The organism is Mesorhizobium sp. M0771, assembly GCF_040320155.1.
GTDB lineage: Bacteria > Pseudomonadota > Alphaproteobacteria > Rhizobiales > Rhizobiaceae > Mesorhizobium.
The window spans coordinates 284,392-386,620 of the sequence record NZ_JAMYPC010000003.1 but is presented as its reverse complement, the minus strand read 5'-3'; the positions used below and the strand labels follow the sequence as shown (position 1 = coordinate 386,620).

Genomic DNA, 102,229 nt, shown 5'->3' with positions numbered 1-102,229 from the left:
GCCGTGGAAAATATTCTGGTCTCATCTGCCGCCCGGCGCCCCCCTTCGCCCCCCCCCCCCGCCGTACCCCCCCCCCCCCCCACCCCCCCCCCCCCCCCCCCGGGGGGCGCCCCCCCCCCCCCCCCCTTCGTTTTCGCAGGCTTCGAAATCAGTCCTTTTCGAAGATGCGTGCCTTGGCGACGACGCCAGCGATTGCGCCGCCGATCAGCGGCGCAACGATGAACAGCCAGAGCTGGCTGAGGGCTGCGCCGCCGGTAAACAGCGCCGGGCCGATCGAACGCGCCGGATTGAGCGAGGTGCCGGTCACCGGGATCATTGCGAAGTGCAGTCCGGCCAGCGTCAGGCCGATGACCAGGCCGGCGAACGCCGTCGAGTGCTTCTCGGCGGTGACGCCGAGGATGACTGTGACGAAGGTGAAGGTGCCGATCAGCTCCCACAGGAAGGCCGAACTCGTCCTCCATTTCGCCACGTCCCAGCCATTGGCGCCGAAACCGGTGGTGTGCCCGCCGGTCTGGCCGGAGACGATGATCCACAGCGCCAGCGAGGCCAGAATGGCGCCGATGATCTGCGCGATCCAGTAAGGAATCACATCCTTGGCCGGCAGCCGGCCGGCAAGGAAGACGCCGAGCGTGACGGCCGGGTTGAGATGTGCGCCTGAGATGGGACCCACCGCGTAAGCCGCCGCAATCAGGCCGATGCCGAACGCCAGGCCGATGGCTTCCTGGCCCAGCGGCAAGTCGGCGAGAAAGCCACCCGTCGCCACCGACGCCGTGCCGATAAACACCAATAGAAATGTCCCTAGAACTTCCGCAAGATACGTTTTCATTGCCCTCTCCTCGTATCGATCCGTCGGTCCGCTTTTCCGCGCCGCGAATCATGGCGCAAAGAGTATTCCCAACGCAAAAGCTTGGAAAGCAGAGCAATTGCGCCACAGATCGTGCTTACGGCGGCCAGTTACCAACATTAGAGATCTTGCATATATTTGAGACTTGTTATCGCCGGCGGGCGGACATTTGCCGGCGGGGAAAATCGTCGGCCGCGAGCGGAAGGCCTCGTCGCCGCGAAATTCAAGCGGGGTTCAATCTCGACGCGAAACGCTCTAAGAGCAGGCCGAAGGATACTGTGCTCGATAGGTGGAATGACGAATGCGACTGGGCGGACGGCTGGCGGCAGCCATTGAAGTGCTGGACGACATTGGCCGGCGCCACCGGCCGGTGGCCGATGCGCTGAAAGATTGGGGCCTGTCGCATCGCTTTGCCGGCGGCGGCGACCGCGCGGCGATCGGCAACATCGTCTACGACGCGCTGCGCCACAAACGTTCCGCCGGCTGGCTTTTGGGTGAAGACACGCCCCGCGCCATCGGCTTCGGCGCGCTGCTCATCGAATGGGGCCAGACGCCGCAATCGCTTAACGATGCGCTCCAGGGTGACAAGTTCGCGCCGCCGCTGCTCAGCGCCGCCGAGTTGCAGGCGCTGGCCGAGCGCCGGCCTGAAGACGCGCCGGAGGCGGTGCGGGCGGACATACCCGACTGGTGCGCGCCGCTCTTCGAACGATCCTTTGGCGCAGACTGGGTTGCGGAAGGGGCGGCTTTGGCGACCCGCCCGCCGCTCGACATCAGGGTCAATACGCTGCAGTCCGACCGCGCCAAAGTGCTGGCGGAACTCGCCGAAACCGGCGCCAAGGCAGCCGCTATCGCGCCGCAAGGCATTCGCATCCCGCCCATCGACGGCGACGGCAGGCACCCGAACGTACAGGCCGAGCCGGCCTTCCAGAAAGGCTGGTTCGAGGTCCAGGACGAAGGCTCGCAGATCGTTGCCGCCCTTGCCGGCGCGCAAGCCGGGATGCAGGTGCTCGATTTCTGCGCCGGCGCCGGCGGCAAGACGCTGGCGCTGTCGGCGGCGATGGCCAACAAAGGCCAGGTCTTCGCCCATGATGCCGAAAAAGCGCGGCTGGCGCCGATCTTCGACCGCCTCCGCCGTTCGGAAAACCGCAACGTCCAGGTTGTCACCAAGCCGGCTGAGCTCAGCCCCCTCGCAGGCCACATGGACATCGTGCTGGTTGATGCGCCCTGCACCGGCAGTGGCACCTGGCGGCGCCGTCCAGACGCCAAATGGCGGCTGACGCAAAGACAGCTCGATGCCCGCAAGGGCGAGCAGTCGGCGATCCTCGACGCGGCCAAGGCCTATGTCAAACCGGGCGGCCTGCTGGTCTACATCACCTGTTCGGTGTTCGACGAGGAGAATGGCGAGCAGATCGCTGCCTTCCGCGAGCGGCACAAGGGCTTCGTTCCGGTCGATCATCGCGCGCTCTGGGATGCCAGCTTCCCCGGCCACGCAGCGGCCGCCCGGATCGGCAAGACAAGCGATATCTCGCTGTCGCCGGCGCTCAGCGGCACCGACGGGTTCCATTTCTGTGCGCTGCGTCGGGCGAATTGACGCTGCGATTGACAGGCTGACATAGCGCCAGTTGCAGATGCGCGGCGTCGGCCGCCAGACGGGGTAGAATTCTTGCAAAGATATGTGTCGCCTCTGCTTTTCCTCATTCTGGTGCTCGGCGGCGGCCTGTTGATCGGCTATGCGACGTTGCCGGGTGAATGGTATGCCTCGCTCGCCAAGCCGCCCTTCAACCCGCCCAACTGGGTCTTCGCGCCGGCCTGGACGCTCCTTTATGTCCTGATCGCCGTAGCCGGCTGGCGGACATGGGAGCGGGAACGAGCAGGCGCCGCGATGAAGATCTGGGCCCTCCAGCTTGTTCTGAACTTCGCCTGGTCGCCGACTTTCTTCGGCGCCAAACTGGTGGGGCCGGCACTGGTCGTGATCCTGGCTCTTCTCGCCAGCATTGCGCTGTTCATAGCCACGGTGTGGAACCGCGATCGGGTTTCCGGCTGGCTGTTTGCGCCCTATTCCCTATGGGTGGCCTTCGCCACCTTGCTCAATGCGTCGCTGCTCCTGTTGAACTGAGTGCTTTGCTGCAGTGCAGCAAAAGCATTTGCGTGGCGTTCAGGCGTCTGCGATAAGCTTTGCAGATAAATCAGGGCGATGGCCATGGCAGCAAAGATCGTACCCGCACCCGATTATGAGGACCGCGTCAGGGCGTCGTTCGCCCGCCAGCAGGCGATGGCGACCATTGGCGCCGAGCTGACCCTTGTGACGCCGGGCATCATCGAGATCGAAATGCCCTATTCGGCCGCACTCACGCAGCAGCATGGTTTCCTGCATGCCGGCGTGATTTCGACCGCACTGGACTCGGCTTGCGGCTACGCCGCGTTCTCGCTGATGCCGGAAAATTCCGGCGTGCTGACCATCGAGTTCAAGGTCAATCTCCTGGCGCCCGGCCGGGGCGAACGCTTCCTGTTCCGCGGCTCGGTGACCAAGCCCGGCCGCACCATCATCGTCGCCGACGGCCAGGCCTACGCCTTTGCCGCCGATGGCGAGGCCAAGCTGATCGCGACCATGACCGGCACGATGATGACGGTGGTTGGCCGTGACGGGATAGCAGGCTGATGGCCAAAATTACGCGAATTGGTGGCAAGGACGTCCTCTTCGTCATGGCGGCGCAGGCCGAGTACGGTCCGCATCTGCAAAAACTGTTCACGCCGCTGATGACGGGCGTCGGCCCGGTAGAGGCAGGTGTGCGGCTCGGCGCCGAACTGTCATGGCTGAAATCCGAGAAGGCGTTGCCCGATCTCGTCGTCTCGCTCGGCTCCGCCGGCAGCCGCACACTGGAGCAGACGGAAATCTACCAGGCGGTCTCGGTCAGCTATCGCGACATCGACGCTTCGCCGCTAGGCTTCGAAAAAGGCGCGACGCCGTTCCTCGACCTGCCGGTGACCGTCCCGCTATCATTCAGGATACCGGGCATTAAAGAAGCCAGCCTGTCGACCGGCGGCGCCATCATCACCGGCGCCGCCTACGACGCCATCGCCGCCGATATGGTCGACATGGAAACCTTCGCCTGCCTGCGCGCCTGCCAGTTGTTCGATGTCCCGCTTATCGGCCTGCGCGGCATTTCAGACGGTGCAGCCGATCTGCGCCACGTTGGCGACTGGACCGAATATCTGCATGTCATCGACGAGAAGCTGGCGGATGCGGTCGCTCGGCTCGAACAGGCCATCGGCTCCGGCACGCTACACAAGGAGCAGCCTGGGCAAGAGTCGGCGCCGCTCTGAAAGTCGGGTTGCGCACCCCATTGCGCCGACTCGTTTCTTTCTCTAAAGGCTCGCCATGACGACAGCCAATCATCCCGATACAGTCCTGATTGTCGATTTCGGCAGCCAGTTTACGCAACTCATCGCCCGCCGCATCCGCGAGGCTGGCGTGTTTTCCGAGATCGTGCCGTTCCAATCGGCCGAAGCTGCCTTCAAGCGCATCAATCCGAAAGCCGTGATCCTGTCGGGCGGTCCCGCCTCGACATCGGACATCGGCAGCCCGCGCGCGCCGCAGATCGTCTTCGATGCCGGCGTACCTGTGCTCGGTATCTGCTACGGCCAGATGGCCATTTGCGTGCAGATGGGCGGCGTCGCCGAAAGCTCGAACCATCGCGAATTCGGCCGCGCCTTCGTCGAGATCGAAAAGGACAGCCCGCTGTTCGAGGGCCTGTGGGCGCCAGGCCAGCGCCACCAGGTGTGGATGAGCCATGGCGACCGCGTCATCTCGCTGCCCAAGGGGTTCGAAGTCTTCGGCAAGTCGGAAGGCTCGCCTTTCGCCATCTTCGGCAACGTCGCGCGCAAGATGTACGGCATCATGTTCCACCCGGAAGTTGTGCATACGCCGGATGGCGCCAGGCTGCTGAGAAACTTCGTGCACAACATCGCCGGCATCGAAGGCGACTGGACGATGCGCGCCTATCGCGAGCATGCGGTCGAGACAATTCGCAAACAGGTCGGCAAGGGCAAGGTGATCTGCGCGCTGTCGGGCGGCGTGGATTCATCGGTCGCCGCACTTTTGATCCACGAAGCGGTCGGCGACCAGCTGACCTGCATTCTTGTCGACCATGGCCTGATGCGCAAGGACGAGGCCGCCGGCGTGGTGGCGATGTTCCGCCAGCACTACAATCTGCCGCTGATCCTGGTCGACGCGTCGGAAAAATTCATCTCGGCGCTGGAAGGCGAGTCCGACCCCGAGAAGAAGCGCAAGACCATCGGCCGGCTGTTCATCGAAGTGTTCGAGGAAGAGGCCAAGAAACTCGGCGGCGCCGATTTCCTGGCGCAAGGCACGCTCTATCCCGACGTCATCGAGAGCGTCTCCTTCACCGGCGGCCCGTCGGTGACCATCAAGTCGCACCACAATGTCGGCGGCCTGCCGGCGCGCATGAACATGCAGCTGGTCGAGCCGCTGCGCGAACTGTTCAAGGACGAGGTGAGGGCACTGGGCAAGGAACTCGGCCTGCCCGAAAGTTTTATTGGCCGCCATCCGTTCCCTGGACCAGGCCTTGCCATCCGCTGCCCCGGCGGTATCACCCGCGAAAAGCTCGAAATCCTGCGCGAGGCCGACGCCATCTATCTCGACGAGATCCGCAAGGCCGGCCTCTACGACGCCATCTGGCAGGCTTTCGCCGTGCTGCTTCCGGTGCAGACCGTCGGTGTGATGGGCGACGGCCGCACCTACGAATTCGTCTGCGCCCTGCGCGCCGTGACGTCCGTCGACGGCATGACCGCCGACTTCTACCACTACGACATGGCTTTCCTCGGCGCGGCGGCCACCCGCATCATCAACGAAGTCCGCGGCATCAACCGCGTCGTCTACGACGTGACGTCAAAGCCGCCAGGCACCATCGAGTGGGAGTGATTCAGGCCCACTCAAACGCCGCCGAAAACACGCCATTGTACGCCATAACTATTTGACAACACATATAAACCCATTCGGCGACAATCGGTGCGCAGAGATTGGATTGACGGACCGGCTGAGGGACCTTCCGCATATTGGTAGCTCAGATTTTTCGAAGTACCGTCAGATCCAATGAGGCTCTGACGGTATTTTTTTATGCCTTAAGGAATTGAAGATAAAACAAAATTTCTGCCGAAGAGCCTCGAAATTGTACTGACGGTACTTTTCAGGAGGTAGCGGGGAATGCTGACGGACGTCGCCCTTAAAGCCCTGAACCAAAAGAGAACATCTACAAGATTGCGACGGCATGTATGTTCGCGTCATGCCCAGTGGCGCGATCTCCTTTCGGCTGGATTACAGGCTCAACGGAGGCCGCGAGACGGTCTATCTTGGCAGGTATGGACGGGACGGAATCTCGCTTGCCTCAGCCGGGAGAAGTGTCTCGACGCGAAGCGCGCTATTGGCGAGTGACGGTCGCCGGCGATAGAAAAGCAGCGCGACAAGCGCCGAGTTGTCACCCCGGTCTCCGGCCGACTTCAGCGCCGAAATGGCTACCAAACCAAAGCGATGCCCGGGCCTCCAAGGCCTCTTCTTATTCCGGCCAAGCCGGCCCGGAGCGCCGCATTCACTCACATCCCTTGAACCTGAGTGCAGAGTTGCCGCATCGAAGCCATTTGAGCAGCCGAGTTCGCGCCCGAACCCGTGCTGGTGCTGGCGGTCGTATCGCCAGCTGTATTCGAGGATCCCGACGTGCCGGTGGTTGTACCCGAACCAGTGCTGTTGCTGGCCGTGGTGTTACTGCCGGTCGAACCAGAGCTGCCTGAAGTGCCGGTGGCTGTGCCAGAGCCGGTGCCGATACTCGCCGTTGTATCACTGCCGGTCGAAGCCGAGCTACCTGACGTGCCGGTCATTGTGCCAGAGCCAGTGCCGTTACTGGCCGTCATCCTCGAGCAGTCGGAGCGAACCTGTGCCTGCTGTTCAGAGCTCAGGGACGACCAGTTCTTGCGGATCTCATCCTGCGACAGAAGTCTTCCCGAATTGGCGTCGCTGAAGAATGAGCCGGAGAGCTTGCTGTCCCAGCCGCTCGGGATACCGCTTTGGCCGGAGCCGGACGTAGAGCTCATACTGGACCCGGCCGATGAGCCGGACGTTCCGTTCGTGCCGCTGGATGTTCCCGACGACTGCGCCAAGGCCGCGGTGGCGAGACAGAGAGAGATCGCTGTAGCTGTCAAAATCTTACGTTTCATGTGAGTCTCCTTTGGGGTTCGACGCCGTTGCGGCGTCGAATCCTAATCCCGAGGAAAGGCACTTGTTCCTGTAAAGAGTGGAATTCGATGTCATGATCCTTGTGCACCAGCCTTGGCCTCGAATGCGATGCCGGAGCGCTTCAACGACGACTGACGCCTCAGGCGAGAGCTGTCCGCTACTGGGTGTTAGAGGCGATATGCGGAACGCTTGCCGAATAGTTGGGTGCCACCATCGGGTAATTGCGAGGCAGGTTCCATTTGGTTCGGTAATCGTCCGGATTCATGCCCAGTCGGCCAAGGTGCGAACTGCGTCGGGTCTCGGTTAGAGACAGGAGGGTGGCCTTTGCCGCGGCGTATAGCTCGACATGCGGAGCTCGTCTCGACCGCGCACACTCAATATGTTTTACGATGACGCCCCCCAGATGTCATATGAGCGAATGCCTTTCCGGCGAAATAAATTGCTCCCAGCAGGTCGACGCTCAGCACCTTCAGCCAGCCCGCTCTAGTGAATGCCTCAATGGTTAAAGATTATCAGGCCGGCGCGTTGTTGACGATTATTACCAACCTGCCGAACGCGTGAGCGCAAGTCGACAGCACCGTGATAGCGGCCTCCCCGGCGCGCCCCTTGTCGAACCGATGCGCGCCTTCTCGACCTTGCCTCCACCCACGTCGGCTCACCCGTGCACCTTCGGTGCCCAACCGCATGGCGATTGCCAGTCCAATGCCGCTTGCAGCACCGGTTACAATGCAGTCTTGTTATCCAGGCGCATCGGGTTCGACCTCTTTCTGGGGAGCAGCAAGTGGTTCAGTTCAGCCTTCAGCGACCCGATCCACGCTCAGCAGGCTGCGCGCATAATCCTGTTGCGCGCGAACAATGGCATCGTCTTGCTGTGAGGGAAGAAAGACCGGCAAAGCAAGGCAGACACTTTGTGTGGCCAACAGCTTGTTCCAGTTCGCGATCAGCGCCTTGAAAGCGCGCCCCACCGCCCTCGGATTTCGGTCGAGGTCATAGAGGCCGAGCGGATTGATCCGTCCGTTGTTCTCCCGAAGCGCACTGTCCCAGTCCACCTGATCCGTCAGCGAGTACCAGGTGAAGCCTACGATGGGGATGCCATCGTTGCGGATCCGCAGCACGTTGGCCCACTCTTTCCACAGCCAATAGACGGCCTCGTCTCCATTGGGGCCTTCGCTGATGTTGGTCTCCGTATGCATTACGGGAAGCCGGTAGCGGTTGAAGTACTGCCGCGTGATCTCGTCATAGCCAAACACCTCGCCGGACCCGGACGTCGTTCCGTCTGCCCAAACCCGATGTTCGTTGGTCTGGTAATAGTCGGTGCCCATCACGCAATGCCTGCGCAGATGGCTTTCCAGGAAGAAACTGTATTCTTCGGCCGTCATCCCGTTTTCGAGAAGATAGCGATAGGTGTGCGCGTCGACGTCATGACCGTAGTTGAGGTCAAGCGACAGGAAACGCTCGCTGTTGAACCGTTCCGCTCTGCCGACCGCCTCGGGAGAATCGGCGTGGAAGTATTCCGAGGATTCGCTCTGAATGAAGATGGCGTCCGGCCGCACCTCGAGAATCGCCCGCATGGCAAGCACGTTCGCCTTCACGATGTGCTTGAGGGCGGTGACGAAAGCAGTGTCGCTGCTCAGTTGTTCGTTCCACCATCCCCAGCGGGCCGAAAAGGTGGCGCAGATGAACATCTCATTTATTGGGGTGAAGAGCTGGATCCACGGATAGCGCATCGCGAAATCCCTGGCGTAGTGCTCGAATAGTGTCGGAAAGTCCGGGTTCTGGAAGTTGCCAATCCAGTCCGGCACGCCAAAATGGCAAAGGTCGACGATCGGAAGAATGTCTTTCGCCTTCAGGTCCGCGAAGGTCTCATCGGCGAATGCCCAATCATAACGTCCGTCACCCAGCCATGTTTTGTGGATGGGAGGTCCGTAGCGGAGGAAATGCACCCCGAGATCCTGGACCAGTTCGAAGTCGGTGCGCCATCGTTCGTAGAAGCGGCATTTTTCCATTTCGTCGACGCGCTCCCGGCCTTGTCGAATGGTGGGGGTGCTGTTCTCGATGCCGGTGGCAAACATGAACGTGAACATTGATGGTCCTTAGCCAAGGCGGAGATGCCCGCGCTTGGTCAAACGTTCAGTGCTCGACGCAGTTCCTGCAAGACTGCTTGTCAAGTTCGGTGGGCGCCTGACAACCACGTGCCTGCAAGTGCTATTCACAGTCGGTTGACCGTTCGTTGCGAAAGGCAACGGCACATGGCGGAAAAGCCTTCGAACCGGCTTTTTGCCAAAGCCGGAGAATGGCTGGTCGAGAAGGTTCAGCGGCGATTTCTCCAGCCTCACCCGGCCATTCGGAAAGATGGCGCTACGCTCGTGATTGTGAGCAGGGGCCACCCAGGCATAGGCGGGTCGAAATTGGCGGAATTCTATCCCACGGTTCAAGCGAGCAGCTTGCGCCGAACATGGTCGGACTATGCTGGACGGAGATGTCGGCTTCGGGCCAGACCAGTTGGCGTCAAACGGGTCTTTGCGAGTTAAGGCGGTATGGCAGTTATCCACGTTTGCAAACTGCAAACGGACGTTCCGCTGCCGGCCCCATTTGAGCCATTCACTGGGAGGCAGACCCGCGGTACATCACCGATATTCTCGAACCCAATAGTTAGTCTCGTTCATCGTCCTTTGGTTCGACAGACCCACGAGAGAATACGAGAGATATGGACCGGCGAACCATCCGCTGTATTGATCTCCTGTAGAAAACAGTGCCCCTCAGAGACTAGCATGATCGTTATTTGTCAACGCGCTACGAAGCTGTCGCCCAATTGACTCAAGAAGCTGATCCAGCCACTCCCTGACCGCATTTATCTTCTGCCGAACGGCAGCAACGCGCCTGAATCCTGCCTCCGGATCAATGTTCGCGTACGCAAAAACGGCCGCTCGCGAACATACATTGACAGGTCCAGTTCCGAATAATAAGTTCGGTCATAGAACGAATTAACCGGAGTTCAATGTGACTGACCTGCCGCGCATATCCCGTCAGTTCTCACAGCGCTCCGTGATGGAAGCGATCGTCCAGGGCGGGCCGATCTCCCGCGCCTCGATCGCCAAGCTGACGGGCCTGTCGAAGCAGACCATCTCCGAAATCATGCGCGGGCTCGAGCAGGAGGGCTGGGTCCAGGAAACCGGCCGCACCAGCGGCCATGTCGGGCGCACCGCCGTCACCTACGAACTGGTCCACGACGCAGCCTATATCATCGCCGTCGACCTTGGCGGCACCAAGGTGCGGGTCGCGCTGACGGACCTTGCCTGCCAGATCTTTGCCGAAGCCGCCACACCGACCGACCCGCGCGGCGGCCAGTTCGTCGTCGATCAGATTGCAGCGCTGGCCTTCGATGCCGCGGCCAGACAGCACGTCGCGCGCAAGAAGATACGCCTGGCCGTCATCGGCGCGCCTGGCGCTCCTGACCCGGCCACCGGCCGCATTTTAATGGCGCCGAACATTGCCGGCTTCGACACAATGAATGTGCTGGATGCCTTCGAAGAAGCGCTCGGCGTCGCGGTGATGATCGAGAACGACGTCAATCTCGCGGTGCTTGGCGAGAACTGGCTCGGCCAAGGCCAGGGCATCGACAATCTCGCCTACATCGCGCTCGGCACCGGCATCGGCAGCGGGCTGATGCTGGGCGGCCATCTGGTGCGGGGTGCTGGGCACGCCGCCGGCGAGATCGGTTTCATGCCGATCGGGGCCGATCCCTTCACCGAGGAATCACTGCGCACCGGCGCATTCGAACGCGCGGTGGCCACCCACGCCATGACCGATCGCTACCACGCTCTCACCGGCAGGCAGGTCTCGGTGCCGGCAATATTCGAGAATGCCGCGCTTGGCGACAAGGACGCGCTCACCGTGCTCGACGAAACTGCCCGCCATCTGGCGCAAGGCGTTGCGGCAATCGCGGCAATCGCCAATCCAGAAAAGTTTATCCTCGGCGGCTCGATTGGGTTGCGGCCCGAAATCCTGTCCAGGGTGCAGGCGCTTCTGCCGCTATGCTTCCCCTATCCGGTCAGGGTCGAGGCGAGCGAACTCGGCGCACGCGCAGCCCTCATTGGCGCGGCGGCAATCGGCCTTGGCCAGTTGCACAACACGCTGTTCGGCGTCGACGCGCCTGATGGCCGGATTTCGCTGCCGCCTGCCCAGGCCGCCGCCCTGAAGGAGGCCGCGATATGACTCACGATATTACCGCCCGCCTGCAGGCAGCGCTCGACCGCGACGACGCACTAACGCTGTTTCGCCGCGCCATCGGCCGAGAGAGCATCACCGGCAACGAAGCCAACTTCGTCGACTTCCTAGAAGCCAGGATGCGCGACCTTGACCTCAGCGGCCTGACCAGGACGGAATTTCTTCCCGGGCGGCCCAACATCTGGGGCGAGCGCAAGGGGGCCGACCAGGGAAAGCGCCTGCTGTTCATGGGCCATACCGACACCGTCCATGTCGACGGCTGGCGCGAGCATTGGGCAGGCACCGAGCGTGAGGATCCGTTCGCCGCCCCGATCATTGATGGTGCTGTCTGGGGCCGCGGCTCAGGCGACCTCAAGGCCGGCATCACTGCTTCGCTGGCGGCACTCGCGCTACTCGACAAGGCAGGCGTTCGCCTCAAGGGCGACGTCGCCTTCGCTTTCATCGGCGACGAGGAGAGCGGCCAGCCCGGCACCGGCATTTCCGCCGGGATCAAGCACTTCGTCGGACGCATCGAGACCGGCGAGGTCACAGCACCCGATTTCAGCGTCTATGTCGAGCCGACCCGCCTGGCCGTTTATGCGGCGCAGATCGGCTTCTTCATCACCGATATCTCGATTACCGGCAAATCCGCCTATTTCGGTGTGCCAGAACTCGGCAAGGATGCGCTCCGTGCAAGCCATGCCGCGATGACGGCGCTTTGGAAGCATTCGGATGAGGTCGCCGCGCGCGCCGAGCACAAACTGGTCGGGCGCGGCTTCCTGCTTATCACCGGGCTTGCCGGCGGCGGCTACATTGCCGTTCCCGAGCGCTGCACGCTCTCGCTGATCCGTAAGCTGTTGCCTGGCGAAGACCTCGACACCGCCGCCGCCGAGATCGAGGCTGCCGTGCGCGGCGCGATCACCGATCCGGATATTTCGGTAGAGTTCGCCTACCCCGCCGGCCGCGACCACAGGCTGGGCGGCACCGCTGCCGAGATCGGCGAAACGCGGGCAGAAGTCGCCATGCTGTCCGACGCGATGGCTGGCGCAATGAGCGGACGCGGCGTCATCGAGGGCGCACCGTTCTGGTCGGAGTCCCCCTTCATCATCAATCAGCTCGGTATTCCTGCCGTCTATTGCGCGCCCGGCGACATCAGGAATTGCCACACATTCGAGGAGCACGTGGATGTCGAGGAATATTTCGCCGGCATAGTCGGCTTCGCCGCCTTCATGGCCCGCTATTGCGGCGTGGCCGACTGAACCACCAACGAAGCAAAATGGGAGAACTGACATGCCGATGAAGACACTGATCGCCGCCGCCTTTGCCGGCGGATTGATGCTTGCCGCCAACCCAGCTTTCGCACAGACGGTCGGCCCGCAGGGCGAGAGCGCCACGCCGAGCGCCGACGTGATCCTAAGCGATGCCGACATCGCCGCGCTCAAGGACAAGGGCTACAAGGCTGCGTTGCTCTGGCACACCTCGTCCGATTTCACCAATGCGGTAACCGCCGGCGCCACCGACGAATTCGCCCGCGCCGGCATCACCATTGCGGTCAAAACGGATGCCCAGTTCGACTCCGCCCGCCAGCGCAGCGACATCGAGACGGCGTTGGCCGCCAAGCCCAACGTCATCTTGGCGCTGCCGCTCGACCCGGTCACCTCGGCAGAAGCCTTCCGCCAGGCGGTCAAGGACGGCACCAAGTTGGTGTTCCTGTCCAACTTGCCCAAGGGCTACAAGCAGGGCACCGATTACGCTTCGATCGTGACTGACGATCTATTCCAGATGGGCAAGCAGGCTGCGGACGCGATGGCCAAGGCGATTGGCGGCAAGGGCAAGGTCGGCTACATTTTCCACGACGCTGCCTACTACGTCACCAACCAGCGCGACCAAGCCTTCAAGACCACCATCGAGAAGGTGTATCCCGACATCAAGATCGTCGCCGAACAGGGCATATCCGACCCGGCCCGCGCCGAGGAACTGGCCAACGCGATGCTTTTGCAGCATCCCGATCTCGACGGCATCTACGTGACCTGGGCCGAGCCGGCCGACGGCGTGCTGTCGGCGCTACGCGGCGCCGGCAACGCCAGGACCAAGATCGTCACGCTCGACCTCGCCGAGCCGGTCGCGCTCGACATGGTCAAGGGCGGCAATGTCGCAGCCCTCGTCGCCGACAAGGCCTATGAACTCGGCCGCGCCATGGCTGCTTCCGGCATGAAGTCGCTGCTTGGCCAGCCGACACCGGCCTTCGTCGTCGCCCCGGCCCTGACCGTCACCAAGGAGAATGTCGCGCAGGGCTGGAAGGACTCGCTCAACCGCGACGCGCCGCAGCCGGTGCTCGACGCGGCCAAGTAAGGCTCTCGCTCGGGCGCGGCCCGCCGCACCGGAGCTTTTCTTCGACACAACAAAAAGGGAACCGGGATATGCGCAAAGCATCTGTAATCATAACGACAGTGGCGAGCCTGCTAGCCATGCACGCCTTCGCCGCTGAAGGCGTCACCACAGGACCGAATGGTGAAAAGCCGGTGCCGGCGAGCAGTCTTACGCTGACGCCAGCCGAAGAGCAGCAGATCAAGGACGGCAAGTTCACCGCCGCCCTCGTCTGGCACGAGATGAGCGAATACACCAACGCCGTCAACGCCGGCGCCCATGACGAATTCAAGCGCCTCGGCATCGAGGTGGTGGCGCAGACCGATGCCGGTTTCGACGCCGCGCGACAGAAGGCCGATATCGAGACGGTGATGGCCAAAAAGCCGTCGATCATCCTGTCGCTTCCCGTCGATCCGGCGACCGCAGCTTCGGTCTACGATCCGGCACGCCAGGCCGGCGTCAAGCTCGGCTTCGTCGACAATTCCCCGGCCGGCTACAAGCAGGGCAGGGACTATGTCACCATCGTCTCCGACGATCTCTTTCAGATGGGCAACAAGGCCGGCATCGCCATGGCCGAGGCGCTCGGCAAGAAAGGCAAGGTCGGCTACATCTTCCACGATGCCGACTTCTACGTCACCAACCAGCGCGACCAGGCCTTCAAGAAGACCATCGAGCAGGACTATCCCGATATGAAGATCGAGGCCGAGGCCGGCATGGCCGACCCGGCGCGCAGCGAAGACATCGCCCAGGCGATGATCACCCAGCATCCGGACCTGGACGGCATCTATGTCACCTGGGCCGAACCGGCGCTGAGCGTGCTTTCGGCCTTGCGCGGTGCCGGCAACACACACACCAAGATTGTCACGCTCGACCTCAACGAGCCTGCCGCGCTCGACATGGTCAAGGGCGGCAACATCGCGGCCCTCGTCGCCGACGAGGCCTACAGCATTGGCGTGACGCTGGCGCGCGCCTCGGCAGGTTCGCTGGTCGGCAAGAAGGCCGAACCATTCTATGCCGTAGATTCCATCGCCGTCACCAAGGACACGGTGAAGGACGGTTGGAGGAAGTCCCTCAACAGGGACGTACCGGCGGCCATCGCGGACGCGGTGAAATAGGCTCGAGGCGAAGCGCTCACCACCGGAGGGATAAAATGTCCAGTGCCAACACCAGCGCCGGTAGCAGCTTCGCAAGCCGCTTCAATCTGCAGCAATATGTCGTCTACCTCGGTTTCCTGGCGATCTTTCTGTTCTTCGCCATTGTGCTGAGGGACAGCGGCTTCCTCACCGTCCGGAACTTATCGAACATCGTGTTGCAGACGACGCCGGTGACGATCATGGCCATCGGCCTGGTCTTCGTCATGTCGGCCGGCGAAATAGATTTGTCGATCGGCTCGATCGTGGCGGTGGCGGCCCTTGCAGCCGCCGTCACCATCAACGCGTACGGCATGCCGGCAGGGATAGTCGCCGGCCTCGGCGCCGGCCTGCTGATCGGCGTCATCAACGGCGTGCTGGTGGCGTATGTCAGGCTGCCCTCCTTCCTGGTGACGCTGGCGACGCTCGGCCTGTTCGCCGGCGTTTCGCGTTCGATGACAGACCTTCGCTCGATCTCGGTGACCAACGAAGCGTTCACCGGCTTCTTCGGTTCCGGCTCGCTGCTCGGTGTCCCCTCACTCGTCTGGTGGTCGGTGATTGCCGTGGCCATCGGCCACCTGGTGTTCCGCGAAACCCGTTTCGGCGCGCATGTGCTGGCGACCGGCGACAATGCCCGCGCCGCAAGCGTATCGGGCATCAGCGTGCCCAGGATCAGGCTCGCCGTGCTGACCATCAGCGGCGGGCTCGCCGGTCTTGCCGGCTTGCTCTATGCCGGTCGCCTGCAGGCGGCGAAATATACTCTCGGCGAAACCGACTTGATGACGGTCATCGCCGCCGTCATCGTCGGCGGCACGCTGCTCAATGGCGGCAAGGGCTCCGTGGTCGGCGCGCTGGTCGGCTCGTTGATGATGGGCATGCTCAACAACGGCCTGATCCTGATGGGCCTGTCGGTCTCCGACCAGATGATCGTGCGTGGCCTCATCATCCTGACCGCAGTCGCCGTGTCGCTGCGCGAAAAGAACCGCTGAAGGAAGCCATCCATGTTTCTCGAGATTCTGCGCCGCCGCAACCCCGCCTTCATCGAATCAGCTATCCGGTTGCACCAGCAAGGTAAGTTGCCGGCCAATGCTTATGTGCTCGATCTCGACACGGTTGAGGCCAATGCGCGGGTTCTCAAGAGCGAAGCCAGCCGCAACGGCCTGAAGATCTTCGCCATGACCAAGCAGGTCGGCCGCTCCTCGTCGTTCTGCCGGGCCGTGATGCGCGGCGGCATTGACCGCGCGGTCGCCGTCGACATGGCTTGCGCCCGCGCCACCCACAAGGCAGGCATGAAGCTTGGCCATCTCGGCCATCTCCAGCAGGTCGCAAAATTCGAAGCGGCGGCTGCGGCGAAAACCTTCAAGCCGGACTACTGGACCGTGTTCAACGATACCAAGGCTGGGGAAGCGGCAACAGGCGCCAAGGCGGCCGGCTATGTGCAGGACCTGCTGGCCCGCATCGCCGCCGAAGGCGATATCTTCTATCGCGGCCATGAAGGCGGTTTCAATGCCGCCGACATTATCGATGTCGCCGACCGGCTGGATGCCGTCGAAGGCGGCCGTTTCGCCGGCATCACCACTTTCCCTGCTCTGCTGTTCGACCATGCTTCGCGAAAAGTGCTGCCGACCCCCAATCTGGCGACGCTCGCGAAAGCTGCGGAAGCGCTGGCTAAGGCAGGACGCAAGGACATTGAGATCAACGCGCCGGGCACCACGTCGAGCGTTATGCTGGCGGCACTCGCCGAGGCCGGCGCGACGCAGTGCGAGCCCGGCAATGGACTGCATGGCACCACCGCGCTGCATGTCATGGAAGATTTGCCGGAGCTGCCGGCGGTGCTCTATCTCACCGAGGTCTCGCATCTCTCCGGCGGCAAGGCCTATTGCCTTGGCGGCGGCTTCTACATCGATCCGATCTTCCCCGACTACGACGTCAAGGCGATCGTCTCGGCTGAACCGACGACGGCAGGCTCGGCACTGCGCAGCGTCGAGGTGCCGCCGCCCTCTGCGATCGACTATTACGCCATGATCGATGCCGCCGGCGCGAACGCGCCGAAGCCTGGCGACAGCGCCGTGTTCGGCTTCCGTGGCCAGGCCTTCGTCACCCGCGCCCATATTGTCGGCGTGTCGGGCATTTCGACGGACAATCCGAAAGTGGAAACCATCGAGAACGGCTTCGGTGAACCCTATGCCTGGCCAGTCTAGGAGAAACACATGACGGTGAGCGCGCCCATCCTTCAGCTGCACGACATTCGCAAGAATTTCGGCGGCATCACCGCGATCGAGAGTTTTTCGCTCGAGGTTTTCCCGGGCGAGATCGTTGCACTCGTCGGCGACAACGGCGCCGGAAAGTCGACGCTGGTCAAGATCGTCTCGGGCGTCCACCCGCCCTCGTCCGGCACCATCGTCATCGAAGGAAAACCGGTGACGATGTCGAATGCCACCATGGGGCGCGCGCACGGCATCGAGGTCGTCTACCAGGACCTGGCGCTGGCCGACCAGCAGACGGTCTACATGAACATGTTCCTCGGCCGCGAGCCGCTGAACCGCCTCGGTTTGCTCGACCGCCGCCGCATGATCGACGAGACCGAGAAACTGGTGAAGGAACTGGACGTGCGCATCCCCTCCGCGCACGCCACTATCCGCGATCTCTCCGGCGGCCAGCGCCAGGGCGTTGCGATCGCGCGCGCCACGCATTGGGCAAGCAAGCTGATCCTGCTGGATGAGCCGACGGCGGCGCTGGGCGTTGCCGAAACCGCCCGGGTGGAGGCTATCGTCCAGTCGCTGAAGCAGCGCAATGTCGGCATCCTGATCATCAGCCACAGCCTCGACCAGGTCTTCAAGCTCTCCGACCGCATCTGTGTTCTCAGGCGTGGCAAGCAGATTGGAATTCGCGAGACCGCGAAGACCGATAAGAACGAGATCATTGCCATGATCACCGGCCTGCAGCAGCAATAGCAGGAACCTCTCTGAGAGCCCCCGCCCGAGATCCGGATGTTGTCGGCGATCACGCGATCGATCAGCTTGTGCCGCGTGGTGATCGCCATCGGCCCGTCCTGGTCGTAGCTGCCTTGCCACTCCGGATGCGGCGCCAGCAGCGCTGGCACATACATCGTGTCGGCCGAAATCATGCGCTGTTCCTTGCCGGAGTTTGCGAGGTAGACCGAGTGGCCGGGCGTGTGGCCGGCGCAGCGATGATCTGGAAGCCGGGCGCGACTTCGGCGCCGTCATGGATGCTGCTGGAGCTGCTGCGTCTGGTGAAGTTGCCTGCATCGCCTGAATTTCTCCAGGCGTATCCGCACCAGCTTTCTGGCGGCCAACAGCAGCGCGTTGGCACCGCTATCCCAGTCTCGATTTGATAGGACCTATGCAATGTATGGCGGCGCCGACATCACCGTGCCGCCCGGCGGCGTCAAGCTGTCCGGCTTCGGTCGCGACAAGTCGCTGCATGCGCTGGACAGATACACCCTCTCAAAACAGCCTGGATTTCTCTCGGCTGACCGTTTCTCGCTAAGCGCTGCCGAGGATGAAATCGGCGCAGCGGTCGGCGATCATGATCACCGGCGCGTTGGTGTTGCCGCTGATGAGACGCGGCATGATCGAGGCGTCGCAGATGCGTAGGCGCGGCACGCCGCGCACGCGCAATTGCGGGTCGACCACCGCCTGGTCATCGCTGCCCATCCGGCAGGTGCCGCAGGGGTGATAGACCGTTTTGGCGTGTTCGAGGATGTGGTCTGTTATGGACTGATCGGAAAGGTCGGCGGCCCCGCCCAGCGACAGCTCCTCGGCGATCACCGCCTGCAGGGCCGGCTGACGCAGGATGGTGCGGGCGATCTTCATGCCGGCGAGCAGCAGGGCAACACCAAGATGCGACGGCAGGCTTTCCCTACGAAACCCGCTTCGAGGATCTGGAATATCTCACCACCGGTCGCACCGATCTGGTTTCGGTTCTTACCAACAATGCCTACCTCCATTCCCATTCCTCATTCTTTTGTCTTCCTGCTTGTCCTGGCGGCGGTGATTGGTCGTTCTGCACCGTACCGCCTTCGGACTATACCTCTACGCCGTCGGCAAAAATGAAGAGGCCGCGCGGTTTTCGGGAATCCGTACCGGCCGGGTTATCATCTGCGCCTATGTGATCTGCGCCGGGCTGACGGCGCTGTCATCCATCTTTCTCGCAATGTACACACGCTCGATCCTGCCAAGCTCGCACGGCAATTTCTACGAGCTCTACGCGATCGCCGCCGCCGTCCTTGGAGGGTTCTCGTGCGGGGCGGGGAAGGGTCAATCATTGGTGTGGTGCTTGGAACGATCTTGCTGCAGGTGCTTCAGAACCTTGGCAATCTTCTAGGCATTCCCTCCTCACTCAACTTTGCCGTGAGTGGATCGGTGATCCAGATCGGGGTACTGGCCGACCAGGAATACACAGAGTTTCGAAAGCGCCGCGAATTGATGCGGGGCCGGCTCGCAACCGCCGAGGGTAGGCTGTGATGCCCGAGCCGGTGAAATAGGTTGTTCACGGCAGTTGCGATCGCCGACCGGTTGGCTGCTTGCGCCCGGGGGGCAGCCGAAGGCCGGGATCTAAAACGCCGCAATATTGCCTCTCGAGCGGCTCCTGCTTCGAAGGCAGTCGCCGCAATGTCGATGCAGTCGGCTCATGATGTGCCGAGTTTCGATCTCGCATGGCGATGTAACTTATGCGATCAGCCCGTACTGCCGTGCCTTGTTGCGCAAGAACGGCAGACCGTTGCCCATTACAACCGCTTCACTCTCGGCCACCGGACGCCACACGCTGAGGCCAAACGCCAGACGCGGATCCATGTTGATGAAGCTCTCCATCGCGAGCCCGCCCTTGAAGCGGATCGCGGCCAGCGTTGCGAACGTCTCATCCCAATTGCAATTGCCCTCGCCTGGGGTGCCGCGATCAGACTCGGAGAGGTGGATATATTTGAGGTAATCGCGGGCGACGATAATACCGTTGCCCATACCTTTCTCCTCTATGTTCATGTGATAGGTATCAAGGTGCACGAACATATTGTCGGCGCCGACTCTCTCGATTAGTGCCACCGCCTGAGCCGCGGTGTTGATGATGTGGTTCTCGTAGCGGTTCACGGCTTCAACACCGAGTTCGATGCCGCGAGACTTGGCTTGCGCGGCGGCGGACGTCATCACTTTCGCAATGTTATCAAGTTCGTCCTGCGTAGGTGGCACGCCAGTACGCTCGCCGATGCCGCCATAGATTACGCCGCATAGCGCCTGGGCTCCGATGTCGGCCGTCTTGTCGATAGCCACCTTGAGAAAGTCAATCGCCTCCTGTGGGTGGCGCGATGCCCACGCATATTCGGGCAACCCTAGCGAGCACACCGCCTGCATGCCATTTGCCGCCAGCAGCTTGCGGGTGTGATCGGCATCGCAAGAAAATGGATCGGCCAGCGAAATTTCAATGAAATCGAGATCGTATTTTTTCACCGCCGCTACAGTGTGCTCGGCGCCCTCTACGGACCAACCACTCGTCCACATGCTCGTATGAACGCCAAAACCCTTCATCGTGTTATCCTCATGAAATTGAGCTGCCCGGCAGCCCACCGCAAGATCATGACGCCGATCAGCATGATGCCCCAAATGGCTGTGGCCAGGTGCTGGCTGGCGCCCAAGAGATTCAGTCCCGAAGAAAGCAACTGCAAAACGATGAGGGCTAGGAAGACCGAAACGACCTTGCCGAAGCCGCCAAACGGATTCACCCCGCCCAAGAAGCAGGCAAGCACCGTAATCAGCACATAGGACTCGCCATGGCCGACACGGACGGAATTGAATCGTGCCATCATGATAATGCCGGCCAACGCACACATGGCGCCAGACAGCGCGTAGATCAGAATGATCACGCGTCGCGTCGAGATGCCGGAATAGCGCGTCGCCTCGATGTTGGAGCCGACCATATAGTTTGAAAAGCCAAGCCTGGTTCGGGTCATCAAGACATGCCAGACGATGACTGCGCCGAGCAGTATCAGCAGCGGGACAGGAATGCCGACGATGCTGCCGTGACCCAGGGGCTGGATGAATTCGGGAAAGCCCGAAATATCGGCGCCGCGGGTCAGAAACTCGCCAAGGCCGCGCAGGAAAATCATCACCGAGAGCGAAACGAGGATGGGGTGCGCGCCGGTATAGGCTATCACCGGGCCCATGACCAAGCCGCTTGCCGTGCCAACGCCGACCGCAAGAACGGAACCGAGTAGAAAGGCATAGATGCTTGCGTCCGGTCCTCCGTTGGCCTGAAGAACCCAGGCGAGCGTGAGGCCACAGAGATTGGCCGTGAACGTCACGGCGAGATTGATGCCGCCCGAGATGATCGGCATCAACATCGCGAGCGTAAGCAGTCCAAGTTCAGGCAACTGGAAGGCCACCGATTCAAAGGTAGCTTTGGACAGGAATCGCGGCGAGAGAGATCCGAAGAATGCAATCACCAAAATCAATGCCAGCAAAAGTCCGATATTCTCGGCGCCCAACGTGCCGGCAAGACGGCGCAAGAATCCGTGCCGTAGCGCTCCAGTTTCGAGCACGCGCTGCGTCATGTACCCATCCTCTGCCGCAAGCCCGCGAGGATATGCCCGAGCGGCGCGTTGGACAGCGTGATGGCAATCAAGATGATCGCCCCGACGATCATCTTGAAAGCATAGGGAGAGATGCCGAGGAGGTTCAGCCCGTTTTGCGTCACCGACACAAGAAACACGCCAAGGATGCAACCGAGCACGGTGCCGCGCCCGCCACCCAGCCTGGCACCGCCAAGGACAACAGCTGCCAGCACGTCCAGCTCGCGCCCCACCAATGCGTTGGGCACGACTTCCTGGGAATAGTGCACCTGCACAAGTCCCGCGATCCCGGCCATCAAACCAAGCCAGCCGAAGGCAATGAAGTGCATCGCCGCGATGTTGATACCGAGGCGACGGGCGCCCTCCGGGTTATCGCCAAAAGCGTATAGCTGCCGTCCCGTGGTGGTATACCGGATAAGCCCCCAGGTGGCGGCGACGCAGACCGCCATGATCGCAACCGGCAGTGTTAGCTCGGCCCAATTGCCATTCGCCTGTTGGAACTCGAAAAGCACAGTGCGATGCGTCCACCATGCAGGCAGATTGTAGATCGATACACCGTGCGTGAAGAACATCAGCAGGCCGAAAAAAATATTGAAGGTGGCGATGGTGACAACGATTGAAATGATCTGGAAATAGTAGATGAGGCCGGCGTTCACCGCACCCAGGGCGATCCCGACAATTGCCGCCAAGGTGAGGCCGATGAACCAATCACCACCTCCCATTTGGGCTAGAGCCAGCGCCACAACATATTGAACCACTGACGCGGCCACAGCGAAGGAGATGTCGATGCCCCCAGCGATCAACACCACCAGCAGCCCAACCGCGAAGATCAGATTTGTCGAGCTTGTGTTGAGCAGATTGAAGAGATTGGCAATGGTGAAGAATTTGTCGCTCGCAACGGAGAGACCTGCGCTCATGATGAGAAGAACCACAACGAGCCATGTCTCGGTGGGATGAGCCCGGAAGAGCTTTCCGCGGTTACGCATAGACGGCAGCTTCCAGGTCGCCGAGCGGGATGGCGTGCGGATCGTATTCGGCGACTATCTTGCCCGCAGCCATATGAAGGATACGATCGGCGTTGAAATAGACCTCCGGCACTTCATCGGATATCAGCAGAATCGCCAGGCCTTCGGCAGCGAGCTTGGCGACAATCTCGAAGATGCCGGCCCGCGCGCCAACGTCCACCCCCACGGTTGGCGAATCAAGAATGATCAGTTTCAGGCCGACCGCCAGCCATTTGGCGATGGCCACCCTTTGCTGGTTGCCGCCCGAGAGCGTGGAAATCGCATCGGTCTGCCGCCCGACTTTTATCGCCAATTCCTCGATCCAATGATTGACGAGCGCGTCCTTCTTCTCCGAGGAGATCAGCCCTCGATCAAGGATCTTGTCGAGCACCGGGATAACGGCGTTGTCGGCGATGGACTGAGCTTGTATGAGACCAAGGGACAAGCGGTCTTCGGAGAGATATCCAATACCCGCGCGGATTGCGTCGCGGTTGGAGTTCAGATGAAGAACCGTCCCGTTGAGTGCGATGCTGCCGCGGTCTGGGCGCAGCATGCCGAAAATAGAAAGCGCGAGTTCTGTGCGACCGGCGCCGAGTAGCCCGGTCAGGCCAAGCGTTTCACCTCGCCGTATTGTCAGCGAAACGTCGTCATAGTCGCCTGCGCGGGTCAATCGATCGATGTTCAACACGACGGGTGATCCACTAAGGTTTCTCGTGCTCACGGTTTGGTCGAACGTCTTGCCGGTCATCAGTTCGGTGAGGCGTGATTGGGTCATTCCGGCGGTCGGGAACACCCCAACGACCTTACCGTCGCGCAGAACGGTGACGCGACTTGAGATCTCCAGAACTTCCGCAAGGCGATGGCTGACGAAGACGATGGCCATGCCTTCATTCGAGAGTGTTCGAACGATCGAGAGCAACCGGTCTGTTTCCGATTGAGTAAGCGACGATGTGGGCTCGTCCATGAAAATAACCTTCGCATCGCCGGCGAGCGCCCGGGCGATGGCGACGATCTGACGTTGGGCGATTGCAAAGCTACGCAGAGGCGCGTCGACATCGAGGTCGGCGCCAAGCCGCGCCAACAGCCCTCGCGCCACCTCGCGAATGCGCGAATGATCGACGAGCCGAGGCATGTTGCCGAGGACAGTTCTGATCCCGATATTTTCCGCGACTGTCATTTCAGGAAACAGTGCGAGGTCCTGCCAGATGACTTCCACCCCGGCGCTGCGCGCCGCAGCCGGCGACATGATGTCGATAGACTTTCCGGCGATCGACATGTTTGCGCCGCCTAGCGGCTGACAAACGCCGGTGATTACCTTGATCAGGGTGCTCTTGCCGCTGCCGTTCTCACCGGCGATGCATTGCACTTCGCCCGGGAGAACCTCGAAGGCGACATCCTGGAGGGCTCTAACGCCACCAAATGTGACGCTTATGTTGCTAAACGACAGAACCGATGGGAGGTTCTGCGTCGTAGACGCGACGAGGTTCACGGCGGGCCCTTCTGAAATGACAAGGATGGGGCGTGCCGGGATTGATTTGCCACCCCGGCACGCCAGCCATGGTCCGCCATCTAAAGCCCTAGGGCTGCAAGACCATCGACCGTTTCGACCGTGATAGGCTGCACGGCGTCCACGATGATGGTGCCGGTTTTGAAGTCAGGGTGAACGACACCCAGACCTTCGATCGTCATGCCGTCGGTGATTTCACCGCCGCCCGCCAGAAAATCAGCCATCGTTACGAATACTTTGCCCGCTTCCAGAGGATTCCACATATAGCCGCCGTCAATAATGCCGGATTTGAGCATTGCGCTGCCTTGGCTAGGCGAGAATGAACCGACAAGAACCACCTTGTCACCAAGCTTCTGCTCCTCGATCGCGCGTCCGGCGCCGATCGGTCCCTGACTGCCGAACGTCAGGAAGCCGCCGAGGTCAGGATTGGCGGCAAGCACATCCAGAGCCGTCTTTCGGCTGTCATCGGCGCTCTCGGCGACGCCATATCTGTCGCCAACCATCTGCATGTCGGGAAAGTTCTTCTTCAGGTAGGCGATTGCAGCATCGGCCCAGGCATTGTGTGCGGGCACAGTAAGAGAACCTACGTACACAACGTACTTGCCTTTGCCGCCCATTTTCTCGGCAAATAGCTTGGCATGGGCCTCACCGAAACCAACGGCCGAGACCATTTCGAAGTCCCAATCAGCGTTCACCTGGTCTGGCGATTCATGGGTTATGACCTTGATGCCCGTGTCGCGCGCCTTTTTTAGAACCGGCTCGAGAACGTTTGCATCATTCGGCACGACGCCAATTACGCTGACGCCCTGAGCTATCAGGTCTTCGATCGCGCGGACCTGAAGTGCCGGGTCGGCGCTGGTCGGCCCGACCATGAAGCCGTCGTCGCCAAGCTCTTTCGACTTTTCCTTTATTCCCGTTTCCATGGCATTGAACCAGGGAATGCCGCCGATCTTCACGACAACTCCAACCTTGACGTCCTTTGCCAGCGCAGCATTCATTGTGGCAACCGAAAGGGCTGCGCCGAACGCTGCCGCGAGTATAGTTTTTGCTAACATTTAATTCCTCCCTGATTGACGAGTTTTTCAGTTGCCTATTGCCCATGTCGGCTTTGTTTGGCCCACCCCTTTGTGCCCGACGGCATTGACGCACTCGGCGCCGCATTCCTCCCAGAACGCGCCATAAAAGACTTTGAATGCCGGCCGGTCAAGGTGCTAAATAGATTTAGCAAGGCGGTCACGCCACCAGCGTCTAAAAACATTTCTCGATTGATGTAAACGATCCGCCCTTCGCACTCAGGCTGCACCCGTAGAACGACATGCGATCGCCCGCGAGCCTTGGGTGGAGGCGGTGCTACCCAGATCCGAGGTGCTGATGAACGGAGTTGAACTTCTGCAACGATGTCTCGTGACAAAGAATTGCTAGTGGTCGATGCTCGATTTGGATGCCGAATCCCAATCTTCTTGGGCGCCGTCATGCTCTCCGGTTCGCCCAAAGCTGGTCGGTACGGTCACCAGCGGAAAGTGGTCTATCGAATAATTCTCGAGAAGCGAAAATCCTTCAGCAATCATCACCTCGACATTCTGTCGGACCATGGTCACATCGAAGGGCAAATGCGCCGCGAATGGATCCCAGTCGAAGCTTCCGACAACAACCCGTCCAAGCTCACTTGAGGCTAGTGTCGAAGTGAACCGCAATGTTCCTTCAAGAGCGGTCACGCCGTTGACGAACATACCTGAGGGCAGATGCCCAAGCTGAGCGTATCGTGCAGCGAGAGACCGAGCAGCGTTGGTCGGTGCGTATCCGCAGCAGTCAATCGTGCCCGGGCCCGTAACAATCCCATGCGCTGCCAGCGCATCGTGAAAACCCAGCAAACGGCTACGTGTTGCGTCATCATCGCTGACCCCGCCAAAGAAGAAGAGATCTTCGGTGGAGCCCCCTCGTTCTTTCAATTTCTGAACAATGATCTCTGTGAGCGCCTTGGCGCCCCCGTAGTTGTCAGAAACAACTGAGGGAGCCCGGCGGCCTGGCAGATCGATGTTGATGCACCGGACGCCCGCTGCCCGGCACAGATCATTCAGCGGATCGGGGTCACGAACGCCCGCAAGGAAGAGAAATTCCACCTGCTGAGCCAGCAGGGTTTCCGTCACACTCAACTCGTTATCAGGATTGCGATGGGTGCTGACGACGATCGGGCACAAGCGGTGGACGCGGGATTCCGCTTCAAAGGCTTCGGCCAATCCGGCGAAGAAGCGATTGCGGTAATGTGGCAAGATCATTCCAGCGAGTCCGGATCGGGAAAGCCGCAATCCTCGTGCCTTGAGGTTGACAGCATAGCCAAGCCGCTCAGCCCAATCGAGGATGGTCGCTGCGGTTTCCGCCTTGATCCGGTGCTGTTGCCACGAGCCATTGAGGACGAGACTGACGGCGGTCGGGGACGACTTTGCCGCCACCGCGATATCATAAATCGTTGACTTGCGTCGGACAGACTTTCTCGCCATTGGTGACGCTCCCGCTGGGAGATGCAGTAGACGCTAGTGCGGGGTCAAGGCAACATCTCTAAATTGCGTCAAACGGTTTGGAGGAGCGACCCCACGGAAGGACGCGGCCTCTCGTGCCTCCGGTCCGGTCTCCCTGATTGTCTCGATCGTTGCAATGACAGCGCCAGGGAAATCGGCAGATTTGGGATTTTCCCTGAAGCTTCGTTCAGCGTCACTGGAGACACCAACCCCAGTGTTTCGGCTTTGGTCTCCCCGATGATCAATCACCTTGCAAAGGTCGACGAGAAGTTTCGATCAGTTTGGAGCCCACCGTTGGCGATGGTCGGGCGCACGCGTCACGATCGAGTCCTCCGTTTCAATAGCGGGAAGATGAAAGTTTTGGGTTTCTGAGTCTCTATCTGGCCCCAAAAAGGGTGCTGCCGGATGCGCCTTCGTCTCCGGGCGTTGTTTGCGTACTTGGCCGAGGTGCCCTTGCTTGGCAAGTTCCTTCCGCGACAAGGGTCTGCTCGACAGCATTTTCGTCGCTATTGCCAATGCGGAGCCCCGGAGGATCAAAACCGGTTAGCAGCATGATGCCGACGGTTCAGAGCAAGCGACTCAGATTCCCGATTTGCTCAGAGTCTCCCAGCCTGTGGCTCTCCGTGCAGCGGGCCTTGAGCGTCTGGCTCGACCTTTTTGAAAGCTCGCCTCCAATCGCTGGACGAGTTTGGCGGCAAGGCTAGTCGTCTCCATCGGTGTTATGATCGATGCCAGGGAGGCCGCCTGGACCATGGCGTGAACTCATTGCCGTATGCTGGCAGTGCAAGGCAATGAACTGACTGCACAACATGTAGGTGCATTCGTGGATCAAATTTCCAGATAGCCAAACAGCGCGCGTATCTCGATTAGGTGGCAAGGAGTTGCGAAAGCTATGTTCGCAGTTTGAGAATCGTCCGATATGCCGCACAACGATGCCGGCAAGACGAGCCGAGAATGATCTGACGCAATGTTCAGATCCAAGAAGGACGGTTACCTGTGGCCCAGAAAGGAATCACACTAAAGGACGTTGCCGCAGCGGCTAAGGTGTCGCGCGCCACGGCCGCCCGGGCGCTCAACAGCTATGGTTACGTTGGCGACGAGACGGCGCTCCGCGTGGTTGAGGCAGCCGAAAGGCTGGGCTATCGGGCCAACCTCGTCGCGCAGGCGCTGCGCAGCGGACAATTGCCGATCATAGGCTTCGTGCCCGGCGATATCCAGAATCCGTTCTTCGCCCGAATCGCGCACGACATAGAGGTGGAACTGCGCAAGCACCGCCACAATCTTCTGATTGCCAGCAGCGAGGAGAATGTAGAACAGGAGAAAGAACTGCTTGAGAGCCTTCGCTCGCTCAGCATTCGCGGCTTCATCCTTGCCCCAACGTCTGCAACCGACAGCCAGCATATTGTGCAACTGGCCCGCGAAGGCGCACCGATCGTGCTCATCGACCGCGTGGTAAAGGACCTGCAATGCGACAGCGTCGTCGTCGACAACGAGGGCGGGGCACGCGAGGCAGTGGACTATCTGGTTGGCAACGGTCACCACCGGATCGGTCTTTTGCGCGACGAGTCACGCATCTTTACGGCACAGGAACGCTTGGCTGGCTACGAAAACTCGCTCCACTCGCATGGGATCGCAATCGATGAAGCGCTCATCGGCGTATCGCGCTCGACCGTCGAGCACGCCATCGAAGCCACGATCCGCCTGTTCAGCCGGCGCAATCGCCCCACCGCACTGTTCACGGTGGACAGCCTCATGACGCAAGGCGCGCTTCTTGGCCTGCGTTCAATGGGGCTCTCGATTCCGCATGACGTGTCGGTGGTTGGCTTCGATGACTTCAACCTCGCCACGTTCACCGATCCGCAGATAACGGTCGTGGCGCAACCCATCTCCGAGATCGGACCGCTCGCCGCCAGATACCTGCTGGAGCGGCTTGCCGGCAAAAAGGTTGCACCGCGCCGTACCCGATTTCAGACCCGCTTGATCGTACGCGGATCGGTTGCCCGGCGCGCTGTGCGCTAAAGAGCAAACCCCTCGATTTCGGAGAATTTCGTCTAAAGGACTTGCCATTGGCGAAATTGCGTGCCCATTATTGCTTGTGAGATCGATCTCACATCGGGAAACGAGCTAGACGGCCCACCGACGCCTAAGGCGGGCTAGAGGCCTGTAACATGCGAAATACAAGGAAAACGTCATGCTGAACTTCGATAGGGACCGCTTCGTGAAGATCCAAAGCGGGGCCGTCGCCGTCGCAGGTGAGGTTCGCTCACTGATGCGCACACTGCTGGCAGATGGCGTCGAGCGGCTGTTTTTCATGGGCACCGGCGGCGTGCAGCTTCTAACCTTGCCCGCGATCGAGTTGGCGCAGCGCTGTTCCACCTTCCCGGTGAGCGGTGCCTATCCGGCGCAGGTCGTGATCGATCCGCCCGCCGGTCTCGACAGCAAGGCCGTGGTGGTCATCCCGTCCTTGTCGGGCACGACCAAGGAAGGCGTCGAGCTCATGGCCTTTCTGAAAAAACGTGGTGTGCGCACCATTTCGCTCACCGGCCATTCGGATACGCCAATCGCACGGGAGGCTGACCACAATTTCACGAACTTCGCCGAAGACGACACCTCGTCGGAATCCTTCTACCTGCAGACGCTGCTGATCGTCCTGGCCCTGCTGGAAGAGCGCGGCGAATATGATGATTTTGATGGCACTGTCGCCGAACTCAAACTGCTGCCGGATCTGCTTGCCGACGCCAAGGCTGCCTTTGAGGACAGGGCGGCCGAACTGGCCCAGACAATCAAGGACGATACCTATCACATCTTCACCGGCGCCGGCTCGGTGTGGCCGGAGGCACACTATTACGGCATGTGCATCCTCGAAGAGATGCAGTGGATTCGCACCCGCCCGGTGCACGCCGCCGACTTCTTCCACGGTACGCTCGAGTTGGTCGAGCCGGGCGTCAGCGTTTTCGTGTTCAAGGGCGAAGATGCCCTTCGGCCCCTGGCCGACCGGGTCGAGAACTTCGCCAAGCGCTACACGGACCGCGTTCGCACGCTGGACGCGGCCTCGGTCAAGTTGCCGGGCATCTCCGCAAAGGTCCGCGGCATGATCTCGCCGGTTCTGCTCGCCACCTTGCTCGAGCGGCTGAGCGCCCATCTCGAGGTGCTGCGCAACCACCCGCTGACCACCCGTCGCTACTACAAACGCGTGGAATATTGATCCCCTCTCACCTCTGAAGGAGCTATCCATGAAACGTTCGCTGCAAATCGTGGCGGTCACGGTGGCCGCGGTATCATCATTGGGGTTGTCGATAAGCGGCAGTTCCGCCGCTTCGCCGGCTGTCACGGCCGACCCAAACGCCAAGGTGGAATACACCGGCACGCTTTCGGTCCTGACGAAGTTCGGGCTGCAACAGCTGTCGCCGTATTTCGTCAACCTGGCACAGGCCTATGAGAAGCTCCATCCGGATGTGAAGGTCGAACTTATCCAGGAGAGCGACGACAGCGTGAAGGGCAAGACCAAGACGCTGGTCGCTTCCAACTCGCTGCCCGATATCTATTTCTCCTGGACAGGCAGCTGGGGTGGCAATTTCGTGCGCGGCAATCGCGCCGTTGATCTCACGCCCGTCATTGCTGCCGATACCGAGTGGGGCAAGTCGCTGTCTCCAGCCGCCGTCAAGGCGTTCCAATACAACGGCAAGTTCTATGGCATTCCGCTTTACCAGGATGCCAAGTTCATGGGCTACAACAAGCAGATCTTCGCCAAGCTCAGCCTCAAGGCACCCGGCACTTTCGAGGAATTGCTGACCAGCTGCGACGCCATCCGCAAATCCGGCGTGACACCGATCTCCTTCGGCAACAAGGAGGCCTGGCCGGCAATCCACTTTGCAGGCCAGCTGCTCGCCTACAACGTGCCGCAGGCAACGCTGGAACGCGACTTCGATCCGGCCACCGCCCAATACAGCGATCCAGGCTACGTCGCAGCACTCAAGCAGTTCAGCCAGCTTGTCGAGCGCTGCACCGATGGCGCCGGCGTCAACGGCACATCCTATGCTTCGGCTCTCCAGGCCTTCACCAACGCCCAGTCGGCTATGTACTACCAGGAAATCATCGAGTTCGATCAGGCCGCCACGCCGGAGTCGGCGTTAAAGCCCGCCGATTTCGGATTCTTCCGGCTGCCGGTGCCCGCTGGCGCAAAGGGTGACGCCAAGTCGATCGAGGGCGCGCCGGAGGGCTACATGATCAATGCGGCATCGAAGAACATCCCGCTGGCGATCGATTTCATGAAGTTCGTGACTTCCAAGGAAAATGCGCAGGTGCTGTCTGCGCCACCCTATGGCCAGCCGAGCGCCACCATCGGCGGCGCCTCGGAATCGAACATGAGCGCGGCTGTGGTCGATGGCCTCAAGGATATCAACGCCGCCTCATACCTCATGCCCTGGCTGGATACGGCCAACCCACCGCGCGTCGCCGCCGTCTGGCTGTCCAGCTTGCAGGCGCTGGCGGGCGGCTCGATGACGCCCGAGCAAGTGATGGACGAGGTGCGCAAAGCCGCATCCGCGGCCAAATAAAACAGACCATGGCAAGGGCCTCGGACACAGTGGACAGCGGCGCCGATATTCGCGGCGTCGCCAAGCCGCAACGGCCAAAGAGCCGGCGGGCCTGTTTCGCCAACCTGTTGTCGTTGCGATGGGCGGCGATCGCGCTCATCCTCATCGGCTGGTTCGTCTATTATCCGATCGTCGACAATTTCATCGTCAGCACCACTGACCAGGACATCTACACCGGCGAGGTCACCAATGTCGGCCTCGCCAATTACGACCGGCTGCTGCATGACCCGGTCGTGCTGCTGGCGCTGTGGAACAACTGCCTCTACGCTCTCATCTCCGTCATCTTCCAGGTCTTCGGCGCGTTCCTGCTGGCGGCCATCATCGAGGACCTGAAGAGCGAACGCTGGCGCCGCCTGTGGCGCGCCGTCTATTTCGTCCCGTCGGCCATCTCGATCACGGTGACGGGCCTGCTGTTTTATTTCATCTACCAGCCGCAGATCGGCTTGCTGGATGCCGCGCTCAGCCGTGTTGGACTGAGCCAGCTCGTCATGCCTTGGCTCGGCAATGAGCACACCGCCATCTATGCCATCATCGCCATGAGCCAATGGCAGGGTTTTGGCTATTCGACGCTGCTGTTCGCCATTGCCATCCAGAAGATCCCGCGCGACCTCTACGATGCCGCAACGATCGACGGCGCGGGTCCGCTTCGCCGCCTGTGGAGCATCACCTTTCCGCTCACCCGGGAAATGACGGGGTTGATGATCATCGTCACCATCACGGGCGCGTTCCAGGTGTTCAACGAGGTTATGGTGATGACCGCAGGCGGGCCCAACAACAGCAGCCAGGTGCTGGGCACGTGGCTCTACCAGAAGGCCTTCATCGAGGACAATTTCGGCTATGGCGCGGCGATCGCCGCCGTCATCTTCATGTTGACCATGCTCACAGGTGCGGCACAGCTCTGGTACACCAAGCGCCGCCGGGTGCAGCTATGAGTGCGATGGTCGCAGCCGGTCGCAGCCGGAACGTGAATGTGTGGTCGGTCATCGCCAGGACATTGCTCTATTCGTTCCTGGTCTGCCTTGGTGTCGTCGTAATCTATCCGCTGATCTGGATGGCGCTGAGCGGCTTCAAGGACAATGCGCAGATCTTCGGCGATCCCTTCGCCCTGCCCACCCATTGGTCGTGGAACAATTACATGCAGGCATGGAACCAGGGCGTGCGTGGCTACGTGACAGTCTCGGTGCTGGTGACCGTCGCTTCGGCCATATGCACCGTCCTGATCAGCGCCTGGACGGCCTTCGGCCTGACCCGCACGAAGATGCCGGCAAAGCCGCTGGTTATCGCCATCGTTCTGGGCGGCTTGATGCTGAGCCCCACAGTGGCGATCATTCCACTGGTGAAGATGTTGCAGGCGCTCGGTCTCTACAACACCTACTGGGCGCTGATCATTCTCTACACGGCGTTCCGGGTGCCGTTCACCACCTTCCTCATCCGCGCCTACATGCTGGATCTGCCTGAAGACATCGACGAGGCGGCGACGATGGATGGCGCCAGCGAGGGTCAGATCTTCTGGCGCATTACCTTGCCGCTGTGCCGGCCGATAATCATCTCCTGCGTCATCCTGCACGTCCTGTTCGCCTGGAACGAATATCTCTTCGCCATGATCTTCACGAGCGGCTCGGATGTGCAGACGCTGCCGGTCGGACTGACGTCGATCATGGCAACGCACGGGACCAACTATGCCGTGGTGTTCGCGGCCATGACGATCTCGGCGCTGCCTATCGTGATCGTGTTCTTTGCCGCGCAACGCTACTTCATCCGTGGCTTGGCCGAAGGCATCGGCAAATAACAATTCCCGAAAGGAGCCTTCATGCCGCAGCTCGCTGCTCATCAGCTGATCGGAGCCAATTTCAGCTTCCAGCACTTCCCCTTGGATGAGGTCGCCAGGACGATCCGAGGCGAGATCGAGCTGTGGGGGATTGCCCAGCATCTGGACCTGTTCCACGCCACGGACGCGCGTGTCGAATCCGTTCGCCGGATACTCGCCGACAACGAGCTGTCGGCCTGGTGCTTTACGCCTGAGCAGGTGTTGTATCCAATCAACATTGCCTCCGGCGACGCCGCACTGCGCCAGGACAGCATCGAGCGGTTTTGCCGTGCAGCCGACATCTGCGCGGCGCTTGGCGCCCGCTGTCTCTTCCTGACGCCCGGCCGGGGCTACGAGAGCCAATCCCGGCAACCGGCATGGGACCGCGCGGTCGACGCGATCGGCGAGATCGCCCGGCATGCCGCCGCAAACGAGGTGCGCTGCCTGCTCGAGCCGTTGCAGCGGTTCGAGAGCAACCTCGTCAATGATGCGGCAGGCCTGCGCCAAATGCTGGACGAGGTGGGCGCTGAAAACATCGACGTCGTGCTGGACACTGTCGCCATGGCCACGGCCGGCGACACCGTGGCCGGCTATGTCGACCTGTTCGGCTCGCGGCTGGCGCATGTCCATCTGGTCGACGGCACGCCAGGCGGGCATCTGGTGTGGGGGGATGGCACGCTGCCGCTCGGCCACTATGTCAGCGAGCTCGCGCGCCTCGGCTATGCCGGAAAGTTCACCTTCGAGCCGTTCGGCAACGGCTCCTACGCGCTCGATCCGGTAAAAGCCTGGACACGCTGCCTTGGCGCCATCGCGCCATACCTCAATTGCGCAACGGTGCCGGCATGAGGTCGAAGAAGCTTATCGCGGTCGGGGACAATTGCCTTGATGCCTATTTGACCAACAACTTGATGACGGTGGGCGGCAACGCCTTGAATGTCGCGGCGCAATGGCGGCGCAACGGCTGGTCCGCCCGCTATTTCGGCGCCGTCGGGAACGATCCCGAAGGCGACGTGGTGCTTGCCGAGCTGGCAGGTGCCGGCCTATCCCCCGACGACGTCGAACGGCGTCCCGGCGATACGGCCGTCACCTTGCTGCGCGATGAATCCGGCGACCGGAAGTTCCTGCACGAATCCTTCGGTGTGGGCGAAAACTTCATGCCGCTGCCCGCGCATTATGCGGTCATCGCCGCGGCCGACTGGGTGCATCTCGGCACCAACGCCAACAAGCACCTTGTCCAACGATTGGTGGCGGACCATGTGCCGTTCAGCATCGATCTATCGACCGCCCATATGGCGCTGCCGCTCGATGGTGTCCCGCTTTTGTTTGCGTCCGGACCGGACGATGTCGATGTTCCCATCGAGCCATCGCTGGGCGCGCTCAGGGCGGCCGGCGCAAGGCAGGTAGTTTTGACCTGTGGTCGACGCGGCTCCTACTTCGACGATGGCACGAATGTCGTGCATGCGCCGGCGACGCTTGTCGATGTCGTGGATACGTGTGGCGCCGGCGACAGTTTCATTGCCACTTTCCTCGCCGGCTTCCATTTCGGCGGCCTCGGCGCCCTGGAGGCATTGCACAGGGCGTCGATCGCGGCGGCGCAGACCTGCACCCATCTTGGCGGGTTTCCCCAGAGACCGCGTCCGATACCCGATTGGCTGCCAGCCAAATATGCCAGCTTCATTGTCGATGCGCAGGGAGCCCAAGCGTGACTACAATTCGTTTGCGGCAGCCTGCGGTCGCGCTTGCATCTGACCGGTCGTTTTGGCTGCAGGACATTGCCGCCGCCCCCGCAACCGAGCCATTGCGAGGCGACGAGCGCGCCGACGTGGTGATCGTCGGTGGCGGCTATACCGGTCTGTGGACGGCGCTGCGGATCCTTGAGCTGGCGCCGCAAACGCGGGTGGTCATCCTTGAAGCCGATCTGTGCGGATCGGGGGCCTCGGGGCGCAACGGCGGTCAGGTCCATTCATGGTTCGCCGAAATCGACCAGATCAGTGCGGTCGTCGGTCTCGAGGAAGCGCGCCTGCTGTGCGCCGACACGGTGGCATCGATCGCGGAGCTGAAGACGCTGCAGCAAAACGGCACCATAGACATGGACCTGAGGCTGGACGGATGGTTGTGGACAGCAAGCTCCATTGCGCAGGAAGGCGCTTGGGAGACCGCCGTGGCCTTGACGGCGGCTGTTGGAGAAAACCGTTTCAGCCCGCTGACAGCCGAGGACATTCAACGCCGCACCGGTTCATCGGCCTCCTATGTCGGCGTGGTCGAGACCACTGCCGGCACGGTCCATCCCGCCAAACTTGCCATCGGATTGCGCAAGTTGGCACTGGCACGCAGCGTCATCATCCATGAGCGCAGCCCGGTCCTCGCCATCGAACCCGGCATGACATGCACGGTGCGCACGGCGCATGGCGCGGTACGGGCTGACAAAATCGTGCTTGCCGCCAACGCCTGGCTTTCCGCGCTGCCGGAACTGCGGCGGCATCTTTATGTGGTCGGCAGCGAGGTGATTGCCACTGCCGCCGTTCCCGAACTGCTCGACAGCATCGGCTGGCGCGACGGTGCCTCGATCTGCGATTCCCAGGCCCAGGTGCTCTACTACCAGCGCACCATCGGGGGCAGGGTGGTCTTCGGTCGTGGCAGCGGCAACGTCGCCTTCAGTGGAAATTTCGGCGCCAGCTTCAACCGCAGCCCGGAGCACGGTCGCGACAATATGCGAGAGCTGCATCGGGTCTACCCCTCGCTGCGCGGTGTGGCGATCGAATATGACTGGTCGGGGCCGATCGACTGCGTGCCTGAACACGTTCCTGTCTTCGACCACCTGCGCGATCATCCCAATATCTTCTACGGCATGGGATTTAACGGCACCGGCATCGCGCAGACGCCGATAGCCGGACGCATTCTGGCGAGCCTGGTGCTCGAGCGAAAGGATCGCTGGAGCGAAAGTGGTCTGGTCGGCATCGAGCGGCGCATGTCGCTGCCGCCCGAGCCTTTGCGTTATCTCGGCGCCAGGCTTGTCCGCGCCGCGATGCGCCGCAAGAACGAGGCCGAGATCCGCAACCGAAAGGCGGGCAGGATCACCAATCTTCTGGCGGCCCTGAAGCCAGGCAGGCCCAAGAAGTAGCCGGGCATCTGGCTCATCGTCACGCTCTTCAAACCATGAGCCGGCACGTGCCGTCCCGATGACGGTGGACGCGGCATTGCGATCAGGGTGCTTGCTGGGTTGATCGACGTACATTCTTAAAGCGGAGTGCGTCGACCTTGTTCTAACGTATTCATGTGGGCCGTATCGCCATCACACCTATGCTTGGCGCACTTGCGGCTTTCCATTCGAGGGCGGGCCAACGGATCCGCGTGCAATGATGGCGGTCGGCAAAACGAGCTTTTCCGCCGGGCGGGAATCTCCCTTCAATCGCCGGATGAGCAATTCCGCGACGCTCTTGCCAAGCGCGTAGACGGGCTGGTCGATAACGGTGATGGGCGGCGTGGTGACGCTCGTCCAGTCCGCATCATGGAAAGTGATGAGCGAAATGTCGTCGGGAACCCGCAGGCCGCGCTCGCGGGTCACCTTGAAGATCTCCAGCGCAATGACGCTGTCGGAGGCGAGGATCGCCGTCGGCCGATCCGGCGCCGACAGCATCTCGCCGGCAACCCTGCGCGTTTCGGTGGGGCTTGTCGCGCCAAGGCGAACAAAGCGTTCTGGCCGATCAAGTCCGGCCTCTCGGCACACGGTGAGGAAACCGTCGATGCGCTCACGGACCGACGAGGTGTAGATCTGCCCGAGATCGCGGTACTCGTGCCCTTCGGCGTCGACCGCGGTCACATAGGCGATGTTGCGGTGGCCGGCATCGGCTAGAAAGCGGGTCGCCAGCATGGCGATGCCGCGATCGTCGGTCGTGACCGTATCGACATCCAGATCTGCCAGCGCCCTATCCAGCAGGGCAAGCGGTCGGCCCGAGCGGTGGATATCGCGCAGGTGCGCGATGTCGCGCGATTCCGACGGCGTGACGATCAGCCCGTCGACGCGCTTGCCGATGAGCAGTTTCACGGCCGCCTTTTCCGCCTCGATCTTCTCGCCGGAATTGGCCAGGATGACGTTGAACCCGGCTGCCTTTGCCGCGTCGCTGATGCCGCGTACCGCGAGGCTGAAGAACGGGTTCTCGATGTCGCCGACAACCACGCCGATGATGCCGGAGCGGCCGGTCGTCATGCTGCGGGCGAGCTCGTTCGCACGATAGTCCAAGGCCTTGGCCGCGGCCATGACTTCCGCGCGGATCATGTCGCTGACGACGCCGTATCCGCCGAGCACGCGCGCGGCTGTCGCTTTCGAAACATTGGCCGCGCGGGCGACGTCGCTGACCGTTATCGACGGGGTCTTGGGGGCGGTTCTTTTCATCGGATGACGACTACAAGAGTTGTTGACGGGAGGTCAACGTGGCGATAACGATTAACAAAGAGACCGGTCTCACGCAATATGAGACCGGTCTCTTTAAAAGGAGTGGAGCCGAGAGGCATGACGGACCGTGATTTCGGCAAGGGCATGTCGGGGCGCCAGATGGCGGCTCGACGGAAATACCAAGAAGAACAGACCTTCAGAGTGGAGAAAGACATGAGCAGCAAAGAAATTCTCAAGTCGTTGATGTGCCCGGTCAGAACCGGCGCAATGGCTCTTATGGCGATGTGCCTCGGCGCCGGGCTGGTTTCAGGAGCGGCCGCCGCGGATGACAATCCCTATGGCCTTATTGATGCGAAGGTCATTAGCGTCGGAACCATGGGCGATGCCAAACCCTACGCTTTCACCCAGGCCGATGGGTCGTTCACCGGCTTCGACATCGAATTGTTCCGCAACGTCGCGAGCCGCCTTGGCTTCAAGCCCGACCAGGTGATCTTCACCGGCCAGGAATTCTCGGCGCTGATGCCTTCGGTTGCAAACGAGCGCTTCGATGTCGCGGTCGCGGCAATCGGCACGACGGAAGCACGCAAGAAGACCGTCGACTTTTCCGACGGGTATATCGCAGGCTATCTCTCCGTGCTTACCGCCGACAAGGCGATCACGGCGGCGGACGGGCTCAAGGGCAAACGTCTCGGCGTCGTACAAGGCACGCTCCAGGAAATCTACGCGGCGAAGAATTTTGTCGGAACCGATCTCGTCAAATTCCCCGACAACAACTCCGCCGTTTCGGCGCTTAACAACGGAACCGTGGATGCCCACTTCCTCGATTACGAGGCCGCCAAGGACTATGGCCTTCGCTACCCGAACCTGAAGATCGCGGTCAATATTCCTTCCTTTGACGCGCCGGCCGGCTTTGTCCTGCGCAAGGGCAACGACAAGCTCCGCAATGCGCTGAACACCGCCCTTCACGCGGCCATGCAGGACGGCACCTGGAAGACGCTTTATGAAAAGTGGTTCCCCGGCTCGCCGATGCCCGACCAGTATCTTCCCAAGAAGTAGACCGTACCGGCCGCTGGCTTTCATGCTGGCGGCCGGATTACGCCTCCGTCCTTGATGCGGACGATGTGAATAGCGCAACCAAAAGGGGGGCGAATGAACTGGCTCGAAAACCTGCGGCGCAGTTTCCTCGACTGGCAGGCCATGGCGGACGTGCTGCCCAGCATGATCACCATCGGATTGAAGAACACCTTGATCCTCGCGGCCGCGTCGACGGTACTGGGTGTCATCCTCGGCATGATCCTGGCGGTCATGGGCATCTCGCAATCGCGCTGGCTGCGCATTCCGGCGCGGGTCTACACGGATATATTCCGTGGGCTGCCGGCGATCGTCACCATCCTGCTGATAGGCCAGGGCTTTGCCCGCATCGGCCGTGAAATCTTCGGCCCTTCGCCCTTTCCGCTCGGCATTCTTGCGCTGAGCCTGATCGCCGGCGCCTATATCGGCGAAATATTCCGCTCGGGCATCCAGAGCGTCGAGCGCGGGCAGATGGAGGCCTGCAGGGCGCTCAGCATGAGCTACGGCCAAGGCATGCGCCTGATCGTGATCCCGCAAGGCATCCGCCGCGTCTTGCCGGCCCTCGTCAACCAGTTCATCGGCAACGTCAAGGATTCAAGCCTTGTCTACTTCCTCGGTCTGCTCGCCTCGGAGCGCGAGATCTTCCGTGTCGGTCAGGACCAGGCAGTGGTCACCGGAAATCTCTCGCCATTGCTTCTGGCCGGCGTGTTCTATCTCGTCATCACCGTGCCGTTGACCCATGTGGTCAACTACATCGACAACTCGCTGCGGGTCGGAAAGCAAAAGGCCGGCCTCGTCATCAGCGGCCTGGCCGAAGTGAGCGAACTCGAGGGCGCCACCGGCAGTGCACCTTCGGAGGCCGGCTCTGATGCCCGCTCAGCGCTGCCCCGCTTCAAGGGCGGCAGTCTCGCCATCACCGATCTCGACATGGCCTATGGCGACCTCGATGTTCTCAAAGGCGTCAGCCTGGCAGTCAAGCCTGGCACGGTCACATGCGTGATCGGCCCATCAGGTTCGGGCAAGTCGACCCTGCTGCGCTGCCTCAACCGCCTGGTCGAGCCCAAGGGCGGTGAGGTGTTGCTCGATGGTGCGAGCATCCTGGCGATGAAGCCTGAAAAACTGCGCCGGCGTGTCGGCATGGTTTTCCAGCAGTTCAATCTGTTTCCCGACCACACCGCGCTCGAAAACGTCATGCTGTCGCTGACCAAGGTAAAGGGGCTCCCTGTACAGGAAGCTGAGCGCATCGCCGAGGCGCGCCTTGCCGACGTCGGGCTTGCGACCCGCAAACACCATCGTCCAGGGAGCCTTTCCGGTGGCCAGCAGCAGCGTGTGGCAATCGCTCGTGCATTGGCGATGGACCCGGAGGTCATCTTGTTCGATGAGGTAACAAGCGCACTCGATCCAGAACTCGTGAAGGGTGTGCTCAACCTCATGGCGGATCTCGGCCGGCGCGGCATGACAATGGTCGTGGTGACGCATGAAATGGGCTTCGCCCGCAAGGTCGCCGATCAGGTCGTCTTCATGGATGAAGGCCGCATCATCGAGGCCGGCACGCCTGCCGCGATTTTCGACACGCCGAAAAGCCCGCGTCTGAAGCACTTCCTTGCCGAAGTGCTTTGATCACGCATGAGCCCTTCAAGACGGCCGCCCAAACCAACCTCCACCAGTGAAAGATATCTCATGGCTGCATCACATCAGGTTTCCAAGGTCGTTGTTGTCGGCGGCGGCATTTTTGGCGTCTCCTCGGCCGTTCATCTTGCAAGGCTCGGCATCGAGACCGTGCTGGTCAATGATGGACCGCTCGCCAAGGGAGCTTCCGGCCGCTCGCTCGCCTGGATCAATTCGGCGCGCAGGCGCTCGGCTGAATATCATCGCCTGCGCATGATCGGTATCGACCGCTACCGCAGTTTGTCGGCGCGATGCCCGGATGCCGCCTGGCTGCGTTTCGACGGTGGCCTGACGTGGGATGCGGACGATGCCTCAAACGAGATCGCCGATGTCTTCGCTCACGAAAAACGTCTCGGCTATGATGCGCAGCATCTGTCCGCGGACGCCATAAGGTTGGTCACGCCGGGTGTCTGCGCAAGCGCTGTCACGCCTCAAGGCGCGATCTTCAACGCGGGCGAGGGCTGGGTCGACCTGCCGTCGCTGATCGAAATATTGATCGCGGAATTCGTGGAGCGGGGCGGCCAGGTGGTCACCGAGGCCGGAAGCGCTACCGTCACCGTCGCCAACGGCCGCGCCACCGGCGTCACCACCACCAGCGGGATCAGCTTCGCCGCCAACGCGGTGCTTCTGGCGACCGGTGCGGATGTGCCGCGAATGGTCGCCGTGGCCGGTCAGCGTATTGCCGATGGGACACCGATCGCGCTGCTGGTCAGGACCAAGCCAGTCGACTTGCCTCTACGCGCCGTGCTCAACACGCCGCGCGTCGCCATCCGGCCGACGCCTGATGGCGCCCTCGCGCTCGATTCTGCCTGGTCGGAAGAAGAGGTGGTAGTCAATCCGGACGGGACTTATCGCGTAAAAGCATCGACCATCCAGGGGCTTCTCGACGAAGCGTCGAATGTTCTCGACGGTCATCCGAAATTGGAATTGGAGAGCTACGGTGTCGGGCCCAAGCCGATCCCCGGAGACGGCGAGCCGGTCTTCGGCCAGTTGCGGGAGATCGAGGGGTATTACGTCGCCTTCAGCCACAGCGGCGCAACACTTGGCTTGATTGCCGGCGAACTGCTTGCAACCGAGATCGCCACCGGAACAGAGCACCCACTCCTTGCAAGCTTTCGACCGTCTCGATTTTCACTTTAGCCCGCCAATTCGCCTCGGAATGGGATGTAATGTGGCATGCCTGGAGTTTCGCTAGCCGAGACGGCGGCCGCCTGGCCGCTTACGCGCACCTGACAAGCGAATATGTTCTGGAACATTTTCTCCACGTTGAAGTTGGACAGCGCCAGGACCGTCGTTCGTCCAAGCTCAACCAGCGCTGAGAAATTCCATGACCAACCAACACCCCAAGACTAAACAGCCCACGGACAAGGATCTGCGAGACAACCCGGGAATCGGCACCTCGAAGGGCGCGGTCAAGGGCGGCGATATGCTCGACGAGAACGATGCTCTCGATGGGGACAATACGTTCGAAGGCGATGTCGAGAACGATGTCACGCCTCAGGGCGGCATCAATCCTGACCAGACCGGACGCACGAACAAGTAGGAGGCGCCTTGCCATGGCCGGCCGGAAGACCCACGAGCAGCAGCTGCGCATCATCGAAAAGCGCGAGAACATCAGCAATGCCGGCGACGATTTCAATGCCGAGGATGAGCTGAAGAGAACCAAGCAGGAGCGCGAGGCGCGGCAAGACGGCGCCAATCTGCGCGACGAGGGCGTGGAATTGACCGACAAGGACGATCGCCAGATGATCCGCGGCGAAAACCAGGAGAGCGAGCACCACAAGCGCAGGCAGGACGACTAAGCCTGTCGTCTTTAAGGCTATCGAGGAGCCATGCCAGACTACCGGCACGCCAGGCACCGCATGGTCGAGGCGCACATCGCCCGCCGCGGTGTGCGCGACGAACGAGTCCTTTCGCCACTGAGGCGGAATCCCGCGCGAGAAATCGTCGACGAGGGGTGCGAGGAGTTCGCCTATGGGGACGGTCCGGGCGGCGTTGCGCTCTGGCTATAGGGACCTGCGAAGACGCGACCTGAACATCGGCCAGCTCTGCCGCGAGCGCTTTTGGCGATCAGACAGCCTCGGCCACTACATGCAATCCTCGGCCTCGCAGCAGTTCGATGCCTTCGTCTGTTCGATCGCGCCTCGCCTGTTCAGCCGCTGACTGCCGAACAGCGCCTCATCGGGTGGTACTGAGACCTTTGCCTTCGGCACCTGAATAGGCGGCCTTGCCTTCGGGCACGGAACATCTCACCGACTTTCTGGTTAGGCAGGCCGGATGAAGGGAGCTTTGCGCATGGCCACTAATTTGGAAGACGGCAAGACCGCTCAGTCTTCCGACGACTTGCATGGCGGCAATCGCGGCGGCGACAAGGACCAGCGTAAGACTGACAAGACCGCGAATAAGAGCAGCCAGGCGGCGGGATCCGCATCGCGGTAGGACTGAGACATGCCGACCGCCGCGGACATCCTCATCGAGACGCTGATCGACTGGAACGTCGATATCATCTTTGGCCTGCCGGGCGACGGCATCAATGGCATCATGGAGGCGCTGCGCAGGCGGCAGGACCGCATCCGCTTCATTCAGGTGCGGCACGAGGAATCCGCGGCGTTCATGGCGTGCGCCTACTCAAAATGGACAGGCAAGCTCGGTGTCTGCCTCGCAACTTCCGGCCCTGGCGGCACACACCTCCTGACTGGACTCTACGATGCCAAGCTCGACCAAGCGCCGGTGCTCGCCATTACCGGCATGCAGTTCCACGACCTCATCGAGACCTTCACCCAGCAGGATGTCGACTTGACGCGCGTCTTCAGCGATGTCGCCGTCTTCAACGCGCAGGTCTCCGACGCGGCGCATATGGAAAGCCTGGCCGGTCTCGCCTGCAGGTCGGCGCTGGTACGTCGCGGCGTTGCGCATCTCTCGATCGCCAGCGATGTGCAGGAGCACACGCTCGACCAAGCCAAGCGCTCGAAGCGCAACAAACCGTCGCATACGCCGGATCGTTGGTTCGAAGGAAGCGGGCTTCCCGACGAAGAACAACTTGCGAAAGCCGCCGAGATCCTGAACGGGGCGACGAAGGTCGCGATCCTCGCCGGTCGGGGCGCGCTTGGTGCCAGGCACGAGTTGGAAGAGACGGCGGAGCTGCTTGGTGCCCCCGTCGCAAAGGCCTTGCTCGGTAAGGCTGCCTTGCCCGACGATCACCCGCTGACGACTGGCGGCATCGGAATTCTCGGCACGCTGCCGTCGCAGGAAATCATGGAGGAATGTGACGCGCTGCTCGTCGTCGGCTCGAGCTTTCCCTACATCGAATACTACCCGAAGCCGGGACAGGCGCGCGGGGTGCAGATCGAGCGCGACCCGCAGCGCATCGGCCTGCGCTATCCCGTTGAGGCCGGCCTTGCCGGCGATGCCGCCGTGACGCTGCGATTGCTGAACAAGCGCCTGAAGCGCAAGGATGATCGCAGCTTCCTCGAGAAGGCTCAGGCGGGCATGCGACGCTGGCGCGAGATGATGGCGCAGTCGGAGCAAAAGGCCGCCACTTCGCTCAAGCCCCAGGTGGTCACACGCGCATTTGGGAAACGATTGCCCGATGAGGCGATCCTGGTTGCCGATTCCGGCCAGAACACCGAGATGGCGGCCCGCCATATCGAACTGCGTGACGGGCAGGCCTTCGGCGTCTCGGGCGCGCTGGCCTCGATGGCATGCGGACTGCCCTACGCGATCGCCGCGGGCCTGGCCTTTCCCGGCCGGCCGGTCTTCGCGGTCGTCGGCGACGGCGGTCTCGCGATGCAGCTCGGAGAGTTCTCGACGGCAGTTCGGCACCGGATCCCACTCAAGGTGCTCGTGCTCAAGAACGGCATGCTCAATCAGATCGCCTGGGAGCAGATGATGTTTCTCGGCAACCCGCAATTCGCCTGCGAACTCCAGCCCATCGACTTCGCCATGGCCGCCGAAGCCATGGGCGGCATCGGCTACAGCGTCTCTCGCGCCGAGGAGGTGGAAGGTGTTCTCGACGCTGCCCTAGCTGCTGAGGGTCCGGTGGTCATCGAGGCCGTGGTCGATCCGTTCGAACCGATGATGCCACCGAAGGTGCCACCGGATTATGCGAGAAATTTCCGCAAGGCGCTACCGGATACCCCCGGACGCGTGGAAATCGAGGCGAATGTGGCGCAAGAGCCGCTGAGGTCGATGATTACCGCCGGCGAGAAAGACTGACGACACGCAAGAAGGAGCACGAGTTGAACAAGACCGACAGCGGCACCGCAAATCGCGGTTCGCCGGACCTCATGGGCGGCGACCAAGCGTGCAAGGCCGAGGAATGGGGCGGTGGCTCGAAAGCCGCCAAGGGACCGATCACGGAACCGGATCGACACAACCGCAACTCCAGCCAAAAAAGGAGCTGACATGCAGGATGCCCAGCAGAAATATCCTCAGCCGCCGCTTCCCGAACAGCAGCAGGACATGCCCGGCTATACCGACGAGATGGATCCACGGCCCGACCACGGAGAGGAGAGCTATCGCGGCAGCGGTAAGCTGACGGACCGCGTCGCGCTGATCACCGGCGCGGACTCGGGCATCGGCCGGGCGGTGGCTATCGCGTTTGCACGCGAAGGCGCCGACGTCATGATCTCCTATCTTGAAGAGGACGAAGATGCGCAGGAGACGGCGCGCTTGGTCGAGGAAGCGGGGCGGAAGGCGGTGCTCGCACCCGGCGACATCTCGGACGAAATCTTCGCGCGGTCGCTTGTGCAGCGAGCTATCGATGAATGCGGGCGCCTGGACATCCTCGTCAACAATGCAGCCCACCAGGCGTCGTTCGAGAAGCTGGAGGACATCAGCGCGGAGGAATGGGATCTCACCTTTCGCACCAATGTCTATGCGATGTTCTATCTGTCCCAGGAAGCAGTGAAGCACATGGAACCCGGCTCGACCATCATCAACACATCCTCAATCAACGCGACCAGTCCCTCGCCGGCACTGCTTGCCTACGCCACTACCAAAGGAGCGATCGCCAACTTCACCGCCGGACTTGCAGGACTGGTAGCTGAACGCGGCATTCGGGTAAACGCGGTCGCTCCCGGGCCGATTTGGACGCCGCTGATCCCGTCGACAATGCCCTCTGAGAAGGTCAAGGAGTTCGGGAAGAACACACCGCTCAAGCGTCCCGGGCAACCGGCAGAGCTTGCAGCGACCTATGTGCTGCTTGCCTCGGAAGGATCGAGCTACACCACCGGCGCACTCTACGAGGTCACCGGTGGACGGCCGATGCTTTGAGCGAGCGTACCTGCCAGCTCCACGGCGCCCACTCCCCGTAGCACACCGACATCTGGCGAGGCTCATGCGCGATCAGGATCGCGGACAACCGCCACGTCCGCAAACTGGTCGAGGCGCATGCCGAAGCCACCCACCAGACCCTGAACCGGAGGTTGGTAGACGCGAGGCTGACTTCATTCCGGGTTCACCGGAGCGTCAGCTTTCGGGGAGGGGCAAACGCTGGGTGAATGTCCCCGATAGGCGCATTGCAGCCATGCCGCCGTCGCGTTGTGAGACTGATTTGGCGACCAGCAAAACAGCAGCCTCTACGACTCGTCCCTCTCATCGCGCAAATTAGACACAACGCGGCGGTTCTGCGACCTGCAGGCGGAGTCGGGGCAGTCGCGGACGAGCCTGTCCTTGCCGTAGCCCTTGGCCCACATGCGGTTCCGGTCTATGCCGCCGGCGGCGAGGTAGTCCATCACCGCATCGGCGCGCTGCTGTGACAGCGCCGTTTCACTTGCGCCGGGATCGTCGGCGAAACCCTGCAGCTTGAGCAGCCAGCGCGGATGCTTTGTCAACCAGGCGATCTGGGTGTCGAGGGTGGCCTTGGCGACAGAATCGAGCGCGGCCGAACCTTTCGTGAAGTAGGTGCGGCGGCCGACATTGAGGATAAAATCCTCCTCGCTGCCCGGCTGCACGTTCTGGAAGCCGGCAATCTCGGCGTTGGTGACGTCGGGCGTCGACGGGGCCAGCGTGTTGCTGGTCGAGCAGGATGTGGCCACAACCAGCAGGCCGGCGGCGAGCAGCCGGCGCGTGTTTTCAATCATGCGGTTCATGATGCGCCAATCATTCGATAGTGGTGGAAGCGGGCGCCTGGTCGGCGATGTGCGGCAGGACCTCCACCGCGGTGCCGATCGGGCACCGCTGGTAGAGGTCGATGATGTCTTCGGGGAACATGCGGATGCAGCCGCTGGAAGCGTCGGTGCCGATGCTCCATGGCTCCAGCGTGCCATGCAAGCGGTAGCCGATGTCGGCGCCATCGCGGTACAGATAGAGCGCGCGCGGCCCGAGCGGATTGTTGGACGCGCCGCCTGCGATCATGGGCGGTAAGTCCGGTTTGCGCTCACGCATTTCGGGGGGCGGGACCCATTGCGGCCACAGCGCGCGGCGATCGATCGTCGCGCGGCCGTACCATTTGAAGCCTTCCTTGCCGACGCCGACGCCGTAGCGGATGGCAGTCTTGTTTTCCATGATGAGGTAGAGGAAGTGGTGGCGGGTATCGACCACGACGGTGCCGACCGGCTCGCTGCTGAAATACTTGACGATCTGGCGATGCCATCTCTTGTCGATCTTGGCGAAGTTGGTCTTGCGATAGACGAAATGGTTATCGCTGGCGGTACCGGCGAAAAAGGATTTTGCCCCCGCGGCTTGAACAATATTGCTGGTTCCACCGACCGCGACCAGCGCCAGACCGCCGAGCACGACACCCCTGCGTGATAAAACCATCGGCAATCCCCCATGCCTTAAGCCTGGCGAACCATAGTTGAGAATGATTTCGGCTCAAAGTGGAAAAATGCTGCAGTGGGTGGGCCGCAAGCGGTCTGTCCGCTTGACGGCAAAATAGCGATTGCCCGCCGGCTCACGCCGGCGGGCTTTTTTGTGCGGACGGGAACATCCTCGCTCCAAGGGTGTTTTGTCACACCCGGCTCGTTCTTCATCGGTCGTGCCGGTGACCAAGATGTCCCCTCATTCATCATGGTCGGCCCGCGCAGCCTTGACCGCACGCGCGGGCCATCCCATCACAAGGCCCGCTGGCTCAAGCTGGCGGGTTTTTCCGCGTCCATGCGCCGACACTCATCTTCGCATGCCTGTCACAACGAGCCAGGCGGATTCCAGTATCCGCACGCGGTGAGGAGGACTTGCGACATGCCTCGCTGCGGGATTTTCGCGATGAGTCTACCTGGCTCCCGCTGAACGCCACCGCCTGACCACCGGGGCCCGTTGGACGACCTTCAAGTCGAAAGCCCCCGGCAATCGCACCTTAGGCGAAGACGCTTTGCTTGTTGATGCAGTTGTCATCGCATCATCATGGGTAGCAACGCGGTGTTGCGTGTTGTTGGAGAGATGGGGTTTCCCGAAAAGAATGAACATGCGCAGACAAAAGAAGCGAGCAGGATGGCCGTGAGTACATCTGCCAAATATCTATTACCTCATATGCGCTCGCTCCTCGGAAGGCGATCCCGCCACCCTCTCGACAGTGAAGATGGCGGGATCTCAACCGGCGACAAGGGACTTCGATCGACGGTGGGTTTCCAATTCGGATCCGGCTGCGTGTTCCGCCGTTCGGGCTTCTTCCAACCGCAATCAGACGCAAGTCCTATCCCATAAGACTGATGGCCAAATTCGGAACATCCGCTGAAGCATTGCGTTCGGCAGCGTGAAACCCCAAGGCAAAGGATGACTAATCATGTCGAATTGCGAGACTGCAAAATCACATTCGTTAGGAAATCGCGTGGCTGATCTCACAGCCAAGATGCGTGAAGCGCAGATTGACGCGGGTGAAATGATGGCCTTCCACAAGGTTGCAACTATGTTGGAGGACAGCCAAGGACGTATCAATGGCGACGACTTGATCGCCGCATCCTTCGTTCTGCTGGAAGACCGAGCGCCCGAGTGACCTTGCGTTGGTCGGCTTCGATCGTTCCTCGATCAGCAATGCGAAGCCTTTTTTGTCACGGCTGGCGTCTAGCGGGACTGCGGGAATAGCTCAAGCCTAAAGGGTGCTGGCCGGACACCGCTTCGGGATCGGCCGCCACGCGCCCGCTTTGTCCGAGGGAGGGCATTCCCTTTGAAGACAGCTACGGCGTGTCCTCGCTATCAGTGCCATGCATGCTGGAGCCATGCATGAAGGACTGGATCTCGTTCACATCGATCTTGCCATCACCATTCTCGTCAATGCTACTGAACATCCTGCCCACCGCGCGTTGAACCTCGTCCTCGGACACCGATCCGTCGCCATCGGTGTCCAACAGCCCGAACATCAGTCGCATGCCGGCACCGCGCATCATCTGATGATGCCAGCGTCCAGCCATTCTGTGTCCACGATCGCGGTCACCGTGGTTCTGCCAACGGTCGCCATCTTCATCGTGGCGGTCAGCATCCTCGTTGCGATCGCCTTGATAGTTGCGACTATCTTCCTCGCGGAAACCCTCTTCGGAACCGCGATCCTGCTGCAGTCGCTCACGGACAGCTTGCTCAACCATCTGGCGGATCATTTCGCGTGTTGGTCCATCCGCTTGTCCGGTCGCATCCGGCAACTGTCCGGCGGCCGGCGGTTCGGTTGCCGGAGCGGGTGCAGGTGTCGAGGGTGATGGTGTTCCGCTTGTCTGGGCGAGCGCGGGGGAGGTCAGGGCAATGAAAACGGCGGCCGCGGCCGTCGTGCTGTGTGGAAATCTCATGGCATGCTCCATCAGTGCCTTCGCTTGGAAGGCCAAACTGGAGCTCGATGTGATTGTTCCCCGAAGGGATCAGGTCACGGCGAAGTTACTGAGGCATGCCCCCGTCTGAGGTAGATCAGGGTCTTCGCCAGGGAATAATTCGGCTCCTCTTCCCTAGGCACAAGAGGAACCGGCGCCCATTTTTGCGGGCAATGAACGTTGGACATTCGGCCTCGCCAATTTTCTGCCAATCGATCATACCGACGCACCAATTCCCTCTACGTCCTCTCCTTTCGTGGGACGGAAGCCGTTTCGACCGCACGCCGTCAATCGCGAATCCCGCGTCCATATGCTGCGGCCATGATGCATATTTTTTATGTCACGGACCTCTGTCCGTCTGGACACCATGTTAGCCAGCGCTAAATCAGAGCAATGCGACGCCTCCTGCTGGGACTTACAGTTTTTCTCTTTTGGACCACGTTGCTTCAGGCCGAGGCGTGGCAGCCCTTCGGCGTCCGACAGCTTGGCTTTAGTTTCGATATTCCTCCGAATTTCGTCCTGACCCAGAATTCGGAGCAGGGCGCGGCTTTTCAGGGCCCAAGAGACGCGTTTCTGGTCGTTTGGGGCGCGCGACTTGGCAAAGCAAGTTTTCGCGCCGAGATTGAACATCGCATGATCGAGGACGAAAAGGCCGGTTGGCGACTGACCTATCGGCGCCTAGCCCCGAAATGGGCCAGCTACTCCGGGGTCAAGAATGGCGAGATTCGCTACGTCCGTGCAATTATGGTCTGCAACCAGCGTGCCGCGCTTTTCACAATGAATTATCGGAAATCCGAAAAGAAACCGTATGACCCTGTTGTTGTGCGCATGGTCCGGTCCCTGAGAGCGGAAGGATGTTAGCCAGCAAAGAGCGAGGTTGCCGTACTGTGCTTCCCTCGGCTAAGGGCCAGTGGTCAACCCGGCTCCCCAATAGCCTCGCCCAGTCACATGAAAGCAGGCACCGGCAGATATGCGGCCGAACGTTCTCACGCTGGCTCAGCCGCTCAAAGCCCATCACCGAAAAGCTGCTTAGTGCGGTCGCCAGCTAGAGCTACCACTGAGCCATTCCCGCTGCGGCTGGGTAGCGCCTCAGTTCCGTACGCGTTCATACCAAGAACGGGCGGGGCGAACGTCCTGATAGAGCTACGGCTGTAGAAGCGCGCCGCCAAACTGCGCCCACAAGCGCTCGCACTCTCTCGCCCTTAGGCTCGGGGTGCCGGGCGCGCCATAGAAGACCATGGCGCCGCGAATGTCGTATCCAAGCACCGAGGCGTTGGCCACGAACTGGATGGCTCTTCCCAAGCTGGTGATGCCGATGTCGACCTCAGCTTTGTTGGTGAGGTCGACCACGCCTACTATCTCCGCATTGGCGCTCCTGCCCGCCAAAACGGCCGTCGATATTCCATCATGCACGGCAAGAAGCATTTCGGTGAGTTGCCCGGTGGAAGGGCTCTACAAACGCTTAAACGTCAGGTTTGTTCCCAACTGGCCTTGGCGGCTTTCCGACGACCAAGAATGCGACTGCGACTACGCTCAATAGAATCACTGCGAACAGGATTGCCATGATTTCCGCGCACTGTATCGGATCACTCCGCGGCGAAGAAAACCCCGCAACATATCTCAGATAGCCGCGGGTGTTCGGCTGTAAGAACCAAACTGGGTCCCGCGGTCTCTCATGTGCGCGTAGTTGACATCGTCTGCTGGACCGAACGGTCAGGCCGAAGAGCCCAGTTCCTCTCAGCATCGAGCAGTTCATTCTGCTCGATCAAGCCATTCATAAACAGCCTGAGTATATGCGCAGCTATGCGCTCTCCGTTCTGCGAAGCAAGAGGTAGGGCGCGCTCTTTGCAGACCGTGTGACAAACCTGGGCGAGCATCTCAATCTCGCTTGGCCCCAAAAACCGACCCGGATACAACATACCGTTTTCCTGTTGGAGAGTTGGAATGGCTATCCATTACGCAGGGTCACCGGCAGCCACAATCAACTATGATAGTGAGATGTCGAGTCCCGGTGGAAAAAACAGTGAGGTCCCAAAAGTGGTCGCGCTTGTCTCCGATTGACAGATGCCTCGACGCTACACCGACCAGCGCTACCGCACCCGCTTCATCGACGCGGCTTTGCAAAGGCCTATGACCAGTTCGCTACCAGCTGCCGGACCGCCCAGGCGAGCATGCCGCCGGCCATTACCGAAAGCGCGATGTCGTGGATGAGCCAGCCTTTTCCGTATACATCCAGTTGTTACGCTGCGCATCTGCTTCGGTTCGAAAACTCGCCGCGAGCCTGGCGTGCTCGCGTGTCCGGGCCGAAAACGCCTTCACAGCCCATATGTTGATAACGACATTGATGAGGCTGCCGCCGACCTCGTTGGCATAGGATGCTTCCCGGCAAGGGCATCGACCAATGCCCCGGGGCCGACCAGCACGAACCTGCGGGGGGCTTTCCCGGAACAAAGCGTCGACGATCCGGTTCGGCAGGGAAGCGGCCAAAATTCATGCCATCGGAGATGCCGAGGCAGATGACAGATGAAAGGGAAGCTGAAGATGACGAAGTCTCGCGACCGCACCGTTCCCGGCGACGGCAAGATCGAAACCGGCCCGAACACATCTCCGCAACAGGATCCGGCAGAGGGGTCGCGCGAGACAATCGATCGCGAACTCGAGCGGACAGACGACGATAATAATTCCGACGAAGCGGAACGCTTGCGCCGAGACCTGCGGAAAGGGGTGGCGGAAGAGACCGAGCTTCCCGAACGCGGCTCGGCCTGAGGATCGCCGGAACCTGGCCAAGGTAAGAGACATGGAAGGCTAGACGCCTGGTCGCATCGCTGCTTGCTTCCTGCCTTTAACGCACCGGCCACACAACCATGCGCGGCGGTGATCCAGGGGACGGCGAGAACGGCCACTCGACGGTCCACTCTGTTCCAGCAAAGTCGGCTCGCCGAGAGCAACCACCTCTGGCGTTAGGGCCCGACGAGATGCCACCTGTCCAGGTCGCATGGCGCCAGGGTTCGGAAATCTCTATCAGGCTGCGCCGGCCTCCTGGCTGCGCTGCGAGCGGGCGCGGTCGCGGGCTGCGGCAGTGCCTCCGGGAAAGCCGCTTCGATCGCTGTAGTCGCGTGGCTTGGTCCTGCTCCGAGAGTGGCGCGCGGTCACGCTTTTCGCACCGATGATGTCGAGCAATGTGATGCCGGCGACCATGGCAAGCGCAAGGCCTACATTATCGCGCTTTGGGTTGCCATGCCGATATGCTGTCAGCAATGTCGCGATATCCAGGCCGTCGCCGGCCACCCGGCTCCAAAGCCCGGCCTGCTTGTCCACTGAAAGCGAGAGTATGCCGCTGCTTATTTCCCGCGCCCCATAAGCGCGGATCAGATCTTCCTTGCCGCGCATGCCGAGCGCGCCGGCAATCCGTTCGGCGCCAACCAGCTCGGCGACGCCAAGCGCGATGCTGAACCAGCCGAGCTTGCGGGCAAGGCCATCGGAGGCCGCGACCGCACTCTGCCCAGTCTTCAGCACTTTGGGATCGCCAGGCGATCGGGTGATGTTGGTAAGTTTGGCAATCACGTTCATGACGATTTCCCTACGGTTTCAGTACAACCTTGATGCAACTGTCCTGCTTGTCGCGAAACACCTTGTACATCTCGGGTCCCTGCTCGAGCCCCACGGTATGGGTGATGACGAAGGATGGGTCGATCTGGCCATCTTCGATGCGGCGCAACAGATCCTCGGTCCAACGGTTGACATGGGTCTGCCCCATTCGGAAGGTGAGCCCCTTGTTCATTGCCTGTCCCATCGGAATCTTGTCGACCAGCCCGCTGTAGACGCCGGGGATCGAGATCACGCCGGCCGGCCGGCAGACATAGATCATCTCACGCAGAACGTGCGGTCGATCATTTTCCATCAGCATCAACTGCTTTGCGCGATCGTAGACGGTATCGGGCTGGGCCAGCGAGACGTGGCTTTCCATGCCGACGCAATCGATGCACTTCTCCGGGCCCTTTCCGCCGGTGAGTTCCCGCAGTCGTTCGACGACACTTTCCTCGGCGAAATTGATGGCGATGGCGCCGCCGGCCGCGGCCATGGAAAGCCGTTCCGGCAGGCAATCGATCGCCACCACCTGTTTGGCGCCGAGCAGCAGGGCGCTGCGTATGGCCATCTGCCCGACTGGGCCGCAGCCCCACACCGCAACTGTATCGGTGGGCTCAATGTCGCACTGTGCCGCCGCCTGCCATCCGGTAGGAAAAATATCGCCGAGGAAGAGAACCTGCTCGTCGGTAAGGCTGTCAGGCACCTTTACGTGCGTGGCATCGGCGAACGGCACACGCATGTATTCCGCCTGTCCCCCGGGATAGCCGCCGGTCAAATGAGTGTAGCCGAACAGACCCGCGGTGGTGTGCCCGAACACCTTGTCACCGAGATTCTTCTTGCGGTTTGTGCGTTCGCAAACCGAAAAGTTCTGTCGCTTGCACTGGTCGCACTCACCGCAGATTATGGTGAACGGCACGACGATGCGGTCTCCCTCCTTCAGAGCGCCGTTGACGCCCTTGCCGACCTCGACGACCTCTCCCATCATCTCGTGGCCCATGATGTCGCCGGGCAGCATGGCTGGCACATAGTTGTGGTAGAGGTGAAGGTCGGAGCCGCATATCGCACAACTCGTCACCTTGATGATCGCGTCACGTTCATCCTCAATTCCCGGGTCCGAAACCTGATCGCAGCGTATGTCTTCCTTGCCGTGCCAGACCAACGCTCGCATAGCTTGCTCCTATTTTCGCAAGATCTGTGGGTAGGGACCTCGCGCCTGTCCTAAGCGGGCCGATGCCTGGTTGGATCGACTGTGCCGCTGCTTGTCGAACCACAGGGGCGGACCGATGTTCCGGGAGCTCGAGAGAATTTTTGGGCCATTCCAGACCTGCACCTTGGAAGGATCTGTCGCGGGCACCAGCGGCCTTCCCAGGCGCGTCGGGGCACGAACCGCTGGAGCCCGAGCCACGAATGGACGTACTCAAGTGTACCAAAGAAGGTTCCGTCCGCAGGTGTCCTTCGCGGCGGCTGATACCCCATCTGCTCGATTCTCGCGGGCCATAACCGGCATTCTCTTCCTCGCCCGCACAGGGTCGGCCGAAGCAGCGCTGTGACCGGAGCAGGTAGGAGATGCCGCTCACCGGCGGGCGCGCAGTCCGACCCCGACGCGATCGACATGAGGTGGATGGGCGCCATCGCGACGGCGGCTCTAGCGGAGTATTTCGCAGAAATACAATGATTAGCGGGCAGGGCAGAGTGCTAGCCGTGCGCAGCGATGAACATGGCGACGGCCGACCGGCAATAGGATTCGATTTCGTTGTCGTCCGCCGCTCTCGCCTGATCGAAGCGTGCGATAATCAAAAGATCGGATCCTTTGAAAAGCGCGGCAAACAAGCGGGCGGACCGGAGAGGATCGGGCACGTTCAGAACCGCCTTCGCGTGCAACTGACGCAACAGGACCTCGATTTGGGCGATGACATGGGCGGGGCCGGCTTCGAAATGGAGCTTGCTTAACGACCTTGGATTCGTCTGGTCGGCCATGACCATGGCTTCGACACTGCGGACGTCTGATCTCAACAGCGTGCGAAGCAGGGACGATCCCACCGCCATGAGCTGATCTTCGACCGAACCGCCGACGCCTTCAAGAAGGGCCTGTGGCGCAAACAACTGATGGCAGCCGGCCGCCATCGCCGCGCTGAACAGCGCCTCCTTGTTCTCGAAGTGCCGATAGATGCTGAGTTTGGATATCTTCGCCCGCTGGGCGACCTTGTCCAATGTGGTCGCTTGAAAACCCAATTCCACAAAGAGTTCGGACGCAGCGTCGAGTATCGTTTGGCCAAGCGCCTCGTTGGCGGGCCGGCCGCGCCGGCCCTGGCTATTTTCGGTCACGACAATTCCAGTCCTTGACAGTATCCTAATTCTTGGATTACGATACCATGTAGTTTCTGAAATGCGCAAGCCGATGGGTAGGTTTCAACCAGGTCCAACCAGCCCCTCATCCACAACACGGAGCCCATTATGGATGACGTCATCATCATCGGCGGCAGCTTTGCCGGTCTCGCCGGTGCCCTGCAACTCGGCCGTGCCCGCCGTAAGGTCACCGTTCTCGATACCGGCCTGCCGCGCAACCGCTTCGCCGGCCACTCGCATGGCCTGCTCGGCCACGATCACAAGCCACCGCTGGACATCCTGGCCGAGGCGCGGCGGCAGCTGGCGCGCTATCCCACGATCAAGCTGGTCAATGCCCGGGCCGACAGCCTGTCCGGCGCCATCGACGATTTCTCCGTCCTCACTGGCGATGGCGGAAGCCTCGGCGCGCGCCGCCTGATCCTGAGCTATGGCGTCGCCGACCAGATGCCTGATGTTCCGGGCTTTGCCGAAGGTTGGGGCACGTCCATCGTGCCCTGCCCCTATTGCGACGGCTTTGAAGTCGCCGGCCAGCATTGGGGCCTCGTCTGGTCCGGCCCACAGTCGATGAATCAGGTCAGGCTGTTCCACGATTGGACCGACAGGTTGACGGTCTTTGCCGATGGTCACGACATTCCGCCCGATATCCGGGCCGGTCTGGCGCGCCGCAACATACCTGTCGTCGACGGCCGGATCAGCGAGATCGCCCATCACGGGGGGCATAACGCCACCGTCAAGCTCGATACCGGCCCCAAGGTCGCGGTCGACATCCTGTTCGCGCATCCGCGCAACAAGCCGTCCGCAAGCCTGCATGAATCACTGGGCCTCGCCACGGTCGATACGCCCCTCGGCGTAATCCTCAAGGTCGACGAGCGCCGCGAAACCAGCATGCCCGGCATCTACGCCGCGGGCGACCTCGCCAACCCCCTCACGCCGCCATCGGTCACCCTGGCAATATCGCACGGCGCGATGGCGGGCATCTTCGCCCAGCAGTCGATGCTGGTGTGAGAGCGCAGATTCCCTTCTCCGGGGTGCCGCGGGCTATCGTATTCTGAAGGTTGCGGGCCGGTGTTGCGGAACGTCGGCCCGCTCTCCCCTGAGGGGCGTCTTTGGCCGGCCAGCCTTGAGAACTCAACTGGGCTGCCTGCATGACGGCGATCGCCGACATCGGTTATCAAGCTCAATCACGCTGGAAAGCATGAACCACGTCGACGTCGACATCGCCGGCGGGCTTACGGTATGGGGACCGGTGGCGGAAGATTCGCCACCGCGGTCGGCACCTCGATGCTGCGACGCTACTGCGAAGAACGGTCGCGCCCAGCAGCGCTTCTGGCGGAAGTCTCAGGCGGCCACGACGCGGGCCAGCAGTGACGCGGCCTCGGTACCAGCCAAGCCAAGGTCACGGACGCTGCTCATGTGATTGGCCCCACCAAGGGTGATGCGCGAAACAGTCAGTCCCTGTGTGTCAAGGTGGTCCGTGAAGAGTGCGGCCTGGCTGTGGAACGGCGACGTTTCATCGGCGCCGACCGAGATATCTACGCCCACGGATGGATCGAAACTGTGGTCGATCGGCGAGAATCGGCGGGCCTCCTCGTCGGTGATCGCGATCTCGGCGCCAAGGAACGACATCTGCAATGGCTTCAGGTCGTAAAGGCCGCCAAGCAGCAGCGCAGCTTTGATGCCGGAAGGCCGCTCGTCACCGTCGAAAAGCATTGTTGCCAGATGCGCACCGGCGGAATGACCGCTAACGGTCAGCAGGCCGGGATTGCCGCCATGGTGTGCGACATTGTCAAATACCCATCGCTTGGCGCGGCGCACCTGGTCGACGATCCTGGCCATCCGGACGGTAGGCATCAGCGCGTAGTCGACAATGACCGCGATCGCACCTGCGTTCGTAACGGTCTCGGCGACGTAGGAATAGTCGCGCTTGGAGAACATGCGCCAATAGCCCCCGTGGATGAACATGTGCACCGGCAGGCGGTCCCGTTTGCCCTCGGGAAAGAACAGATCCATGGTTTCGGTGGCGTCAGCCCCGTAGGCGACATCGGCGACCATGGGAACGTTCGCCCTGGTCTCCTCGCTTCTGCGAACGATCTCGGCGACGATGTCGTCGAACTCGACCACATGATCGCGAATGCGAAACGGATCTTTGGCGGGATGTCCGCTCACAGGGTCACGGCGATGTACTTCGCCTCCATGAACTCGGCAACGCCATGCTTCTGGCCACCTTCGCGGCCCAGCCCGCTCTGCTTGACACCTCCGAAAGGCGCCGCCGGATCCGACATCAGGCCGCGGTTGAGCGCGATCATGCCGGACTCGATCTTCGATGCCACGCGCATCCCCCAGGCCAGGTCGCGCGTATAGATGTAGGCAGCGAGACCGTATTCGGTGTCATTGGCTTTGGCGATGACATCCGCCTCGCTGTCGAAGCGCATGATCGGCGCCACCGGACCGAATATCTCCTCGTGGAGCATGGCGGCGTCGGCCGGCACGTCCTTGAGCACCGTTGGCGGATAGAAAAAGCCTCTGCCTTCAGATACGCCGCCGCCACACAGGATTTTGGCGCCGCGGGCAACGGCGTCCTGCACAAGCCGGTCGATCTTGTGCACAGCCTTCCTGGTGATCATCGGCCCGCATTCTGTGTCTGAGTCTGTGCCCGGGCCCAGGTTGAGTGCCGCCATGCGTTTGGTCAAGCCTTCCGCGAAAGCATCATGGATGCCGGCCTGGACGTAAAGCCGGTTGGCGGCCGTGCAGGCTTCGCCGGCGTTGCGCATCTTGGCAACCATCGCACCGTCGAGGGCTGCTTCCAGGTCGGCGTCGTCGAAGACGATGAAGGGTGCGTTGCCGCCAAGCTCCATGGAACAGGAAATGACGTGCTTTGCGGCTTCGGCCAGCAGCACGCGCCCGACGCCGGTCGAGCCGGTGAAGGACAGCTTTCGCACGCGCGGATCGGCCAGCATGGCCGCCGTCACCGGTCCGGGGGTCGAGGTCGTCAGGACGTTGACGACGCCGGGCGGCACGCCGGCTTCCTCGTAGAGCGCCGCAAGCGCATAGGCCGTCAGCGGTGTCTCGCTGGCGGGCTTCAGGACCACCGTACAGCCGGCCGCCAGCGCCGGAGCGATTTTACGTGTCGCCATGGCGGCTGGGAAATTCCATGGTGTGATGAGCACGCAAATGCCGATGGGCTGGTAGTCGACAATGATCCGGTTCGCGCCCGAGGGCGCAAGGCCGAACTCGCCGTTGATGCGGACCGCTTCCTCGGCGTTCCAGCGAAAGAACTCCGCCGCATAGGCGACTTCGCCGCGCGCATCGCGCAGCGCCTTGCCGTTCTCCAGCGAGATCAGCGCGGCCAACGTCTCCGCCCGTTCCGTCATCAGTTCGAAGCAGCGTCGCAGGATTTCCGATCGCCTGCGTGGCGGGGTCTCGCGCCAGCCGGCCGCCGCCTTCGCGGCAGCGTCGACGGCGGCGGCGGCATCAGTGAGCGTTGCATCGGGAACCGCAGCGATCACGGCTTCAGTCGAGGGATCGACCACTTCGATCACGCGGCCCTCCGATGAGGGCCGCCAGCGTCCGCCAATGTAGAGACCGTGCGAGACCGTGGCGTAGTCGAACATATCTTGATCCTCGTCGGATATGCCTGCGGCGATGTTCATTTTGGATGAGCTCCTGGTCGATCACATCGTGGTGGCGGACATGTCGCCGTCATAAGCAGCCCTGACCAGCTGTCGCATCGCGGTAAGGTCGAACGGGCGGGGATTGTTCTTGATCAACCGGTCGATGCCCAGCGCCTGCTCGGCCGTCCAGTCGATCTTGTCTTCGGGAAGACCCAGTTCGGCCAATGTCGGTGTGATGCCGATGGCGCCAAACAGCCGGCTCACCTCACGGATGGTGGCGTGCGCCAAGGCATCGGCGTCGCCGCCGCCCTGATGGGAAAGGCCGAGAGCAGTGCCGACTTCCGCAATCTCCGCGGCTGCTGCGGCCAGATTGTAGGTCATCACGTAGGGCAGCATGGTGGCGACCCCCAGGCCATGCGGGGTGTGGGTAAGCGCGCCAACGGGATACTGCACCGCATGGGCGGCGGCCGTTCCCGCCGTACCGAAGGCGCAACCGGCGGCCAGCGCTCCCATCATGACGTCGGCGCGCGCATCCTCGTCCGATCCGTCGCGATATGCCTTTTCCAGACTGCGGCCGAGCAGCCTGATGGCCAGAAGCGCGAAATGATCGGTCAGAGCGCTCTTGCCGATGAACACGTGCTGTTGCGGCAAATGAGGGTCGGCGCCGCGTTTGGCCGCTGTGAAGGCCTCGATTGCGTGCGTCAGCGCGTCGGCGCCGGCGATCGCCGTCAAGGACGGTGGACAGGTCACCGTCAGATCCGGATCGCAAAGCGCCACTGCCGCGATGAGATGCGGACTGGCGATACCCACTTTCAGCGTCCGATCCGGGTCGGAGATCACGGCGACGGGGGTCACCTCGGAGCCTGTTCCAGCCGTCGTCGGCACTGCGATTACCGGAAGGGTAGGGCCGGGTACCTTGAACTCGCCATAGTAGTCCTCGAGCTTGCCGCCATGGCTGAGCAGAAGTGCAGCGCATTTGGCCATGTCCAGGCAGCTGCCGCCCCCGATGCCGATCACCATGTCCGGCTTGAAATCTTTCGCTTGCGCAATGCAGGCGGCGACGCTGTCGCGCGGCACATCCGGCAGCGTTCGGTCGAAGACCAACGTCTCGATCGCCGCGTTGTGCAAGCCAGCGAGAATCTCGGCGAACTGCGACGTCGCCGCGAAGCGCTCATCGGTACAGACGAACGCGCGGCGCCCATATTTGGCGGCGATGGCAGGCAGGACATGGCGCTGGCCTTTGCCGAACAGAATCTCGCTCGGCAGGCGCGCCGCTGCAAACAAGCTCATGCACAAGATCCTGCGAAGACGGGTTGGAAGCCGACAAGCTTGGCTTCGTGCCAGAGGCCGACCTCGGCGCTGCAGGTCATAATCATGCGATGCCCTCTAATAAAATCGTATAGGATATAGGATTGAGTTTCGCGGAGCATCGTGTTAGTGGGTGGTTCTGTCAAGAGGCAAACGATGCAGAACACGGACCTGACGGTTGACAATGAAGCCCGTGCCAGGGGTCGTATCCAGCGCGCCAACAGTCTGGCCGGCGACGTTTACGAAGCAATCTTCGCGCAGCTCATGTCTTTGAGGATTGCTCCGGGATCGCGCATCACCGTCGACAATCTCGTCAAGGAATTCAACGTCTCACATACCCCCATTCGTGAAGCGCTTGGCAGGCTGGAGGGGGAAGGGCTGGTTCTGAAAACCCACCTGATCGGCTATCGCGCCGCCCCACAAATCACCCGCCGGCGCTTCGACGAACTTTACGAGCTGCGTCTATTGCTTGAACCTGCCGCCGCGGCCAAAGCCACCGCAACAATGGACGGCGAGCGCCTTGCCGCGCTGCAGGAGGCGGCTGGCGTCATGGCCCGACGGGTGGGGAAAGACGAACGCCTGCGCTATTCGAACTTCGCCCGTCAGGATGCGATCTTCCACGACAAGATCGTCGAGTTCGCCCAAAACGAACTCATTCGCGAGACACTGAATCACCAGCATACCCACTTCCATATCTTCCGGCTGATGTATCACTCCAGGGTGACCGAAGAGGCGCTCGACGAGCACGAGGCTATTCTCGCTGCCTTTGCCGCGGGCGATCCGGACGCCGCCGAAAAAGCCATGCGTGCGCACATCGAAAATTCGCGGGACAGGCTCCTGCCTGCGTTCGAGTAGCCTGGCGATGCTGCTTGCCCGAGGCACCCTCAAGCGCGGCGCGCCGCTGTTCGCCCAGCCTGCCGCCTACGAATTCTACTCCCCGTTCTGAGCCGATTTCGATACCGGGAAGGAGGCGCGCAGTGCACCTCGCCCCTGGAACAAGCCGAGAGGAAAAGACATGCCAGCCAAAAAAATCCTGATGCTGACCGGTGATTTCACCGAGGAGTATGAAATCTTCGTCTATCAGCAGGCGATGGAAGCGGTGGGACACACCGTTCATGTCGTGTGCCCCGACAAAAGCGCCGGAGACATGATCAAGACGTCGCTGCACGATTTCGAGGGCGATCAGACCTACACCGAAAAGCCCGGCCACAATGCGCTGATCAACAAGACCTTCGCCGACGCCGAGAGGCAGCTGAGCCAGTACGACGCTGTGTATTGCGCCGGCGGTCGTGGCCCCGAATACATCCGCACCGACAAGCGGATACAAGCGATGGTGCGCCATTTCCACGAGGCAAAAAAGCCGATCTTCACGATCTGCCATGGCGTCCAGATTCTGATCGCGGTGGACGGCGTCGTGCGCGGCAAGAAGGTGGCGGCGCTCGCCGCTTGCGAGCCGGAGGTGACGCTTGCCGGCGGCACTTATATCGATTTGTCTCCCACCGACGCCTATGTCGATGGGACCATGGTTTCAGCCAAAGGCTGGACCGCGCTTGCGGCATTCATCCGTGAATGCCTGAAGGTGCTGGGAACGGAAATCCACCATTCTTGAACCGTTTGTCCCGGCGCATCCTGAGGGGATGCGCCGGCTCCCTAAACGGCGCGGCGACTTCCGTCATTTCATCAGGTTCAGATCAGGAACCTGCGGCAGGTGTGCTCCAGAACCTGTGGCCATCATCACCTCGGACGCCTTCAAGGCGCTGCCGCATCGCGTGCGTGCACAGCGCGCCATCCTCGTTGACCTTTCCCAGCTTGACGGGTCCGAACTCGAGTTGGTGGACTCAATGGGGCGGTCGACATGAAGTCGGCGCCCAGGACCTGTCAGGGCTTTACGAACCGAAACGCGAAGCGATCGGTCTCGCCCTTGATCGCGGGATCGAACACCTTGATCGAGTGCGGGTCATCCTTATTCACCAGCACGGTGCTTTCCGCGTCCAGTACGAAGCCGGCCGCCTCCACCTCCTCGCGGACGGATGCAGGGTCGATCCGATGCAGCGACCGGGTGTCGCTCGTGCCCGACCCAGCGGCGGCGGCGTGGTCGACGATGACGTAGGACCCACCGGGTTTCAGCCGCTTGTAGACAGCTCGATTGAAGTCGGCCGCCGTCGCACCCTTCTTCTGGATCAGGGCGGTGTGAAGATCGTGGTAAAACAGGTGCAGCCATAGGACATCGGCTGGCGGCGTAACCTCCGGCATCGCGACGAGGTCCGCCGAGGCGGCTTCGACGTTCTCTCGGCCCGGCTCCTTCGCGAGTGTCCGCATGAGGCCGACCGGATCGTTCTTGAAGTGGGCGATCTCTGCCGGCACGAAGCTGTAGACCCGCCCCTCTGATCCGACGATGTCGGAGAAGCGGCGCGTCCAGTCTCCGTCGCCAGGGTAAACGTCGATTACGGTGGAGCCCGCCTCGATTCGTGCGAACCAGATTAACTCGGATACCTTGGATTGGTCGTACATCGAAATCTCCTTAGGAGTGGATATTCTTCTCGGTGCTCATAGTGATTTCTCCATTTTGCTCGGATCGGATCGCGCTTGATCCGATCCGAGCTCCGATCGCGTGCGTCGTCTCTTTGCGGGTGGGGACGTCGTGCTCGTCAGTCGAACTTGACCAGGTCCTCAAAGATCAGATGGCCCCATCTGTTTCCGCGCGCCTGGACCAGCAGGCCACCTTCCGACACCCCGCCAAGCTTGATCGGCGCGAAACCGAGATTTTTCGCAAGCTCCCCAATCTGTGTTGCGGCAGCGTCATCGTCGCTTGCCAGGAACACGACCCTCCGGCCACCATGTACGGCCGGATCCTGATCAAGCACCGGGGCGACCAAATGGTTGAAGCCCTTGACCAGTTTTGCGCCAGAGAAGGCCTGCGCGATGAACTTGGAAGAAGGTTGTCCTCCCAGTTCCTCCGGGGGCACGCCATAGGCATTGGTCACATCGATGATCGTCTTCCCCTGCCAGGTAGGGAGCGCCTTCGCGACATTCGGGTGCGCCTCGAAGCGGACAGCCAAAAAGATGATGTCCGCCTTGATGGCTTCCGCCAGTTTTCTGCGGATGATCGTGGGTCCGATCGCGGCCGCATCGGCGGCAAAGCTTTCCGGGTCGCGTGTGGTTGCAACGGAAACTTCGATGCCGTTTCGGGCAAACGCCTTGGCAAGGGCCTGTCCGATATTGCCGAATCCTACGATTGCATAGTTCATAGTACTTCTCCGATCTGGTGCTAATGTTGGGGTCAGACTTGCGCCATACCTCCGTCGACGGCGAGATCCACGCCGGTGACGAAAGAACTTTCATCGGAGGCGAGGAACGTTACGGCAGCCGCGATTTCCTCTGGTTTGCCCCTGCGACCCATTGGGATCTGTGACGCAAACTGGGCGGCCGCTTGCTCGGCTTGCTCAGGGGTAAGGCCAGTCGTTGTCTCCAAGGCCGGCGTCTCGATTGGTCCCGGACTCATTGCATTGACGCGGATTTTGCGGTCTTTGAATTCCAGTGTCCAAGCGCGCGCGAAGTTGCGTACAGCCGCCTTGCTCGCGGCGTAGGTACTAAACCCTGGAAGCCCCAACACGTTCGACACTGAAGAATTCAGGATGATCGAACCGCCGTCTTTGAACAGGGGAAGGGCCTTCTGCACCGTAAAGAACAGACCCTTCACGTTCACATCGAAGGTCTGATCAAAATGTGCCTCGGTAGCGACGGCGATCGGTGCGATCGTCCCCGCGCCGGCGTTGGCGAAGAGAATGTCGATATGACCATGTTTCTCCTTCACGACGGCATAGAGGCGATCCAGATCTTCCAGGAGCGACACGTCACCCACGACCGTCGTAACGTTTTTCATGATGAAGGCTGCGGCCTCCTTCAACTCCTTCTCTCTTCGCCCGGTAATCACGACGTGCGCTCCTTCTTCTACGAAGCGCTTGGCTGTGGCCAATCCGATCCCGCTGCTTCCGCCCGTGATGACTGCGATCTTGCCTTCGAGTTTTTTCATAATTCTTTGTCTTTCGTTGCGCACGGGCCAGGGGTCAGAGTTGAGCCAGGCCGCCGTCGACGGCGACCTCGCTGGCGGTCATGAAGCTGCTGTCCGGCGACGCGAGGAAGGCGGCCGCGGCGCCGATCTCCGCCGGATCGGCCATGCGCTGGAGCGGGGTCATCGCGCCGTAGGCCTTCTGGCCTTCCTCGCCTAACGCCTCCTTCGCGAGTTCGGTCGCCGTCGCTCCGGGCGACAGCACGTTTACGCGGATGCCGGTGCCCTTCAGGTCTTCCGCCCAGGTCCGCGCCAGGTTGCGCACTGCCGCCTTGCTCGCGCTATAGGCAGTGAACCCCGGAGCGCCCGTGGTGCCGGCGCTCGACCCGGTCAGGATGATCGAACCGCCCTGGCTCATCAGCGGCAGCGCCTTCTGGACCGTGAAGATCGTACCCTTCACATTGGTGTCGAAGGTTTCGTCAATGTGCAAGGCGGTGATCTGGCCGAGCGGAAGCGGGCTTCCCGCCCCGGCATTGGCGAAGACGATATCGAGGCTTCCGCGCTCGGCCTTCACCGCAGCGTAGAGTCGGTCGAGGTCGGCCTCATCCGAGACCGAGCCCTTAACCGCGCGGGCACTAGGCCCAAGGTCAGCCACGGCGGCGTCGAGCGCTTCCTGCCGGCGGCCGAAGATGAAGACGAAGGCGCCCTCCTCGATAAAGCGCTTGGCTGCGGCGCGGCCGATGCCCGTAGCGCCGCCGGTTATCACAGCGGTCTTTCCATTCAGTCTGTTCATGTCATGCATCCTTCGTTTCGCCGCCTCGTGTCTTTGGCTGCACGGGAAAGCCCCGCGAGAGCCTCAAGATGGGTTCGCCGAAGTCGGGCGGTGAGTGCGCAATCGCGCACATCGCTGGTGCGAAAACGATCCAGCTAGATGATTGAAGGCCACGATGACCGCACGAACTACGGCTGATCGTGTTAGTATGGGCTTTGCAAGCCGCACTGCGCTGCGCAGGAATGCACCATGATCGACTGGGATGACGTTCGCTACTTTCTTGCCGCCGCGCGTGGAGGCTCGGTGCGTGCCGCCGCCGCGCGCCTCGGTGTGAACCACTCGACCGTGCTGCGACGCATCGCTCAGCTCGAGGAACGCCTCGGGGCGCAGATGTTCGAAAAGCTGCCTTCCGGCTACCGCCTGACGGCTGCGGGGGAAGATGTCCTCGATCTCGCGACCCAGATGGAAGCGTCGTCGCACCAGCTGGAGACGCGCGTCTTCGGTCGTGACCAGAGCGCGCGCGGACTTTTGCGGGTGACGCTTCCACCGTTCCTCGCCACACACCTGCTCATGCCGGATCTCGCCGACTTCGCGCGTTTGCATCGCGACATCGAGATGGAAATCTTGTCGTCCGGTGAGCTGGCAAATCTGACCAACCGAGAGGCCGACGTCGCGATCCGCATTGTCGCCGACCGCAAGACCCTGCCGCTCAATCTTCACGGCCTGAAGGGACCGGAGCTGTTCAGCGGCGTCTACATGTCTCGCGATCGACTAGCCGCGTGGCGTGCGGGCACGCCTGATCCTATCCGATGGATAGGCATAGACAATCATGGAATTCCGGACTGGGCGCGCGAGGGAGAAGTTCACGTCACGGGAGTACCGTTCAGGACACCTGACGCCGAGACGCAGATCATCGCGGCGCACCAGGGGATTGGGATAACGAAACTGCCGTGCTTCGTCGGAGATACCGACCCCCTGCTGGTGAGGGTGCCGGGGATCGACGTGCCCATGCATGGGACACTCTGGCTTCTCACGCAAGGCGAGACACGCAAGACGAAGCGGGTGCGGCTCTTCACAGAGTTCGTATCCCGCAGGCTCGCCGCGTACGCTCCGCTTCTCTCGGGACTGTCCATATCGCGCGACTGACGCCCGGCAGATCCGCCGGCAACGCTTCCCGCAATCCGGGTGGAAGCCGAGCTGCGATCGCTTGAAGCGGCGTGTTCAATCCGCGAATCCAGTGGGAGTAGGGAAACGGCGGCAGTAGCGTAGAGGTACCAGCCTAAGCTCGACCTCTTCCCACACCATGATCAGACAACGATGCCACCGTCTTCAGCGCGCCATCGAGCATGTCGCCTTTCTCGTCTTTCAGCGCAGCTTCGCGCAACCGCCTGATCCAGTCGGCAGCGTCATCGCGGCCCTTGACCAGATCGAGCGCCGACAGCACGCGATCGAATTTGGACTGGGCGCGGAGGTGGGTGTCGCTGTAGCCCTTGATCAGCCGGCGGCAGTTCAAGATTTCGACGGCGAGCGCGTAGTCCTGAGGCGCGTGGCTGAGCGCCAGCGCATACCAGCGCTCCAGATGCGCCGTCTCGACCTTGTGGCGCAACAGGCGCCGCCGCCAGCGGCGCAGGCCGCCAATCAACCAGAGGACCGCAAAGCCGGCAAAGCTGTCGGTGCGGATGCGCCGGCCGCGATTGATGCGCCGGTCGAGAAAGCCGGCAAGTTTCGGCCGGTTCTCGATGTAGCTGCCAAACCCCGCCGGCAAGGTGCCGCAGAACTCCTCGATGCGCGGATGGAAATATTCGGTCACCTGCAGGATGGAGCCGTCCTTGACGCCGACCTCGCGGCGCACGCGCTGGTCGCGGGTCGAGCGAGTCTTGAGATCGGCGACGCGGATCATGTCGTCATAGCACAGGGCGTTGGCCAGATGCTTGGCGGCAGCGATGGACAATGCATGGGCATGGCCGGGATCATCAAGCGCAACGGCCTTGTCCAACCGGTCGAGATAGTCGCGGCCATAGGCGATGTCCTGGTAGTCGACGACCTTTCTCAGGCCCCGAAGCGCCATGTCGCGCACCGCCGCGGGCATCAGGTCGATGCGGGCGGCCAGCGCCTGCCAACCCTGCAGCAGGTTCTGCGGACCGCTCACGCGCCCTGCACCCGGAGCGGGGTCGACCGTGGCCGGTTCTGCCGGCTGTGGCGCGGGGGCCGTCGTACCGCGCGCGCGGTCGTAGGCGACGGCGAAGGCAGCGAGGCTGGCTTTCGCGCCCCGGCCGCCGGCGCCGATCGCTTGCTCATAGCTTTCACGCGTGAACGGCAATGCGTCGGAGCCGGCCAGCGCGCCAAGCAGACTGGCCGAGATCATCGAGCCATTGTCGGCGGCGATTTTTTCCATGTCGAAGGCGATGAAGCGTTTCGATGCAGCTTCCGCCGTCGCGCGTACCTTGGAAGACGAGGCCCGGCCGTCACCCGGCTCGATCTTTTCCGACACCGCGGCGATACGGTGCGAGGAGGTGATCAGCGTGGTGCGATCGGGCGTGACGAAGCCCCTGATGATGGCGCGGCCGGCTTCCATCAGCTCGGCGGCGATCAATATGTCGACATCGCCTTGCGAAGGCGAAAGGGCAAAGACCGGCAGCCGGCCGGTGTCGCGGGCCATCTCGACGTAATAGATCGTGGCGCCGGTGCGCTGGGCGACGCCGGCGACCGAGGTCGATTGCGCGACATAGGAATTGCGCTCGGCGACATCGGTGATCCAGTCGGCGAGCACGCCTCCGCCCTGGCCGCCGACCGCGAGCAAAGCGAGCTTGATCACCGGCTCGGTATCGGCGGCACCGGATTTCGGACGCAAGGGCGAAGCCTGGTCAAGCATCGGCGAACGTCAACCTGCGGCTCTCGCGGCGGCGCTGCATCAGGCCGATGGTGGCGCGACGTGCAGATTCGAGGAAGCGGTCCCAGCGGCTCGGATTGTGCACGACATCGGCGCGGTAGAAGGATGGGCACAGAACGGCAGCGTCCGCCACCTCGCCGCAATTGCCGCAGCCGACGCAGCTCTGGTCGATCGATGCCACCGGATCGTCACGCAAGGGATCGTCGAGCGATTTCACCGACAGCGACGGGCAGCCGGACAGCCGCATGCAGGCGTGGTCGCCGGTGCAGATGTCCTCGTCGACGCCGAATTTCGGCTTGACGACACGGGTTCCGCCCTTGATCGCCTTGTCGACCAGCGGCTTTTCGCGGCGCTGGCGGTTGAGCATGCATTCGGACGAGGCGACGATGACCTTTGGTCCCTTTTCCTCCGTCGTCAGCGCCTCGCGCAGCGTGTCCTGCATCTTGCCGACATCGTAGGTGCGGTCGATGTGGCACAGCCATTTGACGCCCATGCCCTTCACCGCTTCGGTGATCGGATGCTTGGTCGACTTGGTCTTGTTGCCCGCACGCGACGACAATATGTCCTGCCCACCGGTGGCGGCGGAGTAAAAATTGTCGACGATGACGATAACGCCGTCATTCTTGTTGAACACCGCGTTGCCGATCGAGGAGGTCAGGCCGTTGTGCCAGAAGCCGCCATCGCCGACGAAGGAGATCGACCTCCGTTTGGCGTCGGGCGAATTGAAGGCTGAAGCCGAGGCCGGCCCGAGCCCGTATCCCATGGTGGTGGCGCCAAGCTCGAAGGGCGGCATGATCGAGAACAAATGGCAGCCGATGTCGGAGGCGATGTGGTGCTTGCCGAGTTCCTGCTCGACCAGCTTTGTCGCGGCAAAGATCGGCCGCTCCGGGCAACCGATGCAGAAGCCCGGCGGACGGCCCGGCACGACATTGATCAGGTCGGCGGTGTCGACGCCGTCGCCGACCTTGTTGGGCGCGCGCACCTCGCCCGGCAAGAGATGCGAGGCCTCGGCGCGCAGGAAGGCGCCGATGCCGTCGAGCATGACCTGGCCGGTGTATTCGCCGGCCATCGGCAGATACTCCTTGCCGACCAGCCTGGTACCGCGCCCGGCCTTGTGCAGCATGGCGGCAAAGCCTTGCTCGATGTAGTTGGGCTGGCCCTCCTCGACCACGAGCACCGCCTGCTTGCCTTCGCAGAAAGACAGGAACTCATCGTCTATCAGGGGATAGACGGCGTTGAGCACATAGAGCGGCACATCCGTCTCGCCGTAGGTGTCGGCAAGGCCGAGACGCTGCAAGGCGCGGATGACCGAATTGTACATGCCGCCCTGCATGACGATGCCGACCGAACCGTGATCCGAGCCGAAGAATTCGTTGATCTTGTTCCTCGCGATGAAATCGACAGCCGCCGGCCAGCGTTTTTGCACCTTCTCCTTCTCGTGCAGGAAGGAGGCGGGTGGCAGCACGATGCGGCCGGTGTCGCGGCGCGGCGCGTCGAGCGCATCGGCCACCGTCATCGGCGGGCGCTTGTTGTCCTTGGCGATGAAATGGCCGTGGACGTGGCAGCAGCGGATGCGCACCTGCAGCATCACCGGCGTATTGGACGCCTCGGATAGCTCGAAGCCATCCTCGACCGCCTTGACGATTGAAGGCAGGTTCGGGCGCGGGTCGAGCAGCCAGACCTGGCTTTTCATGGCGAAGGCATGGCTGCGCTCCTGCATGATCGAGGAACCCTCGCCATAATCCTCGCCGACGATGATCAGCGCGCCGCCGGTAACGCCACCGGAGGCAAGGTTGGCGAGCGCGTCGGACGCGACATTGGTGCCGACAGTCGACTTGAAGGTCGCCGCGCCACGGATCGGATAATGGACCGAGGCAGCGAGCATGGCGGTGGCGGTGGCTTCCGAGGCGCTCGCCTCGAAATGCACCCCGAGTTCGCCCAGAATGTCCTGTGCGTCGGCCAGCACGTCCATCAGATGGCTGATCGGCGCGCCCTGGTATCCGCCGACATAGCCGACGCCGCATTGCAGCAGCGCCTTGGTGATGGCGAGAATGCCTTCGCCGGCAAATTCCTCGCCATCGCCGAGCCTGAGTTTTTCGACTTCCTTGGCAAAAGACCGTTCGGCCATTTTTCCAACCTTCCGTTGCCGGCGGTGCGGCCGGCGCCTGCGTCTAGATGTCGTGCTTGCGAATGTTCTTCAGCATCTTCTGCAATGTGGCGATCAGAGCCGCGTATTCGGCGTCGTCGACATCGTCGAACATCGCCTCGAACGCATCATGCATGGCCGGCCAGGCGCGGGTGAACTCGGCGCGGCCGTCATCGGTCAGGAAGACATGGCGGATGCGGCTGTCGGTGACGCCTTGCTCGCGCCGCACGAAACCTTGCCCTTCCAACGTGTCGAGCGTGCGGCTCAATGTCGACTGCTCGATGACGGTGTAGACCGAGAGGTCGTTGACGGTGACGCCGTCGGTGACCGACAGCACGGCCAGCGTGCGGACCTGCGGAATGGTCAGGCCCTGCTTGCGGAAATCGTCGCGCAAGGTGGCGTTGTAGCGCCCCATGATGCGGTTCATCAGATAGGGCGCGAATTGCTGCAGGCCGATCTGGCCAAGCGTCGAAATGCGCTGGCGCTTTTCCGGAACCTTCTGCTCCATCAAAGCCTCCCCGCCAGGAGAAAGCCGGAACCGCCACCGAGGCCCGCGCCCGGATGGGTGGACGCGCCGATGTGATAGAGGTTTTTGATGCCGGTCTGGTGGTTGCGGCTGGTCTTGAATGGGCGCCACAGGAACGACTGGTCGATGGTCGAGGACCCGCCATAAGGATCACCGCCGACCAGATTGATGTTCATCGCTTCCAGATCGGCCGGCGAATAGGCGCGGCGCGCAATCACGCTGCCCTTGAAGCCATCGATGTGGCTGGCGAGAATGGTTTCGACGCGGTCGGCGTAGGCTTCACGCAGCGCCTCGGTCCATTGTCCGTCAGCCGGCGTCTGCAGCTTGCCGGCGGCGTCACCCTTGATGTGCCGGGGCGCCTCGGGCAGTTGCAGCCACACGATCGCCTTGCCTTCCGGGCAGCGCGATGGATCGAGCGCATGCGGCTGGCCGACGCAGATGGTCGGCACTTCCGGCAGCATCCCGCGCGCCGCCTCGTTGCAGGCTTTCGAGACGCCATCGAGCCCCGGCGTCAGGTGCAGCAGCGCCACCTTGTCGAGGCCTTCGCCGCGCCATGCCGGCGGCTTGGCCAGCGCATAGTGGATCTGGAAATTGCCTTTGCCGTAGCGATATTTCTGTGTCGCCTCGACCTCGGCTTTGGGAGCATCCGCGCCGAGCAGCCGGCCGTAAAGCTGCGTCGGCGTGACCGAGCAGATGACGCTCTTGTTTGCTGTAATCGTTTCGTCGGATGCCAGCCGCACGCCGGTCGCGCGGCCACCGCTCTGGATGATCGAGGCGACATCGGCGCCGGTGCGGATTTCGCCGCCGCGTTCACGGATCAAGGCTTCGAAGGCGGCGAGCAGGTTCTTCGCCCCGCCCTTGACGATCGGCGCGCCGGCCGCTTCCAGCGCGAAGGCAATGACCTTGGCGATCTGCCCTGAGAAAGCATCTTCCGGTCCAAGCCCGGCATGCAGCACCCAGGGCGCCCACAGCGCGCGGATTGTCTCGGACTGATAGGTGCTTTCCAACCAGCTGCGCGCCGGCACCAGTGCCTCACCCAGAAAAGCGGCAAGGCCACGCGGGCTGCGCCGCCAGGCATCGCCGGCCAACAGCTTGGCTGTCGGATAGGACCACAGGCTGCCGCCGAGCAGGCCGAACAGCAGGCCGGCATTGCGCTCGATGCTGCCGACATCGTCGGCGTGCCGGTCGCCATCGCCGGGGGCGATCGCATTGATTGCAGCGACGTTGGCGGCGCGGTCGGTGGTGAGCACGGCATGGCTGCCGTCCGGCCGCAGCACGCCGGTTGGCGTGCCGGTGTGACAGAACTCCAGCCCGTGCCGCGCGAGATCGCTGCCCAATGCCGCAAAGGCCGGCGAGGTGATGAACAGCACGAAGGTGGTCGCCATCACGTCATGGATGAAGCCGGGCGCGGTGATCTCCTCGGTACGCATGCAGCCGCCGATGCGGTCGTTGCGCTCGAGGACGAGCACCTTCGCGCCCTTGCCGCCAAGCATCGCCGCGCAGACCAGCGCGTTGATGCCGCTGCCAACGATGATGTGATCCGGCTGGCTCACCTCAGCGTGCTTTCTCAGCCTTTCGACACCAGCGCCAGCGCGCGGATCGGGCTGCCGGTGCCATGTTCGATCTTGAGCGGTGCGGCGATCAGGATGGCGCCTTTTGGCGGCAACTGGTCGAGGTTGCAGAGGCTGGCAAGGCCATAGCGGTTGGCCTTGTGCATCAGCGTGTGCGCCGGGAATGGCGGCTCCATGCCGCCGGCCTTGCCGGCATCGGTGCCGATCGTCTCCGAGCCCCAGCCCTTGATGTCCTTGCTGATCAGATACTGGATGGCTTCGGCCGTCGGACCTGGCGTATGCGGGCCGGTCTCATTGGCGTTGAGGAACTCAGCCTCCGAACCATTGCGCTTGTACCAGTCGGTGCGCATCACCACCCACTCGCCAGGGCTGATGGCGCCATGCTTGGCCTCCCACGCCTTAATGTGGTCGACGGTGAGCAGGAAATCGTGATCGGCGGCGGCTTCCTTCGAGCAGTCGATGACATTGACCGGGCCGACGAAGTTCTGCGCCGGAATGGTGTCGGTGGCGCCGTCCGGATAATCCTTGCCGCTGATCCAATGCTGCGGCGCATCGAAATGCGTGCCCGAATGCTCCCCAAGCTTCAGCCAGTTCCATGCCCACCACGGGCCGTTCTTGTCATAACGGGAGATGTTATGGATCTCGACCTTTGGCGTGTCGACGGCAAGCTCCGGCGGCAGCTTGATAAGAGGCGTGTCGGGTCCGAGTTGCGCAGAGAGGTCGACCACCCTGATGGCGCCTGAAAGCAGCTGGCCGGCGACTTCGCCGAGGAGTTTTTGCGTGTCCATGGTCTGAAGTTCCCTCTTTATGGTGAAGATCAAGGCTCGTCTCGGCCCTTAATATCCTACTAGACGAAAACATATGCATCTGCAATTATCTTTAAGCATAAAGGAAATGGGAACGGGGCGTGAGCGAGTTTGACGCCATATTCGTCGGGGCGGGCCACAACAGTCTGGCATGCGCCGCGCATCTGGCGCTCAAAGGCTGGAAAACCGGGATTTTCGAGCGCAGCGCAGCAATCGGTGGCGCCGTCCAGACCCACGAATACACGCTTCCCGGCTTCCGGCACGATTTCGGTGCAATGAATCTGAGCCTGTTCGCCGGCTCCGCCTTCCACCGGAAATATGCAAATGAATTGAAAGCACAGGGTCTTGAGTTCGCGCCGGTCGCCGACTGTTTTGCCAGCGCCTTCCCGGACGGACGCTGGTTCGGCGTCAGCAACGATCTGGAAAAAACCACCGGCCGCATGGCCGCTTTCTCCGCCGCCGATGCCGCGACCTGGCGTAGACTGGTCGCCGCCTTTCCGGGTGAAGCCGAGCACCTGTTCCGGCTGCTGGGATCGCCGATGAGTGCGCGTGCGCTTGCCGGCACCGCCTGGAACCTGTGGCGCAAGAAAGGCATGTCCGGCGCGCTCGATACGGGACGGCTGCTGTTGTCATCGCCTCGCGCCTGGCTGGAGGAAAATTTCGAGTCCGCGCATGTGCGGGCAACGCTTGCCACCTGGGGCATGCATCTCGACTTTGCACCCGACATCGCCGGCGGCGCCGTGTTCCCCTATCTGGAATCCATGGCCAACCAGACCTTTGGCATGGTGCTAGGCAAGGGCGGCGCCGACACGATCATCCGGGCGCTGGCAGGTATGGTCACCTCGGCGGGCGGCAAGATCGTCACAGGGACAGAGGTTGCCGAAATCACCGTTTCCGCCGGCAAGGCGACCGGCGTGCGGCTTGCGTCCGGTGAGACGCATACGGTAACGAAGGCGGTCATTGCCGGCGTCGCGCCCAGGGCGCTGACCGGCAAGTTGCTGCCCAACGGTTCCGGCGACACCGGCTTCGACACGGCTATGCAGAAGTTCCGGCACGCGCCGGGCACGATGATGATCCATCTGGCGCTCGACGACCTGCCGGACTGGCGCGCCGGGGCCGAGCTGCGGCAGTTCGCCTATGTGCATCTGTCGCCCTCGCTCGACGCGATGTCGCGCGCCTATCAGCAGGCGATGGCGGGCATGCTGCCGGACGAACCGGTGCTGGTCGTCGGCCAGCCGACAGCGGTCGATCCGTCACGCGCGCCGCAGGGCAAGCATGTGCTGTGGGTGCAGGTGCGCATGCTGCCCGCCGAAATCCTGGGCGATGCGGCCGGCAAGATCGCGCCCGCGCACTGGGATCAGGTCAAGGACGTCTACGCCGAGCGCGTGCTCGACATCATCGAGACCTACGCGCCCGGCCTGCGTACAAAAATCCTCGGCCGCGCGGTGTTCTCACCCATCGACCTCGAGCGCGAGAATCCCAATCTCGTCGGCGGCGACCAGGTCTGCGGCAGCCACCATCTGGCACAGAATTTCCTGTTCCGCCCGGCGCGCGGTTATGCCGGCTGGAACACGCCGGTCGGCAATCTGCATCTCATAGGCGCCGCGACATGGCCCGGCGCCGGCACCGGCGCGGCCTCCGGCTTCATGCTCGCGCAACAGCTTGGCGGGAGGTAGCTCGCAAGATTTCATGAAGGCGACGAGAGGCAAGGCGCTGCTGCCCACGAAGCCCGGATCGATAAACTGATAGTGCCGCGCAAAGACAACAAAACCAACAAGGGGAACGACCATGACAATCAACAGACGAGAATTGCTGGGATACAGTGCCGCGGCACTTGGGGTGGCGGCGATCGGCCTGCCTGAGATCGCCAAGGCGGCAGCGGGCGAGCTGACCATCGCCTACAACGTCAATCTGCCGTCCTGGGATCCGACCACCGGACCTTCGGCCGTCAACCCGACGATCCAGGGTCTCTACCAGTCGGTGTTCGACCAGTTCATTCCGCAAAAGCCGGACCTGTCCTTTGCGCCTGGCCTGCTCACCGAATGGGGCTGGAACGAGGATCGCACCAAGGTGACGATGACGGTGCGCGAAGGCGTGACCTGGCATGACGGCTCGCCCTTCACGCCCGAGGACGTGGTCTGGTCGCTGCAGCGGGCGGGCGACGAAAAGACCGGCAATCCGATCCAGTTCGTCTGGAAGAACGTCAACAATTTCAAGATCGACGGCAACAAGATCACCGGCGACGTCGTGCAGTTCGATCCGGTCTATTTCAAATGGATGTCGTTCCTGACCGGCTACATCCTGCCGAAGGCCTATTACGAGAAGGTTGGCGCGGAAGGTTTCGAGAAGGCGCCGATCGGCACCGGCCCGTATATGGTGGAAAAATTCGAGCGAAATGCTTTCCTCCGACTGAAGGCCAACCCGCACTATTGGGGCGACAAGCCGGCCTTCGAGAATGTGACGATCAAGTTCGTCACCGACGCGGCGAGCCGCGTTGCCGAGATCGAATCCGGTTCCTCGCAGGTGACGCTGGAGGTCCCCTATGAAGAGTATGACCGGCTGATCGCCAAGGACGGGCTTGCCGGCTCGTGCAAGCCCGTTTCCGACATCGGCATGATCTTCTTCAATGACATCGAAGCGATGCTGGACAAGAACGTCCGCCAGGCCGCCGTCATGGCTGTGGACAAGGAGCTTCTGGTCAAACGGCTGCTGCGCGGCTATGGCCAGCCGATCGCTACGCTGGAGACCCCGGAGTACACGGCCTTCGACGCCTCGATCAAGGTCGAGCACAATCCTGAAAAGGCCAAGGAGCTGCTCGCGGCTTCCGGCTATTCGCCGGAAAAACCGGTCAAGTTCACCATCCAAACGACCAAGGGCTTCAAGCCCAAGGATTATGAGATGATCCAGGCGATCGTCGGCATGTGGCGCAAGGTCGGCATCGAGGCGACGATCGAGGTCTACGAGATCGCCAAGCACTATGAACTGCGCGCCGCCGACAAGCTGGCGCCGGCCGCCTTCTACAATTGGGGCAACGCCATCGGCGACCCTACGACGTCGACGGGTTTTGCCATGTATGGGCCGAGCCCGCACTCGGTGTGGGACAGCCAGGACCTGATCGACATGATCAATCCGCTCTGGGGCGAGAAGGACGAGGCCAAGCGCATCGCCGGCTGGAAGGCTGTCGACAAGTATATCGCCGAGCAGGCCTATGTGCTGCCGCTGATTCAGTATGCGCAACCTATCGTGCATGCCAAGGGCGTCAACGTGGTGCAGCATGTGTCCGGCGCGCTGCTGCCGGCGCTGATGACCCCGGCCTGATATCGGCTTGTGGGCGCCACTCTTCGCTGAGCGGCCCCCTCATCCGGCCCCTTCGGGCCACCTTCTCCCCCTGGGGAGAAGAGACCAGCTCAGCCGTCCGTGACCTCTTCTCCCCTCGGGGAGAAGGTGGCCGCGAAGCGGACGGATGAGGGGGCTCTTCGTTAGAAACGCACTGGGCCTACACCAGAATGCTCCTGCAACGATTCCTGATCCGTCTGCTGACGATGCTGATTACGCTGTTCGGCGTGGCCGTCGTCGTCTTCGTCGTGATCCGCGTTGCGCCCGGTGACCCGATCGCCATGATGCTGCCGCCCGGTGCGACGAATGCCGACATCGACCGGCTGCGTGCACTTTACGGGCTCGACAAGACCATCGTGCAGCAATTCTTCATCTGGCTGTCCGGTGTTGTCAGGGGCGATTTCGGTACCTCGATTTCGCTCCGGCAAGATGTGCTCAGCCTTGTCTTCAATCGTTTGCCGGCAACGCTGGAACTCGCCATCATCGCGCTCGTCATGGCGGTTGGGCTCGGCGGCACGACGGCGGTCCTCGGCGCGCGCGAACGCGGCACCGCCGTCGAAGCCGGCATCGATATCGCCAGCGGCGCCGTCCTTTCCATTCCCGATTTCCTGTGGGGCCTCGTGCTGATCCTTTTGTTCGGCGTGCTGGTGCCGATCTTCGACATTTCCGGCCGGGTGTCGCCGCAGCTCGATCTGCCCTTCCTCACCCAGTTCTATTTCTTCGAGAGCTTGCTTCGGCTGCGCTTCGACCTGACCTGGGATCTGCTGAAACACATGCTGATGCCGGCAGTAGCCTTGGCATTGCCGCTGGCCGCAATCATCGCGCAGTTACTGAAACAGTCGCTGAAGGAAGTGCTTGACCTCGACTATGTCGTGCTGGCGCGGGTGAAGGGGTTTTCGGAAACGCAGGTTATCCTGCGCGAGGCGATGAAGAACGCAGCGCTGCCGACGCTGACCCTGGTCGGCGTCCAGTTCACCTTCCTTGTCGGCGGCACGGTCATCGTCGAGCGGCTGTTTTCCTACGAAGGGCTCGGCAACATGGCGATCGATGCCGTCATCAACCGCGACCTGCCGCTGATCCAAGGCATCGTGCTGGTGTTCGCGCTGCTGTTCGTGCTGATCAATCTTGGCGTCGACATGATGTACGCGCTGCTCAATCCGAGGCTGCGCCATGGATGAGGCACGCATCGCCCGGCGCGGACTGGGCCCGAGGCTGTGGCTGGCCGGCGGCTGGCTGCTGCTGGCGCTGCTGGCCGCGATCTTTGCGCCGCTGGTCGCACCGCAGGACCCGCTGGCGCAAGACCTGATGCTGGAACGGCTGCCGCCATTCTGGATGAGTGGTGCGGAATCCGGCTATTGGCTGGGCACCGACAGCCTCGGCCGCGATCTCCTCTCCCGGCTGATCTTCGGTGGCCGTATCGCCTTCGTCGTCGCTTTCGCGGCGGCGATCGCCGCCTGCCTTGTCGGCTCGACGCTCGGACTGGTCGCCGGCTATTTCGGCGGCTGGGCCGACCGCATCATTTCACGCATCGTCGACGTCTGGATGGCATTCCCGCCGGTGCTGTTCGCCATCCTGCTGGTCGCGGTGCTCGGCACCGGCCTCAGTTCCGTCATCCTCGCCATCGTCATAATCGACTGGACGCGCTTTTTCCGGGTGATCCGCGCCGAAGCGATGGGCCAGTCGCGCATGGACTATGTCGAGAACGCCCGCATCGCCGGCTATGGCCGCATCGGCATCATGCTGCGCGAGGTGCTGCCCAATGTGGTGCCGTCGATCGTGGCACTGCTGTCGCTGGAGATGGGCATCGCCGTCATCGTCGAGGCCATCCTGTCCTTCGTCAATCTGTCGATCTCGACCGACGATCCGACCTGGGGCGGCATCATCGCCGAGGGCCGGCTGTCGATCCATCAGGCCTGGTGGGTGCTGGTGTTTCCGCTTGTCACGCTGATCCTCACCGTGCTGTCGTTCAGCCAGTTCGGTGAGGCGCTGAAGACACGCTTCGATCCGGTGCTGCGATGAGCGCTTGCCTGGATATTGCCAATCTGAGCGCCGTGCTGCCGAACGGCCAGCGCGTGCTGCGGTCGGTGTCGCTCTCCGTGCAGCCGGGTGAGGTGCGTGCTCTTGTCGGCGAGAGCGGCGCCGGCAAGACGATGATCGGCAAGGCGGTGCTCGGTGTGCTGCCGTCAAGCGTGCGCATCGTCGAAGGCGCCATGCAGCTCGAAGGCGAAGACCTCGGCAGGCTGCAGCCCAAGGCAAGGCGCACGCTGATCGGCGCTCGCACGGCGCTGATCCCGCAAGATCCGTTGACTGCGCTCAACCCATCGCGCCGCATCGGTCCGCAGATGACTGACCGGCTGGTGCGCATTCTCGGCTGGAACGGTGACAAGGCGGACAAGCGTATCCGGCAATTGTTGGATGAGGTGCAGATCCGCGATCCCGACCGGGTGCTGAAATGCTATCCGCACGAGCTGTCCGGCGGCATGCGCCAGCGTGTGCTGATCGCCGCCGCCTTCGCCGCCGAGCCACGGCTGATCGTTGCCGACGAGCCAACAACCGCGCTCGACGTGACCGTGCAAAAGCAGATCCTGCGCCTGATCGCCGAGCTGCAGCGCGAGCATGGCACCGCGATCCTGTTCGTCACCCACGATCTCGGCGTCGTTGCAAAGATCAGCCAGCAAGTGTCTGTGCTCTACGCCGGCAAGGTGGTGGAAGAGGCTGATACAGCCGCTCTCTTCGCCGCGCCTGAGCATCCCTATACGCGGGCATTGATAGCCGCCACGCCACGCTACACCCATCCCTTGGCCTCGCTGAAGCCGGTGGACGAGACCGTGCTGGCCGGGCTTGCCGCCGAGATCGGCGCGGCAGACCAGGCGTGGAGGCGGCCGCATGGTTGAGCCGCTGTTTTCCGTGCGCGGGCTGAAGGTGGCGCTGCCCGACATGACCCGCAAGCCGCTGATCGGCCGCGCGCCGCTGGCCGAGATTTTGAAAGGCCTAGACTTCGATCTGCCGAGAGGTTCGGTGACCGGCATCGTCGGTGAATCCGGGTCCGGAAAATCGACGCTCGGCCGCACGCTTGTCAGACTTCTGGAGCCGAGCGTCGGCAGCATCCATTTCGAGGGCCGCGATATCGCCCATCTGCCGGATGCGGAGCTGCGACCTCTGCGCCGCGACCTGCAGATGATCTTCCAGGACCCGATGTCGTCGCTCAACCCGCGTCGCACCATCGCCGGCATCATTGCCGCGCCGCTCAAGCAGAATGGGCTTGGCGACAGGCTTAGGGAACGCGTCGCCGAGGCATTGCATCGCGTCGGCCTGCCGCAAAGCTTCGCTAGTCGCTATCGTCATGAACTGTCGGGCGGGCAGCGCCAGCGCGTCGGAATTGCGCGCGCGTTGGCGCTTTCGCCGAAATTCGTGCTGGCCGACGAGATCGTCTCCGGCCTCGACGTATCGACGCAGGCGCAGATCCTCACCCTTTTGGAGAGACTGGCCGCGGAGATGGGGCTGACGGTCGCCTTCATCAGCCACGACCTGTCGGTCATCCGGCGGCTGTGCCAACAATTGATCGTGATGCGCGAGGGCAGGATCGTCGAGGCGAGCGCCACCGATGCGCTGTTCGACAATCCCAGGGAGACCTACACGCGCGACCTGCTTGCCGCCATCCCACTGCCTGAGATCGACGCGGACTGGTTGCGGCCAGCAACGAAAGCGCCGGCATAGGACTGTTCACCCACCACGCCGAACAGCGGGCTTCGGACGTGCATGAGGGCAAAATCAGCCCGCGAACGGAGGGTAATATGAATTACGCAGCCCGCGGCACGATGCTTGCCGCGATCCTGTTCTGCTCGATGGGAACGGCTTCGGCCGATGCGATCCCCGGCATGCGCGGCCACGACCACACCGGCATCACGGTGCCCGACATGAAGCAGGCAGTCGACTTCTTCACCGAAGTCGTCGGCTGCGAGAAGGCGATGTCGTTTGGTCCGTTCGCCGATGACAAGGGCACCTTCATGCAGGATCTTCTGGGCGTCGATCCGAAGGCTGTCATCGAGCAGGTCACCATGGTGCGTTGCGGTTATGGATCGAACATCGAGCTGTTCAAGTACACTGCGCCTGACCAGAAGGATTTGACTCCGAAGAACAGCGATATCGGCGGCTTCCACATTGCCATGTATGTCGATGATGTCGCCGCGGCGAAAGCCTATCTCGACGGCAAGGGGGTGAAGACGCGGATGGGTCCGCTGCCGGTCAAGGAAGGTCCGGCGGCCGGCCAGACCATCCTCTATTTCCAGGCGCCATGGGGATTGCAACTGGAGGCGATCAGCTATCCCGATGGGATGGCCTATGAGAAGGGTGCCGAGACTGTGCTGTGGAGCCCGAAGAACCCGGACAAGTGATTTCCAGAGCGCGCTTGCGGGGCCAGCCCGCAGGCGCGCCACCCGTGTCCAGCAATCGTTCCAACATGAAACTTTAAGCTTGAAATATTTTATCTCCGGCGCGATACTTGATATGCAGCAAGCGAAGAGGAGATCGCACGGATGAAGGTTGCGGTTCTCGGTGGCGGACCAGCCGGCCTCTACTTTGCCATTTCAATGAAGCTGCGGGACGCCGCCCACGAGATCACGGTGTTCGAGCGCAATCGCGCCGACGATACGTTCGGCTGGGGCGTCGTGCTGTCGGCCGAAACACTCGACAACCTTGCCAAAAACGACCCGGTCAGCGCTGTCTGGATCAAGAAGCATTTCGCCTATTGGGACGACATCGCCGTCATCCATGACGGCGTGCGCACGGTCTCGTCGGGCCACGGTTTCTGTGGCATCGGCCGCAAGCGGCTTCTGGTCCTGCTGCAGCGACGCGCGCGCGAACTTGGCGTGAGGCTGATGTTCGAGAGCGATATCGCCGACCCTCAGCCCTATATGGCGACGCATGATCTGGTCGTCGCCGCCGATGGGCTGAACTCAAGGGCGCGCAACGCCTTCGTCGAAGTCTTCAAGCCCGACATCGACACCCGCAAATGCAAATTCGTCTGGCTCGGCACCAACCAGAAATTCGACGACGCCTTCACCTTCATCTTCGAGAAGACCGAGCATGGCTGGGTGTGGGCGCACGCCTATCAATTCGACAGCGAGACAGCGACCTTCATTGTCGAGTGCAGCGAACAGACCTGGGCTGCCTTCGGCTTCGGCGCCATGTCGCAGCAGGAATCCATCGCCGTCTGCGAGCGCATCTTTGAGAAACATCTCGGCGGCCACGCGCTGATGACCAATGCCAATCACATCAGAGGTTCGGCCTGGATCAATTTCCCGCGCGTGCTGTGCGAACGCTGGTCCTACAAGAACCTGGCTCTGATGGGCGACGCGGCGGCCTCGGCACATTTCTCGATCGGCTCCGGGACCAAGCTCGCATTGGAAAGCGCGGTGGCGCTGGCCGAATATGTCAAAACCGAACCGGACCTCGACGCCGCCTTCCGCAAGTATGAGGATGCGCGCCGCACCGAGGTGCTGAAGCTGCAGTCGGCGGCGCGCAATTCGCTGGAGTGGTTCGAGGAGGTCGAGCGCTATCTCGGCCTCGATCCGGTGCAGTTCAATTATTCGCTGCTGACCCGCTCGCAACGCATCAGCCACGAGAATTTGCGGCTGCGCGATGCCAAATGGCTTGAAAGCGCCGAGGAATGGTTCCAGCGCCAGGCAGGGGCAGGCGGCAACAGGCAGCGCCGGGCACCGATGTTCGCGCCGTTCAAACTGCGCGACATGCAGCTCAACAACCGCATCGTCGTTTCGCCGATGGCGCAGTACAAGGCAGTCGATGGCTGCCCGACCGACTGGCATTTCGCCCACTATGCCGAGCGTGCCAAGGGCGGCGCCGGGCTTGTCTATATCGAGATGACCTGCGTCAGCCCGGAAGGACGCATCACGCCCGGTTGTCCCGGCTTCTATGCGTCCGAACATGAGGTGGCGTGGAAGCGGCTGGTCGATTTCGTCCACACCGAGACCGAGGCGAAAATCTGCGCCCAGATTGGCCATTCCGGGGCCAAGGGCTCGACCCGTGTCGGGTGGGAAGGCACCGACGTGCCGCTCGCCTCGGGCAATTGGCCGGTCATGGCGGCCTCGGCGATTGCATGGTCGCCTGAGAATCAGGTGCCGAAAGCCATGGACCGCGCCGACATGGACGAGGTGCGTGACCAGTTCGTCGCGTCCACCGAGATGGCAGATCGCTGCGGTTTCGACATGCTCGAGATCCATGCCGCGCATGGCTATTTGCTGTCGTCCTTCATCACGCCGGTCACCAACCAGCGCACGGATGAGTATGGCGGTTCGCGGGAAAATCGCATGCGCTATCCCCTGGAAATCTTCCATGCGGTGCGCGCCGCCTGGCCGACGCGAAAGCCGATCTCGGTGCGCATTTCGGCCAATGATTGGGTCGGCATCGAAGGTGTGACGCCGGCCGATGCGGTGGAGATCGCGCGGATGCTGCACGAAGCCGGCGTCGACATATGCGACGTCTCGGCAGGCCAGACCTCGATTGCCGCCAAGCCTGTCTATGGCCGAATGTTCCAGACGCCGTTCTCGGACCGCATCCGCAACGAGGTCGGCATGGCGACGATGGCGGTCGGCAACATCTACGAGCCGGATCATGTCAATTCGATCCTGATGGCCGGCCGCGCCGACCTGGTGGCCCTGGCACGGCCGCATCTCGCCGATCCCTACTGGACGCTGCATGCAGCCGTGACGCTCGGTGATCGTGGTGTCAAATGGCCGGATCCCTATCTGCCCGGACGCGACCAGATCTACCGGCTGGCCGAGCGCGATGCGGCGGCGGGGCTGAAAGTATGACGACGGCCTTGGCGATTTCAGGCAAACATGCGCTGGTCACTGGCGGCGGCTCCGGCGTCGGCCGGGCCATCGCGCTCGTGCTGGCCGAGGCCGGCATAGAGGTGACCATATGCGGGAGGCGCGACGCCGAGCTTGCCAAGTTGGCCGGCGAGAACGACCGCATCCACGCCATGTCAGCCGATGTCACCGACGAGGCGGCGATGATTTCGCTCTACGCGCAAGCGGAAGCCGTGCGCGGCCCGTTCGACATCGTCGTCGCCAATGCCGGCATGGCCGGCAGCACGCCGGCGCACAGGACCTCGCTTGCCGACTGGCAGCGGACGCTCGACGTCAATCTGACCGGCGCCTTCCTGACGGTGAAGCCGGCGCTGGCCGGCATGGCCGCGCGCAAGGCGGGCCGGATCGTCTTCGTCGCCTCGACCGCAGGGCTGAAAGGCTACGCCTATGTCGCGCCCTACGTGGCGGCCAAGCATGGGGTGGTCGGGCTGATGCGGGCACTGGCGGCCGAGACGGCGAAATCCGGCGTGACCGTCAACGCCGTTTGCCCGGGCTTCGTAGAGACCGACATGCTGGCGGACTCCATTCAGCGCGTCGTCGAAAAGACCGGCCGCTCAGTCGAGCAGGCGCGGGCGAGCCTTGCCTCGACCAACCCGCAAGGCCGTTTCATCCAGCCGCAGGAAGTTGCCGCGACGGTGCTCTGGCTGTGCGGCGATGCGGCTGCGTCGATTACCGGACAAGCGATTTCGATCTCAGGAGGCGAAACATGGTAGCCGGCCCATTGCCCGCGCCGTCGGGACCCGGCAAGGACCGGCTGCGTCTCTGGATCAGGCTGCTGCGCGCCTCGCGCACGATCGAAGCGGAACTGCGCGAGCGGCTGAAGAAAGAATTCGATACGACACTGCCGCGTTTCGACGTCATGGCCGCCCTCTACCGCGCGCCGGAAGGCATGCTGATGAGCGATCTGTCGCGCTTCCTGCTGGTCTCCAACGGCAATGTCACCGGCATTGTCGACCGGCTGGTTTCGGAAGGCCTGGTCGCGCGCGCGCGCCGCAATGGCGATCGCCGCACATCCATGGTGCGACTGACCGATGAGGGTTCCAGATCCTTTGCCACAATGGCCGCGGCGCATGAGGGTTGGATCGGCGAATTGCTGGGCAAGGTCAGCGAGGAGGATGCGCGCCGGCTGACCGGCATGCTGACCTCGTTCCGCAGCAACTGGGAGGGACGCGAATGAGTTCGATGGCCGGCCTCAAGCCGAAGCACTTCCTGTGGGAGGTCGAAGGCAGGATCGCCAGGGTGCGGTTAGACCGGCCGGAGCGCAAGAATCCACTGACCTTCGACAGCTATGCCGAACTGCGCGACACATTCCGCGACCTCGTCTATGCCGACGACGTCGACGCCGTGGTGTTTCTGTCCAATGGCGGCAATTTCTGCTCGGGCGGCGATGTCCACGACATTATCGGCCCATTGGTCAAGATGGACATGAAGGAGTTGCTTGCCTTCACCCGCATGACCGGCGATTTCGTCAAGGCGATGCTCAATTGCGGCAAGCCGATCATCGCGGCGGTCGACGGTGTCGCGGTCGGCGCCGGCGCCATCATCGCCATGAGCGCCGACATCCGCATCGCCACGCCGGAGGCCAAGACCGCTTTCCTGTTCACCCGCGTCGGGCTTGCCGGTTGCGATATGGGCGCGTGCGCGATCCTGCCGCGCATCATCGGCCAGGGCCGTGCCGCCGAATTGCTCTACACCGGCCGCACGATGACGGCAGCGGAAGGCGAGCGCTGGGGCTTCTACAACAGGCTTGTCGATGCCGCAGTGCTCGAGGCCGACGCGCTCGAGATGGCGGCGCGCATCGTCTCGGGCCCGACCTTCGCGCACGGCATCACCAAGACACAGCTCAACCAGGAGTGGTCGATGGGGCTCGACCAGGCGATCGAAGCAGAAGCGCAGGCGCAGGCGATCTGCATGCAGACGCGTGACTTCGAGCGCGCCTACAAGGCCTTCGTCGCCAAGAAAAAACCGGTGTTCGAGGGCAATTGATGGCTGACAGGAGTTTCCTCAACTGGCCGTTCTTTGAAGATCGCCACCGCGAATTGGCCGAAAGGCTGGAAGCATGGTGCGCCAGGAACCTGCCGGTCGATCACCATGACGTCGATGCCGCCTGCCGCGAGCTGGTGGCGAAACTTGGCCGCGACGGCTGGCTGAAGCCGACGGCGCTCGATACCGACAATCCGGGACCGCTCGATGTCCGCACCTTGTGCATCACGCGCGAGACGCTGGCGCGCCATGACGGGTTGGCCGACTTCGCCTTCGCCATGCAGGGGCTCGGCACCGGCGCGCTCAGCCTGTTCGGCACACCCGACCAGCAGCAATGGCTGGCAAAGACCAGGGCCGGCAAGACGATTTCCGCCTTCGCGCTGTCGGAGCCACGCTCCGGGTCGGATGTCGCCAACACCGAAATGACCGCGATCCGCAATGACGACTTCTATATCCTCACCGGCGAGAAGACCTGGATTTCCAATGGCGGCATCGCCGATCTCTACGTCGTCTTTGCCCGTACCGGCGAGGCGCCGGGTGCTAAGGGACTTTCCGCCTTTCTCGTACCCACCGACACCAAGGGGCTTGGCATCGCCGAGCGCCTTGAAGTGATCGCGCCGCATCCGCTGGCGCGGCTTTCCTTCGATCAGGTCCGGGTGCCGGCCTCGGCGCTGATCGGCAAACCGGGAGACGGCTTCCGCATCGCCATGTCGGTGCTTGACGTGTTCCGCTCCACGGTCGGCGCGGCGGCACTCGGCTTTGCCCGCCGGGCGCTGGACGAAAGCATCAGCAGGGTGGCCGAGCGCAAACTTTTCGGCGCTCCGATGGCAGAGCTGCAGATGGTGCAAGGCCATATCGCCGACATGGCGCTGGACATCGATGCCGCAGCGCTGCTGGTCTACCGCGCTGCCTGGACCAAGGACATGGGCGCGGCGCGTGTCACCCGCGAGGCGGCGATGGCCAAGCTGTTCGCCACCGACAAGGCGCAAGAGGTGATCGACAAGGCTGTGCAGCTGCATGGGGGGGACGGCGTCCGCAAGGGCCATATCGTCGAGAGCCTCTATCGCGAGATCCGCGCGCTGCGCATCTACGAGGGCGCATCCGATGTGCAGAAGGTGGTGATCGCACGGCAGGTGATGGGCGCGGCCTGACAGCGACGTATTTGATTTTGAGATTTGGTTTTTAAGAATACCGGGGAGGCTTGAAAAATGCACGAGATCCTGCAGCCGGAGGGCTGGGCGAAACCGGTCGGCTACGCCAACGGCATTGCCGCGCGCGGCAGGCTCGTCTTCGTCGGCGGACAGGTCGGCTGGAACGGGCAGTGCCAGTTCGAGACCGACGATTTCGCCGGCCAGGTGCGGCAGACGCTGCAGAACATCGTCGCCGTGCTGGCGGAGGCCGGCGCGGAGCCACGGCACATCACCGCGATGACCTGGTATTTCACCGACAAGGCCGAATATCTCGGCAATCTCAAGGGTATAGGCGAGGCCTATCGCGAGGTGATCGGCCGGCATTTTCCGGCCATGGCCGCCATGCAGGTGGTGGCGCTGGTGGAAGATCGCGCCAAGATCGAAATTCAGGCAACCGCCGTCATTCCGGATTAACGAATTCGTTATTCCCGGATTGATCAGCCGCGCAGCCCCGCCTGCCTGAGCAGCGGCAGCACATGGTCGCAGAAATAGGGCAGTTCCCTGGTGTAGTTGACGAAGGATAGCGCGATGCCCTGGTAGCCATGCCCGGCTATTGCCGCCATCTCGGCGGCAATCGTTTCCGGCGTTCCAACCAGCGGGTAGGTGCCGGCGCCGCCGGCGAAACGCTGCCGGTAGCGGTCATAGGCATGCGGGTCATGCGACTGCGAGAACTCCTTCTTGCCTGCCATATGAGCATCGACCGCATCGTGGTCGACCAGATCGACGGCATAGCGCGTGTAGTAGGCCTGCGCCTCTTCCATGGTTGGACGGCAGACGACATGCGCCACCGTGTAGACGCCGACGTTGCGGCCAACCTTGTCGGCCCGCTCGCTGATGTCGGCGACATGCTTGCCGGCATCGCTCATTTCCGAAAAGGTCGTGAACAGATAATCGCATCGGGCGGCGGCGAAATCCCGGCCCGGGCCACCGAAAGCAGCGTTCATGGTCACCGGGCGTGGAACCTGCAGGCTCGCCGGCCGGCTCACCGCCTCCTTGAGGCGATAGTAGGTGCCTTCATAGTCCAGAGGCTGGTCCGAGGCGTAGAGCTTTTCCAGGATTTCGATCCATTCGGCGGCCTGGTCGTAGCCCTTCTCGACCAAAGGCGTGCCGAACATGCCGAATTCCTTCGGGTTCCAGCCGCAGACGATGTTCAAGCCGGCGCGGCCCTGGCTGATATGGTCGACAGTTGCCAGCGCCTTGGCGGCATAGAGCGGATGCACCAGCGGCACATGCACGGTCATGAACAGGCCGATCTGCTCGGTGGCCACCGCCAGAGCTGCTGCCCAGGTGAAGGTCTCGAACGACCATTCGCGCACCTTGTTGCGGCCGCCAAAGCCACGCCAGCGCGCGATCGGAAGCATAAATTCCAGCCCGGCGCGGTCGGCGATCTGCGCCGCCGTCAGATTGTCCTGCCAGCTTGCCGTCCAGCGTTCCGGCACATCGGTGATGGCCAGACCGCCATCGGCATTGGTCGAAAAGACGCCGAGCTTCAGTTTGTTCGAGCCGTGCAGGGGATGCGTTTTGATCATCATGGGAACTCGTGGCGGGAGACCGACACGCTAGGCCCGCGCAAAAATATTTCAAGCCTGAAATAGCTTCGCCTCGCCGCCGATTGCGGATATGAATTTGGAGGGGAAAAGGGGATGGATATGAGCGCGTTCCGTCAGAAGTGCATCGGCAAGACCAATCTCGTCGGCTCCTTCGCCGCTATTCCCCATCCCGTCGCCGTCGAAGTGATGGCGCTCGCCGGCCTCGACTTCCTCTGCATCGACTGGGAACATGCTCAGATCGCGCGGGACACGATCGAAACCATGGTGCGGGCGGCCGACGTGCATCGCGTGCCGGCCATGGTGCGTGTTCCCGGTCATGCGCCGGAAGCTATCCAGGCGGCGCTCGACAGCGGCGCACAAGGCGTGCTCGTGCCGCGCGTCTCGACCGCTGCTCAGGCCGAGGCGGCGGTGAAAGCCTCGCGCTATCCGCCGCTGGGCGAGCGGGGCGTCGGGCCTGGCCGGGCGGCCGGCTATGGCTATCGCATCCCCGAATATCTAGCCGCGGCCAACGACAGGATCGTCGTCGCGGTCCAGGTCGAGACATCGGAGGGGCTGGCCAACATCGAGGCGATCGCGGCCATAGACGGCATCGATGTGGTCTTCGTCGGCCCCGGCGATCTCTCCGTGTCGATCGATGCGATCGGGCCGAAAGGCGTGGACAAGCTCAATGAGGCAATCACAAGGATCATCCGCGCGACCGTCGCGCACGGCAGGACATCGGGCTTATATTGCGCCAGCCCACAGACGATCAGCCAGTGGGCCGCTATCGGCGCGAGCTTCTTCGTGCTGGCCAGCGACACCATGTTTCTTGGCGCCGGCGCTGCGGCCAACTGCACCGCTGCGCGCGCCGAACTGGGGTGAGACGGGGCGGGATCAGGCAAAAACTTTTTAAGCTTAAAACTTTTTCCTTGAAAAGCGCCGCACATTGGATAGCATCCAAACTCGATGGCGACTGTCGTGCCGGTGGGGCTTGCCGGGCAGTCCGTCGCGGTGCTCCGGGTGGGAGGGGTTTCAGTCCTTGTCGTTCATACTGCCCCAGTCATCGTCCAGCGCGCGTTATGCTTTCGACGGCGTACGTGCCCAGATCCGTGACCTGCACACCGAAAACATTGCCAACCTTGCCGTGCGCGCCCGAGAACTGGGCGACGTGATCGCGCTCTGGTACGGCGAAGGCGACATGGTGACGCCCGCTTTCATCCGCGACGCGGCGAAGGCCGCCTTCGATGAAGGCCAGACGTTCTACGTCCCTAACATGCGTGGGCACCCCCTACTGAACGAGGCGCTGTCGGAATACCAAACGCGCATTCACGGCCGGACGATCCCGATTGCGCGCACCACGGTCACGCCCGGCGGCATGCAGGCGCTGTACCTGGCGCTGGAACTGCTGGTCGATACCGGCAGCAACGTCGTCTATGTCGCGCCGCAATGGCCCAACATCCACAACGCCATCCATCTGATCGGCGGCGAGCCAAGGCCGTTTTCGCTCGACTTCAAGGGCGACTGGCATCTCGATCTCGACCGGCTGTTCGCCACTTGCGATGCGCGCACACGCGCGATCTTCCTGTCGACGCCGTCCAACCCGACCGGCTGGACCGCGTCGCGCGAGGAGATGCAGGCGCTGCTCGACTTCAGCCGGCGCACCGGCATCTGGATCATCTCCGACGAGGTCTATGGCCGGCTCTATTTCGACGGCAATGTTGCTCCTTCCATCCTGCAGATCGCCGAGGATGGCGACCGGGTGCTGTCGGTCAACAGTTTTTCGAAGGCGTGGGCGATGACCGGCTGGCGCATCGGCTGGCTGACGCATCCGTCGGGGGTGGCCGACCAGCTTGGCGCCATGACGCAGTACATCAACAGCGGCACCGCCGCGCCTATCCAGGCAGGCGCTGTCGCCGCCATCCGCCAAGGCGAGCCGCTGGTCGAGGAGATCAGGCAGCGGATCAAAACCGGCCTCGACCTTGCCTATGACAGGCTGGCCCAGATTCCCGGCATCATCCTGCCGACGAAACCGCGCGGAGGCATGTATGCCTTCTTTGCCATGGACGGCGAAAGCGACGCCCGGCAGGCCTGCGCCAGGATACTGGAGACGGCGCGCGTCGGGCTGGCTCCCGGCCACCTCTTTGGAAATTCGGCAGCGGCCTTCCTGCGGATGTGCGTGTGCCGTGAACGCGACCAGATGGCGACCGCGCTCGAGCGCATGGTCGCCGCCATGAATTGACGCCCCGCTGGGAGGTGGGACGGCAACAAACCGTGCGGGAGCAAACCCGCCCGATCACAACCAGAGGGAACACAAAATGAGCTTCACTCGTCGCAACCTGCTTCTTCTCGCCGCCACGATCGGCATCGCTGCCGGCCCGGCCACCGCCTTTGCCGCCGATGTGCTCAATGTCGGCGCCTACCCGACCAATCCGCCCTTCGAATACAAGAACGAGAGCGGCACTTTCGAGGGCTTTGAAGTCGACATCGTCAACGAAGCGGCCAAGCGTGCCGGCATGACCACCGACATTGCCGACCTCGGCTTCCAGGCGCTGTTCGCGGCTGTCAGTTCCAACCGCATCGATGTCGCGATCTCCTCGATCACCATCACGCCGGAGCGACTGAAAACGCTGTCCTTCACCCAGCCCTATTATGACTCCGACATGGGCATTGCGACGAAGACCGATAGCGCTGTTAACACCGAGGCCGACCTCAAGGGCAAGATCGTCGGCGTGCTTTCAGGCTCGACCGGCGAGACCTGGGTCAAGGCGCATCAGGAGGCTGACGGCTACAGCGACGTGAAGGGCTATGACACGCAGCAGAATCTTCTGCTCGACCTCAGCGCGGGCCGCGTGGACGCCGCCGTCAGCGATATTCCGGGCATGGAATACTCCTTCACCAAGATGAAGGACCTGAAGGTCAAGCAGCGCATCAAGACCGGCGAACAGTACGGCCTGATGATGAGCAAGGACCATCCGCTGCTCGGCAAGCTGAACGACGCGCTGACCGCGATGAAGAAGGACGGAACGCTGGCCGCGATCCACAAGAAGTGGTTCGGCAGCGACGCGCCAGCCGATTCCTCGACGGTCAAGGAAAGGCCGCTGCCCAAGGGCTGACCGGCAATGCACTTAAATCGTGCCGGCTCCCAGGCCGGCACGATTCATTTCACGCTCCGGCGCCTGCTGCCACACGGATAGCCTCATCGGAGGCAAGGTCGATTGGTTTTAACTTGAGCATCCTTTGCTCTGGGGTTCGGGAACGCTCCCATGTCGCTGATCGACACCTTCTTCAATCCTGACGTGATCATGTCCAGCCTGCCGGCGCTGTTGCGTGGCTTCCTGAACACGCTGCTGCTCGGCATTTTGAGTATCGGCATCGGCATTCCCATCGGCCTGGGGATCAGCCTGTTGCGGCTCTATGCGCCGAAGCCGCTGCGCTGGCTGGCGGTCGGCTACACCGACATCTTCCGGGCCCTGCCGGTGCTGGTGGTGCTGATCCTGATCTACTATGCGCTGCCCTTCCTCGGCATCCGTCTGTCGTCCTGGGCCTCCGCCGTGACGGCGTTCGCCATCATCATGTCGGCCTATTCAGCAGAAGTGTTCCGCTCCGGCATTGAGAGCATTCCGAAAGGCCAATTCGAGGCAGCACAGGCGCTCGGCCTGCCTTTCCTTTTGACCTTGCGCAAGGTGGTGCTGCCGCAGGCGATCCGCGTGGTCATCCCGCCGATGACCAGCAATTGCGTTTCGATGTTCAAGGACACGTCGCTCGCTTCCACCGTTGCGCTGCCTGAACTGTTGAAGGAAGCGACCAACGCGCAATCGCTCTATGCCAATCCCTCGCCGCTGATCGGCGCCGCTTTGGTCTATCTCATCTTCCTCTGGCCCATGGTCCGCCTCGTCAGCCTGCTCGAAGACCGCTTCAAGACCGAGAAGACGCGCTGACCTCATCAACCGTCCCGCTTCCCAAGCCATTCGCAGGAGATACAGTTGAGCAATTCCCAAGCCGCCGGCGGCTTTCCGGTCGACACCATCCGCGCCATGTTTCCGGCCTTGCAGCGCGCCGGTGATTTCATCTTCATGGACAACGCCGCCGGCGCGCAGATCCCGCAGAGCGTGCTCGATGCGGTGACCAACCACCTGGTCTCGCACAATGTGCAGCGCGGCGGACGTTACGGCCGCAGCGTCGCGGTCGACCAATCGGTCGCCAATGCGCGCGAGAGCGTGGCCTTGCTGATCAACGCCTACAGTCCGTCGGAAATCTGCTTCGGCATGAACGCCACCTCATTCATCCGCTTGGTCAGCCTCGGCATCGGCCAGATGCTGGCCAAGGACACAGAGCGCGACGAGATCGTCATCACCGATATGGACCACGACGCCAACATCGCGACGTGGCTGGCGCTGGAATCCGCCGGAGCCAAGTTCAAGTGGTGGCGCATGCGCGAGGACGGCAACCTGCATGTCGACGACCTCAAGCCGCTGGTTTCTGAGCGCACCCGTCTCGTCGCCTGCACGGTGACGGCGCACTCGATCGGTTCGATCGTTGATGTCGCTTCCGTGGCCGCGATCGCGCATGCGGCCGGCGCCGAAGTGTTCCTTGACTGCGTGCATTACGGACCGCACGGGCTGATCGACGTGCAGGCCTGGGACTGCGATTATCTCGTCTGCTCCGGCTACAAGAATTTCTCGCCGCATATGGGCTTTCTGTGGGGCCGCTTCGAAACGCTGAAGCGGCTGCCGACCTTCCGCGAGGATTTCATCCCCGACGAGCCGCCTTACAAGGTCGAGGCCGGCACCTTCATCTACGAGAACGTCTCAGGCATGGATGCCGCGGTGCAGTACCTGGAACTGATCGGCCGCAATCTGGCGCCCTCCAACAACCGCTCGCGGCGCGACAACATCGTTGCCGGCATGGGCGCCATCCGCGACTATGAAATGCTCCTGGCGCGCGAGATGCTCGCCGTGCTCAAGGGATGCAATGCCACGATCTACGGCGTCGCCGAGGAAGCCCGCATCAACGAACGCGTGCCGACATTCTGCTTCAACATCGGCAAGCTGTCGCCGCAGCGGATCGTCGAGGAAATGGCTGACATGCAGATCGGCATCCGCGACGGCCATATGTATGCGCCCCGGCTGATGAAGCGTCTCAACCTGTCGATGGACAGCGGCGCCATCCGCGCCTCGCTGGTCCATTACAACACGGTCGACGAGGTCAGGCGTTTCGGCGAGGCACTGCGCGCCGTCATCGCAAGGCTGTCGTAGCTGGTCCTTAAACCTCTCCGGCGCGGAACATCGGCCCGCCCTTGTGGGCCGGGAAGCCATAGCCGTTGATCATCACCAGATCGATGTCGGAGGCACGCGCCGCGATGCCTTCGGCGAGTAATGCCTTGCCCTCTTCGGCCATTGCCGCCAGTAAGCGCGTGACGATCTCATCGGACGAAAAGCGGCGCGGCACGATGCCGTTGGCCGCTCGCACGGCCTCGATCAGCGCCGTTACTTGCGGGTCGCTCCTGCGTTCGCCGTCCGAATAATCGTACCAGCCGCGCCCGGTCTTGCGGCCGAAGCGGCCGGCCTCGCACAGCCGGTCGGCGATTTCGACATAACGTGCTTGCGGATCGCGCATCGCCGCCTGTCGCTTGCGCCGCGCCCAGGCTATCTCCAGCCCAGCCATATCGTTGACCGCGAAGATCCCCATCGGGAAGCCCCAGGCCTCCAGCGCGGCATCCACCTCATCGGGTGCTGCGCCATCCTCCACCATGAACTCCGCCTCGCGGCGGTAGGCGGAATAGATGCGGTTGCCGATGAAACCCTCGGTAACGCCGCACACGACAGGCAGCTTGCCGAGCTTTCTGACGAAGGCGATAGCCGAGGCGAGCACGTCGGGCGCCGTCGCCGCGCAATCCACCACTTCGGTGAGCCGCATGACGTTGGCCGGCGAGAAAAAATGCAGGCCGACGATCCGCTCGGGCCTGGCGGTTGCCGAGGCGATCTCGTTGGGGTTGAGGTAGCTGGTGTTGGTCGCAAGGATGGCGTCCGGGCGGACGATGCGATCAAGCGTCCGGAAGAGGTCGGTTTTTACCGCGAGATCGTCGAACACCGCCTCGATGACCAGATCGGCCTGCGCCAGCCTGTCGGCTTCGCTGGCCGCTTCAAACCGGCTCAGCGCCTCCCTGCGCGCATGATCGGTGAGACGGCCGGATTGGACTGACTTGTCGAGAAGGCCGGCGATACGCGCGTATCCTTTTGCCGCGGCGTCGTCCGTCTGCTCGACGCCGATTACGCCATAGCCGGCATTCAAGGCCGAGACCGCGATGCCTGCACCCATCAGGCCGGTTCCGACGATACCGACGGTCTCGACCTTGCGAGGCGTGACACCCTCCAGCCTGTCGACTTTGCTGGCTTGCCTCTCGGCAAAGAAGACGTGGCGCAACGCTGCCGCTTCGCGAGAATCCCGGAGGCGCAGGAAGGTCGCGCGTTCGTCCGCAAGACCGTCCTCAAGTTTGGCCGTGGACGCAGCCCGGACCAGTCTCACGGCTTCTGCAGGCGCGATCTGTCCACGGCTGCGGGAAAGCACCTTCTTTGCGGCTGCCGCGTCGGCCTCAGGTTGCGAGCGCGGGACGGAAAGCGCGCCCGTGGGCCGCAGCGGTTGGCCGACGAGATGGCGGGCGACGTCGAGCGCGCCTTCGGGAAGATCGTCGGCAATGGTATCGATCAGACCGAGAGCGAGCGCTTCGTCGGCATTTGCGGGCCGACCCGTGCCGATCAGGTCAATTGCGGCGACCGTGCCGATGAGGCGGGGCAGGCGTTGGGTTCCGCCGGCCCCAGGCACTAACCCGAGCTTGACCTCGGGCAGGCTGAAGCTGGCCGCCTTGCTGGCCACCCGGTAGTGGCAGGCCAGCGCAATCTCGCAGCCGCCGCCGAGCGCCGCGCCGCCTGCTGCCGCCACGATCGGTTTGGCGAAGCTCTCGATCGCTTCGATCACGTCAGGCAGTCTGGGCGAGACAGCGGGCTTGCCGAATTCCTTGATATCGGCGCCACCGATGAAGGTGCGCCCAATGGCGGTCAGCACCACGGCAGACACTTCATCCGACGCCGCACGCCCAAGCGCAGCCATCAGTCCGGCCCTGACATGGAAGGACAGCGCGTTGACCGGCGGATTTTCGATCGTGACGACGAGAACGCCATCGACGATCTTGCCTGTGACACTCTCGGAAAATCGTGCTGTGTTCATGGAGTTTTATCCCGGAACGACGGCAAATCTTCCTCCTCCTTCTGCTCTCCGCCAAATGCCGGTGTCCCGGCTCGGACGGATGAAGCGCCATGGTTCTTCAAATAATTTCAAGCTTAAAATAATTAGAATTCAAAAAACTTCAAGCCTACCGGAGTCGACTGCAAAAGGCGTCGCTACCACGACGGTGATCGGTCAGACTTGACGGTTGCACTGCGGTGCCGGGTCAAGGCGAGTTTGTGGAAACCTTCGGCAGCAGGGCTTTGAAATAGTCGATCGTCTGTTGCAGCCCGGCTTCCAAAGTCACCGTCGGCTCCCAGCCGACAAGCCTTTTGGCAAGGGTGATATCGGGCTGGCGGTGCCGCGGATCGTCTTGCGGAAGATCGCGGTAAATTATATCCGAACCTGATCCGGTCATCTGCGTCGTCAGTTCGGCCAAGCGCCTGATCGTTACTTCCCTTGGATTGCCGATGTTTACTGGACCGGTCACCTCCGGCCCCGTATCCATGAGGCGCAGCATGCCGCTCACCAGGTCGTCGACGTAGCAAAACGACCTTGTCTGTGAGCCGTCGCCGAAAATGGTTATCGGTTCACCACGAAGCGCCTGCACGATGAAATTTGAGACAACCCTGCCGTCTGCCGGGTGCATGCGCGGCCCGAACGTATTGAAAATCCGCGCGACCTTGACCCACAAGCCATGTTGTCGGTGATAGTCGAAGAACAGCGTTTCGGCGCAGCGTTTGCCTTCATCGTAGCATGAGCGCGGCCCGATCGGGTTTACATTGCCCCAGTAACTCTCCGGCTGCGGATGCACAGACGCGTCACCATAGACCTCGCTGGTGGAGGCCTGAAAGACTTTGCATTTCAGCCGCTTTGCCAGTCCAAGAACATTGATGGCGCCGTGCACGGCGGTCTTGATCGTCTGAACCGGGTCGTACTGGTAGTGAACAGGCGAGGCCGGACACGCCAGGTTGTAAATCTCATCGACTTCGACGTAGAGCGGAAAGGTCACGTCATGGCGCATGAATTCGAAGCGGGGATGCTTGGCCAAATGGTCGATATTGCGCTTTGATCCGGTGAAAAGGTTGTCGACACACAAGATTTCGTCGCCTCGTTCCAACAGGCGGTCAATAAGATGCGAGCCGATAAACCCTGCGCCCCCGGTAACGAGAATGCGTCTGCGGCTGTCATAGAGTCTGGCCAATTTCTGCTCCCAGGCAAATGCTGATCGACCAGATATGGGTCGCCACACGCAGGATACGACGTGTCCGCAGCCAATGCACAAGGACCAAACTGAAATTTCGCAGATCCGCTCGGTGCCGATGCGAATTCCGATCCGGGCATTTGGTTTGATCAGAAGGCACGATTGAGGCCGATAGTGGCCTATGGATTGGCAGCAGAGAATATCAGCCCTGTCGTCAGGGCCGCCGCTGCGTAGATGGCCGGCAGAACCTGACGGTTCACCCCAATCCGCAGCAGAGAGTGGCTCGAAACCCGGTCCTGCTGGATTTATCCACAACATCGATGGCATCGGCGGATGGCAACATGAAACATGGCAACGACCATTTTTCATGAGACATTCCTCTTCGCGATAGAGCATCGTTGAATTGGCCAACAGGCTGCCATACAAGCACGTCGGCTCAACAGGTGGCTCGAGGAACCCCACGGATGTCCGAACGCATTGCAGTTATCGGCCTGGGTTATGTCGGCCTGCCGGTAGCCATTGCCTTTGGGAAGGTTTTCCCCGGCACCATAGCTTTTGACATCAGCGAGCGTCGGATCGGGGAATTGCGTGGCGGCGTCGATCGTACGGGGGAAGTTGACGCAACGGCGCTCAAGGAGACCTCGATAGGGCTGACCACCGATCGGGAGATGTTGAAAGGCGCTACTTTCTTCATCGTTGCCGTGCCAACCCCTATCGACGCAAATCGCGCTCCCGATCTAGCTTCTTTGAAACTGGCGTCCGAACTCGTCGGCGAGGCGGTGAGCAAAGGCGCCGTCGTCGTTTTTGAGTCGACAGTCTATCCAGGTGTGACCGAAGATTTCTGTGGGCCGATCATCGAGCAGGTTTCCGGCCTGCGACATCCCCGCGACTTTGCCCTCGGCTATTCGCCCGAACGCGCCAACCCCGGCGATCGAGAACACTCGCTGCAAAAGATCGTCAAAGTCGTCTCCGGCGAGAATAACGAGACGCTGGAGCGCATCGCGAACGTTTATGGCCGTATCATCGATGCCGGCGTCTACCGCGCCCCGTCGATCAAGGTGGCCGAGGCAGCGAAGGTTATCGAGAACACCCAGCGCGATCTGAACATCGCGCTGATGAACGAACTGGCAATGATCTTCGAGCGGCTCGATATCCGGACGCAGGATGTTCTTGATGCTGCGTCGACGAAATGGAACTTCCTTCCCTTCAAACCGGGGTTCGTCGGCGGCCACTGCATCAGCGTCGATCCATATTATTTGACCGCCAAGGCCGAGGCCGAAGGTTACCATCCGCAGATCATCCTCGCCGGACGTCGCATCAATGACGGCATGGGGGCCTTCGTCGCCCAGCAGGTTGTCAAACGGCTGATTGGTTCTGACACGCCCGTCAAAGGGGCTTCTGTCGGCATTCTCGGGCTGACATTCAAGGAGGACGTGCCGGATTTGCGCAACAGCCGCGTTTTCGACATGGTCAAGGAACTAAGGCAGTTCGGAATTGTCCCCAAAGTCCATGATCCCCTTGCCGATGTCGAAACCGCTCGGCGTGATCACGGCGAAACAATCCTGCCGCTCGATGAGATAAACGATTTGCAGGCGCTTGTTCTGGCGGTGCCTCACAGGCAATATCTCACCAACGAAAGAGCGCGTCTTTTTCAAATGATCAGGCCGGGGGGGACACTGTTCGATGTCAAGTCGGCCATCAAGCCCAATGAAGTTCCCGACAACATAAAATACTGGAGCTTGTAAAGCTCGCCTGAAATTAACGCTAGGATATGCAGTGACATCAAGCAGGCCGATACTGATCACCGGCGCAGCCGGGTTCATAGGGTTTCATCTTTGCCTGAGGCTGCTTGCCGAAGGAGGCCAGGTTATCGGCCTCGACTCCATGAACGAGTACTATGACGTCAGCCTGAAGCAGGCTCGTCTCGAGCGGCTGAAAGCGTTTTCGAATTTTTGTTTCGAGCATGCCGATCTCACGGAGCGGGACCGTATTTCGGAGCTCTTCCTCTCGGCCGCGCCGGAGGTTGTCGTCAATCTCGCGGCGCAAGCCGGCGTACGCTATTCGATCAGCAATCCGCACGCCTATGTGGAAAGCAACCTCAGCGGCTTTGTCAACATCCTGGAAGGATGCCGGCAGGCCTCCGTCGGCCATCTGGTCTATGCATCGTCGAGTTCGATTTATGGCGGCAGCACCCGCATGCCGTTTTCCGTGCACGATCCGGCGGACCATCCGCTCAGCCTTTACGCCGCAAGCAAGAAGGCGAACGAGCTGATGGCGCACACATACAGCCATCTGTTTCGACTGCCGACCACCGGGCTGCGTTTTTTCACCGTCTATGGTCCGTGGGGGCGGCCGGACATGGCGCTGTTCATCTTCGCCAAGGCTATCCTCGCCGGCGAGCCGATCGAGGTCTTCAACTATGGCAACATGCAGCGGGATTTCACCTATATCGACGACATTGTCGAAGGTATTATCCGCGTCATGCAGCAACCCGCGACACCCAATCCTGAGTGGAAAAGTGTCGCGCCAGACCCAGCGACCAGCAACGCCCCGTTCAGGATTCACAACATCGGCGGCAATTCGCCCGTTCAACTGAACCGATTGATCGAGGTGCTCGAAGACGCGCTGGGACGCAAGGCAAACCGCAACCTCAGGCCACTTCAGCCAGGCGACGTTCCGGCAACTTTCGCCAATGTCAGCTCGCTCGAGGAGGCGACCGGCTTCAAGCCCAAAATCCCGATCGAAATAGGGGTTCCGCGCTTTGTCGAATGGTACCGGGAGTTCTACCGAGCATGATCGGACGCTTCGCCACCTGGAGGCGGCTGGCTCCTGACCAGCCATGGCTGGCGCATGCCGCTCGGAAAACTCAATAAGCCGCAGCCGAACTGGGTGTCGCCTGAAGGCGGTCAATATCTTTCCGGGGCGGCGCACCGAACAGGCGACGATATTCTCGGCTGAACTGCGAAGGGCTGTCATAGCCCACCGCGAACCCGGCCGTGCCTGCGTTTGCGCCGCCGGCAAGCATAATCCTTCGCGCCTCCTGCAGGCGCAGCTGCTTCTGGTATTCGAGCGGGGTCATGCGCGTCATCGCCTTGAAATGGGCATGAAGGGACGACGCGCTCATGCCCGATGCCGCCGCAATCTCTTCGATGCGCAGTTGTGCCTGGAAATGATTGCGGATCGTGGCGATGGCGCGGCTGACCTGGTTCAGGTGGCTGTCCACCGACGCCATCTGGCGAAGCGTGTCACCGTGCGGTCCGGTGAGGAGCCGGTAAAGGATTTCGCGTTCGATCAGCGGCGCCAGCACGGTGATGCTCTCGGGGCGATCGAGCAGCCTGACAAGCCGACAGGCGGCATCAATCAGGTCGGGGTCACTTGGATAGGCAGCTAACACCGGCAGATCCCTGCTGGGGGATGCACGTCCTTCTTTCACAAGCAGTTCGGCCAGCGCGGTGGAATCAAAATCTATCTTGCAACAGAGGTAGGGCGCCGCCGGACTCGCCTCCAACACATGCCCGACCAGCGGCAGGTCGACCGAGACGAGCAGGTAGCTCGATGCGTCATAGACCACGCTCTGGTCGGCCAGCGAGACGCGCTTCGATCCTTGGGCGATTATGCAAAGCGACGCCTCGTAGACCGCAGGCACGGGTGCACTGGGCTGGTTGGCGCGAATGAGCGACAGCCGCGGCACCGCAGTGCCGGCCATGCCAGACTTCGGCGCAAAGCGGGTGATCAGCTCGGCGAGTTCATTGATTTTTTCCATGCCGCATAAATCTTCATGGCGCGAAATGTTGCAAGGCATTTCGAGTTCATTTGGAGGATCGTGCAAACTCTTTGGACGATCACGCTACCGGCCTTTGCCGGTTCGCGCCATCTATCTCCCCGTCACCGCAGCGAAAAAGGAACGATCATGACGGGACTTAAAGACAAGGTTGTACTCATCACCGGCGCCTCCAGCGGCATCGGCGAAGCGACGGTTCGGGAACTTGCCGGTGCCGGCGCCAGACTGTTCATCGGGGCCCGCCGCACCGAGCGGCTCAAGGCGCTGGCCGCAGAAATAGGCAAAGGCGTCGCGTGGCGCGAACTCGACGTGACTAACGCGGCGAATTTCGACGCCTTTGCCGATGCCGCTCATGCCGAATTCGGGCAGATCGATGTGCTGGTCAACAATGCCGGCGTCATGCCGCTGTCGCCGCTTGCCGCGCTGAAGCGCGATGAGTGGTCTCGCATGATCAATGTCAACATCGGCGGCGTGCTGAACGGGATCGCCGCGGTGCTGCCGCGCTTCGTCGCCCAGAAGAATGGGCATATCGTCAATGTCGCCTCGGTCGGTGCGCATATCGTGCTGCCCACCGCGGCGGTCTATTGCGGCACGAAATATGCCGTCTGGGCAATCACCGAGGGGCTGCGGCAGGAGCATGACGACATCCGCGCCACGATCATCTCCCCCGGAGTGACCGCAACCGAACTAGGCGACGATATCAGCGATCCTCAGGTCGCCACGGCTCTGAAAGAATGGCGGCAGAAGTCGCTCACACCGGACGCCATTGCACGGGCGATCCGTTTTGCGCTTGATCAACCCGATGGCGTCGACGTCAACGAAGTGATCGTGCGGCCAACCGCTGCCAATATGTAGAACTTGCTGCCGGATGCCGGCTTTCGGCGAGCTAGGGCGCTCTCCGAGATCGGCAAACGGCCCACCCCTTAATGCACCCGCCCTCAGCCTCTGGCGCAACTCCCGCGGGCCACATCATACCGGCTCTCGAACGCGCGCGAAAAATGCGCACTCGAATTGAACCCGCAAGCAAAGGCGATTTCCGAGATCGTGGGCGACGCTCGGGCGGGCGACAACAATTCTTCCTTGCTGCGCTCCAGCCGCCTGTCCCAGACGAAGCATTCCGGTCTCGCGGCAAGGCCGGTGCGCCGCTGGGAACTTAACCCGCTAATCATCTCCCCTGCGACGGTAGAGATGTCAGGCTTCGCCGGCCAGGCGCGCTGAAATCAGCCGCGCCGCCTGGATCACCGCTTCGCCCTGGCTGGCCGCCATGCTGTCATCGGCGCGTGACACAGGCGAGGCCACCGCGAGCGCACCGAGAGGACGCCCATCGGAGCCGAGGATTGCCGCGGCTATGCTGTGCACGCCTTCTTCATAGCCTTGGGAGCTCGAGGAATAGCCGCGCTTGGCGGCAAGCCGGATCGCCTTCATCAGCCTGTCGGGCTGGGTCACCGTGTGTGGCGTGAAGGTCGGCAACGGCTTGTCGACATAGGCCTCGGCCGCTTCCCGAGGCGAAGCGGCGAGAAAGGCGATGCCGGAGGCGGTGCCGTGCAAGGGCAGCACCTGGCCGACATCGACATTGACCCGGTTGGCCTTTGCCGACAGCTCGACATGGACCGTCAGCAGTGCGCCGGCGCTGAATTCCGACAGATGCACCGTTTCGCCGGTTTCCAGCGCCAGCTCGCGAACCACAGGTGCTGCCACGCGCACGAAGGGAAAATGCGCGTCGCGAAACCGGGCCAGCCGCGACAGGCCGGCGCCGAGCCGGTAGCGGCGGCTTGCCGGCTCTTGTTCGATCAGGCGGTGGTCGGCCAGCGCCATCAGCAGGCGCCGCGCCGTCGCCTTGTCAAGGCCAGTTTTGCGGGCGAGCTCGGACAGGCCGATCTCCGGTTCGCCGAGCGTGAACTGCTCCAACAGCGATATCGCTTTGCCTACTGTGCTCATCGTGCATCCTCAAGATACTTCGCATGGGACGGAAGCCAATCCACCTTGCAGTCCGCTCATAGCACATAAAATGGTGGTTCAAATAACGAACCGTTTGAAAGCGACAAAAAACACTAGCAAGTTTCGCGGCGACATCAATCTCGATGCGCCGCGCCGTGCGCGGGGTGATGCTGCGCGGCAACACCTATCAACAGGTGGATCAACTCGGCGGCGCCGTGCCTGGCCGGCGTGTCGGCCCAAACGCCTGATCCTGGCCGGCGCGGAAGCTTCAACTCTGCCCCAGGTGCGCGCGGCGCCAGGCGGCGGGCGCCCGGCCAACCCGCTCCCGGAAGAAGCGTGAGAAATAGGCCGGATCTTCGAAGCCGATTTCGTAGGCGATGTCCTCGACGGTGCGCACGGTGAACAGCAGCAAGCGCTTGGCCTCCAGCAACCGTCGCTCGCCGATGAGTCGCTTGACGCCGCTGCCAAGCACCATATGGGCGGCCTTGTCGAGAAGATGCGCTGTCGTGGCCAGCGCCTCGACGTAGCGGTCGACGGGCCAGTTGTCGCGGAAATGCGCATCGACCAGACGGCGCAAGCCGCGCGCCAATGCAGCATCGGAAGAGCCAGTGGCATCCATTACCTCGGGACCAAGACGCGCGATGTGGGAGAGCGCGACGGCAATCAGCGCCGACAGGGTCTTGTCACTCCCGGCCTGCGCCTCGGCATATTCGGTGGCGATCATCTCCAGCACCGCCGCAAGCCTTTTCCACGCGACGTGCTGAGGAAGGCTATCGGCAAAGACCGGCCGGTCCAATGGCAGCAGGCTGTGAGCGGCTATTGCCGCAAGCGCATCATCGGCGACCGAAACCACGATGGCGTCGGTGCCGGGCCCGATCGAGAAGCCATGCACGATGGTGCTCGGCACGAAGCTGACG

General features: G+C 62.1%; 97 protein-coding genes and 4 pseudogenes (1 of these 101 cut by a window edge). 63 read left to right on the top strand and 38 right to left on the bottom strand.

Translation table 11 applies throughout. The features are described from left to right. Positions 1-148 precede the first annotated feature (148 nt). Complete coding sequence (locus NKI05_RS07260; protein WP_352792288.1) at positions 149-826, bottom strand: MIP family channel protein; 678 nt, start codon at positions 824-826, stop codon at positions 149-151. A gap of 319 nt (positions 827-1,145) precedes the next feature. On the opposite strand from NKI05_RS07260, the gene NKI05_RS07255 reads away from it, so the two are divergent. The 7 genes and pseudogenes from NKI05_RS07255 to NKI05_RS07225 all read left to right on the top strand — a co-directional run bounded on the left by NKI05_RS07255 (position 1,146) and on the right by NKI05_RS07225 (position 7,076). Further along, positions 1,146-2,435: an RsmB/NOP family class I SAM-dependent RNA methyltransferase gene (locus NKI05_RS07255; protein WP_352792287.1), complete on the top strand. Its 1,290-nt coding sequence runs from the start codon at positions 1,146-1,148 to the stop codon at positions 2,433-2,435. A gap of 84 nt (positions 2,436-2,519) precedes the next feature. Then, entirely contained in the window at positions 2,520-2,960 is a 441-nt protein-coding gene (locus tag NKI05_RS07250) for a TspO/MBR family protein (RefSeq protein ID WP_245261809.1), read from the top strand. An 84-nt stretch (positions 2,961-3,044) separates the two neighbouring features. Beyond that, complete coding sequence (locus NKI05_RS07245; RefSeq protein WP_023686843.1) at positions 3,045-3,503, top strand: PaaI family thioesterase; 459 nt, start codon at positions 3,045-3,047, stop codon at positions 3,501-3,503. Next, positions 3,503-4,168 carry a 5'-methylthioadenosine/S-adenosylhomocysteine nucleosidase gene (locus tag NKI05_RS07240; protein WP_023745697.1) on the top strand — a complete coding sequence of 222 codons (666 nt, stop codon included), beginning with the start codon at positions 3,503-3,505 and terminating at the stop codon, positions 4,166-4,168. Before NKI05_RS07245 ends, NKI05_RS07240 begins: the two co-directional genes overlap by 1 nt. Before the next feature lie 55 nt (positions 4,169-4,223). Then, positions 4,224-5,786, top strand: a complete 1,563-nt coding sequence (gene guaA / locus NKI05_RS07235; protein ID WP_023707954.1) for a glutamine-hydrolyzing GMP synthase — start codon at positions 4,224-4,226, stop codon at positions 5,784-5,786. A gap of 282 nt (positions 5,787-6,068) precedes the next feature. Further along, positions 6,069-6,293, top strand: a pseudogene (locus NKI05_RS07230) (Arm DNA-binding domain-containing protein); the annotation flags it as partial. A 234-nt stretch (positions 6,294-6,527) separates the two neighbouring features. Further along, positions 6,528-7,076, top strand: coding sequence for a hypothetical protein (locus NKI05_RS07225; RefSeq protein WP_023667727.1), 549 nt, complete (start codon positions 6,528-6,530; stop codon positions 7,074-7,076). A 172-nt stretch (positions 7,077-7,248) separates the two neighbouring features. Here NKI05_RS07225 and NKI05_RS07220 read toward each other — a convergent pair whose 3' ends face one another. Together NKI05_RS07220 and NKI05_RS07215 are read right to left on the bottom strand one after the other, a co-directional pair. Continuing rightward, positions 7,249-7,404: a MucR family transcriptional regulator gene (locus tag NKI05_RS07220; RefSeq protein ID WP_502898759.1), complete on the bottom strand. Its 156-nt coding sequence runs from the start codon at positions 7,402-7,404 to the stop codon at positions 7,249-7,251. Between the two features lie 478 nt (positions 7,405-7,882). Beyond that, positions 7,883-9,175, bottom strand: coding sequence for a family 1 glycosylhydrolase (locus NKI05_RS07215; protein WP_352792286.1), 1,293 nt, complete (start codon positions 9,173-9,175; stop codon positions 7,883-7,885). A 916-nt stretch (positions 9,176-10,091) separates the two neighbouring features. Here NKI05_RS07215 and NKI05_RS07210 point away from each other — a divergent pair. The 7 genes from NKI05_RS07210 (at position 10,092) to NKI05_RS07180 (ending at position 17,748) form a co-directional block, all read left to right on the top strand. Then, the gene (locus tag NKI05_RS07210; RefSeq protein ID WP_023681814.1) at positions 10,092-11,306 is read left to right on the top strand and encodes an ROK family transcriptional regulator; all 1,215 of its coding nucleotides are present in this window, start codon (positions 10,092-10,094) and stop codon (positions 11,304-11,306) included. Next, positions 11,303-12,556, top strand: coding sequence for a M20 family metallopeptidase (locus tag NKI05_RS07205; RefSeq protein WP_023667730.1), 1,254 nt, complete (start codon positions 11,303-11,305; stop codon positions 12,554-12,556). Before NKI05_RS07210 ends, NKI05_RS07205 begins: the two co-directional genes overlap by 4 nt. A 31-nt stretch (positions 12,557-12,587) precedes the next feature. Then, positions 12,588-13,649, top strand: a complete 1,062-nt coding sequence (locus NKI05_RS07200; RefSeq protein WP_023667731.1) for a substrate-binding domain-containing protein — start codon at positions 12,588-12,590, stop codon at positions 13,647-13,649. 68 nt (positions 13,650-13,717) lie between these two features. Further along, positions 13,718-14,779 (top strand): substrate-binding domain-containing protein, encoded by a 1,062-nt coding sequence (locus NKI05_RS07195; protein ID WP_023681811.1) that lies wholly within the window; start codon positions 13,718-13,720, stop codon positions 14,777-14,779. 35 nt (positions 14,780-14,814) lie between these two features. Continuing rightward, positions 14,815-15,783, top strand: coding sequence for an ABC transporter permease (locus tag NKI05_RS07190; RefSeq protein ID WP_023686847.1), 969 nt, complete (start codon positions 14,815-14,817; stop codon positions 15,781-15,783). A gap of 12 nt (positions 15,784-15,795) precedes the next feature. Next, positions 15,796-16,995 carry an alanine racemase gene (locus tag NKI05_RS07185; RefSeq protein WP_023708374.1) on the top strand — a complete coding sequence of 400 codons (1,200 nt, stop codon included), beginning with the start codon at positions 15,796-15,798 and terminating at the stop codon, positions 16,993-16,995. Positions 16,996-17,004: 9 nt separating this feature from the next. After that, positions 17,005-17,748 (top strand): ATP-binding cassette domain-containing protein, encoded by a 744-nt coding sequence (locus NKI05_RS07180; RefSeq protein WP_023686849.1) that lies wholly within the window; start codon positions 17,005-17,007, stop codon positions 17,746-17,748. 23 nt (positions 17,749-17,771) lie between these two features. Here NKI05_RS07180 and NKI05_RS07175 read toward each other — a convergent pair. Beyond that, a pseudogene (locus tag NKI05_RS07175) lies at positions 17,772-18,025 on the bottom strand (MBL fold metallo-hydrolase); the annotation flags it as partial. Here NKI05_RS07175 and NKI05_RS07170 point away from each other — a divergent pair. Then, positions 17,985-18,149 carry a hypothetical protein gene (locus tag NKI05_RS07170; protein ID WP_023704359.1) on the top strand — a complete coding sequence of 55 codons (165 nt, stop codon included), beginning with the start codon at positions 17,985-17,987 and terminating at the stop codon, positions 18,147-18,149. The pseudogene NKI05_RS07175 and the gene NKI05_RS07170 overlap by 41 nt on opposite strands. Positions 18,150-18,165: 16 nt before the next feature. Then, positions 18,166-18,290: pseudogene (locus tag NKI05_RS32250) on the top strand (aldehyde dehydrogenase family protein); the annotation flags it as partial. Positions 18,291-18,300: 10 nt separating this feature from the next. Here NKI05_RS32250 and NKI05_RS07165 read toward each other — a convergent pair. Next, a complete protein-coding gene (locus tag NKI05_RS07165; protein WP_023815123.1) occupies positions 18,301-18,630 on the bottom strand; it encodes a GMC oxidoreductase in 330 nt (109 codons plus the stop codon). On the opposite strand from NKI05_RS07165, the pseudogene NKI05_RS07160 reads away from it, so the two are divergent. Continuing rightward, positions 18,615-19,281, top strand: a pseudogene (locus tag NKI05_RS07160) (ABC transporter permease); the annotation flags it as partial. The gene NKI05_RS07165 and the pseudogene NKI05_RS07160 sit on opposite strands and share 16 nt — an antisense overlap. A gap of 204 nt (positions 19,282-19,485) precedes the next feature. On the opposite strand, the gene NKI05_RS07155 reads toward NKI05_RS07160, so the two are convergent. The 6 genes from NKI05_RS07155 to NKI05_RS07130 all read right to left on the bottom strand — a co-directional run bounded on the left by NKI05_RS07155 (position 19,486) and on the right by NKI05_RS07130 (position 26,386). Further along, positions 19,486-20,337, bottom strand: coding sequence for a sugar phosphate isomerase/epimerase family protein (locus NKI05_RS07155; protein ID WP_023667739.1), 852 nt, complete (start codon positions 20,335-20,337; stop codon positions 19,486-19,488). Continuing rightward, on the bottom strand, positions 20,334-21,359 hold the full coding sequence (locus NKI05_RS07150) for an ABC transporter permease (RefSeq protein ID WP_023667740.1): 1,026 nt from the start codon (positions 21,357-21,359) through the stop codon (positions 20,334-20,336). The genes NKI05_RS07155 and NKI05_RS07150 overlap by 4 nt, the downstream gene beginning before the upstream one ends. Continuing rightward, on the bottom strand, positions 21,356-22,294 hold the full coding sequence (locus tag NKI05_RS07145; protein ID WP_502898758.1) for an ABC transporter permease: 939 nt from the start codon (positions 22,292-22,294) through the stop codon (positions 21,356-21,358). The genes NKI05_RS07150 and NKI05_RS07145 overlap by 4 nt, the downstream gene beginning before the upstream one ends. Positions 22,295-22,355: 61 nt before the next feature. Beyond that, complete coding sequence (locus tag NKI05_RS07140; protein ID WP_352462141.1) at positions 22,356-23,870, bottom strand: sugar ABC transporter ATP-binding protein; 1,515 nt, start codon at positions 23,868-23,870, stop codon at positions 22,356-22,358. An 80-nt stretch (positions 23,871-23,950) separates the two neighbouring features. Continuing rightward, positions 23,951-24,943: a substrate-binding domain-containing protein gene (locus tag NKI05_RS07135; RefSeq protein ID WP_023704355.1), complete on the bottom strand. Its 993-nt coding sequence runs from the start codon at positions 24,941-24,943 to the stop codon at positions 23,951-23,953. 363 nt (positions 24,944-25,306) lie between these two features. After that, positions 25,307-26,386: a substrate-binding domain-containing protein gene (locus tag NKI05_RS07130; protein WP_023692318.1), complete on the bottom strand. Its 1,080-nt coding sequence runs from the start codon at positions 26,384-26,386 to the stop codon at positions 25,307-25,309. A gap of 1,014 nt (positions 26,387-27,400) precedes the next feature. On the opposite strand from NKI05_RS07130, the gene NKI05_RS07125 reads away from it, so the two are divergent. The 8 genes from NKI05_RS07125 (at position 27,401) to NKI05_RS07090 (ending at position 35,927) form a co-directional block, all read left to right on the top strand. Further along, complete coding sequence (locus tag NKI05_RS07125; RefSeq protein ID WP_023667745.1) at positions 27,401-28,423, top strand: LacI family DNA-binding transcriptional regulator; 1,023 nt, start codon at positions 27,401-27,403, stop codon at positions 28,421-28,423. Between the two features lie 172 nt (positions 28,424-28,595). Next, a complete protein-coding gene (locus NKI05_RS07120) occupies positions 28,596-29,609 on the top strand; it encodes an SIS domain-containing protein (protein ID WP_023729125.1) in 1,014 nt (337 codons plus the stop codon). A gap of 28 nt (positions 29,610-29,637) precedes the next feature. After that, positions 29,638-30,960, top strand: coding sequence for an ABC transporter substrate-binding protein (locus tag NKI05_RS07115; RefSeq protein WP_023815126.1), 1,323 nt, complete (start codon positions 29,638-29,640; stop codon positions 30,958-30,960). 8 nt (positions 30,961-30,968) lie between these two features. After that, positions 30,969-31,931: a carbohydrate ABC transporter permease gene (locus tag NKI05_RS07110; RefSeq protein ID WP_023815127.1), complete on the top strand. Its 963-nt coding sequence runs from the start codon at positions 30,969-30,971 to the stop codon at positions 31,929-31,931. Continuing rightward, on the top strand, positions 31,928-32,788 hold the full coding sequence (locus NKI05_RS07105; protein ID WP_352511413.1) for a carbohydrate ABC transporter permease: 861 nt from the start codon (positions 31,928-31,930) through the stop codon (positions 32,786-32,788). The genes NKI05_RS07110 and NKI05_RS07105 overlap by 4 nt, the downstream gene beginning before the upstream one ends. Positions 32,789-32,809: 21 nt before the next feature. Then, on the top strand, positions 32,810-33,652 hold the full coding sequence (locus tag NKI05_RS07100; RefSeq protein WP_352792285.1) for a sugar phosphate isomerase/epimerase family protein: 843 nt from the start codon (positions 32,810-32,812) through the stop codon (positions 33,650-33,652). Then, entirely contained in the window at positions 33,649-34,512 is an 864-nt protein-coding gene (locus NKI05_RS07095) for a PfkB family carbohydrate kinase (RefSeq protein ID WP_023749047.1), read from the top strand. The genes NKI05_RS07100 and NKI05_RS07095 overlap by 4 nt, the downstream gene beginning before the upstream one ends. Continuing rightward, positions 34,509-35,927, top strand: a complete 1,419-nt coding sequence (locus tag NKI05_RS07090) for an NAD(P)/FAD-dependent oxidoreductase (protein WP_023815131.1) — start codon at positions 34,509-34,511, stop codon at positions 35,925-35,927. The genes NKI05_RS07095 and NKI05_RS07090 overlap by 4 nt, the downstream gene beginning before the upstream one ends. Before the next feature lie 177 nt (positions 35,928-36,104). Here NKI05_RS07090 and NKI05_RS07085 read toward each other — a convergent pair whose 3' ends face one another. Further along, on the bottom strand, positions 36,105-37,199 hold the full coding sequence (locus NKI05_RS07085; protein ID WP_352654952.1) for a LacI family DNA-binding transcriptional regulator: 1,095 nt from the start codon (positions 37,197-37,199) through the stop codon (positions 36,105-36,107). Between the two features lie 213 nt (positions 37,200-37,412). On the opposite strand from NKI05_RS07085, the gene NKI05_RS07080 reads away from it, so the two are divergent. The 10 genes from NKI05_RS07080 to NKI05_RS07035 all read left to right on the top strand — a co-directional run bounded on the left by NKI05_RS07080 (position 37,413) and on the right by NKI05_RS07035 (position 45,212). Beyond that, complete coding sequence (locus NKI05_RS07080; RefSeq protein WP_023732310.1) at positions 37,413-38,255, top strand: ABC transporter substrate-binding protein; 843 nt, start codon at positions 37,413-37,415, stop codon at positions 38,253-38,255. A 93-nt stretch (positions 38,256-38,348) separates the two neighbouring features. After that, positions 38,349-39,890 carry an amino acid ABC transporter permease/ATP-binding protein gene (locus tag NKI05_RS07075; RefSeq protein WP_023667755.1) on the top strand — a complete coding sequence of 514 codons (1,542 nt, stop codon included), beginning with the start codon at positions 38,349-38,351 and terminating at the stop codon, positions 39,888-39,890. Between the two features lie 60 nt (positions 39,891-39,950). After that, complete coding sequence (locus tag NKI05_RS07070; protein ID WP_023695155.1) at positions 39,951-41,078, top strand: NAD(P)/FAD-dependent oxidoreductase; 1,128 nt, start codon at positions 39,951-39,953, stop codon at positions 41,076-41,078. A 187-nt stretch (positions 41,079-41,265) separates the two neighbouring features. Beyond that, entirely contained in the window at positions 41,266-41,481 is a 216-nt protein-coding gene (locus NKI05_RS07065) for a hypothetical protein (RefSeq protein ID WP_023667757.1), read from the top strand. Between the two features lie 13 nt (positions 41,482-41,494). Next, entirely contained in the window at positions 41,495-41,740 is a 246-nt protein-coding gene (locus NKI05_RS07060) for a hypothetical protein (protein ID WP_023815133.1), read from the top strand. Between the two features lie 172 nt (positions 41,741-41,912). Next, positions 41,913-42,101, top strand: a complete 189-nt coding sequence (locus NKI05_RS07055) for a hypothetical protein (protein WP_023732307.1) — start codon at positions 41,913-41,915, stop codon at positions 42,099-42,101. A 132-nt stretch (positions 42,102-42,233) separates the two neighbouring features. Next, positions 42,234-42,377 carry a hypothetical protein gene (locus NKI05_RS07050; protein WP_023738314.1) on the top strand — a complete coding sequence of 48 codons (144 nt, stop codon included), beginning with the start codon at positions 42,234-42,236 and terminating at the stop codon, positions 42,375-42,377. Positions 42,378-42,386: 9 nt separating this feature from the next. Next, on the top strand, positions 42,387-44,153 hold the full coding sequence (locus tag NKI05_RS07045; RefSeq protein WP_352792284.1) for a thiamine pyrophosphate-dependent enzyme: 1,767 nt from the start codon (positions 42,387-42,389) through the stop codon (positions 44,151-44,153). Positions 44,154-44,176: 23 nt separating this feature from the next. Next, the gene (locus tag NKI05_RS07040) at positions 44,177-44,341 is read left to right on the top strand and encodes a hypothetical protein (protein WP_023815135.1); all 165 of its coding nucleotides are present in this window, start codon (positions 44,177-44,179) and stop codon (positions 44,339-44,341) included. A 1-nt stretch (position 44,342) separates the two neighbouring features. Further along, on the top strand, positions 44,343-45,212 hold the full coding sequence (locus tag NKI05_RS07035; RefSeq protein WP_023815136.1) for an SDR family oxidoreductase: 870 nt from the start codon (positions 44,343-44,345) through the stop codon (positions 45,210-45,212). 305 nt (positions 45,213-45,517) lie between these two features. Here the strand turns inward: NKI05_RS07035 and NKI05_RS07030 are convergent, their stop codons facing one another. Both NKI05_RS07030 and NKI05_RS07025 read right to left on the bottom strand, forming a co-directional pair. Continuing rightward, a complete protein-coding gene (locus NKI05_RS07030) occupies positions 45,518-46,030 on the bottom strand; it encodes an OmpA family protein (protein ID WP_023667764.1) in 513 nt (170 codons plus the stop codon). 10 nt (positions 46,031-46,040) lie between these two features. Next, positions 46,041-46,700, bottom strand: a complete 660-nt coding sequence (locus NKI05_RS07025) for a L,D-transpeptidase (protein WP_023815138.1) — start codon at positions 46,698-46,700, stop codon at positions 46,041-46,043. A gap of 1,006 nt (positions 46,701-47,706) precedes the next feature. Between NKI05_RS07025 and NKI05_RS07020 the strand changes: the two genes are divergently transcribed. Further along, complete coding sequence (locus NKI05_RS07020) at positions 47,707-47,871, top strand: hypothetical protein (protein ID WP_023667766.1); 165 nt, start codon at positions 47,707-47,709, stop codon at positions 47,869-47,871. Between the two features lie 181 nt (positions 47,872-48,052). Here NKI05_RS07020 and NKI05_RS07015 read toward each other — a convergent pair whose 3' ends face one another. Beyond that, positions 48,053-48,652, bottom strand: coding sequence for an EF-hand domain-containing protein (locus tag NKI05_RS07015; protein ID WP_031205277.1), 600 nt, complete (start codon positions 48,650-48,652; stop codon positions 48,053-48,055). 411 nt (positions 48,653-49,063) lie between these two features. Here NKI05_RS07015 and NKI05_RS07010 point away from each other — a divergent pair, with 411 nt between their 5' ends. After that, a complete protein-coding gene (locus tag NKI05_RS07010) occupies positions 49,064-49,531 on the top strand; it encodes a hypothetical protein (protein WP_023667769.1) in 468 nt (155 codons plus the stop codon). Positions 49,532-49,813: 282 nt separating this feature from the next. On the opposite strand, the gene NKI05_RS07005 is transcribed toward NKI05_RS07010, so the two are convergent. Continuing rightward, positions 49,814-50,020, bottom strand: coding sequence for a hypothetical protein (locus tag NKI05_RS07005; protein WP_023825912.1), 207 nt, complete (start codon positions 50,018-50,020; stop codon positions 49,814-49,816). Between the two features lie 1,191 nt (positions 50,021-51,211). On the opposite strand from NKI05_RS07005, the gene NKI05_RS07000 reads away from it, so the two are divergent. Beyond that, positions 51,212-51,436: a hypothetical protein gene (locus NKI05_RS07000; RefSeq protein WP_155922421.1), complete on the top strand. Its 225-nt coding sequence runs from the start codon at positions 51,212-51,214 to the stop codon at positions 51,434-51,436. Positions 51,437-51,691: 255 nt separating this feature from the next. Here NKI05_RS07000 and NKI05_RS06995 read toward each other — a convergent pair whose 3' ends face one another. The 3 genes from NKI05_RS06995 to NKI05_RS06985 form a co-directional block, all read right to left on the bottom strand. Next, entirely contained in the window at positions 51,692-52,240 is a 549-nt protein-coding gene (locus tag NKI05_RS06995; protein ID WP_031199265.1) for a hypothetical protein, read from the bottom strand. Positions 52,241-52,250: 10 nt separating this feature from the next. Continuing rightward, positions 52,251-53,426 carry a zinc-dependent alcohol dehydrogenase gene (locus NKI05_RS06990; RefSeq protein WP_023740533.1) on the bottom strand — a complete coding sequence of 392 codons (1,176 nt, stop codon included), beginning with the start codon at positions 53,424-53,426 and terminating at the stop codon, positions 52,251-52,253. Positions 53,427-53,953: 527 nt separating this feature from the next. Further along, positions 53,954-54,583, bottom strand: coding sequence for a TetR/AcrR family transcriptional regulator (locus tag NKI05_RS06985; protein ID WP_023667776.1), 630 nt, complete (start codon positions 54,581-54,583; stop codon positions 53,954-53,956). A gap of 129 nt (positions 54,584-54,712) precedes the next feature. Here NKI05_RS06985 and NKI05_RS06980 point away from each other — a divergent pair, with 129 nt between their 5' ends. Next, the gene (locus NKI05_RS06980; RefSeq protein WP_023667777.1) at positions 54,713-55,609 is read left to right on the top strand and encodes an NAD(P)/FAD-dependent oxidoreductase; all 897 of its coding nucleotides are present in this window, start codon (positions 54,713-54,715) and stop codon (positions 55,607-55,609) included. Positions 55,610-55,942: 333 nt separating this feature from the next. Here NKI05_RS06980 and NKI05_RS06975 read toward each other — a convergent pair whose 3' ends face one another. The 3 genes from NKI05_RS06975 to NKI05_RS06965 are packed head-to-tail and all read right to left on the bottom strand — an operon-like array spanning position 55,943 to position 59,505. After that, on the bottom strand, positions 55,943-56,725 hold the full coding sequence (locus tag NKI05_RS06975) for an alpha/beta hydrolase (protein ID WP_245261811.1): 783 nt from the start codon (positions 56,723-56,725) through the stop codon (positions 55,943-55,945). A 41-nt stretch (positions 56,726-56,766) separates the two neighbouring features. Next, entirely contained in the window at positions 56,767-58,215 is a 1,449-nt protein-coding gene (locus tag NKI05_RS06970) for an NAD-dependent succinate-semialdehyde dehydrogenase (RefSeq protein ID WP_245261818.1), read from the bottom strand. A gap of 60 nt (positions 58,216-58,275) precedes the next feature. Then, the gene (locus NKI05_RS06965; RefSeq protein ID WP_023735696.1) at positions 58,276-59,505 is read right to left on the bottom strand and encodes an iron-containing alcohol dehydrogenase; all 1,230 of its coding nucleotides are present in this window, start codon (positions 59,503-59,505) and stop codon (positions 58,276-58,278) included. Positions 59,506-59,679: 174 nt separating this feature from the next. On the opposite strand from NKI05_RS06965, the gene NKI05_RS06960 reads away from it, so the two are divergent. Together NKI05_RS06960 and NKI05_RS06955 are read left to right on the top strand one after the other, a co-directional pair. Beyond that, a complete protein-coding gene (locus NKI05_RS06960; RefSeq protein ID WP_023729141.1) occupies positions 59,680-60,378 on the top strand; it encodes a GntR family transcriptional regulator in 699 nt (232 codons plus the stop codon). A 160-nt stretch (positions 60,379-60,538) separates the two neighbouring features. Next, on the top strand, positions 60,539-61,132 hold the full coding sequence (locus tag NKI05_RS06955; RefSeq protein ID WP_023686902.1) for a DJ-1/PfpI family protein: 594 nt from the start codon (positions 60,539-60,541) through the stop codon (positions 61,130-61,132). A gap of 269 nt (positions 61,133-61,401) precedes the next feature. Here the strand turns inward: NKI05_RS06955 and NKI05_RS06950 are convergent, their stop codons facing one another. From NKI05_RS06950 to NKI05_RS06935, 4 genes are all read right to left on the bottom strand, one after another. Then, positions 61,402-62,034: a class I SAM-dependent methyltransferase gene (locus NKI05_RS06950; RefSeq protein WP_352792283.1), complete on the bottom strand. Its 633-nt coding sequence runs from the start codon at positions 62,032-62,034 to the stop codon at positions 61,402-61,404. 137 nt (positions 62,035-62,171) lie between these two features. Next, positions 62,172-62,771: an NADPH-dependent F420 reductase gene (locus NKI05_RS06945; RefSeq protein WP_023815141.1), complete on the bottom strand. Its 600-nt coding sequence runs from the start codon at positions 62,769-62,771 to the stop codon at positions 62,172-62,174. A 32-nt stretch (positions 62,772-62,803) separates the two neighbouring features. Beyond that, the gene (locus NKI05_RS06940; protein WP_023815142.1) at positions 62,804-63,556 is read right to left on the bottom strand and encodes an SDR family NAD(P)-dependent oxidoreductase; all 753 of its coding nucleotides are present in this window, start codon (positions 63,554-63,556) and stop codon (positions 62,804-62,806) included. Between the two features lie 34 nt (positions 63,557-63,590). Further along, positions 63,591-64,325, bottom strand: a complete 735-nt coding sequence (locus tag NKI05_RS06935; RefSeq protein WP_352792282.1) for an SDR family NAD(P)-dependent oxidoreductase — start codon at positions 64,323-64,325, stop codon at positions 63,591-63,593. Positions 64,326-64,553: 228 nt separating this feature from the next. On the opposite strand from NKI05_RS06935, the gene NKI05_RS06930 reads away from it, so the two are divergent. Then, positions 64,554-65,450, top strand: coding sequence for a LysR family transcriptional regulator (locus NKI05_RS06930; protein ID WP_023815143.1), 897 nt, complete (start codon positions 64,554-64,556; stop codon positions 65,448-65,450). Positions 65,451-65,583: 133 nt separating this feature from the next. On the opposite strand, the gene NKI05_RS06925 is transcribed toward NKI05_RS06930, so the two are convergent. The 5 genes from NKI05_RS06925 to NKI05_RS06905 are packed head-to-tail and all read right to left on the bottom strand — an operon-like array spanning position 65,584 to position 72,225. Beyond that, complete coding sequence (locus NKI05_RS06925; RefSeq protein ID WP_023815144.1) at positions 65,584-67,176, bottom strand: indolepyruvate oxidoreductase subunit beta family protein; 1,593 nt, start codon at positions 67,174-67,176, stop codon at positions 65,584-65,586. Beyond that, the gene (locus tag NKI05_RS06920) at positions 67,169-69,322 is read right to left on the bottom strand and encodes a thiamine pyrophosphate-dependent enzyme (RefSeq protein WP_023815145.1); all 2,154 of its coding nucleotides are present in this window, start codon (positions 69,320-69,322) and stop codon (positions 67,169-67,171) included. The genes NKI05_RS06925 and NKI05_RS06920 overlap by 8 nt, the downstream gene beginning before the upstream one ends. Before the next feature lie 43 nt (positions 69,323-69,365). Further along, complete coding sequence (locus NKI05_RS06915; RefSeq protein ID WP_023682744.1) at positions 69,366-69,848, bottom strand: MarR family winged helix-turn-helix transcriptional regulator; 483 nt, start codon at positions 69,846-69,848, stop codon at positions 69,366-69,368. Further along, positions 69,848-71,419 carry a phytoene desaturase family protein gene (locus tag NKI05_RS06910; protein ID WP_023815146.1) on the bottom strand — a complete coding sequence of 524 codons (1,572 nt, stop codon included), beginning with the start codon at positions 71,417-71,419 and terminating at the stop codon, positions 69,848-69,850. Before NKI05_RS06910 ends, NKI05_RS06915 begins: the two co-directional genes overlap by 1 nt. 14 nt (positions 71,420-71,433) lie before the next feature. Beyond that, complete coding sequence (locus NKI05_RS06905) at positions 71,434-72,225, bottom strand: cyclase family protein (RefSeq protein WP_023682742.1); 792 nt, start codon at positions 72,223-72,225, stop codon at positions 71,434-71,436. 119 nt (positions 72,226-72,344) lie between these two features. Here NKI05_RS06905 and NKI05_RS06900 point away from each other — a divergent pair, with 119 nt between their 5' ends. The 13 genes from NKI05_RS06900 to NKI05_RS06840 all read left to right on the top strand — a co-directional run bounded on the left by NKI05_RS06900 (position 72,345) and on the right by NKI05_RS06840 (position 86,053). Beyond that, on the top strand, positions 72,345-73,919 hold the full coding sequence (locus tag NKI05_RS06900) for a phytoene desaturase family protein (protein WP_023732285.1): 1,575 nt from the start codon (positions 72,345-72,347) through the stop codon (positions 73,917-73,919). A gap of 112 nt (positions 73,920-74,031) precedes the next feature. Continuing rightward, positions 74,032-75,561, top strand: a complete 1,530-nt coding sequence (locus tag NKI05_RS06895) for an ABC transporter substrate-binding protein (RefSeq protein ID WP_023686913.1) — start codon at positions 74,032-74,034, stop codon at positions 75,559-75,561. Between the two features lie 188 nt (positions 75,562-75,749). After that, positions 75,750-76,757 carry an ABC transporter permease gene (locus tag NKI05_RS06890; protein ID WP_023815147.1) on the top strand — a complete coding sequence of 336 codons (1,008 nt, stop codon included), beginning with the start codon at positions 75,750-75,752 and terminating at the stop codon, positions 76,755-76,757. Then, on the top strand, positions 76,750-77,598 hold the full coding sequence (locus NKI05_RS06885; RefSeq protein WP_023815148.1) for an ABC transporter permease: 849 nt from the start codon (positions 76,750-76,752) through the stop codon (positions 77,596-77,598). The genes NKI05_RS06890 and NKI05_RS06885 overlap by 8 nt, the downstream gene beginning before the upstream one ends. Next, a complete protein-coding gene (locus NKI05_RS06880) occupies positions 77,595-78,473 on the top strand; it encodes an ABC transporter ATP-binding protein (RefSeq protein ID WP_023695186.1) in 879 nt (292 codons plus the stop codon). The genes NKI05_RS06885 and NKI05_RS06880 overlap by 4 nt, the downstream gene beginning before the upstream one ends. After that, positions 78,466-79,296, top strand: a complete 831-nt coding sequence (locus NKI05_RS06875; RefSeq protein WP_023815149.1) for an ATP-binding cassette domain-containing protein — start codon at positions 78,466-78,468, stop codon at positions 79,294-79,296. The genes NKI05_RS06880 and NKI05_RS06875 overlap by 8 nt, the downstream gene beginning before the upstream one ends. A gap of 77 nt (positions 79,297-79,373) precedes the next feature. Further along, entirely contained in the window at positions 79,374-79,973 is a 600-nt protein-coding gene (locus NKI05_RS06870; RefSeq protein ID WP_023667800.1) for a VOC family protein, read from the top strand. A 141-nt stretch (positions 79,974-80,114) separates the two neighbouring features. Continuing rightward, positions 80,115-82,409, top strand: coding sequence for a bifunctional salicylyl-CoA 5-hydroxylase/oxidoreductase (locus NKI05_RS06865; RefSeq protein ID WP_023815150.1), 2,295 nt, complete (start codon positions 80,115-80,117; stop codon positions 82,407-82,409). Next, the gene (locus NKI05_RS06860) at positions 82,406-83,179 is read left to right on the top strand and encodes an SDR family NAD(P)-dependent oxidoreductase (RefSeq protein WP_023699861.1); all 774 of its coding nucleotides are present in this window, start codon (positions 82,406-82,408) and stop codon (positions 83,177-83,179) included. Before NKI05_RS06865 ends, NKI05_RS06860 begins: the two co-directional genes overlap by 4 nt. Next, positions 83,173-83,643, top strand: coding sequence for a MarR family winged helix-turn-helix transcriptional regulator (locus tag NKI05_RS06855; RefSeq protein ID WP_023699860.1), 471 nt, complete (start codon positions 83,173-83,175; stop codon positions 83,641-83,643). Before NKI05_RS06860 ends, NKI05_RS06855 begins: the two co-directional genes overlap by 7 nt. Continuing rightward, positions 83,640-84,452: an enoyl-CoA hydratase family protein gene (locus NKI05_RS06850; RefSeq protein ID WP_023726255.1), complete on the top strand. Its 813-nt coding sequence runs from the start codon at positions 83,640-83,642 to the stop codon at positions 84,450-84,452. Before NKI05_RS06855 ends, NKI05_RS06850 begins: the two co-directional genes overlap by 4 nt. Next, complete coding sequence (locus tag NKI05_RS06845; protein WP_023710054.1) at positions 84,452-85,600, top strand: acyl-CoA dehydrogenase family protein; 1,149 nt, start codon at positions 84,452-84,454, stop codon at positions 85,598-85,600. The genes NKI05_RS06850 and NKI05_RS06845 overlap by 1 nt, the downstream gene beginning before the upstream one ends. Before the next feature lie 57 nt (positions 85,601-85,657). Next, on the top strand, positions 85,658-86,053 hold the full coding sequence (locus tag NKI05_RS06840) for a RidA family protein (protein WP_023667806.1): 396 nt from the start codon (positions 85,658-85,660) through the stop codon (positions 86,051-86,053). 23 nt (positions 86,054-86,076) lie between these two features. On the opposite strand, the gene NKI05_RS06835 is transcribed toward NKI05_RS06840, so the two are convergent. After that, positions 86,077-87,168, bottom strand: coding sequence for an LLM class flavin-dependent oxidoreductase (locus NKI05_RS06835; protein WP_352581186.1), 1,092 nt, complete (start codon positions 87,166-87,168; stop codon positions 86,077-86,079). 120 nt (positions 87,169-87,288) lie between these two features. Between NKI05_RS06835 and NKI05_RS06830 the strand changes: the two genes are divergently transcribed. The 5 genes from NKI05_RS06830 to NKI05_RS06810 all read left to right on the top strand — a co-directional run bounded on the left by NKI05_RS06830 (position 87,289) and on the right by NKI05_RS06810 (position 92,423). Then, positions 87,289-88,050 carry an HpcH/HpaI aldolase family protein gene (locus NKI05_RS06830; RefSeq protein WP_023692286.1) on the top strand — a complete coding sequence of 254 codons (762 nt, stop codon included), beginning with the start codon at positions 87,289-87,291 and terminating at the stop codon, positions 88,048-88,050. 157 nt (positions 88,051-88,207) lie between these two features. Continuing rightward, entirely contained in the window at positions 88,208-89,407 is a 1,200-nt protein-coding gene (locus tag NKI05_RS06825; RefSeq protein ID WP_023692285.1) for a pyridoxal phosphate-dependent aminotransferase, read from the top strand. A gap of 76 nt (positions 89,408-89,483) precedes the next feature. Then, positions 89,484-90,281, top strand: coding sequence for an ABC transporter substrate-binding protein (locus NKI05_RS06820; protein ID WP_023815152.1), 798 nt, complete (start codon positions 89,484-89,486; stop codon positions 90,279-90,281). 150 nt (positions 90,282-90,431) lie between these two features. Beyond that, entirely contained in the window at positions 90,432-91,106 is a 675-nt protein-coding gene (locus NKI05_RS06815; RefSeq protein ID WP_023667812.1) for an amino acid ABC transporter permease, read from the top strand. Between the two features lie 45 nt (positions 91,107-91,151). Then, positions 91,152-92,423, top strand: coding sequence for a cysteine desulfurase-like protein (locus tag NKI05_RS06810; protein WP_023692283.1), 1,272 nt, complete (start codon positions 91,152-91,154; stop codon positions 92,421-92,423). A gap of 7 nt (positions 92,424-92,430) precedes the next feature. On the opposite strand, the gene NKI05_RS06805 is transcribed toward NKI05_RS06810, so the two are convergent. Continuing rightward, a complete protein-coding gene (locus NKI05_RS06805) occupies positions 92,431-94,392 on the bottom strand; it encodes a 3-hydroxyacyl-CoA dehydrogenase NAD-binding domain-containing protein (RefSeq protein WP_023815153.1) in 1,962 nt (653 codons plus the stop codon). A 223-nt stretch (positions 94,393-94,615) separates the two neighbouring features. Then, the gene (locus NKI05_RS06800) at positions 94,616-95,593 is read right to left on the bottom strand and encodes a UDP-glucuronic acid decarboxylase family protein (RefSeq protein WP_023667815.1); all 978 of its coding nucleotides are present in this window, start codon (positions 95,591-95,593) and stop codon (positions 94,616-94,618) included. A gap of 464 nt (positions 95,594-96,057) precedes the next feature. On the opposite strand from NKI05_RS06800, the gene NKI05_RS06795 reads away from it, so the two are divergent. Both NKI05_RS06795 and NKI05_RS06790 read left to right on the top strand, forming a co-directional pair. Further along, a complete protein-coding gene (locus NKI05_RS06795; protein ID WP_023710049.1) occupies positions 96,058-97,338 on the top strand; it encodes a nucleotide sugar dehydrogenase in 1,281 nt (426 codons plus the stop codon). 31 nt (positions 97,339-97,369) lie between these two features. Beyond that, positions 97,370-98,389, top strand: a complete 1,020-nt coding sequence (locus tag NKI05_RS06790) for an NAD-dependent epimerase (RefSeq protein WP_023723332.1) — start codon at positions 97,370-97,372, stop codon at positions 98,387-98,389. A gap of 70 nt (positions 98,390-98,459) precedes the next feature. Here the strand turns inward: NKI05_RS06790 and NKI05_RS06785 are convergent, their stop codons facing one another. After that, positions 98,460-99,356, bottom strand: coding sequence for an AraC family transcriptional regulator (locus NKI05_RS06785; RefSeq protein ID WP_023815154.1), 897 nt, complete (start codon positions 99,354-99,356; stop codon positions 98,460-98,462). 147 nt (positions 99,357-99,503) lie between these two features. Here NKI05_RS06785 and NKI05_RS06780 point away from each other — a divergent pair, with 147 nt between their 5' ends. After that, positions 99,504-100,229: an SDR family oxidoreductase gene (locus NKI05_RS06780; protein ID WP_023815155.1), complete on the top strand. Its 726-nt coding sequence runs from the start codon at positions 99,504-99,506 to the stop codon at positions 100,227-100,229. A gap of 83 nt (positions 100,230-100,312) precedes the next feature. On the opposite strand, the gene NKI05_RS06775 is transcribed toward NKI05_RS06780, so the two are convergent. From NKI05_RS06775 to NKI05_RS06765, 3 genes are all read right to left on the bottom strand, one after another. Further along, positions 100,313-100,543, bottom strand: coding sequence for a helix-turn-helix domain-containing protein (locus NKI05_RS06775; RefSeq protein WP_081727322.1), 231 nt, complete (start codon positions 100,541-100,543; stop codon positions 100,313-100,315). A gap of 22 nt (positions 100,544-100,565) precedes the next feature. Further along, entirely contained in the window at positions 100,566-101,312 is a 747-nt protein-coding gene (locus NKI05_RS06770; RefSeq protein WP_023695200.1) for an IclR family transcriptional regulator, read from the bottom strand. Between the two features lie 268 nt (positions 101,313-101,580). Then, a protein-coding gene (locus NKI05_RS06765; protein WP_352792281.1) for a helix-turn-helix domain-containing protein crosses the window boundary here: on the bottom strand, positions 101,581-102,229 show its 3' portion. The gene runs 221 nt beyond the window's last position; 649 of the gene's 870 nt are visible here — the last part of the coding sequence; its start codon lies beyond the right edge, outside the window; the stop codon is at positions 101,581-101,583.

Bases quoted from the DNA above. Each gene is read 5' to 3' on its own strand.
- NKI05_RS07255 (WP_352792287.1), top strand. From the start codon at position 1,146: ATGCGACTGGGCGGACGGCTGGCGGCAGCCATTGAAGTGCTGGACGAC.
- NKI05_RS07110 (WP_023815127.1), top strand. From the start codon at position 30,969: ATGGCAAGGGCCTCGGACACAGTGGACAGCGGCGCCGATATTCGCGGC.
- NKI05_RS06945 (WP_023815141.1), bottom strand. From the start codon at position 62,771: ATGAACTATGCAATCGTAGGATTCGGCAATATCGGACAGGCCCTTGCC.
- NKI05_RS06830 (WP_023692286.1), top strand. From the start codon at position 87,289: ATGAGCGCGTTCCGTCAGAAGTGCATCGGCAAGACCAATCTCGTCGGC.
- NKI05_RS06915 (WP_023682744.1), bottom strand. From the start codon at position 69,848: ATGGAGCAGAAGGTTCCGGAAAAGCGCCAGCGCATTTCGACGCTTGGC.
- NKI05_RS06860 (WP_023699861.1), top strand. From the start codon at position 82,406: ATGACGACGGCCTTGGCGATTTCAGGCAAACATGCGCTGGTCACTGGC.
- NKI05_RS07240 (WP_023745697.1), top strand. From the start codon at position 3,503: ATGGCCAAAATTACGCGAATTGGTGGCAAGGACGTCCTCTTCGTCATG.
- NKI05_RS07180 (WP_023686849.1), top strand. From the start codon at position 17,005: ATGACGGTGAGCGCGCCCATCCTTCAGCTGCACGACATTCGCAAGAAT.
- NKI05_RS06980 (WP_023667777.1), top strand. From the start codon at position 54,713: ATGGATGACGTCATCATCATCGGCGGCAGCTTTGCCGGTCTCGCCGGT.
- NKI05_RS07130 (WP_023692318.1), bottom strand. From the start codon at position 26,386: ATGGCGAGAAAGTCTGTCCGACGCAAGTCAACGATTTATGATATCGCG.
- NKI05_RS06875 (WP_023815149.1), top strand. From the start codon at position 78,466: ATGGTTGAGCCGCTGTTTTCCGTGCGCGGGCTGAAGGTGGCGCTGCCC.
- NKI05_RS06775 (WP_081727322.1), bottom strand. From the start codon at position 100,543: ATGATTAGCGGGTTAAGTTCCCAGCGGCGCACCGGCCTTGCCGCGAGA.
- NKI05_RS06855 (WP_023699860.1), top strand. From the start codon at position 83,173: ATGGTAGCCGGCCCATTGCCCGCGCCGTCGGGACCCGGCAAGGACCGG.
- NKI05_RS07015 (WP_031205277.1), bottom strand. From the start codon at position 48,652: ATGAGATTTCCACACAGCACGACGGCCGCGGCCGCCGTTTTCATTGCC.
- NKI05_RS06885 (WP_023815148.1), top strand. From the start codon at position 76,750: ATGGATGAGGCACGCATCGCCCGGCGCGGACTGGGCCCGAGGCTGTGG.
- NKI05_RS07035 (WP_023815136.1), top strand. From the start codon at position 44,343: ATGCAGGATGCCCAGCAGAAATATCCTCAGCCGCCGCTTCCCGAACAG.
- NKI05_RS07200 (WP_023667731.1), top strand. From the start codon at position 12,588: ATGCCGATGAAGACACTGATCGCCGCCGCCTTTGCCGGCGGATTGATG.
- NKI05_RS07055 (WP_023732307.1), top strand. From the start codon at position 41,913: ATGGGGACGGTCCGGGCGGCGTTGCGCTCTGGCTATAGGGACCTGCGA.
- NKI05_RS07115 (WP_023815126.1), top strand. From the start codon at position 29,638: ATGAAACGTTCGCTGCAAATCGTGGCGGTCACGGTGGCCGCGGTATCA.
- NKI05_RS07045 (WP_352792284.1), top strand. From the start codon at position 42,387: ATGCCGACCGCCGCGGACATCCTCATCGAGACGCTGATCGACTGGAAC.
- NKI05_RS07170 (WP_023704359.1), top strand. From the start codon at position 17,985: ATGATCTGGAAGCCGGGCGCGACTTCGGCGCCGTCATGGATGCTGCTG.
- NKI05_RS07205 (WP_023667730.1), top strand. From the start codon at position 11,303: ATGACTCACGATATTACCGCCCGCCTGCAGGCAGCGCTCGACCGCGAC.
- NKI05_RS07165 (WP_023815123.1), bottom strand. From the start codon at position 18,630: ATGAAGATCGCCCGCACCATCCTGCGTCAGCCGGCCCTGCAGGCGGTG.
- NKI05_RS07080 (WP_023732310.1), top strand. From the start codon at position 37,413: ATGAGCAGCAAAGAAATTCTCAAGTCGTTGATGTGCCCGGTCAGAACC.
- NKI05_RS07030 (WP_023667764.1), bottom strand. From the start codon at position 46,030: ATGAACCGCATGATTGAAAACACGCGCCGGCTGCTCGCCGCCGGCCTG.
- NKI05_RS07215 (WP_352792286.1), bottom strand. From the start codon at position 9,175: ATGTTCACGTTCATGTTTGCCACCGGCATCGAGAACAGCACCCCCACC.
- NKI05_RS07150 (WP_023667740.1), bottom strand. From the start codon at position 21,359: ATGACGCAGCGCGTGCTCGAAACTGGAGCGCTACGGCACGGATTCTTG.
- NKI05_RS06780 (WP_023815155.1), top strand. From the start codon at position 99,504: ATGACGGGACTTAAAGACAAGGTTGTACTCATCACCGGCGCCTCCAGC.
- NKI05_RS06960 (WP_023729141.1), top strand. From the start codon at position 59,680: ATGCAGAACACGGACCTGACGGTTGACAATGAAGCCCGTGCCAGGGGT.
- NKI05_RS07120 (WP_023729125.1), top strand. From the start codon at position 28,596: ATGCTGAACTTCGATAGGGACCGCTTCGTGAAGATCCAAAGCGGGGCC.
- NKI05_RS07185 (WP_023708374.1), top strand. From the start codon at position 15,796: ATGTTTCTCGAGATTCTGCGCCGCCGCAACCCCGCCTTCATCGAATCA.
- NKI05_RS07095 (WP_023749047.1), top strand. From the start codon at position 33,649: ATGAGGTCGAAGAAGCTTATCGCGGTCGGGGACAATTGCCTTGATGCC.
- NKI05_RS06890 (WP_023815147.1), top strand. From the start codon at position 75,750: ATGCTCCTGCAACGATTCCTGATCCGTCTGCTGACGATGCTGATTACG.
- NKI05_RS06965 (WP_023735696.1), bottom strand. From the start codon at position 59,505: ATGAGCTTGTTTGCAGCGGCGCGCCTGCCGAGCGAGATTCTGTTCGGC.
- NKI05_RS07100 (WP_352792285.1), top strand. From the start codon at position 32,810: ATGCCGCAGCTCGCTGCTCATCAGCTGATCGGAGCCAATTTCAGCTTC.
- NKI05_RS06880 (WP_023695186.1), top strand. From the start codon at position 77,595: ATGAGCGCTTGCCTGGATATTGCCAATCTGAGCGCCGTGCTGCCGAAC.
- NKI05_RS06820 (WP_023815152.1), top strand. From the start codon at position 89,484: ATGAGCTTCACTCGTCGCAACCTGCTTCTTCTCGCCGCCACGATCGGC.
- NKI05_RS06905 (WP_023682742.1), bottom strand. From the start codon at position 72,225: ATGGACACGCAAAAACTCCTCGGCGAAGTCGCCGGCCAGCTGCTTTCA.
- NKI05_RS07025 (WP_023815138.1), bottom strand. From the start codon at position 46,700: ATGGTTTTATCACGCAGGGGTGTCGTGCTCGGCGGTCTGGCGCTGGTC.
- NKI05_RS07260 (WP_352792288.1), bottom strand. From the start codon at position 826: ATGAAAACGTATCTTGCGGAAGTTCTAGGGACATTTCTATTGGTGTTT.
- NKI05_RS06865 (WP_023815150.1), top strand. From the start codon at position 80,115: ATGAAGGTTGCGGTTCTCGGTGGCGGACCAGCCGGCCTCTACTTTGCC.
- NKI05_RS07075 (WP_023667755.1), top strand. From the start codon at position 38,349: ATGAACTGGCTCGAAAACCTGCGGCGCAGTTTCCTCGACTGGCAGGCC.
- NKI05_RS06950 (WP_352792283.1), bottom strand. From the start codon at position 62,034: ATGTACGACCAATCCAAGGTATCCGAGTTAATCTGGTTCGCACGAATC.
- NKI05_RS07145 (WP_502898758.1), bottom strand. From the start codon at position 22,294: ATGAGCGCAGGTCTCTCCGTTGCGAGCGACAAATTCTTCACCATTGCC.
- NKI05_RS07000 (WP_155922421.1), top strand. From the start codon at position 51,212: ATGACGAAGTCTCGCGACCGCACCGTTCCCGGCGACGGCAAGATCGAA.
- NKI05_RS06930 (WP_023815143.1), top strand. From the start codon at position 64,554: ATGATCGACTGGGATGACGTTCGCTACTTTCTTGCCGCCGCGCGTGGA.
- NKI05_RS06940 (WP_023815142.1), bottom strand. From the start codon at position 63,556: ATGAAAAAACTCGAAGGCAAGATCGCAGTCATCACGGGCGGAAGCAGC.
- NKI05_RS06870 (WP_023667800.1), top strand. From the start codon at position 79,374: ATGAATTACGCAGCCCGCGGCACGATGCTTGCCGCGATCCTGTTCTGC.
- NKI05_RS06990 (WP_023740533.1), bottom strand. From the start codon at position 53,426: ATGCGAGCGTTGGTCTGGCACGGCAAGGAAGACATACGCTGCGATCAG.
- NKI05_RS07135 (WP_023704355.1), bottom strand. From the start codon at position 24,943: ATGTTAGCAAAAACTATACTCGCGGCAGCGTTCGGCGCAGCCCTTTCG.
- NKI05_RS07190 (WP_023686847.1), top strand. From the start codon at position 14,815: ATGTCCAGTGCCAACACCAGCGCCGGTAGCAGCTTCGCAAGCCGCTTC.
- NKI05_RS07245 (WP_023686843.1), top strand. From the start codon at position 3,045: ATGGCAGCAAAGATCGTACCCGCACCCGATTATGAGGACCGCGTCAGG.
- NKI05_RS06815 (WP_023667812.1), top strand. From the start codon at position 90,432: ATGTCGCTGATCGACACCTTCTTCAATCCTGACGTGATCATGTCCAGC.
- NKI05_RS07155 (WP_023667739.1), bottom strand. From the start codon at position 20,337: ATGAAGGGTTTTGGCGTTCATACGAGCATGTGGACGAGTGGTTGGTCC.
- NKI05_RS06955 (WP_023686902.1), top strand. From the start codon at position 60,539: ATGCCAGCCAAAAAAATCCTGATGCTGACCGGTGATTTCACCGAGGAG.
- NKI05_RS07010 (WP_023667769.1), top strand. From the start codon at position 49,064: ATGCGACGCCTCCTGCTGGGACTTACAGTTTTTCTCTTTTGGACCACG.
- NKI05_RS06895 (WP_023686913.1), top strand. From the start codon at position 74,032: ATGACAATCAACAGACGAGAATTGCTGGGATACAGTGCCGCGGCACTT.
- NKI05_RS07060 (WP_023815133.1), top strand. From the start codon at position 41,495: ATGGCCGGCCGGAAGACCCACGAGCAGCAGCTGCGCATCATCGAAAAG.
- NKI05_RS07105 (WP_352511413.1), top strand. From the start codon at position 31,928: ATGAGTGCGATGGTCGCAGCCGGTCGCAGCCGGAACGTGAATGTGTGG.
- NKI05_RS07085 (WP_352654952.1), bottom strand. From the start codon at position 37,199: ATGAAAAGAACCGCCCCCAAGACCCCGTCGATAACGGTCAGCGACGTC.
- NKI05_RS06785 (WP_023815154.1), bottom strand. From the start codon at position 99,356: ATGGAAAAAATCAATGAACTCGCCGAGCTGATCACCCGCTTTGCGCCG.
- guaA (WP_023707954.1), top strand. From the start codon at position 4,224: ATGACGACAGCCAATCATCCCGATACAGTCCTGATTGTCGATTTCGGC.
- NKI05_RS06795 (WP_023710049.1), top strand. From the start codon at position 96,058: ATGTCCGAACGCATTGCAGTTATCGGCCTGGGTTATGTCGGCCTGCCG.
- NKI05_RS06850 (WP_023726255.1), top strand. From the start codon at position 83,640: ATGAGTTCGATGGCCGGCCTCAAGCCGAAGCACTTCCTGTGGGAGGTC.
- NKI05_RS06770 (WP_023695200.1), bottom strand. From the start codon at position 101,312: ATGAGCACAGTAGGCAAAGCGATATCGCTGTTGGAGCAGTTCACGCTC.
- NKI05_RS07070 (WP_023695155.1), top strand. From the start codon at position 39,951: ATGGCTGCATCACATCAGGTTTCCAAGGTCGTTGTTGTCGGCGGCGGC.
- NKI05_RS06920 (WP_023815145.1), bottom strand. From the start codon at position 69,322: ATGGCCGAACGGTCTTTTGCCAAGGAAGTCGAAAAACTCAGGCTCGGC.
- NKI05_RS06925 (WP_023815144.1), bottom strand. From the start codon at position 67,176: ATGCTTGACCAGGCTTCGCCCTTGCGTCCGAAATCCGGTGCCGCCGAT.
- NKI05_RS07065 (WP_023667757.1), top strand. From the start codon at position 41,266: ATGACCAACCAACACCCCAAGACTAAACAGCCCACGGACAAGGATCTG.
- NKI05_RS06995 (WP_031199265.1), bottom strand. From the start codon at position 52,240: ATGAACGTGATTGCCAAACTTACCAACATCACCCGATCGCCTGGCGAT.
- NKI05_RS06845 (WP_023710054.1), top strand. From the start codon at position 84,452: ATGGCTGACAGGAGTTTCCTCAACTGGCCGTTCTTTGAAGATCGCCAC.
- NKI05_RS07050 (WP_023738314.1), top strand. From the start codon at position 42,234: ATGGCCACTAATTTGGAAGACGGCAAGACCGCTCAGTCTTCCGACGAC.
- NKI05_RS06840 (WP_023667806.1), top strand. From the start codon at position 85,658: ATGCACGAGATCCTGCAGCCGGAGGGCTGGGCGAAACCGGTCGGCTAC.
- NKI05_RS06805 (WP_023815153.1), bottom strand. From the start codon at position 94,392: ATGAACACAGCACGATTTTCCGAGAGTGTCACAGGCAAGATCGTCGAT.
- NKI05_RS06970 (WP_245261818.1), bottom strand. From the start codon at position 58,215: ATGTTCGACTACGCCACGGTCTCGCACGGTCTCTACATTGGCGGACGC.
- NKI05_RS07195 (WP_023681811.1), top strand. From the start codon at position 13,718: ATGCGCAAAGCATCTGTAATCATAACGACAGTGGCGAGCCTGCTAGCC.
- NKI05_RS06935 (WP_352792282.1), bottom strand. From the start codon at position 64,325: ATGAACAGACTGAATGGAAAGACCGCTGTGATAACCGGCGGCGCTACG.
- NKI05_RS06835 (WP_352581186.1), bottom strand. From the start codon at position 87,168: ATGATCAAAACGCATCCCCTGCACGGCTCGAACAAACTGAAGCTCGGC.